Below are 115343 nucleotides of genomic sequence, written 5' to 3'. Positions count from 1 at the left end.
CGTAACTCAGCGAAACAGCTTTTAAAAAACCATGAAAGTATTCCTCCTCATCGGCAGCCTTCTGGCAACGATCCAGACCGTGGCGCAAACCCGGCTTTTTGATGCGGACTGGCGGTTTTTGAAAGACAGCACCATCCAGGCCGAAAGCCGGGATTTCAACGACGCCCACTGGCGGAAACTGGATTTGCCCCACGACTGGAGCATTGAGGACCTGCCTGGTCAAACACCGGATCAGGTCGTTGGGCCGTTCGCGCGGACGAGCGCCGGAGCGACCTCAACGGGCTACACGGTCGGCGGAACGGGCTGGTACCGCAAGACATTCCGACTCGCTCCGGCCGAAAAAGGCAAAACCGTGTCGGTGTATTTCGACGGGGTGTACATGGAGTCCGACGTCTGGATCAACGGGCATCATCTGGGCTATCATCCCTACGGCTATACGCCGTTTCAGTACGAGGTAACCAACCATTTGTTGCCGCCGGGGCAGGACAACGTGCTGGCGGTTCGGGTGAAAAATATCGGCAAAAATACGCGCTGGTACACCGGCTCGGGTATTTACCGGCACGTCTTTCTGACCGTCGCCGACCCGGTGCATATTGCGCCCCAGGGCGTGTACATTACCACGCCGACCGTTACCGGGCAATCGGCGCAGGTACAGCTGGAAACCACCATCAAGAACACCACCGAAAAACCGCTGCCGGTGGTCGTGCAAACCACCCTGATCGACCGGAAAGGGAAAGTCGTTGGCAAAAAACAACAGACGCTTACCGTGGCTGCGAATGCCAATGGTCTTGATAAACAGTTGCTTTTCGTGGTGTATCCGCAACGCTGGTCGCCCGAAACACCCCATTTGTACACGGCCCGCGTGACGGTTTTGGCGGGTAAAAAAATATTGGATCAGGTGACGACGCCCTTCGGGATTCGGTCGATTGCGTTCAATGCCCAGGACGGTTTTTTGCTGAACGGAAAACGGTATCTGATGAAGGGTGGCTGTGTCCACCACGACAACGGCCCGCTGGGCGCTGCGGCTATCGACCGGGCCGAGGAGCGGAAGGTGGAATTGCTGAAAGCCAACGGCTTCAATGCCGTCCGGTCGAGCCATAACCCGCCATCGGCCGCGTTTCTGAATGCCTGCGACCGACTCGGTTTGCTGGTGATCGACGAAGCCTTCGATATGTGGCAACGGCCCAAGAAACCGCAGGACTACCACCGGTTTTTCGACGAATGGTGGCAGCGCGATCTCGAAGCCATGATCCGGCGCGACCGCAACCATCCGTCGATCGTGATCTGGAGCATTGGCAACGAAATCAATGAGCGGGCCGAACCGTCGGGACTGGCGATCACTCAAAAACTGGTGGACGAAACCCACCGGCTCGACCCCACCCGCCCGGTCACGGCAGCCCTCTGCGTATTCTGGGAACATCCCGGCAAAGTCTGGACGGATTCGGACCCGGCTTTTGCCTTGCTGGCTGTGGGCGGTTACAATTACGAATGGAAACAGTACGAGTCGGATCACCAGCGCCATCCCAACCGCGTGATGATAGGCACGGAAACCTTCGCCAAAGAGGCTTTCCAGAACTGGAAGATGGTGGAAAAACACCCGTACGTCATCGGCGATTTTGTCTGGACGGCGATGGATTATATGGGTGAAACGGCCATCGGTCATTCATTGCTGCAACCCAAAGCCGACAGGGACAGTACCAGTGCGGTTTTGCCGTGGCCGTGGTTCAATGCCTACTGCGGGGATCTGGACCTGATTGGTTTCAAAAAACCGCAATCGTATTACCGCGATGTCGTCTGGCGAAATCGACCCATTGAAATGGCGGTTCACAGCCCGATGCCCGACGGGATGAAGGAGACGGTGACCAACTGGGGCTGGCCGGATGAGCAACCAAGCTGGACCTGGCCGGGTGCCGAAGGCAAACCGCTACAGGTGCGCGTTTTTTCGAGAAGCCGGACGGTGCGGCTGGAGTTGAACGGCAACCTGATTGGTGAGCAAACCATCCCCGATTCGAGCATTACGGCCATCTTCACGGTGCCGTACCAGACCGGTTTGCTGAAAGCGACCGCGCTGGAAGGCGGCAAACCGGTGGGGGTGGTAGAACTCAGGACGGTCGGAAAACCGCATCATCTGCAACTGACAGCCGACCGTCTGGCCATCCGGGCCGATCGCAACGATCTGTCCTACGTGGCGGTGGAAGTGGTCGACGAAAACGGGAAAATCATTCCTCAGGCTGCGGTTCCGGTTTCGTTTCAGATCAGCGGGATTGGGACGCTGGCGGGCGTGGGCAATGCAAATCCCACCGACCTGAGCAGTTTTCAGAAACCGCAGAAAAACACCTTCCGGGGGCGCTGTCTGGCTATTCTCCGACCTACTCCCCAAACCGGAACGATCACGTTAAAAGCCACGGCCCCCGGTCTGGAAGCGGGCGAAATCACGATCACGGTGCGCTGAGTTTCGGGGCGCTTGTAGACAAACGGGCCGGTTTTGGGTTTTCTATTCGGCGTTCCCCAAACCGGTTTGCCGGAGACTTATGAAGATAGCCAGGCTCGTTAAGTTGATTACTCCCATGACAATCATGGCCTGTCTGGGCGTGGTGACGGTTGGCTATGGCATTCTGCATCTGTCCGAAAAAAACAGCATCCTGAATTTCTTCTTTGGCATTCCCCTCACCATCGGGTCTTTACTGGCCCATTTTCTAATTCGACGGGTGCTTGACGCCCGTACGCTGCCGATCTGGCTGGTGGAGTTTTTGTTGGTAGCCACGTTCTGGCTGGCCTTCTATTTCGTCTGGTAAGGCTTCCTCTGAAGGCGGAGAATGGCCACGCGTTGGCCGGAACATGAACCTGCTTTGCGGGCCCAGGCACCGGCTGCGGGATGAATGGCCATTCCGTTGGTATCCGAACTTTTTCCGTTTGAAATGGTCCCCAAAATGCCTGAAAATCAATTTTCAGGGGTTAGACGTCGCCATCGACCAATTTATTGGACGAATGGTAGCAGGATATATCGCGCGATAGCTCAAGTTATTAAATAATTTTTAAATATTTGAAGATTCAATTAGAGTCTCCCTGATTCTAGGAATCTTTGCCACCTCTATTTCTTAAAACAATGATGCATTTCTACTCCTTTTCTCCTCCGCTTCGAAACACCTGGAGGAAAATCTGCTGTATGCTCCTCGCACTTAGCCTGCTGGCAAATGAGAGCAAGAGCCAGGCAACTGCTTCCATCAAGGCGATGCTGTCCCGCACTGATCAGGCCATTGCCGACATAACCGTTACCGGTCGGGTGACGGATGCCACCACGAATGAAGCCCTGGCCGGTTGCAGCGTTGTGCTGAAAGGCACCCAGCGCGGAACAACGACGGATGCCAACGGCGAGTACCGGATTGCCGTTCCGGATAGCAAGGCGGTTTTGGTCTTTGGTTTTATCGGTTTTGTCTCGCAGGAAATTCCGGTGAATAGCCAGAGTACCCTGAATGTCTCGCTCAGGGCCGCAGCCAATGAATTGTCGCAGGTCGTGGTGATCGGCTACGGGAGCGCGTCCAAAAAAGACATGACCGGGGCCGTGAAGTCGATCAAAAGCACCGAATTCAACCAGGGAATTATCAACTCGCCCGAACAACTTTTACAGGGCAAGGTGGCCGGGGTAAACGTTACGTCGGCCAGCGGTGAACCCGGTAGCAATCAGAATATTACGATCCGTGGCCCGGGCGGGGTCCGGACGGGGAGTACCCCACTTTTTGTGTTGGACGGGATTGCGCTGGACAACTCGAGTACGGGGGGCGCCACCAATCCGCTGAACTTTCTGAACCCGCAGGATATCGAGTCGATTGACGTGCTGAAAGATGCGTCGGCCACCGCCATCTACGGTTCGCGGGGGGCCAACGGGGTGGTGCTGATCACGACCAAGAAAGGGAAAGCCGGTTTTTCGACCTTCAACATCTCCTCCAGTGTAGGGATTTCGAAGATGGCCCGGCCATTGGAGCTGTTCTCGCCGGATGAGTTCCGGCGGCAGGTGGTCGCCGTGGGCGGAGTGCTGGAAGATTTCAAGGCCTCGACCGACTGGCAGAAGGAAGTGAGCCAAACCGCCCTGACCCAGAACCACAACCTGTCGTTCAGCGGGGGATCGGAAAAGTTGACGTACTACGGTTCCTTCGGCTTGCAGGATCAGGAAGGAATTCTGAAAAACAGTACGTTGAAGCGGTATACCGGCCGCATCAACGTGTCGCAGAAGTTGCTGGAGGACCGGTTGACGGTGGATGTCAACCTCAATGCGAGCAATACCAACAACCTGCGTCCGCCGACCGAAGGGTTGCTGGGGGCCGCGATTTCTACCAACCCGACGATTCCGGCCTACGATGACAAAGGACAGCCGTTTCAGTACCAGGCCGGAACCAATCCGATCATCACGCTGAATCTGGAAAAGGATGTTACCACGGTTAACCGCGTTATCGGTAACATTTCGCCGTCCCTAAAGCTCACGAAAGAGCTGGTGTATAAGCTGAACCTGGGGATTGACAACTCCAATTCCGTGCGGGACATTCAATCGTTGCCGAATGCGGTGCCACTGCGGGATGGCCGGCTGGATACCTATTACAAAACCAACCGGAACGTGTTGATTGAGAATTACTTCACGTATACTTATTCGACTACGAATCACAACCTGACCGCCTTGCTGGGGCATTCGTACCAGAAAATTTTTATTCAGGAACGGTGGTCAAGCATCAATAAATTCCCGATTTCACCCATCGAACCGATTTACAACCCCGGTTTAGGGCAGGACCTGACGCTGGCAAACAACCGGCCGGGTGGTTATGCAATCGAAAATGAGCTGCAATCGTTCTTCTCACGGGTCAATTACCAGTACAAGGACCGCTACCTGGCCACGGCCACGGTGCGGGCCGACGGTTCCTCCAAATTCGGCGCCAACAACAAATACGGTATTTTTCCGTCGGTTTCGGTGGGTTGGCGGTTGTCGGAAGAGGAGTTCCTGAAATCGGGGCCTTTTTCGGATCTGAAACTCAGGGCCGGCTGGGGACAAACCGGAAACCAGGAAATCCCGTCGAAAATTACGCAGGCGTTGTTCACCTCGCAGGTTTCGGGCACCACGAGTTACCCGCTGGATAATACGAATGTCTACCCGGCCGGAACGTCGTATACCCGGCTGGCGAACCCCAATATTCAGTGGGAGGTATCGACACAAACCGACATCGGGCTGGATTTTGCCCTGTTCAAAGGCGCGCTGGCGGGTTCGGTGGATTACTTCCGGAAAGTGTCCAACAATATTCTGCTGGAAGTCATCCCGGCGGATCCCGTTCAACCGGCGGGTACGTTCTGGACCAACGTACCGGATATGACCATTACGAATCAGGGCGTGGAGCTGGATCTGAATTACCGGTATGCGAGTCTGAACGGTTTCCGGTTCGATATAGGCGGTAACATCACGTTTATCCATAACCGGGTAAACAACTCCCCGTACACGGTTATTCCGTCGGGTTCGGCTTCGGGCTCCGGTCTGACGTCGGCGACCATCAACGGGTATATCAACGGCCAGCCCATCGGAACGTTTTTCCTGAAAGAGTTTACCGGATTCGATGACAAAGGAATCAGCACCTTCCGCGATGTGGACGGCGACGGTATTATCACGGACAAAGACCGGGTGGCCATCGGGAGCGCTCTGCCCACGAAGCAGTTCAACCTGAACGGAAATGCGGCTTACAAAGGCTTCGATCTGGCGGTCAATTTCAACGGGGTTTCCGGTAACAAAATCTACGACAACACGGCCAATGCCAATTTCTACAAACTGCGGTTGTCGAAAAGCCTGAATACCACGCCCGAAGCCATCCAGTATCCGAACGAGTCGATCAACAACTCGGCCCCGGTTTCGTCGCGCTACCTGAAGAATGGTTCTTTTTTCCGCCTGAACAACCTGGCGCTGGGATACAACCTCAGTCCTAAACTGATTGGGCTCAGCCGCTGGGTGTCGAATATCCGGCTGTCCGTCACGGGCCAGAACCTGTTCGTGATCACCAAGTACGACGGCTACGATCCGGAGGTCAACACCGACCGGACGATCAACGGCATTTCGTCGTATGGGATCGATTACCTGAGCTATCCGAAAGCCCGCACGTTTGTCTTCGGTCTGAACCTTTCTTTCTAATTCGCTGAAACCATGAAAAAAATACTGATAATTATTGGAATGCTGGTCAGCGTGTACGTCATGAACGGGTGTACGAACCTGACTGAAAATGTACTCGACGAAGCGTCGGCAACGGGCCTGTCCGACCGGCAGGCTGCCGACGGCATCATTGCGCCGGTTTACGCCCGTCTGCCGGATATTTTTACGCATACGAACTACTTCGCCTTACAGGAAATCTCCACCGACGAGGCTATTCTGCCGTACCGGGGCGGAACCGACTGGGGCGATAACGGGATTTACCTGGCGATGCACCAGCATACCTACGCCAGCACCGATCCGAACCTGCGGAACACCTGGAACCTGATTTTGCAGGGCGTTTCGAGGGCCATTACGGCCATCAATACCTTGCCGACGCTGAACGATCCGGTAACAAAAACCTACCTGGCCGAAGCGCGCGGCATGCGGGCCTACTACGGTTTGCTGACACTCGATCTGTTCGGGTTGGTGTTTGTGAAAGACGATCTGGGGGCTAATTCAACCATTTTGCGGGGCGATCAGGCGGTTGAATACCTGAAGAATGAACTCCTGGCCGTGGAGCCGAATCTGGAACCGAGCGTCGGGCCTGGCCGGCTGAGCAAGGGGGCAGCCTGGGGACTGCTGGCGCGGTTGCACCTGAATGCGGCCGTTTACCGCGATCCGTACGCGGCTCAGTTTACCTTCAAACCGGAGGACATGGATAAAGTGGTGGAATACTGCGACAAGATCATCAATTCCGGCCAATACCAGCTTTCGCGGGATTATTTCTCCATTTTCAATTCCGACAACCACACGAACAAGGAGTTGATTTTTGCGGTCGATCAGCGGGCCGAGCTGAACGGACATAACCGCATGGCCTATTTCTCGCTCTCGGGTGATCAGTTTCCGCTCCCGGCCTATCCCAACGCCAACGGCACCGACGGACCGGGCATTACGCCGGACTATTACCGCACCTGGGTCAACGCCTACGCGCCGAAAGATCCAGCTTCGGTCGACCCCCGGTTTTACAAGCAGAACCTGTCGATCTACTCCAACCCGGCGGATTCCTGCGTAGCGGAAGCTGATTTCAACGTGAACCGGGGCATTCTGCGCGGACAGCAGTACGGCCTGATTCGCCGGAACGGGGTGTTTTTGAAATGTCCGGATGGCAAATACAAAGTGGCGAAACTCTTTCACGACACCCGTAACCGTCCGACGCAACCCGTTGATTTCACCGAACAAATCGACTTCACCGTAGCGGGCAGTAATTACAATACCGGGTATCGGGTAGAAAAATACGAGTTCAGCAAGAAGTCGGTGAGCGGCCGGAATTTTGGCGAAGCGGACATCATCATCCTGCGTCTGGCCGAAGTTTACCACATGCGGGCGGAAGCTAGGTTGCGCAAAGGCAACGATGCTGCCAGTGCCCTGGCCGACATCAACCTCGTGCGGGCCTCCCGGACGGCGACCACTCCTCCGCCCGCGCTGACGTCCATGAACCTTGACCTGCTGTTCCGGGAACGCGGTTTTGAGTTTTACTGGGAAATGCTGCGCCGGACGGACATGATCCGGTTCGGAAAATACGAGGACAAATGGACGGAAAAAACCAATACCGATAAGCTGAAGCGCATCTTCCCGATTCCGCAGACCGCCATCGACGGGGCGTCCAACCTGCCCGGTTATCTGAAGCAGAACGACAGCTATTAAGGCGGTTTATAAACAAACAGGAAGCGCGGTTCGCCCACGGGTGAATCGCGCTTCCTGTTTTGGAGGAGAGGGATTATTCACGCTTAGCTACTAACCTGCGGAGCCCAGTAGGTGCAGTGTGCGCTGGCGTAAACCGGTCCTTTGAAGAGCATACAGCCTCCGCATTCCTTGCCCGGGGCCGGGGGAAGCCACAGGTTGCAACTGCTGCATAATTTATCCGGGATGGGCGATTGGGTTACGTAGCCCAACTCGGTTCGCTTCTTTATATCCTCGGCGCTGACGCCGGAATAGTCCTCACAGGGGTTGGCTGCCGGTTTTTCCGTCTGGTCGGTCCGGGTGGTTTTCGGGGAATCACAGTGGGTCAGCAGGAAGCCTCCGCTGATCAATAACAGGCTCGTCGAAGCACAATGTTGCAGGAAAAACCGGCGGGATTGGGTTTGTTTCATAACGGAATAGGTCAAATGGAAACCGGTTTTGCCAGGGCTTCCCGCAGGGCGGCAATGGCTTTTCTTACCTCCGCCGAGGAGGTGGACGCTTCCAGTTGCTGGAGCGCCTGCGGGAAGTGGGTGCCGGGATCGGTTTTTTCGTCGGATTTTTGAAGACCTTCGGCCAGCCCGGTTAAACCGGCCAGTTGCCAGCTTTCCTTTCGGGGATTCGGCTGGTTCAGGAAATCGACCAGCCAGGACAGTTCGTTCGGATTTTTTCGATGGCCGATCACCCGCGAAAAACCGGTGAGAAAGGCCTGTTTGCCGGCGGTGGTATCGCTGAAAAACGTTTTCTGGTTCGCCAGGGTGGTTAGCAGAGCCGGCGACGACCCGGCCAGTGAACTCAGCACGGCGGTTCGGAACCAGGCATCTTCGGGGTGTCTGGCGAGCGCCTTCGCCAGGGCCGAAACCACGGCGGGGCTGTTCACCTGACCCGCGCTCAGACACGCCTGAAGCGCAACCGGCAGCGATGCATCCCCGGTCAGGTTCAGGATCTGGGGGAACAATTCAGGGTAACGCTCGGCCAGTAATAAACCATGGTCACGGACACCGGGTTGCGGGTCCTGTAATGCTTTTTGAACCAGTTGTTTATCCAGCGCAACCAGGCCTTCCAGTGTATAAAGGGCGTGCAGCCGGGCGCGGGGGTCAGTGTGTTGGGCGACCATCGTTTTTAGGACTGGAACCACCGACCGGTCGTTACGTTCCAGCAGCAGGCGTTGGGCGTGTAGCCGAAACCAGCGGTTCGGGTGGGCCAGCAGCTTGACCCATTCCGCCGGCGATTGTTGCCGCAAGTTGGGCATGGTTGCGGGGCGTTTGGGAGCGTTTTTCGGGAAAATCCGGTAAATGCGGCCTTTGTCATTTCCGTTCAGAAAATCCATGTCCGCTTTCAGATCGTCCGGGATGGAGACCGGGGTTTCGATGTGCTGGCGGTACATATCGACCACGTACAGAAAACCGTCCGGCCCGGTTACCAGGTTGGCGGGCCGAAACCAGGGATCGGTCGAGGCCAGAAACTCCCGGTCGGTTTCGCCTTCGGCGCGTTTGGCCACCCAAACCGGGCTGTCGTTCGCGGGCGTAAGCACATCGCGGTGGACGAGGTTGCCGGCTACATCCCCCGTGAAAATCGATCCGTAAAAACCGGGTGGAAACGCATCGCCGTCGTAATACGTGCCACCCGACGCCCCCGTAAAATGATCTTCGGCGTATTCTTTCCGGCCGAGTCCGGCTTCGTCGTACTGCTTCTGCCGACGGTCGGTACGTTCCCGGCGCCAGTAGGGAGGGGGCGTTTGCTGGAACATTTCCAGGTCATGATCCGAGATATTGACAGACGCTTTTGGCGCAATCAGATCGGGGTTTCGGCGCAGATACCGCCCGGCAATGGGCGCCTGCTGAATGTGGATGGTGTTCTGGGTGAAAAACCGGTGGCCCCAGTCGTCGAGGGCCAGTCCAAACTGGCCGGTACCCGATTCCACTTCGAACAAACCGCGATCGAGCCGAAACCGGAAATCTCCGCCGTTGACGGTCAGCGCGGGTGCATCCGGTTTGCGTAAAAACCGGATCTGGCCCTCCTGGCCGTTGTTGTTGGCGTAAATCCAGTTGTCGATGCCGTAACGGAGGCAGGTAATCTGAGCTTCGGAATTGTTCGCAAAAAAACCGGTAAAGAGCACTTCCCGCATATCGGCCCGGAAGTCGCCGGTGGTGTCTTTCAGAAACAGAATATCGGGCGCTGCCGCCACGATCAAACCACCTTCCCAGGGCAGCAGACTGGTGGCATCGGGAATGGAGTCGGCAAAAACCACCGACCGGTCGATCCGGCCATCCTGGTTGGTGTCGGCCAGCATCCGAATTTTACCTTTCCCGTTTCCCGCTTCCGGTTTGCCCGGATAATCGCCCATTTCGATCACATAGGCGGTTCCCTGTTCATCAAAAACCAGGTCTACGGGATCGGCAATCAACGGTTCGGCGGCAAACGTTTCGATGCCAAAACCGTCACGAAGTTGAAAATGCTGGAGGGCTTCGTCCGGAGAAAGCGCATCGGCGTACCGCTTTTTCGTGCAGGAAAAACAGCAGAGGGCGGACAAAAAAACGATAATCACCCAGCGATTGGGAATGAGTTGAGTCATGGTTGGAAGGGAGTAGGGAAACGGCTCCGTCCGGTTTTCCGAAACGGATCAGGAAAGATGCTTATAAGCGGAATAAGGTTTTCGCGTTTTCGTAAAAAATCTTACGTTCGATGGTTTTGGAGGGCGCCAGTTTGCGAATAGCGGCTATCGTCTGCGAACCCTGGCATTGGGGCCCGTGGCCGAAGGCATCCAGGCAATCGCTGCCAAACAGGATTTTGTTCTGATGCCGTTCCAGAAAACCGCGGGCGTGCTCTTCATCACGTTGCAGCGCATTCAGCCCCGAACCCGCCGACATATCGGCGTACAGGTTGGGGTAATCGCTCAGCAGACGGTCGGTTAGTCCGCCGGGCGTCACCTTGGTTTTGGGGTACAAAACCGTCTGGTCGTGGTGATTTTTATCAATGTTGGCCCACCAGGTCTGGGCGTGTCCGATAAAATTGACTTTGGGATATTTTTCCAGCATGGTGTGAAACCGGGCGAAATCGTAGTTGTACATGCCATGCTGCCAGTGCATCAAGACCGGAACGTTGTAGCTCTGAGCCAGTTCGTAAATGCGCTGCATCTCCGGGGAATCGCACTGGACGCCGAATTTCGACTCGCCGATAACCAGCGCACCGAGCTTCAGGTATTTTTCAATTTCCTGCGTCGCGTCCGGCAAATCCGGCACTTCATTGGCCGCAAAAAGAAACTCTTTCGGGTATTGTTTCGCCAGGTTGTAGCACGTGTCGTTGCCGCTGCATTTTGCCTGGAGGCCGTTCGATTCGCCTTTGTGCGTGGAAAGACCGAACGCGGGTGTTCCGGCCGGGAGCAGCAGGGTGGTGGTTACGCCCATGGCCCGCTGGTGGGCGATGAGCTGATCGTGGGTGCGGCCCATGTAATCCGTATGCTGGTGGATGTCGATGATGGGTTCAGCCTGAGCGCCTGACACCGCGTTCAGGTTCAGGGTCAATCCCGTCAGCAGAACGCCGGAGCGGTTTAAAAATCCACGGCGGGAAAGCGAAGCGGTTTTCATGCAAGGGTTTCTTTTGAGGCCCTTAAATTACGCATTACTGCCCGTGGCGCAATGATTGACCGTTGAAATCGTACCGATGGAGACGGGAACTGCCAGGCATGAGCTATGACTGAAAACCGAGACAGGGAGCGGTTTTCGCGGCTTCCCGGCCCCGGTTCAAGAAGATCGGCGATTTTGGTTAATGACCTGCGGGCTGTGCTGATTGCAGCGCCTTCCGAACGGCCGGAGCCACCACGGTGCCGAACAACTCGATGGAATGCAGAATTTTAGGATGCGGCAGCTCGGCTCCTCCAATGACCTGGGCCAGGTAGCGGGTGTTTTTGAACAGTTCGTGGAATTTCAGAATCTTGTCGATAACCTGCTGCGGACTGCCCACCATCAGCGGACCGTACTGCCGCATGTATTCGAACTGCTCGCGCCCGAGTGGTGACCAGCCCCGCTCACGCCCGATTCGGTTCATCATCACCTCGTAGGGCGGAAATAGTTCATTGGCAGCCTGTTGCGAATCATCGGCCAGGTAAAAGTGCGAGTTGATCCCCAGCGGCAGTTGGGAAACGTCGTGTCCGGCTTTTTTGGCCGACTGCCGGAACAGATTGACAAACGGCACAAACCGGTCGGGTGTTCCGCCCAGAATCGCCAGGGTCATGGGCAGGTTCATCGTTCCGGCCCGAACTGCCGAAGCCGGTGTGCCGCCCACGGCCAGCCAGACGGGAATCGACTCTTGGTAGGGGCGGGGATAAACACCCAGATTCTGGATGGCCGGCCGGAAGTTGCCCTGCCAGTTGACAAGCTCGTTTTTATTGATGGCGAGCAGCAGGTCCAGCTTTTCGGTAAACAACTCGTCGTAATCTTTCAGGTCGTAGCCAAACAGCGGAAACGACTCGATAAACGACCCGCGTCCGGCCATAATCTCGGCCCGGCCGTTGGAAATCAGGTCCAGCGAGGCAAAGTTCTGGAACACCCGCACCGGATCGGCCGAACTCAAGACCGTGACCGAGCTCGATAACCGGATATTTTTGGTTTGCGTGGCGGCAGCCGCCAGAATCACCTCGGGGGCGGAAATCATAAAATCCGGCCGGTGGTGCTCGCCGAGCGCAAAGACATCCAGTCCGACGTCGTCGGCCAGTTTGATTTCGGCCAGCAATTGCTGCATCCGCTGGTGGGCGTTGACGGCTTTTCCCGGTAGATTGTCGGGTTGTACTTCTCCAAAACTACTGATTCCTAATTCCATGCTTATAGGGTTAATGAGGTGGTTTCTGGCGAATAAACTAATTAATGTATCGACAACAGAATTAATGACGGAAAAGTTGAGCACGGTCAGCCGGGAGGACAACGACTTCAGCAATCAATCAACGTCCGGTTTTTCTTAGCCTGGTTAAAAAATCGAGCCAACAACTTGCTTTTCTTTACCGTTATTCTACATTTGTAGAATTGATTCGACAACTATAGAAATATGAAGTTATCAAAAACCGAAGAACAACTGATGGAATACATCTGGCAGCAGGAAAAAATCTATTTTAAAGATCTGGTTGACTGTTTTCCAGACCCTAAACCGGCTTTAACGACCGTGGCGACGCTTCTAAAGCGTATGCAGGAAAAAGGCGTTGTTGGGTATGAGTTGCACGGCAACTCCCGCCAATACTACGCGCTTATCCGTAAGGCCGATTATTTTGCCAGCCACGTCAATGGAATGATTAAGAACTTCTTCAATAACTCCGCCATGCAATTTGCTTCCTTTTTCACGAGCAATACCAATTTAACCGCTGACGAACTGGAGGAACTGCGGAAAGTGATTGACCGGGAGATTAGTAAAAAGAAGAAAAAATGATGACGTATCTGCTGAAAACGGTTCTCTGCTCGGCCATACTCCTGCTGGTGTATCGGCTTTTTCTGGAGCGGGAAAAAATGCACCACTTCAACCGGTTTTACCTCCTATTCTGTGTGGTCTTTTCGGCAACGGTCCCCCTGGTGACGCTTGAAGTCAACGCCTTGATCAGTCCTCCGTTTTGGGCTTCTTCTGCCGTTTCATCACCTACTCAACCAGGTCCGGCGGCCCCGGTGCCACAAACCCAATGGCAAGCCTTCACGTCTCCGGGAGCGACACTGACAGCTAAACCGGTCTTTTTTCCAGCCCTCTTGTATGGGCTATATGCCTTGATCACGGCTGGATTGCTGATTCGTTTCGGAATAAACGTAGCCGTTCTGGTAAAAAAGGCTGTCCGGCATCCGGTGGTCCGGTGGAAAGGAACCCGGCTGGTTCTCATCCCGGATGATATACCGATCCATTCTTTTTTTAATACAATTTTTGTGAACGAAGATGAGTTCCGGAATCAACAGGTTGAAGCAGCGCTTTTAACGCATGAAACGGCGCACCTTCGTCAGAAACACTCGCTGGATATTCTGTTCATGGAGCTGATCCTGGCGATTGGCTGGGTGAATCCCATCCTGTTTCTGTACCGGATGGCCATCCGGTTAAACCATGAATTTCTGGCCGACGAGGCCGTGATCCGCCAAGACAGGAATGTCAAACAGTATCAATATCTCCTGTTGGAAAAGCTTTGCCAAAACCGCAAAAACACGCTGACCAGTCATTTCAGTTTTCGGAGCACCAAAAAAAGAATGATCATGATGACACAATCTGCCAACCCTGCTTTCATCCGGGTAAAGAAAATAGCCCTGGCACCGTTTCTAATCGCGGTCGGTTTTCTGTTTATGGAACAAACGCTGGCTCAGCAACCGGCCACACCCGCTCCGCATCAGCTGCCTGACGGGGCCAGAAAAGCGGCAGGGGGCCGGGGAGTTACCAAGGAAGAACTGGATGAATATGAGCGAATTGTAAAAGAAGCCGGCTTTCCTCGCCAGGCCGGAAAAGTCGCCCGAATTGCGCAATACGACTTGAACCATAAAGACCGGGAACTGGCCGATCAGCTATTCAGGAAGATGACGAAGTTGCAGCGGGAGAAAGCTACTCGCGCGTGGCCCTTTGTGCCCATGCCCACCCGTCCTCCCAGGAAATCCCCTTCGCCGGAATATTTTGAGTCCTTAAAAGATCCGCAGAAATTCGCAATCTGGATTCATGGCCGGCCCGCCCAAAATTCGGCCCTAAACCACTACAAGGCCTCAGACTTCGTCTACTATAGTGGCAGTTATGTTCACAAAAATGCCCGGAGCAAACGTTTTCCGCAGCCCTACCAGATGACCTTACTAACGGAAGCCGAGTATGAGAAGGAATTTAAAGACTGGAAAGCTCCGGCACTGGAAGTAGAGTAAGGGGGCCAAGCACAGCTAGTCAGGATTTGAAATCCTGATTCCGACTGCCACGGATTTACAATCCGCAACTGGCAGCCACGGAGTAGAATTGACACGCCCTCCAGAGCGAATTGCAAATTCGTGGCAGATTGGATCGGGATTGCAAATCCCGATCAGCATCAAGAGCGTCATTACTCGTGATCTGGTCAGTGTCTGAATGCTAATGGTTCCAAACACAGTTCGTTAGCCCGATAAAAATTTACCTGAAACGGCGAACAGCGGGTGTTACACCCTGACAACGACCTTCCCGGCGGTTTTGCCGGTTTCGAGCTGTAGATGGGCTTCGGCCATCTGATCGAACGAGTAGGTTTTGAACACGCGGGATTTCAGCATGCCTTTTTCCAGCAGAGCCGCGAGTGCTTTCATGTCTTCGCCGTCGGATTGTACCCGGTAGCGAATCCCGTTGACACCCCGGGCGGCTGCTTTTTCAGTGACCTGCTCGTTCAAACCGCTCGGAATACTCAGAATCGTTCCGCCTGGTTTGAGGACTTCCAGCGACCGATCGATCGTGTCGCCACCCAGTGTGTCGTAAACGACATCCACCGCCGAAACCGCTTCTTCGAACCGTTGGGCTTTGTAATCAATGTGTTCGTCTGCGCCCAGGCTCAGCACGAAATCCTTGTTGGCCGCCGATGCGGTGCCGATGACGTAAGCGCCCAGGTGTTTGGCAATCTGCACGACATAGTGCCCGACGCCCCCCGCGGCCGCGTGTACCAGCAGCCGTTGCCCGGGTTGCAACTTCGCGTGATCCACCAGACCCTGCCAGGCCGTCAGAGCCGCCAGCGTCGCGGCTGCGGCTTCTTCGTGCGACAGGTTAGCGGGTTTATGCGCGAGTTGCGACGCGGGAGCGGCCACGTATTCGGCGTAGGCCTGGCCGTGGCCGGGAAAATTAATCATCCCGAAAACCGCATCGCCGACCTGAAAACCGGTGACACCTAGTCCCACGTTGGTTACAATGCCGGACACATCCCAGCCCAGAATGAGCGGATTTTGTTCTTTTAACAGCCCTGATAGACCTTTGCCCGAGCGGGTTTTTACATCCACCGGGTTGATGCTGATCGCCTTAACCTGAATCAGGACTTCATCATCGTTGAGGATCGGGGTGGGAATTTCCTGCGGAACCAGGTGTTCGACCCCGCCAAAACCGCTTAGTATGATTGCTTTCATTTTCCTGAATATTGATTGATAACGCAAAATTGTAGCCTGGGTCGGGTTTATTGCTGGTGATATTTTCTCTTTTGGTGGAATTGTTTCATGAATCGGGAAAGTTACATGAACCGTTCGAAATCATCTCTAAAATAATTGATACCTGCCCAAAGCTGGAACACCAGCACTTATTTTTGAACGGTATATAGCCTTGCCGGTACGGCAAGGTATCAACGAAAACAAATTTTTGTACCATACTGACATCTGTTTCGAACACAAGAAGGCGGTTTTGGCTACCAAAACAAAAAACCGGCCACGAGGGACCGGGTTTTTGTTTCCTGGATGATGGTTACACCAGCACCGCTCCGCCATCGACTACCAGCACCTGACCCGTTCCGAACGACTGGCGCATCAGGTAGACATAGGTCTGGGCAAGGTCGTCGGCTTCGCCAACACGTTTGACCAGCAAATTATTTCCGACCTGCGCGTACAGAGCTTCCCGTTCCGTTTCGGCCAGGTTCGACCAGAGGTTGGTGCGGACGACACCGGGCGCTACCAGGTTGACGCGGATCGGGGCGAGTTCGACGGCCATCGCCCGCGTAAAGCCTTCCATGGCGGCACAGATGCTGGCCCCCAGCGACCAGCCCACACCCGGTCTGGGGCTGGCAATTCCGCCAGTCAGCACGATGGAGCCGCCGGGATTGAGGTGGGGAGCCGCGTATTTGACAGTGGTAAACGCCCCCCAGTAGCGCAGATTGAAAAAGGCGCGCGCGTCGTCAACCACCGTTTCGGCAATGCGATTCAGTTGAAGGCTTTCACCGGCGGTATACACCAGGTGATCGAATGACCCCAATTGCGAAAATAGCGCTCGGGTCGCGGCTTCGTCGGTCAGATCGACGGCCAAACCGGTGTTGCCTGCGGGCAATTCCCGCAAAGCCGCATCGATTCGGGCCGGATTTTTGGAAACCAGGATTACCTGGGCTCCTTCGGCAGCGGCTGCTTGGGCGGTTGCCAGTCCAATCCCGGAACTACCGCCCAGAATGACTACTTTTTTGTCCGTTAAAAAACCGGCTGTGCGCTTTTGTTCTGTTTGCTGTATCATATCCGTTGTGATTAGAGGCAGCAAAATTCAGCGTCAGCGGTCAGCCCGCACTTACCAAATGGTAAAAAGCGTGTCACCGCCTATTTTTTCGAATCCGGCTCAGGGACTGGGGCGTAATGCCGAGGTACGATGCTACATCACTCAGTGGAATACGCTGGGCAATCTCCGGTTGGTGCCTCAAAAACAGTCGATACCGCGTCGTGGAGTCCTGACCCAGGTAGGCATTCCGGAGGTTGATTTTGTCGATCAGCCCCTGCTGGATAATCTGATCGATCAACCCTTGCAGATACGGAATCTGGTCGTAGAGTTCCCCGAGTTTCATTCGACTGATCGCCAGCACCTCGGTATCACAGGCTGCCTGGATGCTTTCCTGGGCCACGATCCGGTTTTTAAAACTGTTCAGAATAGTGCAGAATTGCTGTTCCTTCAGAAAGTAATGGGTCTCTTCGTTGCCTTTTTCGTTCGTGACCACAATCCGCAGCACACCGTTGCAGATGAAGAAAATTTCCTGACAGATATGCCCCGTTCGGAACAGGTAATCACCTTCCTGATACGTCCGGTTTTCAAAAACCGTCTCGAGCAAAACCCGATCATCGGCTGGGATGGGGCGGAACTGACTCAGAAATGCCACCAACGAGTTCGACATGCCACCAACGGATTGCTACGGTTAAAGAAAAGAAACTTAAAATGGATTTACCTGATGGTCAGGATTTTAAATCCTGCCTTTCACTGTTGCGGAATTGAAATCCGTGGCAGTTGGGATCGGGATTTTAAATCCTGATCAGCAGAATCAGCAAACCCGAATCACGTCGATGTTCAGCAGGGCCCCCAGTTTCGCCAGTTTGGTAGCGATGTGGCCGACGCCGACGGCGCAATGGTGGGCCGGGCCGTGGCTGTTCCAGGTCTGGACAAACTGCCGGGCTCCCGGCGAAAACCGGTAACGGCTGTTGGTGTTGCCAATTTGCAGAATGGGGCCGGGGACGGACTCGCCCTCGGCCACCAGCAGACTGATTTTTCCGTTGCCGTTTTCGACCACCGACAGCAGCGTCACCGGACCGTTTTTGACCGACATTTCCACCGAAAGACCCCGGCCGACTTTACCGTGGTAGACATACAGCGGCCGTACTTTGGTTTTGCCTTCGGCAATGCGGATATGGCCCGGGCCGTCGTGGCCCATCAGCACCACATCGTCGGTAAAATCCATGGCGTAATATTCCGTGAACGAGCCGCCTACACCAAAGCTGTCCATGATTTTCATGGCCTGTGCGTTTTTGACTTCATACTCACCGGCCACCGGAATGCCGCGCGCCGTCAGCAGCGAGTTGCCCAGAATGACCGAACTCATCGTGTCTTCGTTGGCCGGGTTGCCGCTGCCTTTGTGGTAATACGCCAGCGAACCCAGACCGTGTAGGGCCACCAGTTGGTCCAGGGCCACGGAGGTGCGGGCGGCCCGGTCGAGTTCTTCCGGCAGACAATCATCCTGCACGTCGAAGGTTTCGCCAAAAAGCCGGGTGCGTTCCTGAATCTGTTCCGCCGTAACGGTTTCGCGCAGGGCCGAGAGTTCATCGACCTCCACGATTTTCATGTGCCCGCCAAACGTGGCAGTTTGCAGCGTCAGATCGGAGTAAATATCGAGCATCCCGCTGTAATAATTGCCCATCAACCCCAGGCAGTTGTGCGCCATGACCTGCGCCACCCGCCCCGCTTCGATCCAGTCGTCGATGTCCTGCCAGCCTTCGGGATCGTTTTCGAGCATACCGGTTACCTGCTGAAACGGGATGCTGGCCCGCCGGAACACGTTCGCAATTTCGGGAACGGGACAGGCCGAACAGTAGGCCAGCCATTCGCCGGTCATTTTTGTGCGATCATTCAACTGATTGAACCACGCGTAGTCGATGGCCGGTGCGGGCGACAGATTCAGAATGATGACCGGCACTTTCGCCCGTTGCACCACCGGCAAAACCGTCGCCGACAAGGCGTAAGTCGTCACGTAAATAAACAGCAGGTCGATGTCGGCCTGACGAAACTGGTGACCCGCCACCAGCGCTTTTTCCGGTGAATCGACCAGGCCAAGGTTGACGACCTCGACGCCCGGACGGCTAAACCGGTCTTCCACACGCTGTAGATAACCTTTCAGGCGGTTTTCCAGCCCGTCGAACTGCGCCCAGTACGTGTCCAGCCCGATCCCGAACAGACCGACTTTGAAGGGAAAGGACGATCGGTTCCGGGAGGACGAATCGAAATCAGCCGATTGAACGGGGACGCTGGAAGAGCCGGATTGCATAGGAATCAAAAATTAAGCGGTTAGGCGATAGCCTGAAAAATTATTGGCGTGTATTTTGAAAAATCAGGCGGTTTCTCCAAATTTTTTGCAAAACTGCCAAATAAATCGAAAAAGTCAGTAAGTGTTTTTTCTGCGCAAAACCGTCTCTCTGTAGTGACCAGTGATTTTGCCCTTCTAACCACATTTTCACGATTTAACCTAAATGGGAGAGGTAAGACGTTTAGTGCCCGAATCGAGTCATAACGAGGGAAATCCGTTTCCGTTTGGGGAACCTTTGCCGGGTCATTTACAACGACCAACGGCGGTGCTGGATGCCGAACGATTGATCCAAAAGGCGTTTGAGCAGGATTCGGACGCCGGTATCGCCCTCTTGTTTCAGCATTATTACCAGCCGCTCTGCAGCCACGTCGTCCGGTTTGTGTCGTCCAAAGAAATTGCGGAAGACATCGTTTCAGATATTTTCTACGAATTTCACGCCGGACAGATTTACCGCACCATCACAACCTCCTACCGGGCCTTTCTCTTTACCGCCGTCCGAAACCGGGCTTTCGATTACGTGCGGGCCGAAATGAAACGCAGCACCTCGCTGGAACAGGCCGAACGGGTTTCGTTTCCAACCGAGCAGCAACCCGACTCTGTGACCCAGTACGAAGAACTGTATCACGACGTGGAGAAGGCCATCGACGCGATGCCGGTGAAACAGCGGACCGTGTATGTCATGCACCGCTTTGAAGGCCGGAAGTACAACGAAATTGCGACCGAACTCAACCTGTCGCTGCGCACCGTTGAAGTTCATATGTACCGGGCCATTCACCACGTTCGACGCTTCCTGAAAGACAAATGGCTGATTCTGCTGATCAGCTTCTGCCAGTATACGCAATAAAATCACAACACTTCCTGAAAGGTGTTTTGGGTGGCAAAACCGGCCATTTTGAAACGCACCTGCAACATGAAAACACAAGTAACAAAAGAGTTGATTTTCAATTACTTCTCGGGTCGGACGACGGCTTTTCAGAAGCAATTGATTGACGAATGGGCGAGAGATGCGGCTAATCGGGAACAGTTTTTTGTCTGGCTGGAACTCTGGGAAAGCCAGAATCCGCAGTATGTTGCCGACATCCAAACGGCGATGAAACGGCACCAGCGCCGGATGCAGCAGGCCCCGGACGGCAACGCTCCGGTTGCTGAAAACGAGCCGGTTTTGCCGCGGTCGTTGTGGCCCCGCTGGATTGCGGCTGCTTCGGTGGCATTGGTGCTGGCGGGTGGCTGGTTGTTTCGGGATCCGCTCTTGAACGAAACCCATACCACGGCGTTCGGAGAAACCCGCCAGTTGACGCTGGCCGATGGGAGCGAAGTAGTCCTGAATGCGAACTCAACGCTCAAGGTGCCCCGGTTTGGCTTTGGCTGGCAAACCCGCGATGTTGAGCTGACGGGCGAGGCTACGTTTTCAGTCACCCATACCACCGACGATCAGCGGTTTGTGGTCAAAACCGCCCGGAATTTTGAGGTCGTCGTACTGGGTACCGAATTTACGGTGTATAACCGCGAACGGGGCGGCAAGGTGGTGCTGAACAAAGGGAAAGTCCGGCTCCGCTACCAGGACGGTGAAGCCCCCCGGGAGCTGATGATGAAACCGGGAGATCTGGTGACGCTCGACCGGCAGAATGGCCCGGTGCAACTCCGGAAAGTCAGCCAACCCGAAAATGCATCGGCCTGGCGCGAAAACCGCTTTGTATTTGAAGAAACAACACTCGGCGAAATCGTCCATTTATTCAAGGAAAATTACGGCCTTGAACTGGAAATAGCCGATCCCCAACTGGCGCAGTGGACGGTTTCGGGTTCTTATACGGCCCAAAATGCCGAAGAATTGCTGGAATCGCTCATGGAAGGGTCGGAACTGACCTATCAGCGAACCGGTGCTCACATTATTATTTCCAATCCTGCTAATTAACCCCTTTTTTCCTAAACCATGAAAAAACGAATACCCATGCTGCTGGTCCTGCTGGTAGGACTGATTCAGCCCGGTTGGGCCCAAATGCTCGCCAAAGCCCAAACCCTGGCCCGACAGCCGCACACCACCCGACCCGAAAACCGTCAGTTGAAAGAAACGCTGCGGGAACTGAAAAATCATTATAAAGTAGATATTCTGTTTTTTGACCGGATTGTGGAAGGCTACGCGGTTTCGCCGGATGCGGTTCGGTGGGAGGAGCGGCTGGAAACCAATCTGGAAGCGGTCCTGAAACCGTTTGGGTTGGGGTACAAGAAAAACCGGAATGGCGGGTACGTAATTACCGGAAAAGCAACGCAGCGGAGGGCGGAGAGCGGAGTTGACCGATTTCCGGAAACCGTTGTCGCCCGCCCGGCCGAAAACCGTTCCGCCGAAAATCTGACTTTGGCGGGAACGAACGCCGGTTTGGCGGAGAAGCTACCGGTCAATGAGGTGACGGTGCAGGGCCGGGTGACCGACGGCGACAAAAGCGACGGCCTGCCCGGTGTGAGTATTGTGGTGAAAGGTTCGCAGCGGGGCACGACGACCGATGCGGAAGGGAAGTACCGGCTGGTGATCCCCGGACCGGACGCAGTGCTGGTGTTCAGTTTCGTGGGCTACGAGCCGCAGGAAGTACTGGTCGGAGGACGAACGGAAGTCAATATAAAGCTGAAACCGGATGTGAAGGCGCTGAGCGAGGTGGTGGTAGTGGGCTACGGGGTGCAGAAGAAAACATCGGTTACGGCGGCCGTTTCGGCCATGAAAGGCGAGGAAGTGGCGTCGGTGCCGGTTACGAACCTGAGCAATAGCCTGGGTGGGCGGCTGCCGGGCGTCATCGTCAAACAAGGGTCGGGCGAACCGGGGCGCGATGGCTCGAATATTTTTATCCGGGGCGTTTCATCGACGGGCAATAACCAGCCACTGCTGATTGTCGACGGGATTCCGCGTAATTTTCAGCAGCTCGACCCCAACACCATCGACACCTTTACCATTCTGAAAGATGCGGCTGCGGTGGCACCATACGGAGTGGCCGGAGCCAATGGCGTCGTGCTGGTTACCACCAAACGCGGCAAAACCGGAATGCCTTCGCTGACCTATAACGGGTATGTCGGGTTTCAGAATCCGACCGCCATGCCCAAATACCTGCACGGGTACGATTTTGCGGTATTGAAAAACGCGGCTGCGCAGTATGCGGGTCTGCCGCTGCCGTATTCGGACGAGGCTCTCCAGAAATTCAAAGATGGCTCGGACAATGACGCGTATCCGACCGATAATTACACGGAAGCCCTGGTCAACCGGAATGCAGTGATTACCACCCACAACCTCGAACTGTCGGGCGGAGCGGAGCGCATCAAGTATTACGCCAGCCTGGGGTATCAGAATCAGGCGGGTATGTGGCCCTCAACCAAAAACCAACGGTATAACCTGGCCATGAACCTGGATGCGCAGGCAACCAAAACCACCAAGATTTCTTTTAACCTCAATGGGCGGCTTCAGCAGGCCCAGTATCCGTCGATCGGAACGTCGCGTATTTTCGAGCTGATTGGCTACGCCCACCCGCAAACCGGGCCGCTTTATTTCAGCAACGGGATGAACGGTACGTACGTTACCGGCAGTATTTACGACAGCGGTTATCAGAAAACCAACACCACGGCTTTGTATTCGCAACTGTCCATCGAACAGGAAATACCGTTCATTCCGGGCTTGATGGCGAAGGGAACCATTGCGTACGATCCGACCATGGTCATGGATAAAATCTGGACCACACCGGTTCGGATGGCAAGCGTCAACACGGCGCAAAAACCGTACGTGTTTACCAACGGTATTTTTGGGCAGGATAAATCGTCATTGAGTCAGAATTACAACCAGTCGCACCAGTTGACCTACCAGGCCAGCCTGAACTATACGCGTTCGTTTGGCAAGAGCACGGTGGGGGCGCTGGGCGTTTTTGAAGCCAAAGCCAACAACGCCCTCGTGCTGGGTGCTTCGCGCCGGAACTACAACCTGACCATCGACGAACTGGACATGGGCAGTTCGAGCAATGCGGACATGACCACCACCGGGACCTCAAGCTACGGCCGGCAGATGGGGCTCGTCTACCGCGTTACGTACGATTATGCCGATAAATACCTGATTGAAGCCAGTGGTCGCTACGACGGCAGCTACTACTTCGCCCCGGAAAACCGCTTTGGTTTTTTTCCGGCATTCTCGCTGGGCTGGCGGTTGTCGGAAGAAAGCTTTATCAAGAACAACGTTCGCTGGATCGACAACCTCAAACTCCGGGGGTCATACGGCGAAGTGGGTGCGCTGGCGGGCAGTGCTTTCCAGTACATGAGTACCTACAGCGTGGCCGGTCCGGCGTATGTCATCGGGGGCAGTGCGGTGCAGGCCATTCGGGAACGCAACCAGCCCAACCCGAACATTACGTGGGAGCGGGCCAAGAAAACCGACATCGGCCTCGAGGCTACCCTGTGGAAGGGCCTGATCAGTCTGGAAGCCGATTATTTTTACGAGAAACGGTCGAACATGCTGGTCAACCCGGATGTGATTGTGCCCGCCGAATACGGGATTGGCCTGAGTCAGGTGAATGCCGGAATCATGCAGAATCAGGGGGTAGACCTGTCGATCGGGTCGACGTATCGCTTCAGTAACGACCTGCGGGTGTCGCTCAATGGTAATTTTACGTACGCCAAAAACCAACTGTTGCAGGTGTTCGAAGCCGCGGCCACGTACAACAACCTCAACCGCCGGCTGACCGGCAAACCGCTCGGAACGCAGTTTGGCTTTCACTCGCTGGGCTTTTTTCAGGTGTCTGATTTTGACGAGGCCGGTAACCTGAAACCGGGCATTGCGGTGCAGCCGTGGGGCAAGGTGCAGCCGGGCGACATTCGCTACGAAGACATCAACAAAGATGGCCGGATCAACGACGATGATCTTACGCGGATCGGTGATCCGGTCGCGACCCCCCGCATTATCTACGGGATTGCGCCGAATGTGCAATACAAAGGATTTACGGTGGATCTGCTGTTTCAGGGCGCGGCCAAAACCAATTTTTACTACCAGAACGATGCGGCCTGGGCGTTTTTCAACGGCATGGGAGCCCTGGAAGATAACCTGGATTACTGGACCCCGGAAAATACCAATGCCCTCAACCCCCGGATTACGGCGGCTCCGACCACCAACAACACCCAGAAATCGTCGTTCTGGATGGGAAATGCCAGTTATTTGCGGTTGAAAAGTGCGACGCTGGCTTACTCGATTCCCCCGGCCATTACCCAGCGGATTAAACTACAAAATGCGCGGGTGTTTGTGTCCGGCCAGAATGTCCTGACCTGGACGAAAATGCGCAATTTCGACCCGGAAGTGAGTGAAGTAAACGGGCGCAATTATCCGCAGCAAAAAGTAATTTCCGTTGGCCTGAATCTTACGCTTTAATCCTAACCGACCTCCTCCTTATGAATCTGCATAAAATACGTATTTCCGGCAGCAAGGTCGTTTTGTTGCTGGCGACCCTGGGAGTCGTTTCCTGTAACAACTTTCTGGAAGTCATGCCCCGCGATCAGGTTGCCGATGGTATCGTCTGGACAGATCCGGGTACCGCCGATCTGTTTTTGAACAACGTTTACTCGGGTTTGCCCGGTCCTTTCAATAATTACGATCCGTGGGAAAACTATACGGACAACGCCATGAATGGGGTCAACGGCTCCACCAGCCGGACGTTGTACGCCAACTCGGTGTATACGCCCAGCAACGGACCCAGCTATTGGGGGCAGTACGCCAACATCCGCCGGGCCAATTTATTCATCGAGAAAGTAACGGAGTCGAGCCTGCCCGATACCTGGAAGAAAGGCAAGCTGGCCGAGGCCCGGTTTCTGCGGGCGTATTATTACCACTTGCTATGGACGGCCCACGGAGGGGTACCCATCATCACTAACACCCTGGACCAGAACAAGCAGGGGGATGAAATTTTCCGGGCGCGGAACACGGACGAGGAAACCTACAAGTTCATTGTGGATGAGTGTGCTGCTATTGTGGATGATCTGCCGCTGAAAGCCGAAGCGGGCCGGGCTTCCAAAGCCTCGGCTCTGACCTTGAAAGGCTGGTGTGAATTGTTCTGGGCGAGTCCGCTGAAAAATACGGCCAACGACAAAGCCCGCTGGGCGCTGGCGGCCGCTACCAATAAAAAAGTCATGGATCTGGGTTCGCACAGTTTATTCCCGGATTACGAAACGATGTTTTACGAGGGCAATAACAACAACGCGGAGGTGATCTTTGCCAAGCAGTACCTGGGCGGGACGGCCCTGGGGGGCGGCCGCGAAGGCTTGCAGGGCCCCTGGATCGTGGGCGGGGTGCAACGTGCCTGGGGGGGCGTTGACCCGACGCAGGAACTGGTGGACGAATACGCGATGGCGAACGGTTTGCCGATCTCCGACCCGGCTTCGGGCTATGATCCGCAGAAACCGTACGTGAACCGCGAAAAACGGTTTTACCAGTCGATTGTGTACGATGGATCGACCTGGGTAGGGGCCGAAATGATTATGAAACAGGGCGTCGGTAGTCGGAATGCAACGGATTTGAGTAATACCAACGAGGCAACGAATACGGGCTATTATTTGCGGAAAGGACTCGATCCGAAATACGCAATTAACGGTAATCATCAGTTAAGTAGCGCCAGTTTTATTATATTCCGGTTTGCGGAAGTATTGCTCAGTTATGCCGAAGCTCAGAACGAAGCCGTGGGGCCGGATGCATCGGTATACGAGGCTGTCAACAAGGTTCGGGCGCGCTCGGAACTGCCCGCGTTGAAAGCCGGATTGACGCAGACCGAAATGCGGGTGGCGATTCAGCGCGAACGCCGGGTTGAGCTGGCTTTTGAAGAGAAACGCTGGTACGACTTGATTCGCCTGAAACTGGCGGAAAAGAACCTGAACGGAACGCTCCACGCCATGAAAATTGAGCAGGTGGGTGGCAAGTGGACCTATACGGTTATTCCGGCACCAGACGGTTCACGGACGTTTTTTGCCAACAAAAATTACCTGCTGCCCATCCCGCAATCGGCGATGAACCAGAATACAAAACTGACCCAAAACCCGAATTATTGATGCGCGTGCGTGACCGAAGAAAAAAACAGTGGCGTTATTACGGTTTGATCACGGCCCTGGTGGTCGGGAGCCTGGCTTGTCAGAAGAAATCCGCCAGTTCGGGTATTTCACCGGAAGAAGCCCTGAAGACGTTCGAACTCGAACCCGGTTTTCAGATCGAACTGGTGGCCAGTGAACCGCTGGTGGCCGATCCGGTGGCGATGGAAATCGACGAAGATGGACGGTTTTACGTGGTGGAAATGCACGGCTACCCGCTCGATAAAAGCGGTTCCGGAAAAATAAAGCTGCTCACCGATACCGACGGCGACGGCCGGATGGACCAAAGTACGGTTTTTGCCGACAACCTGGTGTTGCCCACCGGCGTCATGCGCTGGAAAAAAGGGATTCTGGTGACCGACGCGCCGGATGTCCTGTACCTGGAAGACACCGATGGCGATGGCAAAGCCGATGTGCGCGAAAAAATCCTGACCGGTTTTGCGCTCTCGAATCCGCAGCATAACGTCAACAGTCCGCTACTGGGGCTGGATAACTGGATTTACCTGGCGCATGAATCGGCGGTGACGGCCCAGGTGTACAAGGACGAATTTGGCGACCGGGGCAGCGACATCCTGTACCCGAAAAAACCAGATGGGGTCCGGCTTCCCGACAATGCCAGTGGACGCAGCATCCGGTTCCGGCCCGATCGCTACGAACTGGAGCCGGTGGCCGGCAATACGCAGTTTGGTCATTCGTTCGATGCCTGGGGAAACCGGCTGCTGGTCAGCAACGCCAACCATGCCTACCACGAAGTGCTGACGACGCCCTACCTGCAACGAAACCCGAATTTGCTGGTGTCGAACGTAACCCAGTCGATTTCGGACCACGGCAATGCGGCTGAGGTATTTCCGATTACCAAAAATCCGGAACATCAGCTGCTCACCGATGTGGGCGTGATCACCTCGGCCTGCGGCCTTACCCACTATTTGGGTGGAGCCTTTCCGGCCAAATACGACAGTGTGACGTTTGTGGCCGAACCCGTCAGCAACCTGATTCATTTTGACAAGATTACCGACCAGGGTGCCAGTTTTAAGGCCAGCCGGGTACAGGCGCATAAGGAGTTCCTGGCGTCGACGGATGCGTGGTTTCGGCCGGTGAATATGTACATTGGGCCGGACGGGGCGCTGTATATCATTGATTATTACCGTCAGATTGTTGAACACCCCGAATGGATGGCCGACGATGTGGTGAAGTCCGGGGCCTTGTACAACGGTACGGAGCAGGGCCGGATTTACCGTATCACACCGAAAGGAACCCAACCCGCCAGCTGGAATAAAGACCTGCTGGGCAAAGCAACCAATGCCGACCTGATCGAGAAATTGGGAAATAAGAACATCTGGTGGCGTCGGCACGCCCAACGGCTTTTGCTCGACCGGGCGACTCCGCAGGACGTGGCCGCGCTGGAGAAAATGGCCCAGAACCCGGCTTTGCCGCTTGGGCGTCTCCATGCGCTCTGGACCCTCGAAGGGCTGGATAAACTGCGCCCCGAGCTGATTGCCGGGGCCCTGAAAGATCCGGTTCCGGGGGTGCGGACCAATGCCATCAAATTGGCCGAACTCCATTTGAAAACCGCCCCGGCACTGATTCCGACCCTGCTGGCCATGCAGTCCGACGGTGACCCGAAAGTACGGTTTCAACTGTTGTGTACCCTGGGCTTTGTCGAAACGCCCGCAGCGGCCGCGGTTCGGCAGCAGTTGCTGTTTGCCGATATCAACGATCAATGGGTACAGCTGGCGGCTTTGTCGGCCCCTTCGTCCCAGAATGGCGAATTGCTCAAGGCGGTTTTGGCCCGGTTTAAATCCGACGTACCGGCCTACGGTTCGCTGGTCGAACGACTCAGTGCGATGGCCGGAGCGAGCCAGCCTCCGACGACCATCCATACCTTATTGCAAAAAGCCGTGGCTCCGGTTCCGGCGGGTCGGGAGACCTGGCAAGCGTCCCTGATTAAAGGCATTGGGCAGGGTTTGAAACGACGGGACGAATCGCTGGCGTCGAATTTTCAGACGGAACAGGCGTTGCTGATGCAAACCTTTTTCGATCACCCGTCGGCTTCGGTTCGGACGGCCTGTCTGCACGTATTGCGGGTGATCGGCTTGCCCGAAACCGCCCCGGCAACGGCGGCTCTGCAACGGGCCGCGCAAACGGCGACCAATCCTGAAAAATCGGTGGAGCAACGGGCGGAAGCCATTAGCTTTCTGGCGCTTCGTGATCCGGCGTCCCAAAAACCGCTGCTAAAAAAGCTGGTGACGCCGAACGAACCGCTTTCGGTGCAGGTGGCGGCTTTACAGGCGATGAGTTCCATCGACGACGAAACCGTGAGCGAGTACGTCCTGCAACAGTGGCCGGTCATGACGCCGGATATCCGGGAGCCAGCCATCGCCACCTTCTTTGCCGGTTCGGAAAAGGTACGACCAACGCGTACCAGGCTGTTGCTGGATGCCGTTGAAAAAGGCATTATCGACCAGAGCAGCATCGGCTGGCCCCGAAGTGTGGGGTTAATGGCCAGTGGCGACAAAGCCCTGCGTGACCGGGCGCGGGTGCTGCTGACCAAAAAGGACCGGCAACGCGATGAGGTAATCAAACAGTACCAAGCCGCGCTGGAAATGAAGGCTGATGCGGAAAAGGGGATGTTGGTTTTTCAGCAGAATTGCGCCCTTTGTCACCAGATCGGCGGTTCCGGTGGCGTCTCGTTCGGGCCGGATCTGGCCACCATCCGAAACCGTCGGCCGGCGTCGATCCTGGGTGATATTCTGGACCCGAACCTGTCCATTGCCGACGGCTACGACCTCTGGACCATCACCCTGAAAAACGGCGAAACCGTACAGGGGCTCATTCCGACCGAAACCCCAACGGCGCTGACCGTACGCAACCAGGGCGGAATCGAAACCACCATTGCCCGGCAGGATATCGAATCGCTGAAAGCCATGAATATGTCGGCGATGACGGCCGGTCTGGAAAAACAGATCAATCCGCAGCAGATGGCCGATTTGCTGGCCTACATCCGGCAGGCGAAATAGGTTTACAGTTTATGGTATACGGTTTTTAGTTTACGGTTTTCAGTCGCTGACGCATTCTTATTCCTTCGTCAGCATGTCTGTACACGCAGTAGCTACTGTAAACCATAAACGGAAAAACCGTAAACTGTACACTGAGTACAAAAACAACCCTAAACCCATGCTCTTTTTTCAACCTCTACTCAACAGGGTTCCGATTCGGAAATTGTTTCTCCTGATCGCGGTTTCACTGCTACTGCCCACCATCAGTCCGGCTTTTGATACGAAAGCGGGCGGTTTTCGGGCGGCTGTCGTCAAAGTCGATATTACGCCGGAAGGACACCAGATGCTGCTCGGCTACGGAGCCCGCCGTTCTACGGGCGTTTACGACAAAATTTATCACCGCATTGTAGTGATGGACGACGGCAAAACGCAGTTTGTGATGGTTTCCTCCGATATCTGCGTGATGTCACCCACCGAATACGATAAAGTGGCGGCCCGGCTTTCGAAAGAACTGGGGATTGCTCCGGTCAATTTCTGGTGGACGCTGACCCATACGCATTCGGCGCCGGAAGTGGGCCCACCCGGTTTGCCCGAGCTGTTTATGGGCGAGCGGTACCGCCATAAATTCGACTCCGATTATACCGAAGTAGTGGAGCGAAAACTGATTGAGGCCGTCCGGGAAGCGCGGAATAAGCTGGCCCCGGCGCGGCTGGGCGTCGGCTGGGGATTATCCAATGCCAATATCAACCGCCGGGGTAAAGGCGTTGACGGCAAAGCCTTTTTAGGCATGGACCCCGACGGAGCCGTTGATCGCCGGATTGGGTTAATCCGGCTGGAAAAGGCTGATGGTAGCCCGTTGGCCCTGCTCGGAAACTACCCCATTCACGGCACCGTAATGGGGGGAGAAAATCTTCTGATCAGTGGCGATGCGCCCGGGGTGGTTGCCGAATACGTCGAACAACAGGTTGGGGCGCCGATGCTGTTCATCAACGGGGCCGCCGGAAATTTAGCGCCGATCTACAGCGTTTACCCCAGTCCGCAGGCCGGGAAGCTGCATCAGTTCAAGGTATTACTGGGCGATAAAGTCATTGCCGCTAACAAAAATCTGAAAGCGACCACCGATCAGGTGACCCTCAAATCGGGCGGGATTACCGTCGAAACACCCCGGAAAGAAGGACTGGGCTGGCTCCCGTATCTGAGCGACTATACGCGCACCACGAAAGCCGGGGTCAACCTGGTTCGGTTGCCGGTTCGGTTTCTGCACATCAATGATGACATTGCCATCTGGAGTGCTCCGCTGGAGTTATTCTGTGAAATCTCAAACGAGGTCAGAGATCGTTCGCCCTACCCGTATACTTTTTATTACGGGTACACGAACGGCTGGCTGGGGTACTTGTTGACGGAAGCCGAAATACCGCACGGTGGGTATGAAGTAACCGTTTCTCCGTTTTCGCCTTCGGCCGGGAAAGACCTGACCGATGCGGTTGTCAATCATTTACAAGGTAAAAAATAACGTTCTATGAAGCGAAATGGATTATTACGCGCTGCGGCCCTGTTGGGGGCGCTGATCAGCTTGTCGTTTTTGGGTGGAATCGAGCCGCCTTCCCAAACCGCGGCTCCCATTACCTGGCCCAACGGCAAGAAAGTGGCCGTCAGCCTGAGCTTCGACGATGCCCGGCTGAGCAACGTCGATAAGGGGACGGTTCTGCTCGACCAGTACGGCGTCAAAGCGACCTTCTTTGTGGTGCCATCGGCCGTCAAACAGCGGCTGGAGGGCTGGAAGAAAGCCGTTGCCAGCGGGCACGAAATGGGGAATCACTCCGTCAATCACCCGTGCAGCGGCAACTTCGTCTGGTCGCGGGGGAAGGCGCTGGAAGACTATACCCCCGAGAAAATGCGGGCTGAACTCATTGAAGCCAACAAGCAGGTGCAGGAGTTGCTGGGTGTGAAACCGGAGGTGTTTGCGTATCCGTGTGGACAGATGTTTATTAATCGTGGGAAAAATACGCAAAGCTATGTCCCCATTGTTGCCGATCTGTTTATCAGCGGACGAGGCTGGCGCAACGAGGCCCCGAACGACCCGTCGTATTGCGACATGGCGCAGATTTACGGCATGGAAATGGACGGCAAGGATTTTGGCGAGATCAAAGAACTGATTGAGGGTGCGCGTAAATCCGGCCAGTGGCTGGTGCTGGCCGGCCACGAAACCGCCGAATCCGGCAATCAGACCACGCGTCTGGCGATGCTGAAACAACTCTGCGAATACGCCAACGATCCGGCCAACGGCGTCTGGATCGCGCCCATTGGGGAAGTCGCCAAATACGTGCAGAAACAACGAAAATAAATAGAGATGGTAACTTGTCAGCCCCCGGTTACTAACCGGGAGGCTGATTGATGGTATATGGTTTACGGTTTTATAGTCTGATTATGCGGTTTTTGTTAATGCAATTCCCCCTTTCAGCTATAAGTCGTAAACCGATTAACTAGTTGAAAAACGGATGAAAAAACAAGCGGGTCGTTCGGTCTTTTTGGGGACTTTGGTGGGCTTTGCCAGTCTGGTGGGGTTATTGGGATTTGCCGGTAAAAACCGGGTTGAAAAAGACGGAGAAACCGCTCCGCAGCGGGCGGAGATTCGGAAAGAACGGTTTGGGCAGACGGCCGACGGGACACCCGTGGATCTCTTTACGCTCGACAACAAAAACGGGATGGTGGTGAAAATTACCAACTTTGGGGCCACCATCACCTCGATTGCGGTGCCGGATAAAAACCGTCAGCCGGGCGATGTGGTGCTGGGTTTCGACAACCTGACCAATTACCTGTCTGGTCAGCCTTATCTGGGCGCACTGCTGGGACGCTACGGTAGTTTCATCGGCCACGGACGGTTTTCCATCGATGGCAAGGCCTACCAACTGGCGACCAATGCCGGAACCAATCACCTGCACGGCGGGAAGGTCGGGTTTGATAAAAAAGTCTGGCAGGCGCAGGAAATCCGATCCGGGCAGCATATCGGTTTGCGAATGAGCTACCGGAGCCCGGATGGCGAGGAAGGGTTTCCCGGGCAACTGGACGCGAGCGTTACTTTTACCCTCAATGCACGCAATGAACTCCGCATCGACTACGGAGCCCGGACCGATCAGAAAACACACGTCAACCTGACGCACCACAACTACTTTGACCTGTCGGCGGGGCAAGCCAGCACGATTCGGCAGCACGAGGTCCGGATCGATGCCGATCGGTACGTGGTGATGGATTCGAAAATGGTGCCTACCGGCGAACTGCGGACGGTGAAAAATACCGCCCTGGATTTTACGAAACCCACGGCCATCGGCGCCCGACTGGACCAATTGCCCGGCGCGTATGACCATAATTTTGTGCTGAATCGCCCGGATGATGGCAAGCTGCGGCTGGCGGCCACGGTTTGGGAACCGGTCAGCGGCCGGTTACTGGAAGTCTCCACCACCGAACCGGGCCTGGAACTGGCCACGGCCAACTGGCTGAACGGGAAACTAAAAGGGAAAGAAAACCGGGCATACGCTAGCCAGGCCGGGTTTTTGCTGTATCCGCAACACCTGCCCGATTCGCCCAACCAACCCTCGTTTCCATCGACTTTGCTGGAACCCGGCAAGGTCTATCGCCAGACGACGGTGTACCGGTTTTCGGTAAAAAATGGCAAATAGCCTTTGCAAGGCCGCTTTTTTGAGTAGAAAACAAGGCAGAAAGGCTTCCGAAAGAAGTTGATATTATTTCCTATGCGCCTGTCCCTGCTTTTCGTTTGCCTGTTTGGGGTACTATCTATTACCGGTTTACAAGCACAATCCACCGAAACGGTTTCGCCCTGGCACAGCTTCGAAAAAGTAGAATTTAAGCTGAACGATATTCCCGCCCGGTACATCAAACCGCGCAAACCGCTGCCCGGTAATCCGTGGGTCTGGCGGGCACACTTCCCCGACTGGCACGTCGAGATGGACAGCATCCTGCTCGAACGCGGTTTTCACATTGCCTACATCAACACCAACGACCAGTACGGAGCACCGAAGGCCATGATGGCCTGGGACGATTTTTACGATTACCTGGTCACGAAAAAGGGCTTCGCGCCGAAAGTGGCGCTGGAGGGCGTCAGCCGGGGTGGTTTGTACGTCTACGCCTGGGCCAAACGGAATCCGGCGAAGGTCAGTTGCATCTACGCCGAAGCGCCGGTTTGTGATTTCAAAAGCTGGCCCGGTGGCAAGGGAAACGCCAAAGGTGACGCCAAATCGTGGCAGCAACTGCTGGCGGTTTACGGGTTGACGGAAGAACAGGCGCTGGCGTACGACGACCAGCCGTTCGATAATCTGGGCGGCCTGGCGGCTTACAAAGTACCCATCCTGCACGTGATCAGTCTGAACGACAAAGTCGTACCCAACGAGGAGAATACCTTCAAACTCGTGGAGCGCTACCAGCGACTTGGCGGGCCGACCACGGTTTACAGCATGTCGCGGGGGGAGCAGCGGCTCGACGGGCACCATTTCCCGATTGAGCACCTGAATTGGTGGGCCGATTTCATCCAGCAAAATTCGTATCCCGTTCAAAAACCGCTAGCGCACAAACCGTACGTACAGGTCCGGAACGGTTTACCGAATGCGTACCGGGCTATTACGGAACAGAAAAAGGCCACGGTGGCCTTTCTGGGAGGCTCCATTACCTACAATCCGGGCTGGCGTGACAAGGTGAGCCGGTATTTGCAGGAGACGTTTCCACAAACTGAATTTACGTTCATCAAGGCCGGAATTCCGTCGCTGGGTAGTTTGCCCCACGCATTCCGGGTGGAGCAGGACGTGCTGAGCAAGGGCAAAATTGACCTGCTGTTTCTGGAAGCTGCCGTCAACGACCGTGCCAACGGTACCGACAGCCTGACGCAGCTCCGGGCGCTGGAAGGCATTGTGCGTCACGCCCGCAAAAACAATCCGGCGGTGGATGTGGTGCTGATGGAATTTGCGGACCCCGACAAATCCGGTGATTTCCGGCAGGGGAAAAAACCGGCTGAACTGTTGAATCACGAGCGGGTGGCGGCCCATTACCAACTGCCCTCCATCGATCTGGCCCGCGAAGTTTACGACCGGATCCAGGCCCGTGAACTTTCGTGGGAATACGATTTCAAGGACCTGCATCCGTCGCCCTTTGGGCAGGAGGTTTACTTCCAGACCATCAAGTACCTGCTGAAGGCGAGTTTTCAGGCCGCGGCTTCGGTCAAACCGCTGGCGACCCCGGCCCCGCTGCACCGCAGCAATTTCGAGCGCGGGCGGTACGTGCCGATTCAGGAAGCAAAACTGGGTAGTGGGTGGAAGCTGGTCGACAACTGGAAGCCGGCGGATGGGGCGTCAACGCGTGCCGGTTTTGTGGATCGACCAATGCTGGAAGCCACCGGGCCGGGTGCTACGCTGACCCTGAATTTTGCGGGAACTGCCGTCGGCATAGCTCTTGTGTCGGGGCCGGATGCGGGTGAAATCGAATACCGCATCGATAACGGGCCGTACCGGAAAATGGACCTGTATACTCAGTGGAGCCATCAACTGCATTTGCCGTGGTACAAGCTGTTTGCCGGTGACCTGTCCGACCGGAAACACACCCTTCAGTTGCGAATCGCCCCCACGAAAAACCCGAAAAGCAAAGGGAACGCCTGCCGGATTGTGTATTTCCTGGCCAATTAACCGCCGGTTCTACCACGAAGTGGGCAGGAACGTGCTGACGTTGGTATCGCCAGCATTGAACCGCACCACCAGATTGGTCTTGCCGTTGCTGCCGGTTTTTACCGCGTAGTAGTAGGTTTGGGCCTTTAGTTCCGAGCGGTCCATTTTCCGGTTAACGTTTTTGTTCGGGAAGCACGAGTAAAATCCCCGATAGTGCCCTTCGGTTGGAGTGGTCGTAAAGGACCCCTCGGTTTCGTTGAAATCCACGCTGCCTTTTTCGAAGGTAAAGGCTTCGGTTTTACAGCCGGAATAATCGCGGGTGGTGGCGACAAAATACTTCTCGTACGTACCCTCTTTCTTGAAGTCGAACATGACGGCCAGCTCGAAGGGATTGCCCTGGTACTTGCCGTCGTACGACCAGAATTCACTCATGGCGAAGGAGCCATACATCCATTTTCCGGCGGTTTCCGTCGGCACGTGGCCACCCGGTATAACGGCATCGGTGTCTTTCTTACAACTGCCCAACAGCGCCACGGCCAGGAGCGTGATAACGAACGTTTTCATGTGTTTATCAATGTTTGGTGTTTACTGTTCTGGCCGCAAAGTTGGCGGGTCGTCTTTTTTTGCCCAGTGCCAAGCCGGTTGAAACGGAAAAAGCTTTCCCTGAAACGGCGGTGCGGGCGACCTTTTTGTACGCTATAGTAAATCCGGCGGTTTTTTCTCTTTTGGAGACAGAGCTAAATCAACTTCCAAACCCTCATGGAAAAAGAACCTTCTAGCGCCCTTTCCCGGCGGAAATTTATCGGACAGGCTTCGGCGGCCTTGTCAGCTTTTGTGATTGTTCCTCGCTATGTGCTGGGCGGAAAAGGGTATCTGGCCCCGAGCGACACGATTAACCTCGGCTTTATCGGCACCGGCAAACAAAGCCGGGGGCTGGCCCGGAATTTTCTGGCCACAGGTCAGACCCGGATTCTGGGGGCCAGTGAGGTCTATAAAGCCAAGCGCGACCTGTTCATTGACAACCTGAAAGCGTATTATCAGAGTGAGGAGGGGCAAAAAGCCAAAGGAACCATTACGGATATTCAGGCCTATTCGGATTTTCGGCAACTGCTGGGCCGCAAGGAGATCGACGCCGTGGTCATTGCCGCGCCCGACCACTGGCACGCGGTCATGGCCGTGAAAGCCGCCGAAGCCGGAAAAGACGTGTATTGTGAAAAACCGCTGGCGCTGACGATTAAAGAAGGCCGGGCGATGGTGAACGCGACCCGCAAAAATAACCGGGTGTTCCAGACCGGCAGCATGCAGCGTTCCTGGCCCGAATTCCGGCAAACCGCCGAACTGATCCGCAACGGCTACCTGGGCGAAATCAAACACATTAAAGTCAACGTCGGGCCTCCGCCGAAAAAATACGATCTGCCCGCCGAACCCATCCCGGAAGGTCTGGACTGGGCCATGTGGCTGGGACCCAACGAGCCGGTTCCGTTCAATTCCGAACTGGCTCCGCCGATTACGAAAGACGTGTTTCCGAACTGGCGGAATTACAAGGAGTTCGGGGGCGGGATGGTGACCGACTGGGGGGCGCACATGTTCGACATCGTGCAGTGGGCGCTCGACATGGACCATAGCGGTCCCGTGGAAGTGATTCCGCCGGACGGCAAAGACCATAAATTCCTGACGTATCGGTACGAAAACGGCATTACGATGACCCACGAACCCTGGGAGTGGAACAATGCCATTCAGTTTGTCGGCTCGGAAGCGACGCTGAATATTCAGCGGAAAAAGCTGGAAACCAATCCGGTGACGCTCGCGGCCAAGGTAATTGGCGCGGATGAGAAGCACGTTTACCACAGCGAAAACCACTACAGGGATTTTCTGGATGCGATGCGGAAACGCAGCAAACCCATCTGTGATGTCGAAATTGGTCACCGCACGGCCACGGTCTGCACCCTTGGTAACATCGCCTACGACCTGAAGCGCCCGCTGAGCTGGGATCCGAAAAAGGAGCAGTTTAAGAAAGACAAGGAAGCCAATGCCAGGCTGGAGCGTCCGCTGAAAACCGAATGGGCGATTAAGGTGTAGCCCGGTATAAAAACCGTTAAAACGGTTCCAACAAACGGGTACCGCGGGCTGTTAGCAGGCGGTACCCCTGGTCAACAAACGGTTAAAGCCGTTCTCTGAATTTTTCCCCAATCTCTATGCTAACCTCTATCAAAACCGGTTCGATTGTCACCGCCCTATGTGCCCTGGTGGCTACCGCCGGGAGCTTTTACGGCTGTCAATCACCGAAGGCGGCCATCGGCTCGTCGCAAACCACCGCACAGCCGACGGCAGCCGCGGCCCCGGCTACTCCGCCGAAACTACTGCGCATTCTGGTGTTTTCCCGCACCAGAGGGTTTTACCACGAATCCATTCCGACCGGTATTGCGGCCCTGCAAAAGCTCGGAAAGGAGAACGGTTTTCGGGTCGATACCACCAAAAACGGGGCGTATTTTGTCGAAGACAGCCTGAAGAACTACAGCGCCGTGGTGTTTCTGAGCACCACCGGCAACGTCCTGAATGCCGATCAGCAGGTGGCGTTTGAGCGCTACATTCAGGCCGGGGGCGGTTACATGGGTATTCACGCGGCCGCCGATACCGAGTACGACTGGCCGTGGTACAACAAACTCGCCGGGGCCTACTTTCTGCACCACCCCAAGCAGCAGAAAGCCGCCATCGATGTCATCGACAAAAACCACCCATCGACGAGTTTCCTGCCCGATCGCTGGGAGCGGTTTGACGAATTGTATAGCTACAAAAGCCTTAATCCCGACGTGAAAGTGCTGGCGAAACTGGACGAAAGCACGTACGAAGGGGGCCGCAACGGTGACAATCACCCCTTTGTCTGGTACCACGAGTTTGACGGTGGCCGCGCGTTTTACACCGGCGGGGGGCATACGCACGAGAGTTTCAGCGAACCGCTGTTTGTGCAGCATTTGATCGGCGGGTTGCAATACGTGATCGGCGAGAACAAACTGCTCGATTATTCGAAAGCGTACGCGGTGAAAACACCGGACGAAACCCGGTTTGTGAAAACCGTGCTGTCCAACGACCTCAACGAACCGATGGAACTGGCCGTGGCCCCCGATGGCCGGGTGTTTATGGTCGAGCGGGCGGGCAAGTTTTACATGTACGACCCGAAAACCAGAAGTACGAAACTGGTCTACGATTTTCCGGTGAAAGCCGTCGAGAAGTATTTGAACGGGTTGCTGGGGATGACGATCGATCCGAATTTCGCCCAAAATCATTTCCTGTATTTCTTCTACACGATTCAGGACGGTGAGCAGACGAAGCAGCGGATCGGGCGGTTTGTGATGAACGACGATGGCACACTGGACCTCAAATCCGAAAAAGCCATCATCGAGTTTCCGATCGACCTGGAAGTGAGCGCGCATACCGGCGGGTCAATGGCCTGGGACAAACACGGCAACCTGTTCATTTCGACGGGCGACAATACGGTGCCGTTTGAGTCAAGCGGTTTTTCGCCAACCGACTGGCAGGCCGGGCGGCTGACCTTCGATGCAGCCCGGTCGGCCGGTAACACGAACGATCTGCGCGGAAAAATTCTGCGGATTCATCCCGAACCCGACGGCTCCTACACCATTCCCGAAGGCAATTTATTTCCGAAAGGCATGGACAGAACCCGGCCCGAAATCTACGTGATGGGCTGTCGGAACCCGTACCGGATTTCGGTCGATCCCGAAACGTCGATTGTCTACTGGGGGGAAATCGGGCCGGATTCGGGCACCGATGGACCGCAGGGACCACGCGGGTACGACGAATTTAATCAGGCCAAAAAAGCCGGAAATTTCGGCTGGCCGTTTTTCGTCGGCAACAACAAACCGTATAAGGCCTACGATTTTGCGACCAAAACCGTGGGTGCGGAATTCGATCCGAACGCGCCGGTGAACAACTCGCCGAACAATACCGGTTTGAAAAATCTGCCGCCCGTGACGAAGGCGATGGTCTGGTACCCCTACAACAAATCCGACGAATTTCCCGAACTCGGAACGGGCGGACGCTGCGCGATGGGCGGGCCGGTGTATCATTTCGATGCGAACCTGAAATCGGACGTGAAGCTGCCGGATTACTACGACAAAGCGCTGTTTATGTACGACTGGATGCGAAATTGGGTATACGCCGTGCGACTGGACGAAAACCAGAATTACAAGCGCATGGAAGCGTTTATGCCGCAACGGGGTGATTTTCGGCGGCCGGTCGATATGGAAATCGGGCCCAAAGGTGAGATTTATATGCTGGAATACGGTTCGGTGTACGGGATCGATAACGAAGATGCGCGGCTGGTCAAGATTGAGTATAACCCCGGAAACCGGGCACCGGTGGCCCACGTTGCCGCCCGCGACACGATCGGTCTGGCTCCGCTGAAAGTGGCCTTCAGCAGTCGCCGGAGCTACGATTTCGACGAGGACGATCAACTCCGCTACGAGTGGCGGTTTGAGGGCAATCAGGTTGGTTCGACCGAACCGAATCCGACCTACACCTTCCAGAAAAACGGTATTTACAACGTAACCCTGAAAGTAACCGATCCGGCGGGGGCCAGTTCGGTGGATACGCTGGAAATCAAGGTGGGCAACACGCTGCCGCAGGTCGCCATTGCCACGACCGACAACAGCACGTTCTTTTTCGCCGATCAGACGCCGTTTAAGTACGCGGTTGATGTAAAGGATAATGAAGATAAAACGATTGATCCGAAAAAGGTGAAAGTGGCGCTGAACTACATCCCGAAAGTAGCGGGCAACGAACCGCTGGTCGGGCATCAGCAGATCACCAGTTCGTTTAACCTGGGCAAAAGTCTGATGCAGGGCAGCGATTGCAAAGCCTGCCACCAGATCAACGGCAAGTCGGTGGGGCCGTCGTTTATGGAGGTGTCCAAAAAATACCGGGGTGACAAAACCGCCCTGACGCGGCTTGCCAACAAGGTGATTACCGGCGGGGGCGGGGTGTGGGGCGACCACGCCATGAACGCCCACCCGCAGTTGTCGCGGGAAGACGCAACCGAAATCGTGAAATACGTACTGGCGGTGTCGAACGAGCAGCCGGATGTCACCTTGCCGCAGCAGGGCAGTACGGTTTTGAAGGAACACGTGGGCAAGGAGCAGACGGGGCGTTACATTCTGTCGGCTTCGTATACGGATAAGGGTGGGGCCATTACCCCCCTGACGAGCAGCCAGAGCTTGGTGCTGCGTCCGGCGAAAGTGATTGCCGGGGAAGCCGATGAGGTGTACAACATGAACCGCCAGCGCGGGCGACTGAGTGCCAGCCGCAGCAAAGCCTATTTTGTGCTGAAAGGCGTGGACCTGAAAGGCATCCGGAAGCTGACGTACCAGGTGGCGTCGAAAGACCATGACGGCACGATCGAGGTGCATACCGGATCGGCAAAAGGGCCGGTGATCAGCACGGTGAACTATACCGCCACGGGGGCCTGGAACAAAACCGCCGAGTTATCCGCCCCGATTCAGGATCCCGGCAGCAGGCAGGATTTGTACTTCGTTTTTGTGAACGGCGATCCGAAAGCCCAGAATATTGGCGGAGTGAGCTGGGTGGAGTTTGGGAAGTAAAATACAGTTTTTGGATGAGTAGGTAGACTCCGCAGTCTTTCAGGCTGCGGTTTTTTATTCACCAGAAACCAAATGTAAAATATTTAACAAAAAAGTTATCTTTACTAAAATGAAAAAATATATTAATGAGCACTGATTTACTACAACTTCCAACTCGGTATTTACTAAATAAAATAGGTGCAGGTAATCATAAACCCGGCTCTGGTAGTGCCGCTGCCCTTAATGGGATTTTAAGTTGTAAGCTTTTGAATACAGTTATTGAATTGACGCTTGATCCAAAAAGAGAAAAAAAATATTATCATTGTAAAAAGGAGTTTGAAGAGATAAGGGATAAAATTACTAAAGATATCGGGCCGCGTTTAGAAACTTTATTTCAAGAAGATTCAATACAATTTGATAAAGCAATTCAAAAAAGGAAGGAGCGAGATAATGAACAAAATCAAAAATTAAAGAACGCTCTTCAAGAAGAATCCCTCCGTGAATTAAGATTGTCAACTGAAATCCCCATAGAAATTGCTAACCTCTGTATTCAACTTGCAAAATATTCTGTTGTTGTATTTCATAAAGGCTTTAAATCCGCCAGGGGGGATTCAGGTGTGGCTTTAGGTAGTTCTCTTTCAGGCCTTACAGGTTGTATTTCTATTATAAGCCTAAATCTTCAATCGTTTCCTAAAAGTGTTTGGACTGATTCAATTCAAATTCAGAAAAAGAAATTAAAAGATGAATTTGATGCTCTTAACAAGGAAAATTTTACATTAATGAATGCTCTTGATGAAGAAGCAGATAAAAAAAGCCAATTTCTAGCAGAATTTATTGAAATTAGAAATTCATTGTACGGAAAATCTAATATATCCCATGCCGATATCGAAACTTTAGTAAGACGAATTCAAAACGCACTATGGAAGTATAAAGAATTGATATGGACTTCTAGCCCTCCTACAAATTTTCTTGGCGTACTGAGACCACAAAAAGTTATAGAACTTTTAAAGTATGCATTTCGTAAAGTACATACCTTAGGAGTTAATGAGCAGGGTGAAGAAATTGCTGGAATAATTAATAATGAAAATTATACTATTATAGTATCAGCTATGTATAAGCCGGAGGTTATTGGTTTTACTACTGCTCATGAACTTGGACATGCTCTATTGCACGATAAAATTGAACTTCATCGAGATTTACCGTTAGATGGTTCGGAAATAGGGTGGTATAGGCCTATTGAAGAAATACAAGCGGATAAATTTGCGGCTGTATTTTTGATGCCCAAAAAAATCGTAGTTCAATCTTTTTATGAACGATTTCAAATTAAGCGGTTTACGATTAACGAGAACACTGCACGTTTACTTAATAGTACGACTTATGAACTTCGCAAGAAGGTAAAAACTAAGCGTGACCTGTCTCGGATAGTTGCAAAATGTGAATATTACAATTCGACACCCTTTAGTTCATTATCAAAAATTTTTCAAGTTTCAATGGAAGCAATGGCTATTAGATTAGAAGAGCTAGATTTGGTAGCATTATAAAATTAAAACCAACAATACAGCGAATGTAGCACCCCAAAGCGCGAGAATCTGGAACCTGGATACAAGAACTTCAAAAGGAAGGAGCGTGAGCGCCAAACTTTTAAAAATTGAACACGGTTTAGGTGGAAATGTTTCTCACCGTTGCTTCGCCCCATGCTTCTCCAGCAACCGCAGGGTGTGGTCCAGCGCTCGGGTGTCGCTCCATTCCTCATGGCCGGGCACCACGATCTTCGCCGTGCCAAACTGGCTCTGAACCCGGCGGATGGAGTTTGCCCATTCCTTCAGGTTGGCGTCGGCGACGTTGCCCATCCCGAAAGCCGCCACACTCTTGACAAAACAGCCGCCGTGTAAAATCCGCTGATTCGGTAGCCAGACCACAATGTTGTCGCTCGTGTGCCCTTCGCCGGGAAAATAACACCGGATTGGTTCCTGTCCAATCGTAAAGGTCGTATCGTTCGGAAGGATGCCTTCGGGCGATTCGTACCCGAGTTTCACCGATTTCTGAGCCGTCAACGGGGTGCTGATCACGCGGACACCGGCTTTTAGGAGTGCGCTGATGCCACCCACGCGGTCTTCGTGGGCGTGCGTGACAATGCAAAGCCGGACGGGTTGACGCAGGTTGTCGGCCACCCACCGTAGCAGTTGCCGGGTATTGTCGGTATTGCCGTCGCTGTCCCAACCCGTGTCCACCAATACAATACCGTCCTTTGTTTTGATAATCAGTCCGTTGGAGGGGATGCTGTTGTTCTGGTACACCCCGTAGGTGCTATGGACAAGCACCTGATCAGTAAGGGGCGTCACCAACAGTTTCGGATTTTGGGTGGCTTGCGCGTGGGCAAAACCGTGAAAAAGGATGGCGAAAATGAATGCCGTCAGAAGGCGCATGGGATAAAAACCGGGTTGCTGAAAAGTGAGTTCACCAATTGAAACATCAGGCTACAGAATTGAACGTACAAAGTTGCGAAAATGATCTACTTTTGCGGGCATGATGAATCGTATTCTTGCCTTATTTCTTCTCACAACGGCCCCGCTCCTGGCGCAGGAGCCTTCCGCTGACCGCATTCAGAAACACATCGAAAAACTGGCGTCCGACCGCATGAAAGGGCGTGGCACCGGCAGCCGTGAAAACGCGAAAGCAGCCGCCTACATTGCCAAACACTTCCGAAAATATGGCCTGAAACCGCTGGGCGAAGACGGGTATTACCAGCCTTTTACGGCGAAAGTCCGGCGGGTGGTGGTGCCTGACAGCCTGCGCAAAGCCGCCAACGTGATCGGTTTTCTGGACAACGGGGCCGCCCACACGATCGTCATTGGCGCGCACTATGACCACCTCGGCCTGGGCAATCAGGGCAGTTCGCTGGACAAAAATCCGCAGGGTCAGATTCATAACGGGGCCGATGACAACGCATCCGGCGTGGCCGGTTTGCTCGAACTGGCGCAGTATTACGCCAAAAATGACGTCAAAGAACCGTATAACTTCCTGTTTATGGCCTTCGGGGCCGAGGAACTCGGGTTGCTGGGTTCCCGCCATTTCCTGAACCACCCGACCCTGCCGCTCGACCGGATGAATTTCATGATCTGCATGGACATGATTGGCCGGTATGATCCCAACCGGGGCGTGGGCATCGGGGGCTACGGAACCGCCGACGCCTGGCCGGCGGTTTTTCAGGACGTCACCGCCGGGGTGAAATTCTTCACCGACCGGGCGGGCAACGGCGGCTCCGACAACGCGGCTTTTTACGCGAAGCAGATTCCGGTGCTGTTTTTCCATACCGGCGGCCACCCCGACTACCACAAACCGACCGACGATCCCGGGAAAATCGACGCCAAAGCGGAGGAGGAAATCCTGAAGCTGGAAATCAAGCTGATCGATAAGGCCATGCGGTTGCCCAAAATGACCTTTACGCCGGTGCAGTAAAGAAGGGCCGTTTTATGCCGTAGAAAGTCAGGGAAGAGCGAAAGAATAGTGGATGGATTCGTACTAACGGGTTCTTTATCTATCCGCTCTCTTCTTTTGTCTCTTGTTTTGGAAAGCGGCTGGAAATGAACTGGAAACGTAGTATCTTGAGCGTTTTCAAAAGCAACCGGTTTTCGGATGACGCCCGCAAAGAAACTCCTTGGTACAGCCTTTTTCTTTTTCTTCAGCTTCTTTCCGGGGTTCCTTCAGGCGCAGGAAAAAACGAAGGCACCGCAAACGATACCGGAATTGCAACGGGCCATTAAAACCGTCCTGAACGAAACCGGAACCCCGGCGGTCGGGGTGGCGCTGGTGCAGGGTGATAGTGCCATCTGGGTCGCGGGGCTGGGGCTGGCCAATCGGGAAAAGAAAGTGAATGCTACCGCTAATACGCTGTTCCGAATCGGTTCCGTGTCGAAGATGTTCGTGTCGCTGGCCGTTTTGAAACTTCAGGAAGAAGGCCGGATCAGTCTGAAAGCCAAGGTTCGGGAGCTGGCTCCGGAAATCGCGTTTACGAATCCCTGGGAAGACACCGTCCCGATTCGGGTCGAGCATTTGCTGGAGCACACCACGGGCTGGGACGATATGCACCTGGCCGATTACGCCCTCAACGATCCGAACCTGACGCTGAAACAGGGGCTCGATTTTCTGCCGGACACGCGGACGTCCCGCTGGATGCCGGGTACGCGGATGGCCTACAGCAATTCGGGGCCGCCGGTAGCCGCCTACATCATCGAAAAACTAACCGGTCAGCGGTTTGAAGACTACATTCAGACCCATTTTTTTCAACCGCTGGGCATGACAACGGCCACGTATTTTGCGTCGGATCTTTACCGGCAACGGGGCGCAACCCTGTACATGAACAACGATCCCCAGCCCTACTGGAACATCAGCGTTCGTCCATCGGGAGCCATCAATGCGTCGCCGAACGACATGGCCCGGATGCTGCGGTTTTTTATCAATCGCGGCCAGGCTGGCGGTCGGCAAATCGTGGGTGAGGCCTCCCTGAAACGCATGGAAACACCGTCTACCACCACCGGTGCCCGGGCTGGGCTGGACTACGGATACGGTCTGGCTAACTATTCGACGCCGTTTAAGCAATTTGTGTACCGCTCCCACAGTGGCGGGGTAAACGGCGGAATGGCCGATTTTTCGTATCTGCCGGAACAGCGGGTGGGCTACGCCATCATGATCAATACCACGAATGGAAACGCCCTGAACCGGATTAGCGACCTGATCCGGAATTTTCAAACCGCCCCGTTTCGGACCGATTCGATCCGGAAAAAACCGGTCGCGCAGGCGTTTGACGATGCGATTACGGGCTACTACATTCCGATTAACCCACGGGTACAGCGAATGTATTTTCAGCAGCGGATAGCGGAGGGAAAACGCATCTGGCGGAACGGCAATTTCCTCTTTAGCCGCAACCTCTTCGGGGGCGGTTTAGAAACCCACGTTGCCGTTGCCAACGGGCGCTATGCTTCGGCTGAAACCGGTAAAATCAGTGTGGTGCAGGTAAATGATCCGCTGGCAGGGGAAGTCGTGCATATTGGCTCCCAGGTGCTGATGCCGGTTTCGCCGGTCTTGGCATTCGGTCCACCCATTCTCCGGTTCATCTGGATACTCTATCTGCTGGGGTCACTGGTTTTCGGCAGCATCTGGTTCATCCGGTACTGGCGGACCCGCCGGGGCTCCCGGGAGACGCGCAACGTGATTCTGTGGCCTTTTCTGACCAGCCTGCTCTTTCTGGCAACCACGATTCTGGGCATCATTGGCGGACTCGACCCGATGGAACGGCTGGGAAAAATAGGGTTTCTGTCGGTTTCCGCACTGGTCTTGTCCGTTCTTTTTGCGTTGGCGGCTGTCTGGTCCGTTGTCACGGTCGTTCGCGAACGGAAGGCACCGGTGAGCCGAACCATTTACTGGCATACCGTCGTGCTATCGGTTCTCCATTGCATCGCGACCGGTTATCTGACCTGGTTCGGGGCGATTGGCGTCCCCACCTGGCAGTAAAGAGAAACCGGCGAACGAAAAAAACGGACAGAAAAACCTTCCGCCCGTTTTCCGGTAGCCTCCTGCAAGGAGTTCACATCTACTTTTTAAACTTCAGTTTCTGACCAATGGTATTGGCAATGGTTTTGCCCTGCACCAGACTGACTTCGCAGGTTTTGCGGTAATGAATGCCCGCGTATAGCCGCGATTTACTGGCTTCACTGGCGGCTTCTTCGAAGGACTTGTACGAGCGGGGACTGACACCCGGCACGTTAAACGGTTTGTCCGTATACGGGTAATTGGCTCCGAAAATCAGCGTCAGGGTTTGGGCCGCAGCCGCCGACATCACCGAGTGGCCGGAGGGATATTCGGGGTGCGCCGGTGTCGGGATCACGGTATTCCAGGCAGGGTGATTCATGACCGTGCGGATATAAGTCACCGGTCGGACGCCTACATAGCGGTATTTCCCCTTGAAGAGGCTCACGGCCCCGTCTGACATCGCGATGCCGAGTTGCGCAAAAGCGACCGCTGCCACATCCAGTTTGGGTTTTTCAAGGGCCAGCACCTGGCTGAGTACGTTGTGCCAGAGGTTGTCGGGCCAGAAATTGGCCATCGCACGCTGGTCGTCGGTCAAGGTTTTCGAAATGTCATACAACTCCTTTACCTGGGCGTAATACGCGGAATTGATGTCTTCCGAATACGGAATCGGGTCGCCCTGCTCAGCCCCGGCATCGCTGTTAGCCACCAGGGTGCGGCATTTCCCGTAATGGGGCAAGGCGGGCGGACCAAAGGCGGGTGGGGTAGGGACCCAGTACTGCGCTCCAACGGGAAGCGAGTAGGGCGTTGGGTTGTCGAAACCGTCCGATTTTGACCATTCGAACACTGCTGCCGCGATTTTCTTGCCAAATTCCGCCGAACGATTGAGTTCTTCCCCGGAACTTTCTTTCCGATAGAGAACGGTATTGGCCGCTTCCAGCGAATCGATGGCGGTTTTGAGGGCTGCCGACGCATTGGGAAACTGGCTGCGGCTCATGGCCGCCATCGCAGCATTGGCACAGGCCGGCCAGTAATAACGGGCGTTGGGCGTGACGGTGGGCAACCCGGTCAGCCCGTTGAGTTGCGGAGCAATCGACTGGTACCCCGCCAGACCCGGTGCAATGGATTCGTACAGGGCGATACCCGAATAGGCAAACCGGCGGGCCACCAGCGGTTGCGAAACCGGGGCCGGTTGATTCAGTCGGAGTTGCAGCGTTAACCAGCTCGTCACCACATCGGCCGAAAAACCGGTCGCGTCGGAGGAAGTCGGGGGCTGGTGATCCAGGCAGGAGGTAACGAGGAAAGAACAGAGCAGGAGCCAGAGGGCCTGTCGCCGGGCGCTACGTGGAGAGATGAATGTGTTCATTGGAAATGGTGTGTGGATGTGTGTTGCATGTGGGCGGGAAGGTTTCCGAAACCGCTGCAAAGTTCTGAATGGATCGGGGACCGAAAATCACCGGATTCGGTGATTTTTATTCACGGAATTCCGTGATTTTGGGCCCGGATGGGCTGAAATGGGGAAGGAAAGGAGGGTGAAAATACCGGGTTGGCGAGCTGGGTGATGGTTAGAATGGGATCGTTCGTAGAAGAAGTGTAAAAATTTTCACAGATCGGCGAGGGTATTTCCGGTAAAAATGCTCTATATAAGAAAGCAGGTTACCCCCGTTGCACCTTATGAACCGTTTGACCAATTCAGGAACTCCATTCCAACCCGACAACCAGTATTCTTTGCCAACGGCGGCAGAAGGAGTCGGTTCGGAGAGTGGACAGACCAAGGTACTGGATTCTGAATTGTTTATTCGAAGGACCTTCGAAACCGACCCCGAAAAGGGGTATCAGCTTCTCTTTAAGCGGTATTACCATCCGTTGTGCAATCAAGCGGTTCGGTTCGTCTATGCGAAGGAGGTAGCCGAGGATCTGGTGGTCGATATTTTTGCCCAGATCTGGCACAAAAAGCTTTACCAATCCATTACGGTTTCCTATCGGGCCTATCTCTTTACCGCCGTGCGGCATGCCGCTTTTGCGCATTTACGCTCGGAATTTGGCCGGACCCTCCTTGGGGAAGAATGCATTGAAACCGAAAACGATCCCGAAATCAATACGGCACAGACCCCGCAGCAAATTCTGGTATACAATGAGTTGTATTTGAAGATCGAAGAAATTATCCGTTCCGTGCCCGCTCAAAGCCAGAAAGTGTTCATAATGAGCCGATTTGAAGGGAAGAAAAATGCACGGATTGCGGAGGAACTAAACCTGTCGGTCAAAACCGTTGAAGGCCATATTACCAAGGTCCTGACCATTTTGCGGCAGTCACTCCGGGCGCAGGGATTCTTTGTCCTGGCGTTTCTTTCATTTTTTTATGCCGCCCAGCAAGGGGTAAGACCATTCTTTTCACTCTTACGGATAGCGATCTCCACTCTACTATGAAACCGGTACTATCCAAACAGACGTTGCGGAATGTTTTTGAAGGGAAGGCTACGCCTTTGCAGAAAACACTCGTGGAACAGTGGCTGGAAGATCCCGAAAATCAGGAGCTTTATTTTCAGTGGCTGGAAGAATGGGAGTGCGACAATTTGCAGTTTATCCCCGATGCAGCGTCGGCCTACACCCGGTCGCTCCAGATCCAGCCATCGGCGGGGAACGCCCCGGACACGTACCCGCTGAATCGTCCAAAACGACTTTATCGCTGGGTAGCGGCTGCGGTTTTATTCCTGGCCATGATCGGTGTCTACTCCCTGCGTGACCGATTGTATTACGAACGGTATACGACGAAGTTTGGGGAAATCCGCACGGTAACCCTTCCCGACAGCAGCCGGGTGACGCTCAATGCCAACACCCTGCTGGAGGTACCCCGGTTTGATGTCAACCCTAAGGTTCGGGAAGTCCGGTTGACGGGCGAAGCGGAATTTTCGGTGAAGCATACGGCTGACCACCGCCGGTTTATCGTTCGTACCCCAGATCAACTGGAAGTTCAGGTATTAGGGACCGAGTTTACGGTGTACAGCCGGGCCAAGGGTAGCAAAGTCTTTCTCAATAAAGGGCGTGTTCAGGTGCGTTCCCTGGCGAATCAGGCATCCGCACCCCTGGTTATCGCGCCCGGTGATCTGGTCGAGGTTTCAAAGCAGGGGAATTTCCAGGTCCATCACCACCAGTCGGCTACCGTTCATACCGCCTGGAAAGAAAACCGGTTTGTCTTCGAAAATACGCCCCTGTCCGAAATTGCTTCCCAATTGAATGAACAGTTTGGCGTGCACATTATCGTGGCCGACAGTGCGCTGGCCCAACGAACCATCGGAGGGACATTTAAGGCTCAAAATGCCGATGAATTATTACCCATTCTGAGCGATATGCTAAACATGACTGTCAACCAGCGTGAAGGGCAGCCCAAAACATACCAATTAACATCCGCCCCCTAATCCAACCCTACCTCTAACTTTTACATGTATGATTCGACCGTTACAGTTCCCTGCCCGGTTGGCAGGAATCCTATGGGTTTTATTTTTACTCGTGACGCTGGCACCCGCAGCCAAAGCGCATGATTCGGTTTTACAACGAAACGGTAGCAAAACCGCATCCAGCAGCGTTACCTTGCGGGAAGCGTTGATGCAGCTCAAAAAACAGTACAATGTCGATATTCTGTTTGAAGAAAAGCTGCTGGAAGGGGTTACGGTTTCCCCGGACTATCTGAACGGGAAAAGATCGCTGGATCATAATCTCGCTAAAATCCTGCAACCCGCAGGCTTGCAGTTCCGGCAGGTTCGGAAGGGCACATATGTGATTTTTGCGCCCAAAACGGATGCCCGAACCAGCGCCCAGGACGCTCCGTCTACCCCGGTTTTCAACCCGGCAGACTTGCCGGAAGGCCCCAAGCCACTAGCTCACGCCAGCCAGTCGCCGGAGTCGTTGACAAAAGCCGGGCAGGACCGAACCCTGTCCGGACTGGTCAGGAGTGAAACCGGGGAAGGTTTGCCGGGCGTCAGTGTGGTGGTGAAAAATACCACCACCGGAACTTCTACGGATGCCGAGGGGAAATTCAAACTCCTCGTTCCGGACGGCGCGACTACGCTGGTTTTTTCGTTCGTGGGGTATGTTCCGCAGGAGGTGACAATCGATAGCCGGACTACCCTTGAAGTATCTTTAAAGGTAGATGACAGAGCTCTTCAGGAAGTGGTTGTGGTTGGCTATGGAACGCAGAAAAAAATAAACCTGACCGGTGCCGTTGCCACCGTCGATAGTAAAACGCTGCAAAACCGGGCCGTAGGAAACCTGTCGGAGGCCTTACAGGGCGAAGCTCCCGGCCTTCAGGTGGTTAAAACCGGCGGACAGCCGGGCAAGAACGCCATTAGCATGCAGATCAGGGGCAACAGCACCTTTACCAGCAACCCCGTGCTGACCATCATCGACGGGGTACCGTCCTCCATCGACCGCATCAATCCCAATGACATTGAAAGCATCAGTATCCTGAAAGACGCGGCTTCTACGGCTATTTATGGAGCCCGGGCTGCCGGTGGGGTCATTCTGATAACGACCAAAACCGGCAAGGACGGACGTATTCAGATCAACTATGACAGTTATGTGGGGTTTCAGCAGGCGACCCGACTTCCGAAGAAGGTGACGGCTTTGCAGCATGCCACCCTGTTTCGGGAAGCCCAAAAAAACGACAACCCCAATACGACGGTTTTTCAGTATTCGGAAGCCGATCTGGCCCGGTTTTCGTCTCCTGACTGGCGGGATCACGACCGCTATGATGCTATTTTACGCAACGCCCTCCAGACCCAGCACAGCATCGGCATCTCCGGCGGAACGGCCAAACAGAACTTCTTTCTTTCGGTCGGTTATCTGAAACAGGAAGGCATTGTGATCAATACCGACTACAGCCGGTTTACGACCCAGTACAACCAGAATATTCAGCTGAGTGATAAACTCAAACTGGGTTTCCGGGGCAGTTTCATTCCGTCGGTGACCATCGCCCCTTCCGAAGCCAATTACCCGAGTGGCCCGGCCAGAGGTCTTGGTAATTTACTTTCCTGGGGCTTATACCGCCGGGGAAACCAACTGCCCATCTGGACCTCCAAAGGCGATTGGGCAACGGTTGAAGGGGTGGCCAATGTAATTGGTCTGGCCTCGGAAGAGGGTGGCCAGCAGGAATTGAAAAGCAATCGGGCGTCCGGTAACTTCTCGCTGGATTATGACCTGACCAAGCACTTGAAAATCAGCGCGATGTACGGCATTAATTACACCCAGAGCCGGCAGCGCGATTACAGCACCCGGATGAAATTCTACAATCCGGATGCACCGGATGTGGTGGGCGTCGATGTGAATCAGAATTCCCTGCTGATTCAGAATTCCTCCGAAACGTTTCAGTCCGCCAAATTCCTCATTAATTACAACCGCACGATTGGCAGCCACCAGTTCTCGGTCTTGGGGGGCTACACCCGCGAAGAAAACGTGGCCGGAAACGAAAGCGTCGGGCGACGGAATTTTCTGACCGATAACATTTATACCATTGGCGCCGGCAGTACCGACCCAACTACCTGGACGACGGGCGGCACCATGTCAGACTGGGCCTTATCGTCGTTCATTGGCCGGGCAACGTACTCGTATCAGGATAAATACCTGGCTGAAGCCTCCATGCGGTACGACGGCTCGTCGCGGTTCGTTCGCAATGCACGCTGGGGTTTCTTCCCGTCCGTTTCGGCGGGCTGGCGGATCAGCGAAGAAAACTTTCTTAAAAATAACCGGGTGGTGACGGATCTGAAACTTCGGGCCTCCTGGGGGCAGGTGGGGAATCAGAATGTCGGGGCCTACCCGTTTGCGAGTACGTTAACCTCCACCAACTATTATTTTAACGGACTACCGCAGCGGGCCGTTTACATTAGCGGGGCGCCCAACCCCGAACTGTCCTGGGAGACCAAAACGGCGGTGAACGTCGGGCTCGACGGCGGTTTGTTCAACAACCTGATCAGCTTTACCCTGGATGTGTTCAAGGAGCGCACCCGCGATATTCTGCTGACGGTTCCGCTGCCCACAACCTTTGGCCAGACGGCACCCGTACAAAATGCCGGAATCGTGGCTAACCAGGGTTGGGAATTGCAGGTTTCTCACCGAAACACGATCCGGAACTTCAAATACAGTGTTTCGTTCCAGACCTCGAACGCTTCGGAGAAAGTCGTCAACATGGCCGGAACCGGCCCCTGGATCAACGGAAATACCATCACCGCAGAGGGCTACCGGATCAATGAATGGTATGGCTGGCGAGCGGAAGGCCTTTTCCAGACCGCCGAAGAAGTAAAAGCGCACTCGTTTCAAAACCCGCAAACCTCGCCGGGCGATATCCGGTATCAGGAAAACGGGGGCGACCCCAAAACCATTACGCCGGATGACCGCGTTCGGCTGGGCCGTTCAGACCCACGATTTCCGTACGGGATCCGGATCAATCTGAGCTACAAAAACGTTGACCTCCTTGCGTTTGGTCAGGGGGTGATGAGTCACCTGGTTTTCAACAATGGCTGGACGAGCTATAATTTTGACCGCGCGCAATCTACGATCTTTGACTACCACCTGGACCGGTGGACCCCGGAAACGCCCAATGGCCGTTACCCGAAAACCCGGATTGGGGGCGTCAATCGCCAGTTTTCCAGTTTCTGGCTTGAAAATGCGGCCTATTTCCGCCTGAAAAACATCCAATTGGGCTATAACCTGCCGGCTTCGGTTCTCCAGCGTTTGAAAATGACCCGCGCCCGGTTTTACGTCAGTGGCGAAAACCTGCTGACGATTACCAAACTGAAAGGATTCGATCCGGAAGTAACGACAGGAACGGCTGAACGGCTGGTGGAAACGCGCTACCCGCTGGCGAAAGTCTATAATGTTGGCCTAAACCTTTCCTTCTAATAATCAGGTATATGAAAAAGATAATAGTAAGTCTGAGTATCCTTTTCCTGCTGGGTTCCTGTAAGGAAGATTTTCTGGAACGGTATCCGCTCGACTCGCCCTCCGCCGAAACCTTCTGGACCTCCGCCGAAAACGCCGAAATGTGGGTCAATAATTTATACCGCAGTTTACCGGATGAATCGGATAGTAATATCGAAAACTGGAGCGACAACGCCTATTGCCGCACGGGTGAAAATGGCCGGGTCATTGCTAATGGCACGTTTCAAACCAACTCCGCGATTATTCAAAACCGTTGGGATTATACCTACATTCGACGCTGTCTGGAGTTTTTTACGAAGGTAGACGAAATTCCCAACGTCTCCGCCACCGTGAAAAACAACCTGGTGGGACAGGTCCGGTTTATCCTTGCTTTCGAATATTTTAAGCTGATCACCCTGTTCCGGGATGTACCGCTGGTGACCAAACCGCTCCTGATTTCGGAAAGCGATCTCCCCAAATCACCCAAGGCGGAAGTGTTGGCCTACCTGCTCGACCACCTGGACAAGGCCATTCAGGAACTGCCCGCTACCTGGCCCGCGAGTAGCAATGGACGCGTAACGAAAGGAGCGGCCCTGGCTTTGAAAGCCCGCGTGTTACTCTACAACGGCAAATGGAGCGAAGCCGCCGAAACCGCCAGGCAGGTCATGGATTCACAGGTGTATAGCCTGCATCCCAAGTTCGGCGAGTTGTTCCTTAAATCGTTCAATAACGCAACGAAGGAAGTGATCCTGGCACGCCAGTATGCCGCCGTCGTGAATCAGAATGAGCTTTACCGCCGGTACGGTTTTCTGGGCAATGGCGGGTATGCGTATGTGTTACCGTTGCCCGACCTGGCAAACGCCTTTGAGTGTACCGACGGCTTACCGATTCAGGAGTCGCCTTTGTATGATCCGGCCAACCCGATGGCCAACCGCGACCCGCGTTTTGCCGAAACGTTTGTTTATCCCAATCAAAACCTGAATGGTTATTTGTACGACCCCTTCGACAGAAGTAACCTCAGTGGCTCGCTGACCTACCTGCATTACCGGAAATACATCAATGATATGAAACCCATTGAAACGCACACGCACGTCAACTGGATCATCCTGCGGTATGCGGACGTCCTGCTGATGTATGCGGAAGCTAAAAATGAAGCCAGTGGCCCCGATGCGACAATTTACGATGCGCTGGATCAGGTCCGGAAACGGGCGGGAATGCCGGTCGTCAACCGGTCGAAGTACAACACTCAGGCGGCCTTACGCGCCCTGATCCGCAACGAGCGCCGGGTAGAACTGGCAGCTGAAGGACTTCGCTACTTCGATATTATCCGTTGGAAAACCGCCGAAGTGGTGCTGAATAAGGAGGTGTTTAGCCTGGAAGTAAAGGATAAACTACCCATCAGAACCCTGGAAAAACGGATCTTTGATCCCAAGAAACACTACGTATGGCCTATTCCGCAGCTGGCAATCGATCGGGCCAAAAAGCTCGAACAACATGCGGAGTGGAAATAAAAAGCACCTGCTATTTTTCGAATCATTTTTTTCCTAATACCCTTTCCCTCATGAAAAAAAGTTGCTTACATAAACCTTTGCTGACGCTCCTGGCGGGCTCCTTGCTTTCGGTTACGGTTTTGGCGCAGTCAAAACCGGGTGCTCCCTCGAAGCCCCATCCGGCCAACAACCCCCATTCGCCCATGATGCTGGCGGGTGACTGGATGCCCGACCATCCGCACCAGATTGATTTTAACAAACTGCCCAAAGTGCCCAGCCAGCACGTCATTGTCAACGATGTGCGTCTTGAAAAAGGCGTGAATCAGCACAATTACCTGGTGCATCACAACGGAAAATTCTGGATCATGTGGAGCGACGGGCCGGGCATTGAGGATCGGGTGGGCCAGCGGGTCAAATTTGCCACCAGCAAAGATGGCGTGTCGTGGACCAAACCGCAGTTCCTGACGCCCGTACCACCCAATTCCGGCAAAGATTCGGAACATTATGGCACCCGAACCGACAAAGGCTTCCGGCACATTGCCCGGGGGTTCTGGCAACGGAATGGTGAATTACTTGCGTTGTATACGGTGGATGAAGCCGCCGGTTTTTTTGGTCCCAGCCTCGAACTCCGGGCGTTTCGCCTGAATAAATCCAAAGAAACCTGGGAAGATGCGGGCGTTATTTACGATAACGCGATCAACAATTTTCCGCCGAAAAAACTGCCGACCGGCGAATGGATGATGACCCGGCGTACCCACGATTACGTCAAAACCGGGGTGCATTTTCTGATCGGTGGCGATAAGAAAATCAACGAATGGCGATCCGTTCCCGTCACCGGTTCCAATGCCGATCTGACCGCCGAAGAACCCAACTGGTGGGTACTGCCCGATAATAACCTGGTAGCCCTGTTCCGGGATAATCGCAAAAGTGGCTACCTGTTTCGGTCGTTTTCGGCCGATAATGGCCAGACCTGGAGTAAACCCGTGCAGACAGACTTTCCGGATGCCGCTTCCAAGTTTAGCGCCACGCGGCTGAAAGACGGCCGGTATGTGCTGGTGTCGAACCCTAACCCTAAAAAACGGGACCCATTGGCCATTTCGATCAGTGACGACGGGATCGTATTCACGAAAATGTTCTACCTGATTGGTGGCCGCCATGTTGACTACCCCCACGTGATCGAACACGATGGCAATCTGTTGATTGCCTTTGCGGGGCATAAGGAAACGGTCGAAATTCTGAAGGTACGCCTTTCCGATCTGAACAACATGAAGCCGGTTTCGCAACGTAATTGATTGACCCGTGGATAGACGACATTTTATTAAACTGGGCGCTTTCGGCAGCCTGATTTCGGGCAGTGCGCTACCTGCTTTATCGACCCCACAAGCCGCCCCCGACGCGTCCCAGACCGGCAACGCATTCGACATTGTGGTGGTGGGTGGAACACCCGCCGGGATCATGGCCGCCATTGCAGCCGCCCGACTGGGTTCCACCGTGGCCCTGACCGAATACCACGGCCACCTCGGGGGGATGTCGACCAGTGGCCTGGGCAAAAGCGATATTGAAAAGAAAGAAACGGTTTCGGCCCTGTTCCGGGAATTCACGGAGCGGGTTTATCGCTACTACGTGGACAAATACGGCAAGGATTCGCCCAATGTCACGCTCTGCCGCAAGGGGTATTACTACGAACCCTCGGTGGCCGAACGGGTGTTCAACCAGATGATCCAGGAAGCCAGAACCATTACGGTTTTGGTGGGGCATCAACTGGAAAAGGCGGTTTTGAAAGCCAATACCGTCACGGCCGCGGTTTTTACCAACCGGGCTACGGCGAAACCCGTTACCCTGCGGGCGCGGATGTTTGTTGACGCCACGTATGAAGGGGATCTATACGCCCGGGCCGGAGCGGCTTTTCGGATCGGTCGCGAGGCCAAAAGCGAATTTAACGAGGAACATGCCGGCGAGATTTTTTTCGACTACAACGAGAATACCTTTCTGGCGGGAAGTACGGGGAAAGGGGATAAAAAGCTCCCGGCTTATACCTACCGGCTCTGTCTGACGGATGATCCGGCGAATAGCTACGTCATGAAACAGCCCCCCGCCGGCTATAATCGCAACCATTATTTGAAATACTTTTCGGATCTGGCCGAAGGACGGTTGGCCGGGCCCAAGGTTTTTCGGGAAGGACATGGCTATTACAAAGCCCATTTTAATACCATGTTGCGGGTATTTTCCTTCGCCGAAATTCCCAACCGGAAATACGATGTCAACATCAATCCCCGGCCCCTCGGTTTTCCGTTTCCGGAAGAAAATGCCGGTTATGTCGAAGCCAGCTGGAAAGACCGTGAAAAGCTATTTCAACACCACCGGGCCCTGGCGATCGGGCTGCTGTATTTCATCCAGAATGATGAAGACGTTTCGGCGGAACACCGGGAAATGGCCCGAAAGTACCATCTTCCGCTGGATGAGTTTACGGATAATGAGCACTTTCCGTGGCAGCTGTATGTGCGGGAAGCCCGGCGACTGAAAGGGCTGTATACGCTGACGGAAAACGATTTGACTATTCAGAAAGGGACGCAGCGAACCCCCGTATTTACCGATAGTGTCATTACCGGCGAATACCCGGTCGATAGTTTTCCCACGTCTAAAACACCGTCGGCGGATAAAAAGGTACTTGAAGGTTACATCGGGATTTTGCCGATTCCTACGTACCAGATCCCCTTGCGCGTTTTAATTCCGGAGAAAATTCAGGGGCTTATCGTTCCGGTCGCGGCTTCCACCTCACACGTTGCTTATTCCACACTCCGCATGGAACCGCTGTGGATGGGAATTGGTCAAGCCGCCGGAACCGCGGCTCATCTGGCGATCAAACACCGGACGGAAGTGAGAAATATACCGGTTTCGATCCTGCAAAAAAATCTGATTCAGCAGAAGCAACTGATTACGTATTTCGATGATATCGATACGAATGATAAAGCGTTCGAAGCTGCCCAGTTTTGGGGAACCAAAGGATTCTTTACGTCGTACAAAGCCTGTTTGCACGAACCACTTTCTGCCGCCGATTTCAAGAACTGGCTGAACATCGTCGCGACATTGGTTAAAAACAAGTCAGTTGATACCAGTGCTGCGGGGCAGGAAACGGTCAGTCTGGCGGCCTTTCAGAAAATCATTGCGCCGTTAAAAACGGATAACAAGGCCGTGTCTATTCCAGCATGGATGTACCAGGATCGGGATTCCTCCCAACCGGTTCTGCGGGGAGAAGCCTGTCTGGCGCTCTATTTGTATACGCAGGATATGCTGATGAAGGTACGTTAAATTAAGACCCGGGGGCGTTGCCTGGGAGCAACCAGCGTGGTTTTCGTGTAAGCGAAGTCCGGAGAAACTACTGGTAACTGCCGGGACGGAAAGAAGCAACTCGCCAGTTCGAGAGAGCGTACTTATACCCGATTTCACCCAACCGGGCCGGAGACAAAAAACCGGCCCGATTGGTTTCTGCTTTAGTTCGGGGAAGAGGTAGGCAACGGATTGCGTTGGACAGGTCTTAAAATGCCGCTTAATGCGGAAGCTTTTCGCGGAAAAATCCATAAATCCACGTTCCTGCCACGGCACTCAGGAGAGGTACAAGCATAACGGTTGCACCGAAACCGATCTGGGCGAACAAGGGGCCGGGGCAGGCTCCGATCATTCCCCAGCCCAGGCCGAATAACAGCCCACCGTAGATCTGTCCCCGGTTGAATTTCTTTTTGTTGAATGTAATCGGCTCCCCGTAAATGGTTTTGATCCGGAACGTTTTGATCAGCAGGACGGATACCAGACCCGTTAGCACGGCGCTTCCAATGATTCCATACATATGAAAGGATTGGAAACGGAACATTTCCTGGATTCTGAACCAGCTGATCATTTCGGCTTTTATGATGATGATGCCGAACAGGGCGCCCGCGATCAGGTAGTTAAGATGATGAAACCACGTATGCCGGGTTTTACTTTCGTTGATACAAATAGTGTCCAGGGCGCGGAGTTCGTAATCTGTAGTTGGGGGCAGTGTTTCTTTGCTACTTGACATAATTAAAAAGGTAGTTGATAGAAATCAGGCAGAAAATCTGCCTACAGGGTGAGTATCAAGGGGAGGATCCAATTGGCCATAATGAACCCGCCGATCATGAAACATAGCGTTGCGATCAGTGATGGCCATTGCAGTGTCGAAAGCCCCATGATGGAATGGCCGCTGGTACAGCCCCCCGCATACCGGGAACCGAAACCGATGAGGAACCCACCGCCAACCAGCATGATCAGGCCGGGAAGGGTCATCAGGCTCTCCCAATTAACCAGTTCTGTGGGAACCATCGAGGAAAGGTTGGTTATACCATATCCGCTGAGTTCGGCCGCCAGGTCGGGGTGGATTGTGAGGGGGGAAGCCTCGTACAGATAATGAACGGCAAGTACACCGCCCAAAACTATGCCCGCGACAAAGAACAGGTTCCAGGCTTCCTTTCGCCAGTCATAGTGGAAGAAAGGGATTTTGGACGGCACGCAGACGGCGCACAGGTGACGCAGCGAGGAAGAAATCCCGAAGGATTTGTTACCCAGGATCAAAAGGGTTGGTACCATCAGGCCAATGAGCGGCCCGGCTACGTACCAGGGCCACGGCTGCTTGATCAATTCCAGCATATCTTTGTTTATTTTAGGTTTATATCGAGTGAATTCCAGGCTCCGCCGTTGTAGGCTTCGATTCCTTTGGATTTTAGGATGGACTGTGCCATTCCGCTTCTGGCCCCGCTCCGGCAGCAGGTAATGATCGTCCGGCCTTCTTTGAGGAGTCTATCGGCGTTGGATGCAATGGTGTCCAGCGGAATGTTTCTGCTCCCGGCAATGTGTCCGGATGCATATTCCTGTGGACTGCGGACATCGACAATAACCGCTCCCGCATCGACAAGGGCCTTGAAATTTGTGCTTTTACGGGTAAATAACGCTGAAATGATTCCCATGGATTTTGTTTTTATACGATTGTAGTTGGACATATATAGTGGCTGATTGGCAGGGCCGCCTTCTCTTTAATGGCTTTGAAACCGCCCTGCACATCAATCAGGTTGTCAAAACCCCTTGCTCGTAGCATGGAATTGAAGATCATCGAACGATACCCACCGGCACAATAAACCAGGTATTTTTTGTCGTGGTCAATTTCGGACAATCGGTTATTGATACCGTCAAGCGGTATATTTTCGGCACCGATTACGTGCTCTGAAAGAAACTCGGATTCTTTCCGGACATCCAGGATTTTAATCGATGGATCGTTTTGAAGGAGATCCGCGATTTCGTCGGTCCGGAGGGTGTCAATCTGGTCCGACTCTCTTCCTTCGTTAATCCACGATTCAAAGCCTCCCTGTAAATAGCCAATGCACTGGTCGTAGCCAACGCGGGCCAGACGCGTTACAACTTCCTCTTCCCGTCCGTTATCGGCGATTACCAGGATGGGCTGGTTGATATCGGGTATCATGGCGCCTACCCAAGGGGCAAAGCTTCCGTCGATTCCTATGTTGACCGAATTCGGAATAAAGCCTTTTGCAAAAACACTGGCCTGGCGGGTATCCAGCAGCAGGGCGCCGGTTTCGTTGGCCACTGCTTCAAAGGCAGCCGGGCTTAATGGCCGGTTACCGCGTTGCATGACCTTGTCGATACGCTCGTAACCGTGGATGTTCATCAGTACGTTTTCCGGAAAATACGCTGGCGGGGGCGTCAGGCCCGTGGTCACTTCCCTGATGAATTCCTCTTTTGTCATATCTGCCCGCAAGGCATAGTTAAATCGTTTTTGATTGCCGAGGCTGTCAGTCGTTTCCTTGCTCATATTCTTGCCGCAGGCGCTTCCCGAACCGTGGGCCGGATACACGATGATCGCGTCATCCAGTGGCATGATTTTCGTCCGTAACGAATCAAATAGGTGACCCGCCAGCTTTTCCTGGGTAAGGTCTGAGGAAATCTTCTGCGCCAGGTCGGGGCGGCCAACATCCCCGATAAAAAGCGTATCTCCAGTAAAAAGGCCGACCTTTTTCCCTTCTTCATCGCTGAGCAGATAGCAGGTGCTTTCCATCGTGTGGCCCGGGGTATGCAATACCGTAAAGGTAATGGCTCCAACGCGCAGTACTTCTCCATCGTTTGCGATGTGCGCTTTGAAATCCGGACTGGCCGTGGGGCCGTAAACAATGGTAGCGCCCGTCTTTTCGGCGAGATCAATGTGGCCCGAGACGAAATCAGCGTGAAAGTGGGTTTCGAGAACGTATTTGATTGTGGCCCCATTCTTTTCGGCGCGTTCGAGGTAAGGAGCTACCTCGCGAAGCGGGTCGATCACAACGGCCTCACCGTTACTTTCAATATAGTAGGCGCCTTGTGCAAGACAGCCGGTATAGATCTGTTCGAGTTTCATGGTATTCTTATTTTGTATTTTAATCAAATTTTGAATGGTCAATGCAAATTTCGGTGGATTTTTGCCCGTAGTCAGTGACATTTGTCACGCAGTGAAAAATAGTTAACCGGAAGCCTGCCCGGAAGGGGATCAATTCCCAAAGAATACCTCATGGGAAAAGATGAGAATACCCATCGCAAGAACAAACCAGCCAAAGCCTTTCTTTAAATGGGCCACTTTTACTCGTTTGCTAATCCAGTCGCCGATCAGGATTCCGCTCATTGCGATTAGGGTCACTTGCCACAGGAAAACCCAGTCAATTGAAAACCGCCCCAGATCACCAAGAAAACCGATCAGCGAATTGAGGGCGATAATGAGCAGGGATGTGCCTACGGCTTCCCGCATGGGCAGACCCAGTACCAAGACCAGCGTTGGGATAAGCAGAAAACCGCCCCCGGCTCCCAGCAGGCCCGTCGTGAAACCGATACCGATTCCACTCAGCAACAGCTTGATCACATTTCCCTTTAAATTACATTCCAGGCATCCGGGTTCCCTTTCCTTACTCCGGATCATGCCAACGGAGGCCGCGATCATCAGGATGGCAAAAAGGACCATAGTGAGCAGGGGCACCGTGACGCTAATCCCCCCGATCTGAAAGAGGTGTTCCGGAATGAGCGGGAGCAGAAACTTCCTGGTGAGGTATACCGTTGATATGGAACTGAGTCCGAACAGGATGGCGGTTCGGGTTCTGACCAGACCTTTCTGGAAATTGGCGTAGGCGCCAACCAGGCTTGTGGACCCAACAATAAAGAGTGAATAGGAGGTGGACATCAGCGGACTGATACCAAACAGGTAGACCAAGACCGGAACCGTCAGAATAGAGCCGCCACCGCCAATCAGGCCAAGTGAGATGCCGATCAGCATTGAAGCTATGTAAGCAAGTGTTTCCATTTTTTGTGTTTTATGGTACAAAGTTGGAAACCCTGGTCGTCGTAGTCAGTGACAAATGTCACATTCATGAACGGGTAGTTGACCTTACCTTTGAAAACAGCAAAATGAGCGACATGCAGCACGAAATCTCTTATTATCTTGATACGGTTTTTCCGTCGTTTGAGCCCGAATTGAAAGGAAAGCTAATCAGGGAGTCCACCCTGAAGTTTATCCCTGCCGGCGCGGTGATCATGCGCACGGGGCAATATTTCAAGTATACCCTGCTAATCGCGAGTGGGAAAGTGAAACTGTATCGGGAAGGCGATGATGGAGAAGAAGCGTATATCTATACCCTAGGCGCTGGAAATGCGTGCGCGCTCTCCATGATCTGCAATACCCGGCAACAGACCAGCGAGATCATGGCGAAGGCAATGGAGGATACGATCGCCATCCTGGTGCCTATCCAACTCATGGATAGTTTGATGCAGCAGCACAAAACCTGGTACTATTTTGTCATTGAAAACTACCGGTCGCGATTTGAAGAACTCCTGACGGTACTGGACAGTATTGTATTTAAATCCATGGACGAGCGGCTTGAATTCTACCTGAAAAATCAGGTCAGAGAAAGGGGGAGCCAAAAGCTGCCAATGACCCACATGGAGATCGCCAATGACCTCAATACCTCCAGGGAAGTAGTATCAAGGCTTTTGAAAAAAATGGAACAGAATAAAAAAATACAGCTTTTTCGGAGCCATATGGTCTGGCTTGAGGAGCTAAAGTAAAGGCGCAAACCGGGCAGACGGACTTTCCGGTTTTTACCCCGCAATCAACACCTTCACCCCGCGTTCTTCCAGTTGCCGCACGGTTTCGTCCGGTACGCCCGTATCCGTGATCAGGTAATGAATCTGGTAGAGCGAGCCGATCTTGCCAATGCCTCGTTTGCCAAATTTTGAACTGTCGGCCAGCACCACCACGGTCTGGGCGGTATCGATCATTTTCTGGTTCAGACTGGTTTCGGTCAGGTTGCTGATCGACAGGCCGAACTCAAAATCGACCCCATCGACGCCTACAAACAACAGCCCGCACGACAGGTTATCGAGCATCTGTTCGGCATACGCCCCCACCGCCGATGACGAGTTCGGGCGAATGAGTCCGCCGAGCTGCCAGACCTCCACGTTCGGCCGGTTGCTGAGTTCGGCGGCAACTTTCACCGCCGGGGTGATAACCGTCAGCCGCTGGGTGGGGTGGAGGATACGCGCCAGTTCAAAGACCGTGGTGCCCGAACTGATCAGAATGGAGTCGTTCTGGCCGATGAGCGTCAGGGCGGTTTTAGCAATCTTCTGTTTTTCGTCCGCCCGAATCAGGGCCTTTTCGTCGATCGGTTTTTCAAACGCGTACGGATTCGTGATGGAGCCACCCCCGCGCGTCCGGAACAGCAGGCTTTTATCTTCCAGCAGTTTCAAATCCTTCCGAATGGTTACGCCCGACACTTCCATCCGGTCGCTGAGCTCCTGAATGGAAACGGTGCCGCTTTCCTTGAGTTGCTGTAAAATAAACTGGTGCCTTTCGGTAATGGTCATCATGGCCTGAAACGTTCGGATCAAGGATAAGGAGAATTCGGCTGAACGCCAATGGGGGCCGGGCGCCCTGCGCTAAAAAAACCGGCTTTTGGGATTACATAATGTTACAATTTGGTTTCGTAAAGTTAAATTATATTTCATTTTGTTTAATTTAATTTTATTTGTTTGTTTGCATACAAGTTAATCTGATTTAAGTGCAAATCGGCTTGACCTATTCCTAAATCCTTACTGTCATCATGAGTTCTCCGTCACTTTTTGAAAAAGCCGGTTTACCCAAACCATTGGCCTGGGGCTACCTGGGCATCATTATCTTCATGATGGGCGATGGTGTTGAACAGGGCTGGCTGAGTCCGTACCTGCTCGAACACGGCATGAGCATTCAGCAATCGGCTTCGCTGTTTACGGTCTACGGCATCACCATCGCCATTTCATCCTGGTTTTCGGGCGTTCTGGCCGAAGGCTACGGTCCCCGGAAGGCCATGCTGGCCGGGCTGCTGCTGTACATCATCGGCACGGTCGGTTTTGTCGGTTTTGGCATGGCCCAACTGGATTTTCCGGTCATGCTGCTGACCTACGCCGTTCGCGGGTTTGGCTATCCGTTGTTTGCGTACTCGTTTCTGGTCTGGATCACCTACCGTACTCCCCAGGATAAACTGGGCCGGGCCGTGGGCTGGTTCTGGTTTGTGTTCACCGGTGGACTGAACGTCTTCGGGGCGTATTATTCGAGCTGGGCCATCGAGCGACTGGGTTACCAGAATACTCTCTGGTCGTCGATCTTCTGGGTGGCGCTGGGCGGTTTTTTCGCCCTCGTCCTGAACCGCGACAAATTTGTTCCGTCGGCAGCCCGGGCGGGTGACAAGACAAAAGAACTCCTCAACGGCTTGACCATCGTACAGAAAGAACCCAAGGTGCTCATCGGCGGTATTGTGCGGATCATCAACACGACGGCGCAGTTTGCCTTTCCGGTTTTCCTGCCGATTTATCTGGCCGATTTTGGTTTCAGCACGGTCGAATGGCTCCAGATCTGGGGGACGATTTTTACCAGTAACATCCTATTTAACCTACTGTTCGGCTTTATTGGCGACCGGCTGGGTTGGCAGAACACCATTATGTGGTTTGGGGGCGTGGGCTGCGGCATTACTACGCTGCTGTTCTATTATTCGCCCGTCTGGTTTGGCGGCAGTTACGCGCTGGTGCTGTTTTCGGGCGTTCTCTGGGGCGGTTTGCTGGCGGGCTATGTGCCGCTGTCGGCGCTGGTGCCTTCGCTGGTGAAAGAAGACAAAGGAGCGGCTATGGCCATTCTGAACCTGGGCGCCGGACTGCCGGTTTTTGTCGGTCCCGCCATTGTCGGTCTGACCATCGGCTCCATCGGCAGCGAGGGCGTGGTCTGGGTATTGGCCATCCTGTACTTCATCAGCGCCATCCTCACCCGGTTTATCACCCTACCCAAAGAAACGGCTTCAGAGCCGCAAACGGTCACCATTTAATCAATCAGTAAACCGTATACTGGCACCCTTTTTTACGCATGAGAATTTTAATCACCGCACCCTACCACCAGACGGCGCAGGACGAATTGACCAACTGGTTTGGTGAAATTATCTACCGTCCCTGGAAACTCCAGGAACGAGCCTACACCGAATTCGAACTGATCGAACTGCTTCAGGAAACCCGGCCTGACGCCCTCATTACCGAACACGATGAGGTCACGGCTGCCGTAATCGAAGCCTACCCGACTTTACGGTTTATCGGCGTGTGCCGGGGAACGCCCTCGAACGTGGCCGTTTCCACCGCGACCGAAAAAGGGATTCCGGTGTTTAACACCCCGGCCCGCAATGCCCAGGCCGTAGCCGAAATGTTTATCTCGAACCTCGTTACGCTGATGCGCAACACGCTGGCGGCCATTCGCTGGCTGGAGGGCGAAAACTGGGAAGAGGGCGCGCATACATCGTACCTCCAGTTCAAGGGCAACGAAATTGCGGGCAAGACCATCGGGATGGTGGGTTTTGGCGCGGTGGGGCAGACCATCGCGAACCTGCTCCGGCATTTTCCGGCCCGGATTCAGTACTACGACCCGTACTACACGTCCGACGATCCGGCGTACGTAAAAACCGATCTGGAAACCGTCTTTAAAACCAGCGACGTGGTGTCGATTCACCTGCCGGTGAACGACGAAACCAAAGGACTGATTGACCACCGGTTGTTGTCGTTGATGAAACCGGATGCGATTTTCGTAAACACCGCCCGGGCCGTGGTGGTGAACCGCGAAGCGTTGCTGGAGGTGCTGGAAAACGGCAAAATCCGGGGTGCCCTTCTGGATGTGTTCGACCACGAACCGCCGGATGCGCTGGATTACAAACTCATTCACCGGGATGATGTGCTGGCTACTCCGCACATTGCCGGGGCCACGTTCGAGGTGGAAGATCACCACGCCGACATCATGAACAAGGCCCTGCACCAGTTCTTCGTCGAAGACAACAAAGCCATCCGGCAACTGGTCAACCGGTCGGTGCTGACCGTCAAAAACGCGTAAGCCCATGGGTCAGGATGCCTATTTAATTATCGACGTGGGCACCGGTAACGTCCGGGTCGCCGTGGTCGAACCCAGCGGAACCGTGCTCGGCGTTGCGCGGGCGGATATGCCCTACGAACGGGATGAAGCCTATCCGGAATCCATTTATTTCGAACCCGATCACCTCTGGCAACTGATTGTCGGACTGGCTAAAACCGCTTTGGCCGATAGCGGAACGGTCCAGATTCGGGCTATTACCGCCACCAGCCAGCGGGAAGGTATTGTGGCCATCGGCAAGGCAGGTCAGTCAATGATCGGGATGCCGAACATCGACCACCGGGGCCGTGAGTGGGAAGATTCGATAGCCGATAAAAACCGGGTGTATCAGCTCGCCGGGCGGTATCCCACCTCCCTGTTTTCGGCCCTTAAACTGGTCGGACTGCGGGAGCGGAGGAAGGAGCTTTGGAGTGAAACGGCCACTTTCCTGAGCATCAGCGATTGGGTGCAGTACCAGCTCAGCGGCACGGCCCGGTACGAACATTCGCAGGCATCGGAAACGCTGCTGTATGACGTAGCCGCCAAGCAATGGTCGGCGGAATTGTGCGGTTTTTTCGATCTGGATACGGCCCTGTTGCCGCCTTTGCAATCGGCCGGAACCGTGCTGGGGCCGGTGTTGCCGGGCATGTCCGCCGAACTGGGAATCGGACTGGATGCGCAGGTGGTGGTGGGCGGGGCCGATACCCAACTGGCGGTTCGGAGCCTGCAACCGTCGGTCGATGATGTGGTCATTGTGTCGGGTACTACCACACCGATCATCAAGCTGGTCGATCAGTACCTGACCGATGAACAACAGCGGACCTGGACCAACCGGCACATTGACGAAACCGGCTTTATTCTGGAAACCAACGCGGGCGTTACCGGCCTGAACTACCAGCGGCTGAAAGCGATTTTTTACCCCAACGAAAGTTACGAAATCATTGAAACCGAGCTGGCCGGAACGGACCATTCCCATTGCGTAGCGGCTCTGGGCTCCTTGCTGGCCGACGAAAAAACTCCGCTCATCCGGGGCGGTTTTCTGTTCAATACGCCGGTTTCGCACCAGCTCACGCGGGCCGACTTTGTTCGGGCCACGCTCTGGGATATGGCGTGCAGCATCTACGAAAATTACCGGAGCCTCTGCGCCGTGACTCCGCATACCGAAAGCTACGTCTGGACCTGCGGGGGCGGTTTGCAAAGCCGGACCCTGCGCCAGTATCTCGCCAACCTGACCCAAAAAACCGTTCGCATCCGGAATACCTACCAACAGGCATCGGTGGTTGGCGGAGCCTTTTTGTGCAACGATGCGCTGGGCATTTTGGGGATGGCGCCGGTGACGGGAGATGAGGTTCGGCCGGAGGAGCCGGAACGGTTTCGGCCGTTATACGAAGCGTGGAAAAAGACGCGGAACGTTTTTAAAACCATGCAATAATGGCGGCTTATTTTATTGGAATTGATGTGGGAACGCAGGGCGTGCGGGTGGTGCTGACGGATGAAACCGGTCGGGTTTGGAGCTGTCAGGAAGCGGTTTTTCCGCTGACCGAACGGTCGCGCGAGGAACAGTCGCCCGCAGACTGGTGGGCGTCGGCGCTGGATGGTCTGAAAACCGTTCTGACCGCATTGCGGAACGAAATCGATCTGCAACAGGTCAAGGCGGTGGCGGTTACGTCAACCTCCGGTACGGTGATTCCGCTGGATGCGCAGAACGAGCCGCTGCACGATGCCCTGATGTACAGCGACAACCGGTCGGCCGCGGAAGGTAAACAGTGCAAAGCCGTGGCTGAGCGTTTTCAGCCGGAGGGCTATACGGGTTTCAATGCCTCCAGCGGCCTTTCCAAAATGGTCTGGTTTGCGCAGCATTTTCCGGAGAAAACCGCCCGGCTGCACACCTGGATTCATGCCGCCGATTACATCACGGGCCAGCTGTCCGGGAATTTTCGGGTGACGGATTTGACGAATGCGTTAAAATCGGGGTATGACGTAAAAAATGACGGTTGGCCCGCGTATCTTTTCGAGCAGTTGCCCCTGAAACGCGAATGGATGCAGGAGGTGGTACCGTCCGGAAAACCGATTGGAACACTCCGGCCCGAACTGGCGAACACGCTGGGTTTGCCTGAAATTACGGTTGTCGCGGGCATGACCGACGGTTGTGCCTCGCAGGTAGCGTCGGGGGCGGTGCGGCCAGGCGACTGGAATACAACCATCGGTACGACACTGGTAGTCAAGGGCGTGACGACCCAGGAAATTAAAGATCCGCAGGGACGCCTGTACAGCCACCGGCACCCCGAAGGCTACTGGATGCCGGGCGGAGCCAGCAACACGGGGGCCGATTGGGTAACCGCCGGATTTCGTGACCGGTTGGCGGAACTGACGGCGGAGGCTGCTCGACGGATTCCGACCCCTTATACGGCTTATCCGCTGCGACAGGCGGGCGAACGGTTTCCGTTTATTTCGGCCCAGGCCCGTGGTTTTGCACCGGAAGGGTTGTCGGACGTAGATTTGTTTACGGCTAATATGGAAGGCGTTGCCTACCTGGAGCGGTACGCCTATGAACTGATTGAGCAGTTGTCGGGTGAAACGGTGCGGGCGGTGTACACGGCGGGGGGAGCCAGCAACAGCGATGTCTGGCTGACAATTCGCGCCAATGTGCTGAACCGCCCGGTTTTTAAGTGCGCGGAGGTAACGGGCGCGGTGGGGGCGGCTATTCTGGCGGCTTCCCAGACGCATTTTTGTTCGTTGACGGAAGCGGCCCAGGCCATGACGCAGGTTGAAAAAGAAATAAAACCGTCCGACGATCTGGTGCGGGCCTACGAACTGGGTTATCAACGGTTTGTGGGTACCTTGCGGGAAAAAGGATTTATTGACTGAAAAACGAATGCTGACAGTGTATTTACTCCGACACGGAGAAACGTTCTGGAATGCGGACGGTAACCGCTATTGCGGGGCCACCGATATTGGATTGACCGACAAAGGAATTCAGCAGGCCCAGGGCGCGGCCCGGTTGCTGAACGGAATTTCGTTTGATGCCATTTATTCGTCACCGCTCCAGCGGGCGTTCCGGACGGCGCAGATTGCTTCCGGAAAACCGGAGGAGGTGGTGACCGATGCGCGGCTGACCGAAGCCAGTTTTGGTGATTGGGAAGGAAAAACGCGGGACGAATTTATTGCCGAAAAGCCGGAATTGTGGGACAACTGGTGTGCCTCGCCCGACGATACGCGGGCGGGTGGCTGCGGGGAGACGGCGATGGAGGTCGTCAACCGGGTCGATGATTTCTTTCGGGACATTCGGCAGAAGCACGACGGGCAGACGGTTCTGGTGGTCGCGCATAATGCCGTCAACCGGTTTTACATGGCCTGGAAACTGGGGATGCCCCTGAAAAATTACCGGCGGTTGATGCAGGACAATTCGACGATTACGGTTTTTACGCTGGACGAAGAAAATGAGTTTAGTTTGCTGAAATTGAATTGCCGTTAACTGGAGGATAAGCGTATGATACGATTCATCACAGCCCTGTTTTTGATTCTTTTGACGACGGGCGTCAAGGCCCAGCAGACGCTGAACGTGCTGGCGTTTAAATCACCCAAAGAGCTGCATCAGTTTTTTCGGTGGACGGGCAAAGACATTCCCATTGTCAGCGGTCACCGGGGCGGGATGATCAAAGGGTTCCCCGAAAATTCGCTGGCGACGTTTGAAAACACGCTGAAACACACCCCGGCTTTTTTCGAGATCGACCCGCGACTGACGAAAGACAGCGTGATTGTGCTGATGCACGATGCCACGCTCGACCGAACCACCAACGGCACCGGAAAAGTGGGGGATTATACCTGGGAGGAACTGAAAAAGCTGCGGCTGAAAGATCCCGAGGGCAACGTCACCGAACACCGCATTCCGACGCTGGCCGAAACCATCGAATGGGCGCGGGGCAAAACCGTGCTGAATCTGGATAAAAAAGACGTGCCGTTTCCGATGATTGCCGACATCATCCGGAAGCATAAAGCCGAAGCGTTTGTGATGCTGACGGTACACAGCCCGGCCGAAGCCGCGTATTACCTGAAAGGACACAAAAACCAGATGTTCTCGGCGCATATGCTGACGCCCCAGGTAGTTGCCGACTATGAAAAAGCCGGTATTCCGTTTTCGCAGCTCATTGCCTACATCGGGCCGCGCATCAAACCCGAAAACAAGGAGATGTACAAGCTTCTGAACGCCAAAGGCGTGATGTGCATGATTTCGTCCGCGCCGAGCTACGACAAGCTCAAAACCCCGGCGGAGCGGGCCGAAGCCTACCGCAACATCTTCGCCGACGGGGCCAGCATTCTGGAATCCGACCTGCCGATCGAAACCGCCGAAGCCATTCAGTCCATCCTGCCCGCTAAAAGCGCTAAAGCCGCTTATTTCAAAAAAGCAACCTTCAGCGACCGGTTTTGAGAATTGATAGGTTCAAAATAGGTCCAGGAGCGTATTGTGTCAATAAACTCCTGGACCATCCCCTTAATCCGGCAGATGATAAGTAGCCTTCACGGTTTCGTAGTTGCTGTAGTCGATTGCAGCCTGGCGTCCGGCCGGTATGCCTCCGGGAACCACCACGTAGCGGAGATGCGTATAGCCCCCCTGTACCGAGGTAGCGTCTGCAAAATTTGTAGGTATCGTTCCTGGCGTCATCCAATCCTGATTGAGTGAAATTCTTCCAACATGCGGGATGATGGTAGTCAGGTAAGACCCTGAAACTGTCCCGTCGCTAAATACATACCTATTCGCATAGGGCAACGGGGTGACGGTTCCAGCACTATGCTTTAGATAAGCATATACAAGCCCTTTATCCAGTATCTCCTGGGTAATTTTAGGTGCGGGAATATCGAAGTTTTTTCGATTTGGGTTACTAGCAACCGCCTTCTCGGGCAGTGGCAACCACTCACTGTAAATGACATTAGCTGTACCAGGTTCTCCTTTTGGCCCTGCTACCCCCTGTGCGCCGGTATCCCCTTTGGCGCCGGCAGGGCCGACCGGCCCTTCGTCTCCTTTACAACCCATGAACAGGATACCCATTGTCAGCAGTGAGAGGACAGAGGAAGATAATTTTATTTTCATTTATTCATTCATTTATTTATGCCTACTCTAGTTTGTATTTTCGGCGACCTACAAGTAAGATGATGCGTGATTGACGGACTGGCCAGACAGGGACATTGTTCCTATCCGGCATGGTTCCAAACGCTTCCGGTTCGGTTCGGAACGAGCTTGCAGATACGGCTTTCCTCGGCGGCAAAATATTGTCGTTGGACAGCGTGACTCTTTTCCGTCAAATTTAGCACCTTTTTCCATAAAAACGGGCATATTGGGCCAAAAATGGCGAAACCAGGGGACTCCGAATTATTCCGGTATCGTTCCCTGGCGATTTGCATGGCCGGAAACAATCGAATACAGGGGCCACACCAGGTCGCCCAAAAATCCAGTATGACGACTTTCCCTTTGAGTCGGCTTAGTGTTACCTTGTTTCCCTCCGTATTCATGAGGGTAAAGTCAGGGGCCGGTTTTAGCATGAGGGTTTGCTTGAGTGTTTCCCGTAAGGTGGAATGTCTGGCCTTTTCTAACGTCTTTAGATAGTCGTCAAAACCTTGCTCACTCGTAGTCGTAGTCGTTTACCCAGCGGATCTGTTTCGTTTCATTGGGGCGTATTTCCCGTTCAGCAGCTTTGGTAGTAGCCCCGTAGCAATAGCCCAACGGTTCTGGCGGTCTGTCAGAACCGTTGGGCTATTAGTGTTAGTCGTATAAGGAGTGATCTTACCGGCTCGCAATCTGCCAGCCGTCGCGGTAGATGCGACTGAGGTACTTTTCGGCTTCGGGCGCGTTCGGAATTTTCAGGTTGGCGGCATCCCATTCGAGCAATTTGCCCGGTACGCGGATGGCCACCGTTCCGAGAATAATGGCCTCGGTCATGGGACCCGACTGCGCGAAGTGCGACTCGGTTTTGGGGCCACCCAGACAGGCATCCACGAAATGGTGGTAATGATTCCGTTCTTCCAGTTCCGGCGCTTTCTGTTCCTGGAACTTGTCGCCCGGTAGTAACACCGGCATCCCGGTATGGGGAATTAATAGCGCTCCTTTGGTTCCGATTAGCATGGCCGATTCGGCGGGATAGTCTTTCACGGAATACAGGGCACGGATTTCTTCCGGCGGGTACATTTCTCCATCGAACCACTCCACCGTCAGGTTTCGGGAGGTGAGCCGGGTGCCCGGAAATGTCCAGGTGATGTGGTCGCCCTGGGGCCAGGTATCACCCCGTCGTTCCGGCGAGTCCTCCCAGGATTTCTGGACCTCGGCCATGACGGTTTTCGGCGCTTTCAGACCCAGCCCTTTCCAGACCGCATCGAAGATATGGCAGCCGATATCGCCCGACCAGCCGGTACCGAAATCCTGCCAGGCCCGCCATTTGGTGGGGTGGTAAATCTCCGAAACAAACGGGCGTTTGGGGGCGGTGCCGAGCCAGAGGTCCCAGTTTAGGGTGGAAGGGGGGGCCTGCCCTTCAGCGGGGCGTGGACCAACGAGCCGGTAATGAGCGATGGCCCCCGGTCGGTTGGAACAGAGATAGACATGTTTCACTTTACCAATGATACCGTCCTTAATCCATTGCACGGCCGTTCGGTCGCCTTTACCGGAGGCATGTTGGGTTCCCAGTTGGGAAACGATTCCGGCCTTCACGGCGGCTTCGGTCAGTAGCCGGACTTCCACCACATCGTGACACATGGGTTTCTGGCAATAGACGTGCTTGCCCGCCCGAATGGCCTGGATGGCGATGGCGAAGTGGTTATGATCGGGCACGGAGACGTTTACCGAGTCGATGTTGCTGTTTTCTTTCTCGAGCAATTCCCGCCAGTCGGTATACGTACGGGCCTTCGGGAAGGCTTCAGCGGCTTTTTTCAGGCGTATTTCATCCACGTCGCAGAGCGCCACGATGTTCACTTTCGGGTGCTTGGCGAAGTTTTGCAGGTCACCCCAGCCCATGCCACCGACACCGATGCAGGCATGGTTGAGCTTGTCGTTCGGGCCCAGTTTACGTTTGGATGCCTGGAGGGCCAGCGGGGGCGCCAGGGCGGTTGCCGCAGCCGCCAGCAGAAATTTCCGCCGGGATACGGTAAAAAGGTCTTCTTTCATGGTTCAGGAAACGGATATAGATTTAACGCAGGAAGCCGGATTGCGCCGGAAACTACTCTTGCCCCGTCCGCAGGGGCATGGTAAAGTACGACGTAGAATTGGAAAATTGCAATCGGTAATTCGTGAATCGCGCTTATCTTTAGCATCTCATTCAATCCTAAACCGCCTGTTTCATGAAACAATTCCTCCGAAAAAAACCGGTTTTCCGCTACGCCCTGTTGGGAATGGTCTGTCTGTCAGGCCTAAGTGCCTACGTAAAGGAGCCGGTTGGAGTCGGTACCAAACCGCCCAAAGGGGCCGAAGTTCTCTTCGACGGTTCGCGCGAAATGCTCGATGCGAAATGGACCTACTGGGAAGGCCCCCGGCTAGCGGCTAAACTTCCGATTAAATGGGCCATTGAAAAAGATCCGGCGGGCCGTGGTACAGTGATGAATACCAACGACCCGGCCGCTGCGGGCGGTAAATACGGCTCGGCCGATATCGTGACGAAAAAAGCGTTTCGGGATTTTCGGCTGCATATCGAATTTTTTATCACCAAACCGGGCGGCAACAGCGGGGTTTATCTGCAAAACCGCTACGAAATTCAGGTGCTCGACGGCGATACGACCTCGCACGGCATGGCGGCCGTCATCAACGAAACGCCCTCGCCGTACTTCGCCTACAACGGGGTCGGCAAATGGAATGCGTACGACATTACCTTCCGGGCAGCCCGTTTTAAAGATGGCAAGCGGGTCGAGAAAGCGATGCTGACGATGTACTTCAATGGCCAGAAAGTACACACCAATCAGGGGATCAATCAGGTGTGGGGCGGACCCAATTCGGGCATCGACGGCGGGAACGATGGAGGTAAGGGCATCACGGACACGCCGGGCGGGCTGAAATTACAGGCCGAAGGACACGATGTGTTGTACCGCAACATCTGGATTAAGGAACTGGATTTGAAAGAACCCAAGACGGACTTTTAAGAGCCATATCAAGATTGGCGTTGCCTGCAAAAGACCTCTGAACGTTCAGAGGCCATTTGCAGGCGGAGGAAACGGAAAACCGGCTGCTTAGGGAGCGACCAGCGAACGTTCCGTCAGGTATTGCATCAGTTCCGTGGCCGACTGCAGGGCCGGTTTTGCCACCGGATCGTTAAAAAGGACCGGAATTGGGCCTTCGCCGAAATACAAACCATCGGAGACCAGAAAACTGATCCGGACGGTACCTTCTGCCGGATGCGGACGCCGGGCGCCCTCCCAGGGACCAATTCTGGAAACAATGGCAATGCTGTCCGAAAACAGGTTATTCGTCAGTGCGTTCGAGTCGGGCGTGGCCGTTTCCCAGATCAGTACTTTCTCGCTCTGGTTGATGTACCGGGCCGTTCCGTCGTGGTACGAAGCCAGCACATCCAGACCATCCTCGAGTCCCACTTCAACAATGACGGCATGCAACGCCCGGCGGGCGGGGCGTTCTCCCCGTTCTTTCAGGCGGTGGCAGGCCAGGAGCTTTGCCCGGGTTTCGAGCGCATCATCGTCCGCAACCCCTTGCAGTTCGGTGGTGGTGGCCCGCTCCGAAAACAGGATATTCCACGGATAATCAGCTGGTTGTTCCATTTTGTTTTTGTACAGGCCGATTTGGTCACAAAACAGCAGTTCGTACAAGGTGTTGAGGGCGTCGTTGCGGTAAGGCCGGGATGAATTCAGGCGTGTATCTGCCATTAGTAGATGGGTTTGGTCGTTGTTGGTACCAAAGATCGACCGGCCGGGCCGATTCGACCAGGCCCAATTGGTAACGGGCTGATTTGGGGAAATAGGAGGGAGATTCACCCGGCAACTGGTTAAAACCGCCGGCCGTCGGATCGTGGGATGGAGCGGTTAAGGCAATCGAAACCCGGGATTCCAGCCGAGTACGGTTTTCGCTTTCTGGCTGGAAACGGTTCCGTCGTCCTCGGCAATGTTATAAAGGCCCGGTACGCCTTTCGTCACGGCCCGGCGGGCTGCGTCGGCGGCAGCATCGACATGCAGCGGGCCACCCGCAGGGGGCGAATCAACGCCTGTTCCGGGACCATAAAACCGGCCGTAACGTAAGACAATGCCTTCGAGCGGGGCGGCTAGCACCTGCGTTTCCAGGCTGATGACTCCGCGCGATGCCGGATTGAGCGGAGCTTCTTCGGAATAGGGCAGTGGTCCCGGCGCGTAGGCAAAGGCAATGCTCTGGGCGATCAGTCGCCGGGTACCGGCCCGCACGGCGGCCGCCACCAGATTGCGGGTGCCGATGTCCCGCAACCGGGCGTTCCGAACGAGGGCTTCGGGCAGTTGAGCCGGATCAAGGGCATAGGGCAAATCCGTAAGCTGGTGAATGACGATGGCGGGCTGCACTTCCCCGACGACCCGGTTGAGTGCGTCCGCGTCAAATACATCGACGATCACCGGCTGCACCCCCAGGTTGCGTAACTGGGCGGTTTTTGCGGCCGAACGCGTTGTGCCAACGACCTCCCAGCCATCCGCCACCAGCAATTTACTGAGCCGCTGCCCAACGGCGCCAGTGGCCCCTGCCAGCAAAATTCGGTCATTCCTCACCATGTCATTTAAAAGCCGGAACCTTACCCGAGTTCAAACGTCGTCACGCCAAAAATACCGGATACAGCAATGGCGGGAGCGTCCTGCGTATACATGCGGGCGGTTTCAAAAACCGGTTTCAGACCGTATCGTTCGGCGAGGGCCACGGCTTCGGGGTTTGCCGCCGGAACATCGAGGTAGAAGGGCGTTTCTGCCGGAAGTTCCTGAATGAGCGCCACAAAAAGCTGTTTGGCCAGGTCAGCCGTATCGGCAAATAGCGGGCCGATTTTGAAGCCCGACCGGCAGGGGCGGATCATGCCGAACCCGTTGATCTGTCCCTGATCGACCCACGCCAACGCCCGCGAATCGGGCTGACGAAGCCACGCGGCCAGAAAGGCCGGGCGGGCAGTCGGGAAAAACCGGCGGTCGTACGCAGCAATCGACTCAATGGGAAGTCGGTCGCAGGGAATCAGATGGTCAGACGGTTCCTGCAGGCGGTGGCCCGAGGCTTTGTCTTCGTACCGGATGTTGTTGTACGCCAGTTGAAAACCGGAGCGTCGGTAGTTGGCCTGTTGGGCCACCACGCCGTCCAGCCCGATGTTGCGGTTTTTCAACTGACGCATGGCGGCCTGCCAGATTTGGAAACCGTAGCCTTGCCCGCGGTATTCGGGTCGGACGATGTAAAAACCGATGAAGCCAAAATCCGGCGGATACCGAACGGCCGAAATGCAGGCAATGGGTTCTTCATCCAGCAGTCCGACCAGAAAGCCTTCCGGATCGGTTTCGTAAAAACCGGTGGCATCCTCCAAACCGGGATTCCAGCCTTCGGCGGCCGCCCATTCAACGGCAATGCGCTGAACCTCGGGCAATGTCATGCGACGAATGTGATACGTAGCCATACTAAACAGGAGTTTTAGAACTCACCTTCGCCCACGTCCTTGGTTTTTTTCTTGGCCTGCCGCAGGCGGTAATTGAACGTCAGGTTCACCTGCCGCAGGCGGCCCTGGGAGTTGTTTTCGGTGAAAAAATTGGGGCCTTCCGTGATGGAGCGGAACCGGCGCGAGTTGAACACGTCGATCACATTGAGCGTCAGCGTGGCTTTGTTTTTCATAATATCCTTGCTGACGGCAAAATCCAGCGTGGCAATCGACTTGCGCCGTCCCTGGGGCGTCTGCTGGGGGGCTTCGTAGTTGGCCCGAAGCTGCATATCCGTATTGGTCCAGAGGGTCAGGCGGTTATTGGCGCGAACGAACCAGCTGTAGGTATCGCTGTGGAAGTCGGTATCGAGGTTGGCCCCGTTGGTAACGGCCCGGAAAAAGTTGAAGCTGCCGTCCAGTTTCCACCATTTATAGAACGAATACGAAGTGGTGAATTCGGCGCCGTAAGAATCCTCGGTGGCCAGGTTTTCCGGGCGGGTGTTGGCAAAACCGTTTTCATCGACCCGCCGAATCCGGATGACTTTGCCGGTGGTATAGCGGTAATACAGCGATGATCCGATCGAGCCTTTGCCCAGATACTTGATGTGACCGACTTCGAAGGCATCCGTAAATTCCGGGTTCAGGTCGGGATTGCCGCTGAAAAAATTCCGGTTGTCGCTGAAGGTCATAAAGGGGCTCAGGTCGTTGTACGTCGGTCGGCGCACCCGGCGGCTGTAGCTCACCTGGAGGGCATTCTGATTCGGCAGATCGTAGGTGACGTGGACACTCGGAAACAGGTTGGCGTAGCTGCGCGGATTCACATCGTTGGTTTGCCTGAGGGTAGTCGTTACGTCGGTCCATTCCGCCCGCAACCCGGCCTGGTACGACAGTTTCCGGGTTTTGTTGCCAATAATACCGTACAGGGCATTGATGTTTTCTTCGTACAGAAAGTCGTTGGTCAGACCGGGCAGCGGCACCCATCCACCGTCGGCGGTTTGTTGCCGAACCCAGTAATCGTTGGTCATATCCCGCGAACTGCTTCGCAAACCCGCTTCAAACTTTCCGTCCTTGGCAAACGGCTGAACGTAATCGATCTGCACCAGAAACTGCTTCTCGGTTTCGTCGTTGATCGACCGTTGCAGGCTGTTGGGGATGGCAGACGGTTTGCCGTCGGGCAACACCGTCCGTTGACCAAAATACTGGTCGGATTTTTCCCAGTTGTCGAGATACCGAACGTCGGCGGTTAGCTCGTGGCCCTGGCGTTTGAACGATCGTTTGTAGGTGAGGGCGTATTCCGAGTTCGGCTCGGTTTCGGTTTCGTCCTGCGTGCGGTAGGTGATGCTCTGCGGGCTGCTCAGGCTACCGATGTAATCGCGGTACCGAATGTCGGTAAACCGCTTCCCCTTGCTGATCCGCCAGGTGTACGAGCCGGTCAGGACGTTTTTATCGTTGAAAAAATAATCGATCCCGGCGCGGGCGTTGTTGTTCTGCCCTTTCAGTTTGCTCGTCGAATTCTGCTGGGTCAGAAAGGTCGAATCGTTGCGGTAAACCTCTTGATACTGCTCACTGCGGCCCGGTGTGTTGCGGTACGAAGCCGTATAATTAACAAAGAAGTTCAGGTTTTTCCGCCGGTAATTGACGTTGGCCGCCAGACCGTAGTTGGCTGGCTGACCGAGAATCACGTCAAACGAGCCGTTGAAGCCTTCTTTTCGTTCTTTTTTCAGGACAATGTTGATGATCCCGCCCATGCCTTCCGCTTCGTAGCGGGCCGAGGGGTTGGTGATCACTTCGATGCGTTCGATGGCGCTGCCCTGCAACTGCTGCAAACCGCTGCCGCCCTTGATGCTCACCAGCCCCGACGGTTTTCCGTCGATCAGAATCCGGACGCTGCTGCTGCCACGCAGGCTGACATTCCCTTCCACATCCACGGCCACCGAGGGCACGTTGCTCAGAATATCGACGGCGGTGCCGCCCGCGTTGGCGAGGTCTTTGCCGACGTTGAAAATCCGTTTGTCGAGCGAAAATTCCATCGTGCTTTTTTCACCCTGCACCACCACCTCATCGAGCGTCCGTTCCGAAGCAGTGAGTTTGATGGTGCCGATGTCGAGCGGAGAGTTCTCTTTTATGAGTCGGATACCCGGTTTTTTCAGCGATTTGTAACCGATAAATTCCAGCAGAGCGTAATAATTCCCGGCTGCGGCATCGATCGAGAAATCACCGGTTTCGGTCGTGATCGCGCCCGCAACAAACGAGCTGTCGGCCTGTTTGAAGAGTCGGACACTGGCAAAAATCAACGGCGAATTGGTCTGGGCATCCAGTGCCTTGCCCTTCACATTCAGTTTGCCGTCCTGGGCGTGGGCGGAGGGTAGAAAAAACAGGCCGGCGATCAACAGGCCAAGCAGATACCGTTGGGCCGTTACGGAAAACCGGCCCGAAAAGATTGTAAAGGTTGGGTTCATTCGAAATCGTCTAATTAATACACGAAAGCCGGAAGGAAGTGTTTTTTACTACCGGATGGGCACCCGAAAGTACATTCGGGCTGTATGGCGTTGCAGAGATGGGTAGTACGGTTTGCAAAACCGTAACTACGGAGCAAAAATAGGTTTTTTGGGGAATTTATTGAAAATAAAAAGGCCGCTGCCGATTTCTAAAAACGGCGGCCCGCTGGACCCGGGTTTCGCCATTCATCAGAAGGTGGCGCGATACCGGATGTATTTCAAGCCATCAATCCAGAGGACGCCGACCAGTGAACTAAGGAGACAGGGAATCCATTCGGCGGGCGTTAGGATGACAAATTGGGCGAGGTGACGCAGGGGCGGGAACCCGTGGGCCAGGGCCAGCATCAGGACGGTTAGGCCCAGCATCAGCCAGAACAGCGAGTTGGGGCGCCCCAGGGTTTTTAGCGCCGGTTTTTGGCTGGACCGGCTGACCAGCGTTAACCAGATGTTGCTCAGAACCAGGGTGGTGAAAACCTGCGTTCGGACCACATTCATGGACGCTCCGGCCTGCATGGACCAGAAATACACGGCTAGCACCGCCAGCGCAATGACCAAGCCCTGAAGCACACTCAGCCCCAGTTCAGCCGCTGTAAAAAACGTGTCGGTTAACCGGCGGGGGCGCTGCTGCATCAGACCGGGCTCGGAGGGTTCGTTTTCGAAGGCAATGGAGCAGGTCGGGCCCATCACCAGTTCGAGAAAAATAACGTGTACGGGACTAAACAGGTTAATGTATTGCCAGCCCAGCAGCAGCGGCAACGTAACGGTTAAAATAATCGGAATATGGATCGAAACAATGTAGCCGACGGCCCGCTTCAGGTTCTGGTAAATGCGTCGGCCCTGGGCAATGGCTTCGACCATGCCGCCCAGGTCGTCGTTGACCAGCACGAGCGAAGCCGCCTGTTTGGCAACCTCCGTTCCGCGACGCCCCATGGCCACCCCGATATGGGCCGCTTTTAGGGCGGGGCCGTCGTTCACCCCGTCGCCGGTCATGGCCACCACTTCCCCATTGGCTTTCAAGGCCCGGATCACCCGCAGCTTGGCATCCGGAAACATCCGAGCAAACACATTGACCTGCCGGACAACGGTTTGCAGGTCGGTATCGGGCAGGGCCATAACCTCCTGACCCGTTAGCACCCGGTCGGTGGCCTGAATCGCAACCTGGTTGGCAATGGCCCGGGCGGTTTCCGCCGAATCACCCGTAATCATTTTGACCGAAATACCGGCCTGGTTGAATTGTTCGACCACGGTTTTGGCATTGGCTTTGGCCGGGTTCTCCAGCGCAATCAGTCCTTTGAACGACCAGGGAAAGTCATCCTGTCGGTCGGGATACGGGGCCGTTGACCACTCGCTTCCGGCAACGCCCAGAACCCGATACCCCTCTTTGGCCAGCTCGTTGGCCAGCCGGAGAATGTTGGCGGTCTGGTCTTCCGGCAGATGGCACACCCGCACAATGCGCTCCACGGCTCCTTTCCCGACCACCCGCACGAGTCCGGAACGGGCATCGTACACATGGGTCATCATGGGCGGATTGCCTTCCAGGGGATATTCATGTTCGATAACCGGCGTTTGGGACGAAACGGCTTCCTGATAGGCGCGTACAATGGCCTGTTCCATCGGGTCGAAGGGTTCGGGTTCGCTGGCCCAGCGGGCATAAGTCAAAACCGTTCGCGCCGACTCGGACAGCGGATGGGTGAGGGGGGTGATTTTTTGGCCATCAAACACATGACGCAGGGTCATGCCATCTTCGGTGAGCGTTCCGGTTTTGTCGGTGCAGATCACGGTAGCCGATCCCAGACTTTCGACGGTTTGGGGTTGCCGGGTCAAAACGCCCAGCTTGACCATTCGGGCGGCCCCGAGGGCCATGAAGCTGCTGAACGCGACGGGAATTTCTTCCGGTAAAACCGACATGGCAATGGTCAGCCCCAGCAGCAGCGAACTGACCCAGTCGTGGGATTGTCGGAAGTTGATTCCCCAGACGAGTAAAAAAGCCCCAAAACCGGCCAGCGCCATTCGCTGAACAAACCGTGAAATCTGTCGTTGTAAAGGCGTTTTTTCGGTTTCTATGCTCTGGAGCGAATAGCCAAGCTTACCCAGTTCGGTTTGCTTCCCAACGGCGGTGAGTTGTACGTAGGCGCTGCCGGAGGTCAGAAGTGTACCGGCCAGGAAACGGTCGGAGCCGGGTACGGTTTTCGGTACAGACACCGATTCGCCGGTCAAAACGGCTTCGTCGACGGAGCAATCATTGGCCTGTACCAGCAAGCCATCGGCCGGAACCGTCTGGCCTTCCGTCAGCCAGACCAGATCGCCCACCACCAGCTCGGCCACCGGAAGCGGCCCGGTTTGCCCGTCGCGGACCACCGAAACCGTGGGCTGCGACAACCGCCGGAGTGCCTGCAAAGCCTGATTGCTTCGCACGGTCTGGAAGACCGATATACCGGCTACCAGCCCCATCGCTACGCCCAGCACAACCCCCTCTTCCCACTGACCCAGCAGCACATACAGCAGGGCCGCACCGGCCAGCAGAATAAACATCGGTTCGGAAACCACTTCCAGCAGCAACCGCCAGCCGGTTTGCGATTCGGAGGATTCCCATTCGTTGGTGCCAAATTGCTGACGGGCCGGTTCGACCTCCTGGGAGCGTAAACCGGTTAGGGCGGGCGAAGGCGGTGGGACGTGAGTTTCGGGCATGGCGGTGAGCAACGTACGTTCGAAGCGCTAAACTTACAAATAAACTCGAATCCCGCCAGAAATTTCGGACCTGGTCAAACCCGCATGTGATCCGGAAACCAGTTGACAATCGATTTTTTGATCTCGTCCGGGCTGAGGTTTTCGGTGACGGCCCGCTGCGTCAGGGCCGGGAGTTCGTCGTCCGACGCAAACCGCAGGGCTAATAATTGCGGGCGGGAAAGCCGGTTTTCGAACGCTTCGAGCCGTTGATTGGTTAGGAGGTAATACCGGAACCGCAGTTCGAGCCGGGCGATGCGGTCCTGATTGGTGAGGGCGTAGTGCTGCCGAAGCATGAGCGCGAGCCAGGTGATGAGCACCAGCACCAGCGTGATGAACGTCCAGAGCAGGGCGTGCTCGTCGGACCGGATGGCAAAATAGGTACTGATTCCCAGTAAAATAAGGACGACTGGATAAAAGACAAAGTGATGGGGTGGGTAATAGCGAACGTGGTTTTCGTAATTTTGTGTTTTCATCAGGTTGTAAAATCTGGGATTGCGGTTGTTAACTAAAAGAGGAAAACCGGTCGGATTGTTCCGTTGACTGAATTAACTATGACTTTTGAGGATTTAAATCTAAATAAACCGTTACAGAATGCCTTAACGGACCTGGGCTTTAGCCGGCCGACCCCCATTCAGCAGAAAGTGTTTTCGGTGATGATGGCGGGCAAGGATGTGTGCGGTATTGCCCAAACCGGGACCGGCAAAACGCTGGCGTATCTGCTGCCCAGTCTCCGGCAATTTCAGTTTTCGAAAGACCGGGTTCCCCAACTGCTGATCATCGTGCCCACGCGCGAACTGGTGGTGCAGGTGGTGGAAGCGGTTCAGGAACTGAGTAAATACCTGACCCTGACGGTGGTGGGGCTGTACGGCGGGGTCAATATCAAACCGCAGCTTGCCGAAGTCGAGAAGGGAATGGACGTGCTGGTATCGACACCGGGCCGTCTGATTGATCTGTCGATCAAGGGTTTACTGAAAACCAAAAGCATCAAGCGACTGGTGATCGATGAAGTCGATGAAATGCTGAACCTCGGTTTTCGGACGCAGTTGGAAACGATTCTGGACCTGTTGCCCGCCCGGCGGCAGAACCTGCTGTTCTCGGCGACGCTGACCGACGAAGTGGAAGCGCTGATTGAAACGTATTTCAATAATCCGGTACGGATCGAAGCCGCGCCCGTAGGGACGCCCCTGGAAAATATCCGGCAGTCGGCCTATGAAGTGCCCAATTTTTACACCAAAGTCAATCTGCTGGAAGCCTTGCTTTTTCAGGATGCAGCCATGAGCCGGGTGCTGGTGTTTGTGGCGACGAAGGAACTGGCCAATGTGCTGTACGACCAACTGCTGAAAGAGTTTCCCGATCAGGTCGGTGTGATTCATTCCAACAAAGAGCAGAATTTCCGTTTCAATGCCGTTCGGCAGTTCCAGGACGGCACCTTCCGGATTCTGATTGCGACCGATATCATCGCCCGCGGGCTGGACATCGCCGAGGTGTCGCACGTCATCAATTTCGATCTGCCCGACGTGCCCGAAAATTACATCCACCGGATTGGCCGGACGGGACGGGCAGACAAAGACGGGATCGCCATCGCGTTTGTGACCGAAAAACAGCAGGAACAGAAAACCGCCATTGAAACCCTGATGAATTACCCGATTCCGGTGATGCCTTTGCCGAAGAGTCTGGAGATTTCGGATGAGCTGATTGAGGAGGAAAAACCAAAAATCCGGATGAAAAACGCCGTCGAGAAGATTCACCTGAGCGATACGTTCGGCGGGGCGTTTCACGAAAAAGCGGAGAAGAACAAGAAGGTGAATGTTCGGCGCGACCACGCGAAGGAAATGATGAAAAAGTACGGGAAACCGATCAAGAAAACCCGGAAGAATAACTAGCTGATTGTCTAATTCGGCGCGTTAACGGAGGGTTCGGTCCGGTTCGAAAAGAACCCGGTCTGTGGCCGGGGGGGGCGCAGAACCCGGAAAAACCCGGTATATTTGTCACGTTAAAACCCAACATTGATTCGTCATCACTTCATTAACGCATGTCTTTTTCTGCTTTAGGTTTATCCGAACCCCTTCTCAAAGCGATTGTTGCCCAGGAGTACACCAAACCGTATCCCATTCAGCAGGAAGTGATTCCGGCGATTCTGAAAGGGCACGACATTCTGGGAATTGCTAAAACCGGGTCGGGCAAAACCGCCGGTTTTGTGCTGCCAATTCTGGAACGGCTCAGTCGGCGGAAAACCACGATCAACCGGAGTGTCAAAGCCCTGGTGCTGGTACCGACGCGCGAACTCGCCGTTCAGGTGACCGAAGTTTTTCAGGCATTCGGCACGTACTTACCCCGGAAGATCAAAACGCTGGCGGTATACGGCGGGGTGTCGATCAATCCGCAAATGATTGCCGTGCGGGATGCCGAAGTGCTGGTGGCGACACCCGGCCGACTGCTCGATCTGGTGGCGTCCAATGCCCTGCATTTGTGGGATGTGGACACGCTCGTACTCGACGAAGCGGATAAAATGCTCGAACTTGGTTTTGCCGAAGAAATGAACCAGGTCTTCGAAATGCTGCCCAAAAAACGGCAGACGCTGCTTTTTTCGGCGACCCTGAAAGAAGCCATGCAGGAGATTCGGGATCAGTTGCTGCACAATCCGATCAAGATCGAAATTGCCGAAGAACCGCAGAATCTGGAACAGATCAAACAGGTGGCCTACCGCATCGATCCGGAGCGTAAAGGGCCGTTGTTGCGGTATTTGATCAAGGAAAAAGGTATGAAGCAGGTGCTGGTGTTTGTGTCGTCCACCCGCACGGCGGATAATCTGGTGGTGAAACTCCGGAAAAACGGGGTTCCGGCCGAAGCCATTCACGGCGACAAAAGCCAGGGCGCCCGCACCGAGACGCTGCGCAAGTTCAAAGCCGGGGCGCTGCCGGTGATGGTCGCCACCGACCTGATTTCGCGGGGAATCGACATTCAGTTACTACCCTATGTGGTAAATTACGAACTGCCGCGGTCGCCCAAAGATTACGTACACCGGATTGGCCGGACGGGCCGCGCCGAAGCCGAAGGGGAGGCCATTTCCCTGATTACGCCCGACGACGAACACCATTTCAAGATTATCCAGAAGAAAATGGGCAAGCGCGTCGAGATGATCGACACCGAAGACCTGAGCTTGAAAGGGTACTGAAGAGACAAGGGAGTAAAGACAAGAGAATAAAGAAATTTCATCGGCTTTCGGCAAATGGTTTGTCTTTACTCCCTCATCTTTCCTCTTTTGTCTCACCTCTTTTGTCTTTCCTCTCTTATCTTACACTTCTCTACTGCTCATCCGCGCTGGGCCCGTAACTGCCCGGAATGGGAATGTTCAGCAGACGGAGGTAAACACCAAGCTGGGCGCGGTGGTGAACAATCTGGCTGTAGGAGATGCGGATCATCTCGCCTTTGGTGCCGTCGCTGTAAATTTCCTCCCCATTGCGCAGTACCCACCGTTTCGGCAACTCTTCGTCACTGGCTTTGGCCAGTTCCTGCCGACCCGCGGCCAGCGATTGCTCGAAATAACGGAGCAGGTGATCCGTATCGTTAATTTCGACGGGCTGATAGGGAGTCGTGGCAAAATCCAGTCCGTCGGTGTTCAGAGTCATGGAAACCCACGTAGGCAATTCGGCAATGTGCGTCGCCAGCGAGCGAACAGTCATGCTTTTGGGATGCGGTTGCCAGTCGTATTGGTCGTCGGGGACACGGCTCAGCATTTTTCGGGTGGTGTTGGCTTCCTGGTCCATTTCCTTCAAAAGCATTTCGATCTGTGACATAGTTGTTGGGGTTTGTTTACGCTACAAAGTAAACGCGACCCGGTGACAGCCCTATGTCAGTAGCTTTTACCCGGTCGGAAATAAAGTGTACCGGACGGTTTTATCGCGCCAGCGGGCTGGCATCTCCGGCATAAAAGCGTTACTTTGAATGCATGAAACTGACGTGGACTTTTTACTCAAAAACGCACGAGCCGATCACGCTGACCGTCGTTTATGTGACGGAGCTGGATGCCCATCAGCTCGAATCCGGCGGTTTTCTCGATAGTGAAGCCAATCGCGCTTACGTGGATTGGCAGACGTTCAAGCGTTTCGACGATGCTTCGGTGAAGGTTCGAAAAGAGGCCTTTTCGCGACTGCTCCGGATTGCCCCGCAGGAAGAGGTGAACGTTGGCACGGCCCGGTTCCGGTTCGATTCGGAAGCGCCGGTTTCATGAGGCTACGATTGCTCCATTTGATTTGCGGGCGGTTTTCGATGCCGGGGCAAGACCGAAGGCCCGTCAACTGATGTAGATCAGGGGACAACCAAAGCATCGTCAGGGTTTAGGAACCGTAACCGGGGTAGTATTGCCAAATCATTTTAACGATCCACCAGTTTACCACACAAACGGACACTGCTTTATGGAAAAGGATTTTAATGGAAAAACCGCTCTGGTTACCGGCGCGGCATCGGGCATCGGGAAAGCCGTTGCGGAATTGTATAGCCAGCACGGAGCCAGCGTCATGCTTTCGGACGTGAACGAGACGCTGGGCTTGCAGGTGGTTGAACAGATCGTGGCTTCCGGTGGTAAGGCCCGGTTTTTCAAAGCCGACGTGGGAGACCCCGCCCAGTGTCAGCAACTGATTCAGGAAACCGTGTCGGCGTTTGGCGGGCTGGATATCGCCTGCAACAATGCGGGGATCGGCGGGGAGCTCAATGCGACGGCCGACTATTCGCTGGAAGGATGGCAGCGGATTATCAATATCAACCTGAATAGTGTTTTTTACTGCCTGAAGTATGAGCTGGAAGCAATGCTGAGCCAGAACCGTAGCGGCTCCATCATCAACATGGCCTCCATTCTGGGGCAGGTGGGAACCCCGCAGTCGCCGGGCTACGTCGCGGCTAAACACGGTGTGGTGGGCCTGACCAAAACCGCAGCCATGGAATACGCCACGCGGGGCATTCGGGTCAATTCCGTGGGACCAGCCTACATCGATACTCCGCTTCTGAGCGCCCTCCCGGAAGAAGGCCGGAAAATGCTCGTTGGCTTACACCCCATCGGGCGGCTGGGCACGGCGGAAGAAGTGGCCGAACTGGTCATCTGGCTCTCGTCCGATAAGGCATCGTTCGTAACCGGGGCTTATTATCCGGTGGATGGCGGGTATCTGGCACGCTGAAAATCGGGGCGGTTTCGTTCGGAACGAAACCGCCCCGGCCCAAGGGGTTTGTAAAAATTGACGGTTTTTAAGGTTGGATTAAACTTATCCGTGAATCATCGCGATTTCAGAGCCCAATCATTTTTTATTCAAAAAAAATAACGGACGTTTACACCACCAGCCAGCACGAAACCGCTGGCTCTGTTTTTTCAATAATTGTCTAGTAAGTATCTGGAATAAGTAGTTTAAAAATTTCGAAAACCGTATTTTGCATTGCGAAGACTATTTTGAATATTCATATTTATCTTTTCAATTGTATTAATAGAAGTCCATCGGGTGATGATGCATTTTTCCGATACCGAGCTCTGGGAGTCATTTCGCAAGGGGAGTCCGGAAGCCTTTGAACAATTGTATCGACGGTTCTATGCGGTATTGTTTCGGTATGGCCGAACGTTTACCCACGACGATGACCTGGTGGAAGACTGTATTCAGGATTTATTTCTGAACCTGCATCGGTACCGTCACAACCTGAAACCGGTTACCGAGGGCGTGGCTTTTTACCTGCTGGGCTCGCTCCGCAACACCCTGTTCCGGCAATTGAGTTTGCTGCAACGCATGCGGGAGAGCTACCCGGCCACGGAAGCGGAAGCATCGCTCGAATTATCGGTGGAAGAAGCCCTGATTACGCGGCAACTATCGGAGCAGCAGGTCCAGCAACTCGACCGCGCCCTGAAGCAATTACCGCAACGGCAGCGGGAAGCGATTACGCTTAAATTCTACTCTGGTCTTTCGTTCGAACAGATTGCCCAGATCATGGGCGTCAATCACCAGTCGGCCAAGAATTTCATTCAGAAAGGGTTACAGGCCTTGCGCCGGCAGATCGGCTCCCCGCTCCGCATCACAAAAATCCTCTACAGCTGTCTGATTCCGGTATTTCCGTATTTTTTCAAAAAAATAGTCAAATAAGAGGGTACTATTTCGAGCGCCCGGACTGTATTCCAAAAATGCGGTAAAAGCTGCTCATGGAATACGAATCGTTTACGCCGGATGACTGGGTTTTTGACGCCCGGTTTCGTAACTGGGTCCTGAATCCGTCGGAGCCGGAAGACCGGTTCTGGCAGCCGTACATCGAGGCCCATCCGGCGCAGCGGGAAGCCATTGCCCAGGCCCGGATTCTGATTCTGTACAGCCAGCACCCGCCCGCTGTTCCCGCCGAACAGCTCGATCGGTCGTGGCAAACCGTACGGAACCGGCTTCAAACCCCCACCGTTCGGCCGTTGCTGGTGAAGCGGTGGCTCGCAGTGGCGGCTTCGGTGACCGTGCTGCTGCTGGCCGGTGCCGGGTATTGGGCGTACCAAAACAGCCCGGAAACCTACGAAACCGCCTACGGTGAAACCCGAAAACTGACGCTCCACGACGGAAGTGCGGTAACCCTCAACGCCAACTCCCGGTTGCGGCTGGCGCGCCGGTGGAAACCGGGTGACGATCGGGAAGTCTGGCTGGAAGGGGAGGCCTTTTTCTCCGTCACACACCAGCAGAACCACCAGAAATTCATTGTCCACGCCCGTGAGCTCGATGTCCAGGTACTGGGAACGGCGTTTAATGTGTTCACCCGGCCCAAAGCGGTTAAAGTAATGCTGGAGTCGGGGCGGGTTCAGTTGAGCCCACCGGCCCGGTCGCAGCAGGCAAGTATTGTGATGAAACCCGGCCAGCTCTTTGAGGTAAGGGCGAACGGGACGTCCTCGCTGCGGTCCATCAAACCGGAGTTTTATTCCGCCTGGAAGGAAAACCGCCTGATCCTGAACCAGACGACGCTGGCGGATCTGGTCGAAATCTTACGGGATAATTACGGGCTAACCGTGGACGTGCAGCCCGAAGAACTTCTTCAGTTGCGAGCTTCCGGGTCGATGCCCCTCACCAATGCCGACGATCTACTGACGCAGATCGGCCGTCTTTTCGCGCTGGAGATCAGCCGGTCGGCTGACAGAATCCGCCTTACAAAACAATAATTCCTAACCCATACTGCATGAAAAAGCCCCTGATTAATCGTAAAATCTATTTTATGTATAGAACAACTCTAGTGGTGCTGTTTGCCTCTGGCGTGTTCTTTTGCCAGTCGGCCCGTGGGCAGGCGCTGGCGTGGAACTACACGCCGGACGTTACGACCCGGCCCTCCGGTCAGACGCAGCGACGGCCGTTGAGTACGGTTCTGAAAGAAATTGAAAACCGCTTTCGGATTTCAATCGCCTACCGCTCCGATTTGCTGGCGGATCGCACTACGGAGTTGAAACCCGCTACCTTTTCGAGTCCGGAAAAAGCCCTGAAAAAAGTACTGGAAGGCCAATCGCTGCGGTACGAGAAGGTGAACGAAAACTTTTACCTGATCGCGCCCCTGGCTGTCGAAAAAAAGGATAAACCCGCCCAGGTCGCGCCGTCCATTCTACCCCCATCCAGGGCGGGGCAGCCATCGGGTGATGTTTCCCGGTCGATTTCGATGGAAACCATTTCGTTGATCAGTCAGAAGACGGCGGTCGTCTATCTGCCGATAACGGGCCGGGTAGTGGATCAGAACAACGAAGCGGTTCCCGGGGCGACAGTCATTTACAAGGAAAATCCGAACCTCGGCACCTCGACCAACGCGGAAGGGCAATTCACGCTGAATGTACCGGAAGCCCGGGGGACGCTGGTTATTTCGTCCATCGGCTTTCTGAGTCAGGAAGTGACGCTCGGCCAGCAGACCCAGTTTGTCGTTACGCTCCAGCCGGATACGAAATCCCTGGACGAAGTGGTCGTGGTGGGATACGGCGCGAAGCGGTCGCAGGATCTGACCGGATCGGTCGCGGTGGTGGACCAGAAAGCCATCCGCAGCCTGCCGGTTTCGACCATCGACCAGAAGATGGTGGGGCAGGTGGCCGGGGTGCAGATTCAGCAACCGTCCGGCGCACCGGGTGGAGGAACGTCCATTAAAATTCGCGGCAGTGGCTCCCTGGGGGCCGGGAATGAGCCGTTGTATGTGGTGGACGGAATGCCGTATTCGGCGGGGATGAACCAGACCCTGAACCCGTTGCTGTTCATCAATCCGAACGATATCGAATCGGTCAGTATTCTGAAAGATGCCTCCTCCACCGCAATTTACGGTTCCCGCGGAGCCAATGGGGTGATTATGATTACCACCAAAAAAGGGAAATTCGACCGGACGGAAATCAGTGTTTCGTCGATGCGCGGGGTGCAGCGGGTACCGCAGAAAGGCCGCCCCGAAATGCTGAACGAGCGCGAATTTGCCGAGTTGCAGCGCGACAAAATCGGGATTGTGGTCCGCCAGCGCGAAAACCGGGCGGCTACGGTGGAAGATTACCCGGTAGAATACCGCGATCTGACTCAACTGACCGGTAAAGGCACCGACTGGTATGATCTGCTGCTGCGTCCGGCGGCCATTGAAGACCATACCATCAGTATTCAGAAAGGCAGCAAGGAAAGCCGGTTGAGCGCCAGCCTGGGGTATTTCCGCCAGGATGGCGTGCTGAAACACACGGGAGTGGAACGGTATAGCGCCAAATTGGGCATCGAGTCGAACCTGGGGAAACGGGTGAAAGTGAGTGCCATCCTGCAACCGACGTTTATCAACCAGCAACGAACCAATACCAATTCCAATCGGGAGGATATTCTGGGTGTCAGCCTGTGGGCCAATCCGTTACGATCGCCCTACGACGCGAACGGGAACCTGATTCCGTACGTCATTTCGCCCCAGAGCAAATACCATTCGGCCTGGAGCTTTGTCAATCCGCTGTTTAATTTACGCGAAACCGTTCAGAACGAACGGGATTTTCAGAACCTGGGATCGGCTTTTCTCGAGTGGGAAATCATTCCCGGTCTGAAGGCCAAAACCTCGCTGAGTACGATCTGGGCGACCGGCAAGTTTTCGCAGTACATTCCGGCCACGGTCGGTGCCTCGAACACGCCCCCCACGGCGGGAACCGGCCGGTCGATCAAGAACCGGAACGACCGGTTCGACTGGCTGATCGAGAACACGCTGACGTACGATAAAACGATGGGCGATCACCGGTTCGACGCCCTGCTGGGGTACACGGCGCAGAAAAGCCGGTCTACCGGAATCAACCTGACGGCTTCGCCCTACACCAACGACCTGATTCGGACCATCAATGCGGCCCAGACCATCAGCGCCTGGGGTGAAGCCGTGAACGAATGGGCCATGATTTCGTACCTCGGGCGGATCAACTACGCTTTCAAAGACCGGTATTTGCTCACGGGAACGTTCCGGTCCGACGGTTCTTCCCGATTTGGTCCCCGGAAACGCTACGCTTTATTTCCGTCGGTGGCGGCTGCCTGGCGGGTGTCGGAGGAGGATTTTCTGAAAGGAAACCGCTGGATCAACGACCTGAAACTGCGGGCGAGCTACGGGCGCAGCGGCAATAACAACATCGGGAATTATTCGCACCTGGCGTCGATCAACGCGGAGTCGTACGTATTTGGGACCACGCAGGTAACGGCGTCGAGCGTCGGACTTTCGAATTCGTACCTGGGCTGGGAGGTATCCAACCAGGCGGATGTCGGGGCGGATCTCGAATTGTTTCAACACCGCCTGTCACTGTCGCTGGATTACTACTACCGGAAAAGTACCAATATGTTGCTGAACGACATTATTCCGGCCATTACGGGTTTCAATTCGCAAACCGTCAACAAGGGCAATATCCGGAATTCCGGAATTGAAATTGCGCTGGGCGGGACCCCGGTTTCGACGGCCGCCTTCAACTGGGATGTGAACCTGAATGTCGCCTTTAACCGCAACAAGGTGCTGTCGCTGAACGATAACGGGGATCGGATTCTGGCCGGTAGCAATGACGGCAACCCGACGCACGTGTCGGTGGTGGGCAAACCGATCAGCCAGTTTTTCGGGTATATTTTCGATGGGTTGTATACCGCTGCCGATCTAGCCAACCCCAATATCGTCAAAACCGCCCAGGTCTACGAAGGAAACGTGAAGTACAAGGACGTGAACGGCGACGGTGTCATCACGGACTTGCTGGATTATACGATCATCGGGAGTCCCCACCCCAAATTCATTTACGGGTTAACGAACCGTTTCGCCTACAACCGCTTCGATCTGAACGTGATCGTGAACGGGCAGTACGGCGGGCAGGTCATGAACGGCTTACGGCAAACCGTCGATAACCTCCAGGGCTTTTTCAACGTGAGCAAGGAGTGGACCGCACGCTGGCGTAATGCCGATACGCCGGGCGACGGACGGCATTACGGCGTTCCGATCCTGACCCCGAGTCTGGGGCATAGGGTATCTAATCTGTGGGTCGAGGATGCCAGCTACCTCCGGATTTCGAACCTGACGCTGGGCTATTCGCTTCCCGACAGCTGGGTGAAGAAAACCGGCTTCGTCAACAACTGCCGGTTTTACCTGACGAGCCAGAACCTGGCCATTTTTACGAAATACAAGGGGGCAAACCCCGAAGCGCAGTCGGTGACGGTCAACAACACACTGGCACCCGGTTTTGATATGTCGTCGTACCCCCTGGCTCGGACCACTTCGCTGGGCGTTAATCTGACATTTTAAAGTTTATGATTTACGGTATATGGTTTACAGTTTTCGGTATACGGTTTTTGGTTTCCAGTGGGTGGACACACGCGTTGTTACCAGGTAAGTCGAAGGCGGCCACCCACGGAAAACCGTAACCTGAAAACCGTATACCGAAAACGCAATTCCCACTACTTACAAAAGAGCGCATGAAAAAAATACTGTACATACTGGGGCTGGTGCTGTTGTCGGGCTGCTCCCGGGATTTTCTGGAAATTTATCCCGAAACCTCCCTGAGTGAAGGGACGTTTTACAAGTCCGAAACCGAATACATTCTGCTGGCCAACGGGTGCTACGTGCCGATGCAGACCTACGAAAAAGTGGAGCACTGGGTGATGGCCGAACTCATTTCCGACAATGCCAGCTTTCAGTACAGCACCGTGACGGGCGAAGCGTCGAAGGGGATTATCGACCAGTTTATTCTGGCGTCTAACAACGTGGCCTACGCCAACTTCTGGAATTCTTCGTACAATGGCATCACCCGCTGTAACAAACTGCTGGCCGAGATCGACCGGGAAGGCGTTAGCTGGTCGAAGGAATCGTTTAAAAAACGGTGCGCGGGCGAAGCGCAGTTTCTGCGGGCCTTGTATTACTTCAACCTGGTGCGCCAATTCGGTGGGGTGCCGCTGGTGCTGAAGCCGATTGAATCGCGGGAAGCCGTGGGCATCAAACGCTCGACCGAAGAGCAGGTGTACGAAAGCATCATTACTGATCTGAAAGCCGCCGTTGAGAATTTCAATGGGGCCACCGACGTGAAGGAAAACGGCCGGGCCAACGAAGGGGCCGCGCTGGCCCTGTTGGGAAAAGTGTATCTGACGCAGAAGAAATACGCCGAAGCCGCAGCGTCCCTGAAAACCGTCATCGAGTCGGGCAAATATAGTTTGCTGCCGAATTATGCTGACCTGTTCAACCCGTCGAGCAAGGATTTCAAGGAGACGATTTTTGCCGTTCAGTATTCCGAAAACAGTGCCGCCTTATCGAACCGGTTTATCTTCTGGTTTGCACCCTGGACCTCCGCCGGGGCCATCACCGGGCGACCCAGCATCAGCCTGGTGGGGGGCGGCTGGAACCAGCCGACCGACGATTTGATCAATGCTTTCGAAACCGGGGACAAACGGAAAGATGTATCGATCAGGTTCTGGACCGGCGCCGACTGGGATGGTGTTGTCCGCCCCATTCCGTATTGCGCCAAGTACAAAGCACCGGTTTCGTCGCCGGTTGATCGCAGCGGGGACAACCTGCCGGTATTGCGGTACTCGGATGTGTTGCTGATGTACGCCGAGGCCCTGAACCAGCAGGGTAATACGGCCGAAGCGATTCCGTACGTACAGCAGGTTCGTAACCGGGCCGGACTGACGCAGTCGTTGGCCGGAACCAGCAAAACCGCCCTGGAAACCCTCATTGCCAAAGAACGCCAGGTCGAATTCTGCTTTGAAAATCAGCGGTGGTACGACCTGAAACGGACGGACAAAGCGGTGGAGGTGATGACGGCCCACGGCCAGCGTGAGAAAGCGAAAAAGTCATTCCTGTACAACACGGCTTACCAGGTAACGCCCGTCAAACTGCTCGCGCCTATTCCGGAGGAACAGGTCCTGGTGAATAAAATTGCCCAGAACCCGGGCTATTGAGAAGCGCTGGTCAGGATTTTTTAATCCTGACCAGCACGCTCGCGGACCTGCAATTTGCAGCGTCGAACCCCGTAAACGCATCCCAGCCTTTTAATTGATAAACTGTATGAACCGAGCCTTTCAACTTCTTGCCTTTCTTGCGGCTGCGGTCGGGTTACTTTACTGCACCACCCGCCCCACCACCACGGCTACCCAAAGCAAGAAGCCGAACGTAATTTTTATTTTTTCCGACCAATGGCGGGCCGATGCGGTGGGCTACGCCGGAAACACGGATGTAAAAACGCCCTTCGCCGACCAACTGGCGAAGGAAAGCGTCAACTTTAAAACCGCCGTGGCCACGATGCCCGTTTGTGCGCCGTACCGGGCAACGCTGTTGACAGGCCAGTATCCGCTCAGGCACGGTGTGTTTTACAACGACAAACCGCTGCCGAACGAAGCCCTGACGATGGGGGAGGTCTTCAAGGACAATGGGTACAAAACCGGGTACATCGGCAAATGGCACATCAATGGGCACAAAAACGGCGAACATCCGTTTAGCGCCCGCGACAAACCCATCCCCCGCGACCGGCGGCAGGGTTTCGATTACTGGAAAGTGAGGGAAGTCTCGCACGATTACAACGACTCGTTTTACTTCGACGAGAACGACCAGAAGCATACCTGGCCAGGCTACGACGCCTTTCCGCAGACGGACAGCGCCATCGGTTTTATCAAAAAATCGAAAGACAATCCATTTCTGCTGGTTTTGTCGTGGGGACCACCACACAACCCCTACCATACGGCACCGGAGAAATACCGCAAGATGTACGACCCGAAAACGCTGAAAATCCGTCCGAACGTGCCGAAGGCCATGGTGGACAGCGCCCGCCGGATTTACGCCGATTATTACGCCCACTGCACGGCGCTGGACGACGCCCTGGGGAAACTCCTCAAAACGCTGGACGAACAGGGGTTGGCCGACAATACGATTCTGGTTTGGACCTCCGACCACGGCGATATGTTGCTGACGCAGGGGGTGTTGCGGAAACAACGCCCCTGGGATGAATCGATCCGGGTGCCGATGTTACTGCGGTATCCGGCCAAATTCGGACGGAAAAGCATCGAGGTCAACAAACCGATCAACACGCCCGACATTCTGCCGACCTTGCTGGGGCTGTGCGGCCTGAAAATCCCGGATACCATCGACGGCAAGGATGTTTCGAAAGGCATTTTGAAACCGGCGGAGTATCCGATCGATGCTGCGCTGGTGGTGCTGCCGGTGCCGTTCCACGAGTACAATTTCCAGAATGGCGGGCGCGAATACCGGGCCGTCCGGACCGAGCGGTACACCTACGCCCGGCGGCTGTCGGGCCCCTGGCTGCTCTACGACAACCAGACGGATCCGTATCAGTTGAACAACCTGGTGAACAAACCGGAACATGCGGCCCTCCAGAAACAGCTGAATGACGTCCTGAACCAAAAGCTGAAAGAAACAAAGGATGAATTTTTGCCGGCAGACGAGTATATGAAGCGGTATAATTACACCTATGATAACAAGGACAGCCTGCGGCCGCCATCGTATTACGCGGAAATCCGGCCCAAATAGCTGTTCGTATTCTTGATTCGCTATGAAGTCGATGAACAAAACACTTTTCCTGCTGGCCGGGATGCTGGGCGTGGCTGCGCTGACGGTTTTCAGTATGGGGTTTGTCAACCTATCCGTTGAAAAACCGGCCGCCAACGCTGCGGAAAAACCGAATATTATTTTCCTGCTGACGGACGATCACCGCTGGGATGCGCTGGGGGCCATGGGCAACCCGATTATTCAAACTCCGCACCTGGACGCCCTGGCGAAAAAGGGTATTCTGTTTCCCAATATGTACGTGACCACATCGATTTGCTGTGTCAGTCGGGCCAGCATTCTGAGCGGGCAGTATGAATCGCGGCACAAAATCAACGATTTTTCGACGGATTTTTCGCCGGAGGCCCTCGCCAATACATATCCGTTGCTGCTCAAAAAAGCGGGGTATAAAATTGGATTCGTGGGCAAATACGGGGTGGGGGATAACCCGCCCGAAAACGAGTACGATTTCTGGGCCTGTAACCGCAAAGGCCAGCCGCCGTATGAATACACCAACGCCAGCGGGCAGAAAATTCACCATACCGACAGCGTGGCCCATTCGATGCAGATCTTTCTACAGCAGTTTGCCGGGAAAGGCCCGTTCTGCCTGTCGGTGAGCTTCAAGGCTCCGCACGAACTCGATGGCAACCCGCCGACCTATCCGGTACAGGAGCGGTTTGCGAATTTGTACCGGGATGTGACGGTTCCGACGCCGGAAACCGCCGATCCGAAATACTGGAACAGCTTTCCCGATTTCTTCCGAACCGACAAAAACATCGGCCGCGAGCGCTGGAAACCGCTGTTTTCAACGCCGGAACGGCATCAGCAAACCGTCAAGGATTACTACCGGCTGATCACGGGCGTCGATGAGGTGGTCGGGAAACTGGTCGATCAACTCCGGCAATTGAACCTGGATAAAAACACGATTATCGTCTTTACGGGCGATAACGGTTTTTACCTCGGCGAACACGGGATGGAAGGCAAGTGGTTCGGGCACGAAGAGTCGATTCGGGTGCCGCTCATCGTTTACAATCCGGCTTTTCCCGCCCGGGAGCGCGGGAAAAAGTCAACCCGAATGGCGTTGAACATCGATATCGCCCCCACGCTCTTAGCCTTTGCCGGAGTGGAAGCGCCGAAAACGATGCAGGGCGTGAACCTGATGAAGCATGGCGGTCCGGCGCGCACGGATTTCTTTTATGAACACACCTTTATGGGCAGCCCCCGATTGCCGAAAGTGGAAGGGGTGGTGACGGGCGATTTCAAATACATGAAATTCATTGAACACGGGTATGAGGAGTTGTACAGTGTGAAATCGGATCCGCACGAGACGAAAAATCTGGCCGGCGACCCGAAATTCGGGAAGGAACTTAATGCGTTGCGGAAGCGATACCAGGAGCTGAAAGTAACCGTCCAATAGTGCGTTTGGCTTTTAAACGCCCCACTACCCGCCCGGGTGGTGGGGCGTTTTTGTTCAGACTGCCGCCCGGTACGCAGGTGCAAATTCCTGTTCGGCAAACGTTTCCAGCGTGGTTGGCGTCGTATTTCCGGCATTCCGCACGAAACCCTCGGACAGACTGCCGTCGTTGGCGCGTTGGCTATATTCTATGTAATTCTCGACCAGGCTGGGTTGCAGACCCGCCTGAAGCAGGCCCTCGCGGGCCTCATCGTACGAAAACGTGGTCCAATTTAAGTCCGGTTTTCCGATGGACCGACCCAGGATGCGGGCGGCTTCATCAAGCGTTAGATCCCGGGGACCCGCTACGAATTGGACGGTTTTACCGGTAAAATCCAGGGCCAGCAGGTATCGGGCGGCTGCGTCCGCAATGTCGTTGGGGTGCACCATGGCCAGCGGTACGTTGCGGGAGATTGGAAAACCGCCCAGAAGGCCGGCCTGTTTCAGGAAACCGATGTTGTTGAAAAAGTTCGAAAAAAAGAATCCCGCGCGCAGGTGCAGCACGTTCAGCCAGTCGATGGCGTTGAGTTGATTCTCCAGGCGGGACATGCCCTGAATCATCCCGTTATGGTTCGCCAGGTGGGCGCCAAAACTGCTCAGGCTCACGGCATAGGGTACTCGATTGGCCCGGATGGCGCTGGTGAGGGCGTCGGCTATCCGGTTTTGGTAGCTCGGAAAATCGGTGGTCACAAAGCTGGGAGGGATCATGGCGTAAACCGCCCTGGCTCCCCGGAACGTTTCGGTCAGAAAATCGACGTCCTCCAGCTGGCCGATAGCAGCCCGAACTCCCTGATCGGTGAAGACTTTCAACGGGTCGGGCGTTCGACCGACAACCGTTACGGGTTTTCCCGCATTGATCAATTGCTGGGCGATGAGCTTGCCCGTATTCCCGCTGGCTCCTGTGATGATGTACATGGCATGAAGATTTTAGTGAAAATTCTTGCCAAAACTATGTCCAATGGTTTACTTTTGTCAAGTAATTACAAAAAAGTATCCTAGTCTCTATATGGAAACAAATGTTGATAATGAAGGGCTTATAAATAAAGATTTTTCGGAAGATTTAGCCCCCTTCATGCTGACGAAGTGCCCCGTCACGCTGACCAACCTGATTATTGGCGGAAAATGGAAACCGGTGATCATTCATAATGTGTCGCGGGGCATCAACCGGTTCGGCGAATTGCAGCGCGCCATGCCCGGGGTAAGCAAGAAAATGTTAACGCAGGAACTGCGCGATCTGGAACATAACGGCATCCTGAACCGAAAAATCTACGCCGAAATTCCGCCCCGGGTCGAATACAGCCTGACGGACTGGGGCCGGGCCACCCTGCCCATTTTGCAGTCGATGGCTCACTTCGGGTTTGCGTATGCCGATAAGCTCGGGCTGAAACCCGCCTAGTCGTAGCCCGTCAACGTGGTTTTGAACCTTCGACTGGGGAGGGCCGGAAAATTGCGTCGAGGCACGAGTTAGCGTTCGGGTCAGGTGCTTTAAAAAATCCGTTGGCTCGTATACCTGGCCCTTCGGCTCACGCAATTGAGGATGTAAACCGGCTTAGACAACTAGACGTGAGTAGCCACTAATGCAAAAAGGGACGCTGGCGTCCCTTTTTGCATTAGTGAAAGTCGTCTTCGCTTACACCCAATCCCAGTCGAACAGGGGTTGGATTTTGCGTTTGGCCGCCAGAAAGACCTGGTACAGCCGCGACCGCCGGAAGCGTAACACCTGCAAGCCCATCAGCCCGGCCATCGCCATTGGGGTTTGTGAAGGAGAGGCCGTCATGGACGTTGACGCGGCATCCGATGAAGGATTCCCGTCTTCCGACTCGCCCACAATCTGAGCCAGCGTTTCTTCCAGGAAGTTCCGGCTACGGGGGCCCCAGGTGGGTTCGGGTTCGAGACCCGGTTCAGAGGTGGTTCCAACAAACGGCATCACATCCGGCTGGAAACGCTCACCCGGCAACGGGCGGGTCAGGTCGGCCAGCACGGCGGGTTGCAGCATGTCGCTGTAAATCCGCGGGCGGGTCAGCAATTCCTTATACGCCAGCACGCGGTATAGGTATTTGCTGGTTTCCCGGTGCAGCCGCAGGTTATAATAGCTCCGAATGCCCTGCTGGTTGATCCGCTTCTGGACGTGGGTTGCTCCGCTATTGTAAGCAGCGGCAACCAGGGTCCAGGAGCCTAGCTCATCATACAGTTCGTTCAGGTAGCGGCAAGCGGCTACTGTCGATTTGTAGAGATCCCGCCGTTCGTCATTACCGGCGCTGACCGTCAGGCCGTAATCCCGGGCGGTTTGGGGCATCAGCTGCCAGTAGCCGCCGGCCCCTTTGGGGGAGGTACTGTTCCCCGATAGATCGCTTTCAACCAGCGGCAGGTACTTGAAGTCCCTGGGAATGTTATACTTCGCCAGAATCGGTTCAATAACCGGGAAAAATTTGACAGCCCGCTTCCGAAGCCGGAGCAGGTAATCCCGGTGTTTGGATTGTTGTAATAAAACCGTTACCCAGCGACGGGTAACCGTTGACTGTTTAAGGGGGACATACTCCCCGCAAAATTGAACCGGTTGTAGACTTTGGATGGTTGAGGTACCCGGCAGCCGGATGCTGACGGTACCGTTGGAATGAGAGGTAAACTCCCTTGAGTTTATCTCTTTTGGGGTCGCCAATGCGATCGTTTTGGCGGCCGATAGCAACAGAATAACGCTAGCTTCTTTTATCAAAACAGACTGATTTGTTGTTTACGTCAACACGACGGTCACGGTTTAATAAAAAGACATTTCTACGAAGCTACTTGATTTTCTGGACTTTACCAAATTGGGGTTCTACAAAAATTACTAAACGGCATCCCTACTAACGCCATAGGGCATTCAGAGAATGGCTCCCTGAAGGGCCGCAACGATCCGGATTTTGGTGTAGTCGTACCGGCCCTGAAGGGCTTCAAAAACCGGCTTCAGCGTGTTGTTTTCCAGGCCCACCCGGGCAATTGCGCGCTCAATATCAAGGCGTTCGGCCGTGTCGACCAGGGCGGCCAGGTCAACCTCGTAGCCGTTATTCGTGAGGTAAATCAAATGCATGGCAATCGTGGACGACGAGAGCTTGCGTTCGGCCGCCATTTCGTCAACGGTCAATCCCTGCTGGTAGAGTTCGTAGGTGAGCAAATGCGTCGCACCTTTCAGATTGGTGCCTTCGCGGGCCTGTCCGGTCAGAAAGGCCGCAATCTCTTCCATGAACCGTTTTCCGAACAGTTGCAGCTTCCGGTCGCCCACCCCACTGACGTTGCGGAAGGCTTCCGGCGTGGTCGGGCGCAGGCGGGTCATTTCTTCGAGCGTCGAGTCCGTAAAAACCACATACGGCGGCACATTCTGCTCGTCGGCCAGTTGTTTCCGCAGCACCCGCAGCCGCTCGAACAGATCGTCGCGCACGGTTTCGGTTTTGGTCTTTGGTTTCTGCTCGGCCTTGCGCTGGGCGGCCTCTTCCGGTTTGATCAGGTCTACTTTCCGGCCCTGGTACAAAACCGCATCCGCCAGAATTCCCCGGCGCAGGAAATAGTGGTCGTCATAGGCAATTTCGATCACGCCAATGTTGATGAGTTGCTGCAAATAACTCCGCCACTCGTCAAACTTCAGGTCGCTGCCCGCGCCGTAGGTTTTGATCAGGTGGTAATTATTCTGGAGAATGGTCTGGTTTCGCGAACCGCGCAGCACGTCGATGAGCAGATTCATCGGCACCTGCTCTTTCAGCCGGATCATCGCCGAAAGGGCTTTCTGGGCCAGAACCGTACCGTCGAACATCACCCGCGGATTCTGGCAAACGTCGCAGTTTCCACAACTTTCCGTCAGTTCTTCGGAAAAATAACTCAGCATAATCTGCCGCCGACACGAGTGTGCTTCGGCGTATTGCTGCATCCGTTCGAGTTTCGCCATTTGCAGCCCCAGATTGGCCGGCGCGTTCTCGGACAGCATTTCTTTCCAGTTGGCCACGTCGGCAAAACTGTAAAACAAAACCGTTTCGGCCGCCGAACCGTCGCGTCCGGCCCGGCCGATTTCCTGGTAAAAGCTCTCCAGATTCTTCGGCATGTTGTAGTGAATCACCCAGCGCACGTTCGACTTATCGATGCCCATACCGAAGGCAATCGTGGCGCAAATGATGCGGATGTCGTCACGAACGAACTCGTCCTGCGCCTGCGCCCGGTTTTCGGCGCTCATGCCCGCGTGGTAAAAACCGGCGCGGTAGCCTTTGTCCTGGAGCCTGGCCGCCAGCGATTCCGTCGATTTGCGGCTCTGGCAGTAGATAATGCCAGACTTGTCGGGATGCAAGGCCAGAAACCGCTCGATCTGCTGCATTCGCTTCAGACCCGGCAACACCTTCAGGCTCAGGTTCGGACGGTTGAAGGAGGCAGTGAAAACCGCCGGATTATCCAGATGAAGCTGGGAAACAATATCCTGCCGGGTCAGTTTGTCGGCCGTGGCCGTCAGTGCCACCACCGGCACGGTAGGGAAGTGGTTTTTCAGCAGGTTCAACTGCGTGTATTCCGGCCGGAAATCGTGCCCCCAGGACGAAATACAGTGGGCTTCGTCAATGGCGAAGAAGCTGATTTGCAATGAATTCAGAAACACGAAAAACGACTCCGACAGCATTTTCTCGGGCGAAACATACAGCAGTTTCAACCGACCCGCCAGACAGTTCTGCTCAATTTCGCGTTGCTCCCGACTCCCCTGCGTGCTGTTCAGGTAAGCCGCCGGGATTCCGTTTAATTGCAGCGCTTCTACCTGGTCCTTCATGAGCGCAATCAGGGGCGAAACCACCACGCACACCCCCGGTTTCATCAGCGCCGGAATCTGAAAACAAACCGATTTTCCGCCCCCGGTCGGCATCAAAACCAGTGAATCGCGGCCTTCCAGCAACGTCCGGATGATGTCTTCCTGCATGGGCCGGAACCGGTCGTAGCCGTAGTATTGTTTCAGAAAGTCAACCGGTTGCAAGGTCTGAATGTCGTTCATTGGTAGTTGTCCATTAAACCTGACCGGTTTCAGCCGTAACGGCAGATCGATCAGGGTTTTACTTATTCTTTTTCCGTCGGGACTACGGTATTCCAATGGCCCCAGAACCGCTCGTCCGGCTTTCCACCCTGCTTCGGCAGGTTCTCCGTAGTGGTCAGCAATTCGGTTTCCTTAATAGCCTGCCCATTGGACCGCCCGTATTCCTGGGTCGCAAAATGCAGACTGATTGAGGCAAGCATCGGGGCCTCCTGCGCCTGGGTAAACCGGGTTTCCAGCACCAGCCGGGCATCCTGCAAATACCATTTTCCGTTCAGTTGGCGGTACTGGCAATGGCTGGCAATCCGCCTGACTTCCTTCTTTGACCGTCCGGTCAGGTTGTCAAAAACCGATTTCAGGCTGGTTTTCAGGACTTCTCCGGCTGCTTCGGGCGTAAACTCGTACGCAATCCGGACAATCGCCCGGCTGGCGGTGTCGATCAGCAGTTCACCTTTCCGGGCGGCCCGCACCCGCCGGCCCGCTGCCGGCTCAAACGTCAGGCGGTAAGCCGGGCGGTTATCCCAACCGGTCAGCAGCGAATCCAGCCGGAACGCATAATCGTTCAGGTGGTCGCCATTCAGGTAATCCGGCGGCCCCAGCTCCATGCTCCGGGTGACGAGGGCCGCTCCGTTCGGAAAGGCATAACCCTCCAGGACCTTCGGAATCGGGTGTCGGACAAACTGCCGACCCTTCACCAGTTTGACTGTTTCGGGCAACCCGGTATTGGTCTGGGGGCGCTTTTCAGCTTTCAGAACCGCTTCCCGCACGTTCCAGCAGGCCGAATCGGTCGCCAGCGTTTCCCGGTAAAAACCGGTCAAAACCGTTGGCGTTGACTGGAAGTTCGCCGGGATCGACTTCAGCGCTGAAAAGACCAGCAGGCGGGCATCGGTCCGGTCCCGAAACGCATCCGGCAACCGGGAGCGTAGCACCGGTTGCAGCCGCACCGTTGCCGAATCGCCCGGCCTGAATGTCCGCAGCGGCAGAACCCCATTCTGGTAGCCGGCCACCGAAACGATCATCGCCTTCGACGAATCGATTTTCGGGTATTTCAGCAAAAACCGCCCTTCGGCATTGGCCAGCGTTCCCCAGGCTTTGCCCGAAATACTGACGTAGGCAAATTCAATCGGCTGGCCCGTTGACTGGTCCATAATCCGGCCCGTAACCTGTTGATAGCCTTGGGCTAATGATCCGCCTATTCCCGTTACCAGCAGGAGGGCGGCTACCATCCATTGTTTCATTCGGAAAATGGAAAAGCACGTAAAATCCCATTAGCGCGGTCGGAACAAGCCGAATTTCCTTGTCAAAAATACGCAATTCGGCCCGCTTATCCCACCCAATGACGAGCAAACATACCACTTGTTTTCTGTTTTGTATATACAAAAATTCTGCTATTTTGGGATTCTTCCGGTCTTGGGCCCGGAAGTACTAACGGGTTCCGATCCCCCGAAAACTGCCCGTGTTCTCCCTCCAAAAATCCCGGATTATCCGTATGTTTGACACCGGAACACCATTCATCCTATCCGATTCTCATGAAAAAAATAGCATTGGCTGGCGCCGTTTTGCTGGGGTCGCTGGCTGCGCAGGCACAAAAACCGCTCACGCCCGAGCAACTCTGGAAATGGGGTCGGGTGTCGGGACTGGGAATTACCCGGGACAACCGCTCGGTCGTCTACGCAGTGAGCACGCCCAACGCCGGGGAAAACAAGAACGTCCGGAAACTGTACCGGATTCCGCTGGCGGGCGGTCTGGCGGTGGAACTGCCTAATACGGACGGCTTGCTGGCCAATTCCCGAATTTCGCCAGATGGTAAACATATCCTTCGTAGTGAGGCCGTTCAGGTTGAAACTGTTACGAGCACGGACAAGTACCCGGATCTGAAAAAATCGAATGCCTACATTTATACCTCGCTGAATTATCGCCACTGGGATACCTGGCGGGACGGCAAGTATGATCACGTGTTTGTGGCCCCGCTCGTCAACGGAAAACCGGGAACTGCCAAAGACATCATGCCCGGCGAAAAATTTGATTGCCCCCAAAAACCGTTCGGCGGTGACGAGGATTTTATCTGGCATCCCGACGGCAAAAAGATCATTTATGTGACCAAGAAAAAGGCGGGAACCGAATACGCCCTGAGTACCAATACCGATTTGTACGAATACGAGCTGGCCACCGGAGTTACCCGAAATCTGACGGAAGAAAACCAGGGCTATGACGTCAATCCGGCGTTCAACACCAAAGGCCAACTGGCCTGGCTGCAAATGAAACGAGACGGGTATGAGTCTGATAAACAGGATATTGTTGTCTTGAATGGCGCGGCAAAACTCAACCTGACGCAGCACCGCGACGATATTCACGTCAACAGTTTTCAATGGAGCGAAGACGGTTCCTCGCTGTTCTTTACCGCGGCCACTGACGGCACGATCCAGTTGTTTAACGTGACCTATCCGGGCCTGACGAAAATGATGCCCGTGATCACGCAGGTTACCAAAGGCGATTTCGACATCACCGGCATCGTCGGGCAGGTGGGCAACACGCTGGTGGTGTCCCGGACGGACATGAACCACCCGGCGGAGCTTTTCACGGTCGATCTGACCAACGGTTCGCTGAAGCAGCTGACGCACGTCAATGATGCGGTTTTGAAAACGACCGGAATCTGCAAAACCGAGCGCCGGTTTGTGACCACGACCGACAAGAAAAAGATGCTGGTTTGGGTCATTTATCCCCCCGGTTTTGACGCTTCCAAAAAATACCCGACCCTGCTTTATTGCCAGGGTGGCCCACAGTCGGCGCTGACGCAGATGTATTCCTACCGCTGGAATTTTCAGCTGATGGCGTCGCAGGGGTACATTGTGGTCGCCCCCAACCGGCGCGGCATGCCCGGGCACGGCACCGAATGGAACGAGCAGGTCAGCAAGGATTGGGGCGGGCAGGTGTTGAAGGATTACCTGAGTGCCATCGACGACGTTGCCAACGAACCGTATGTCGATAAAAACCGGCTGGGTTGTGTAGGGCCGAGTTTCGGCGGTTATTCGGTGTATGCGCTTGCCGGTATTCACGAAAAACGCTTCAAATCCTTCATTTCACACGACGGTATTTTTGATTTCAGAAGCATGTACGGCACGACCGAAGAGCTGTTTTTTGTGAACTGGGATTTGGGCGGGCCGTATTGGGATTCGAAAAACAAAGCGGCCCAGCGCACCTACGAGCACTCCCCGAGCAACTTTGTGGACAAGTGGGATACGCCCATTTTGATCATTCAGGGCGGCAAAGACTACCGGGTACCCGTCGAACAGGGTTTGCAGGCGTTTCAGGCGGCTCAGTTGCGCGGCATCAAAAGCAAGTTGCTATATCTGCCGGAGGAAAACCACTGGGTGCTGACGGCGCAGAACGCCCTGGTCTGGCAACGCGAGTTTTTCAGCTGGCTGAAGGAAACGTTGAATTGATGAACAGGCAGGAGGGAGGTCGTCATTCGACATTCCCTTTGACTTTCAAACCGCTGGGAACGCGCGTCGGGACGGTTTTGTCGAACGTATCGTCGTTGAGGGTGTTCAGGAATTCCACGATGCCGGAAATGTCCTTGAATTTGAGGTCCAGTTCATACACCAGCGGGTCCATCTGCCCGGCGGTGACATGCGGATTTTCGATCTTTCCGCCCGCAATGTCTTCGTAAAACAGCAACACCTGGTCCAGCGTCTGGAACTTGCCGCTGTGCATATACGGCGCCGTGAACCGGAGGTTGCGTAGCGTAGGAGTGCGAAATGCGTAATCATTATTAATACCGGCATCCGATTCTTTCCGGTTTTCGGTATCGGGTACGCCGAGGGCGTGCAGTTTAAAATCGGAGAACATCGGCCCGTTATGGCATTTGGCACAACCGGCTTTCAGGAACAGATTCAAACCGTCTTTTTCGCTGATTGACAGCGCACTGCTGTCGCCCCGCATGTATTGATCGAACCGCGAATTGGTGGCTACCAGAGTGCGCTCAAAAGCGGCAATGGCCTTCGCGAGGTTCTGGATGCGAACGGGTTCGGTTTCGCCCGGAAAGGCGGCTGAAAACAGCGTCCGGTATTCGGAAATCCGGCGAAGGCGGGCGATGACTTCGTCGAGAACCGCTTCTTCCGTAAACGCGTGGCCGCGCATTTCTTCCAGGGTTTTGATGGGCAGCAGGGCCTGTTCTTCCAGGCCTTTCGCCCGCATATCCCAGAACATGGGCGCCTGGGCCGGGTCATAGGGCCGGTCGTTGGTCAGCCCGTTAAAGGCCGCGTTGAGGACCGACTGGGAGTTCCGTTTCGCGAACGGAATGGTGTTCGGAAGCCGGAACTGGCGTTTGCTTCCCGACCCGCTGCCGTTGACACCGATCGAGGTTTCCAGAAATTCCGCGTAGTTGAAATCCGGCTGGTGGCAGGTGGCGCAGGCGACGTCGCGGTTACCGGATAAGATTGGGTCATAAAACAAAAACCGGCCGAGTGCCACCTTTTCCGGGCTCGTCGGATTGTCAGCCGGATCAAGGACGGATTCGGGCAAAGCACCCAGGACATCAATGGATTCGGAGATTTTCCGGTCGCGGCTTTTGAGCGACTGATTCTCCGTACCGCAGGAAACGAATACTGCACAAACGACACTCAGAATGAGCCCGTAACTAGGACGACTCGCGAACAATTTCATTGTCTTCAAACACAATCCTCCCCGGGAAAAGCCGCTGGTTGATAAAATTTACTGTAGCAAACGGCAGAAGGGCGGAAAAGAAGAAGCGTTGCTGGTGACCGGCTGCCGTCTTCCTTTCGGCTCTTCCGCCGTTATTCTGGAGGCTAAAACTCCGCGCTTTTCGGGGTTCTCGGGAACGGAATTACGTCGCGGATATTCCCCATACCGGTCACGAACAACACCAGCCGTTCGAAGCCCAGACCAAAACCGGAGTGCGGAGCGGAGCCAAACTGGCGGGTTTCGAGGAACCACCAGATGTTGGCCGGATCGATGCCGACTTCCTGCACCCGCGCCAGGAGTTTCTCGTAGTTTTCTTCCCGCTGCGAGCCCCCGATGATTTCGCCAATCCCGGGAAACAGCACGTCCATGGCGCGCACGGTCGGGCCGGGAGCCGCGTCAGAAGGGTCGTCCTGCTTCATGTAGAATGATTTGATCTCACGCGGATAATTGGTCAGAATAACCGGTTTTTTGAAGTGCTTTTCGACCAGAAACCGCTCGTGTTCCGATTGCAGGTCGATGCCCCAGCCGACCGGATACTGAAACTTCTTCTCCTTATGCGGTTTTGATTGCAGCAGGATGTCGATTGCCTGGGTGTACGTAATCCGTTCGAAATCATTGTTGACGACGAAGCCGAGTTTTTCGAGCAGCGGCATCGGACTTCGTTCGGCCTGGGGTTTGTTTTTTTCTTCGTCAATCAGGCGGTTTTCCAGAAACTTCAGATCGTCGGCGCAGTGCTCGAGGGCATATCCGATGACGGATTTGACAAAATCCTCGGCCAGGTTCATGTTGTCCTCCAGTTCATAGAACGCCATTTCCGGTTCAATCATCCAGAACTCGGCGAGGTGGCGCGTGGTGTTGGAGTTTTCGGCCCGGAACGTTGGCCCGAAGGTGTAAATTTTCGACAGGGCCAGCGCACCCAGTTCGCCTTCGAGTTGTCCGGAAACCGTCAGGTTGGTTTCGCGGCCGAAAAAGTCCTGTTTGTAATCGATTGTGCCCTCTTCCGTCCGGGGCGGTTTGTCCAGATCCAGCGTCGTCACGCGAAACATTTCGCCCGCGCCCTCAGCATCGGAAGCCGTGATGATCGGCGTATGCAGGTAGAAAAAACCGTTGTCGTTAAAGTATTTATGCACCGCAAACGCCAGCGCGTGGCGGATGCGCAGGACCGCACTGAAGGTGTTGGTGCGCGGGCGCAGGTGGGCGATTTCCCGCAGAAACTCCATCGAGTGTTTTTTCGGCTGCAGCGGGTACTGATCCGGATCGGCAGGACCGTAAACGTGAATGTCAGTCGCTTTCACTTCGACCTTTTGCCCCGACCCCTGTGATTCAACCAGGGTTCCGCTGATGGCCACACAGGCCCCCGTTGTCACCAGCCGAAGCGTTTCCTCGCTGAACTGACCGGGTTCGGCAACGGCCTGCAGGTTGTGAATCGTGGAGCCATCGTTGATGGCAATAAAAATGGCGTTTTTACTTTCCCGCTTGGTCCGGACCCAGCCTTTGACCGTGATCGAATGACCCGTGGTTTCGGATGCGAGTATTGTTTTGACAGGTATAAGACTCATTCTGAAACGTACATAAGTGAAAGACGACTGTAAAGGTAAGTCATTCGGTGAAATTTGAAGCGATTTCTTCCGGATTGGGAAAGCCAGTTTCTAAAAATATTTCTTTTTAATATATTGATTTTCAGTATATATAGTCTAAATAAATAAAATTGAGTAGGACGTAAAACATTTTTTTTTAAAATTGGTCTGGAATTTGATAGGCGCCCACCAATGGCCCGAGTCAGGAATCGGTGGGGCGCGAATACAGTATTTTATCAGGTTATGCAAAGACTCAGCCTTACCCAATCCCTCCAGCAAAAGCTGTCTCCGCAACAGATACAGTTCATCAAACTGTTGCAAATTCCGACGGCCGAACTGGAAACCCGTATAGAAGAGGAACTTGAAATTAATCCGGCTCTGGAAGAAGGGCTCGATACCGATTTTGAGGAACCCAATGCCGACGATCCGTACACGGACGATTACGACGACCAGGATTATAAAGAGCGGAATGACGAAATGGACCTGGGGAGTTATCTGAACGAGGACGACTATAGCGGGTACAAAATGCAGGGTGATGGTAACTACGCCGAGGAAGACCGGGAGATGCCAGTGGCCAACCGGTCGACGCTCACCGATACCCTCTTACAGCAGTTTGGCTACCTGAACCTCGATGAGCGGCAGGAAGACATCGGGATGCAGCTGATCGGAAGCATCGAGAACGATGGCTATATCCGGCGGTCGATGCAGGCCATTGTGAATGATCTGGCGTTTTCACACGGTATTTTCACCGATACGGAAGAGCTGGAAATCGTGCTGAAGCGCATTCAGACCTTTGATCCGCCGGGCATTGCGGCCCGGTCTCTGCAGGAATGCCTGCTGCTGCAGTTGCAACGGAAAGATCCCAGCGATCCGGCGGTTCCACTGGCCATTCGCATCATTGAAGACCTGTTTGAAGAATTTTCGAAAAAACACTACGATAAGATTCAGAAGCGACTGAATATCAGTGAGGAGCAGCTCAAAAAGGTCATTTCAATTATTACCAAACTGAACCCCAAACCGGGTTCAGTGGAAGGGGAGGACAGTGCAGTTCAATACCTGATTCCTGATTTTATCCTGACGAACAACAACGGCAAAATCGAACTGACGCTCAATTCGCGCAACGCGCCGGAACTGCGCATCAGTCGGTCGTTTGCCGAAATGCTGGATACGTACGAGAAAAGCGACAAGAATAACCGCTCACTGAAAGAAACCGTCTCGTTTGTCAAGCAGAAACTCGACGCGGCCAAGTGGTTTATCGACGCCATCAAGCAGCGGCAGGCAACCCTCCTGAAAACGATGAATGCCATTGTGAAATTTCAGTACGACTTTTTTCTGGAAGGCGACGAAACCAAGTTGCGTCCGATGATTCTGAAAGACATTGCGAACCTGATCGACATGGATGTTTCGACGGTTTCGCGGGTGGCCAACAGCAAGTCCGTTCAGACCGAATTCGGCATTTATCCGCTGAAATATTTCTTTTCCGAAGGCATTGCCACCGATTCGGGCGAAGATGTCAGCAGCCGCGAGGTCAAGAACATTCTGAAGGAATTCATCGACCATGAGCCCAAAGGGAATCCCCTTTCGGACGACAAGCTCGAAAAAATGCTCAACGAGCGGGGGTACAACATTGCCCGCCGGACGGTGGCCAAATACCGCGAACAATTGAACATTCCGGTGGCCCGATTGCGGAAACAACTCTAACGGTTTTCCGTATTCAGGATACGGTTTTATGGTTTTCGTGCGTTCATATGGGTGCGCTTTGTTAATTTTGCTAAATGATTGAAGAGCAACGGTTGACCGAAAACCAACATCCGAAAACCGAAAACGTGAGCCTGAAGCTGGCTCGTGTGCTGTCGGCGGTTTTTCACCCGCTGTTGATGCCCACGATTTTATTCAGCCTTTTACTCTATAAGGCCCCGGGGGTGCTGGGTGTCGAGACCTATGGCCCCGGTTTTAAGTGGAGTTTACTGGTGCTAATTTGCGTTTGTACCTTTCTGGTGCCGGCCTTTCTGATTTACCTCCTGCACCGTACCGGTTTTGTCAGTAGCCTGAATATGAATGACTTACGGGACCGCCGGGTACCCTATTTCATGACCGCTCTGCTTTACACGACGACGACTCTTCTTTTTGGGTATCAATTCTCAAACGCGGTTCCCGAAATCGGCATCGTGATGGGGAGCATTACGGTCTCGGTCACGCTGGTCGGGCTGATCAGTTTATTCTGGAAAATCAGCGCCCACAGTGTGGGGGTCAGCGGGATGGTGGGTGCCCTGTTGGGGATTGCCATTAAAGCGAGCGAAATGAGTCTGCTGTATCCGCTGCTGGCGCTGATTGTGCTGGCGGGATTGCTGGCCAGTGCCCGGCTGTACCTGAACGCCCACACGCCTACCCAGATTGCCGCCGGCATGGGGCTCGGCCTGCTCGTCAGTCTGGCCACGGTACTGTTCCTGATTTAAACCTTTTTTGCCTGGGCCGTTTAGGCTTTTTGGTATGCAGCGGTATGGCGATAAGTGCCTGAAAACCGGCTACCGTAAACCCCATTCCTTGAAAACATGTACGAGCATCTTCTCTTTGCGGTTTCAGACGGAATCTGTCGCATCACGCTCAACCGGCCGCAGGTTCATAACGCCCTGAATCCGGCCCTGATTCAGGAAATCACGAGCGCAGTGGAGGCCGCCGGAGCCGATGATAGCGTTCGGGTGGTGGTGCTGACGGGCGCGGGAGACAAGGCTTTCTGCTCCGGTGCCGACCTGAAGGAAGCGGCTGGTCACTTGCAGGAAGACAGCGGTTTTTCGATGGGGGCTCTCCTGCGGAGTACGTATCATCCGATGGTTCGTGCCATCCGGAACCTGCCCAAACCGGTCATTTGTCGGTTGAATGGGGTGGCGGCCGGGGCCGGTTGTTCGCTGGCGCTGGCCTGTGATGTTGTCATTGCCACGGATGAATCCTACGTATCGTTCCTGTTTGTGGGAATTGGTCTGATGCCCGACGCCGGATCGACCTTCTTTCTACCCCGCCTAATCGGGGCGCAGAAGGCATTTGAATTGTGCAGTACCGGGCGAAAGGTATTTGGGGCCGAAGCAGCACAGTTGGGGCTGGTTTCTCGCTCGGTTCCGGCCGCTGATCTGGATAGGGCGGTGGCCGAAACCGCCGGTTTTTATGCATCGGCGCCAACCCAGGCGATTGGATTGATGAAATTGGCGATAAACCAGTCCATCCATACCGATCTGGAGACGCAGTTGGAGCAAGAAGCTCAGTATCAGGATTTGCTGGGGAAAACCGGGGATGCTGCCGAAGGCATTCTGGCGTTTCTGGCGAAACGAAAGCCGGTTTTTCGCGGGAAATAGGCAGAAAATTCCTTCCGGAGATTTGAAACTTATCTTTTTTGTCTTACTTTTGCAGTCCCAACACGGGAAATGCATTCGTAGCTCAATTGGATAGAGCACCTGACTACGGATCAGGAGGTTTGGGGTTCGAATCCCTACGAGTGCACATAAATTTGTTTAAATAGGCTTATAAATCATTGATTTGTAAGCCTATTTGGTTTTTAGGGAATCGTAACCTATTGAGATAGAATTACATTTCAATTCGTTTTAATTCGTTCTAGTTCGCATTGTTTGATACCATTTTGATACACATTGTAGAACGTAATTCAAAAGGTAGGTTTGGGCCGTACTTATAAATAACGGCCAATGATTATCAAGATAACCTATCGAATTATCTACAATCGAGCTAAAAGATTTGATCGGAATGGTAAAGCTTCCGTGGTAATTGAAGCGTATCAAAATCCAAATCGGCGCTATTTCTCTACTGGCCTTAAACTTACTCCCGGCGAATGGGATAAACGTAAAAATGAGGTGAAAGGACGTCCAGAGCTTAACCGTCTAATCCGCTCCCGGATTACTGAGTTGGAAACGTTTGAGACACGGTTTCCAACTTTGTATAACCGTCCGTTTGCCTTACAGGATTTTGATTTAATGAAGTTGAAGGATAAGGCTGAAAAAATACCCACCTTTTCCGGCTTTGCTAACGAGCAGATTGATAAGGATAGAATAGCTATCAATTATATCACCCACCAGCGTTATAAACGGACTATCAAGCTTTTAGTTGGTTTCGGTCAACAGCCTGCCATTGAGTTTTCAACTCTTACTTACAATTTTATTGAAGGCTTCGATTTCTATTTGCGCACTGTTGAAAAATTAGCTTCAAATACTATCTATAAGCATCATCAAGTCATTCAGAAGTATTTGGCAATTGCCACCAAAAAGGGCTATTTCAACATAAAAGATAACCCATACAACGATTTTCGGCCGAAGAAAGCAAAGGTTGAAAGTGCCGTATTGCTACCGGCTGAAATAGAGAAGATTGAGCAATTAAACTTCACAAAAGAAACGGAACATTTAGCGTTTTATCGTGATGCTTTTCTAATAGCGTATTATACACTTTTGCGGATTGGAGATGTCACCCGAATTAGACAATCGAACCTGATTGAGACAGATAAAGGGCTAGTGTTGGAAATGAAAGCCCAGAAGACCGGCAAGCTCAATCGTTTGCCCTTATTTGATCTACACTGTACTCCAAACAATTTAAGCAAGCCTGAACAAATTATAAAGCGTTATTGGCGCACTGATAATCAGCCCCTGTTTGCCCGCTCGCATCCCAAGTTGAATGAGTATGTGAAAGATGTCATCCGGTTAGCTGGAATCAGCAAGGACGTGACGTTTCATACAGCCCGTCATTCTGGCATCACCTATTTGTCAACCGTTCTGCCTACTCCTGTTGTACAGCAACTTGCCCAACATTCAAGCATTGCTACCACAATGGGTTATGTGCACATTTCTGGGCAGCAGGTTACTCAATCATTAAACCAAGTCAAATGGTTTTAATTAGTAATAGTTATGTATACTTCTAAAAAAAATAGTCAAAATCAAAAGATAGAGTATAAGGTTGGTATAAGACATTTCTTAAATAAGAAGATTAAGCCTGATACCACAAATACATCTTATGATGAAACTATATGTTATTGGGTTTATATTCAAATAACTGTAAAAAGACAGACCACAGTTATTAAGAGTATGATTGGTTCTTTACCAGAAAGCCTTTTTGATAAGATTCTGAGTTCAAATATTGAATTATTAGATTTTTATGAGTCACGGCTCAAAAGAGAGCTTGAGCGTGAAAAAGCTAATATAGAATATGTTATAAAAACCTTAGCTTCTGATAAAGATGATAATTTCAAGTTAAGCAACTTCATTCATGTTTATGAAAAGGCAACTTATAAGCTAAGTGATGCCCTTAATAAATTACTACTCAACGAAATACAGTTGTTTTGTGATAATTATTATAAAAGAAAAGAAAATATTGTTTTTAGAAATCCAAGTATATCATTTAAAAAAAATGATACAAAAACTTTATTTAACCCATTCAACGATTTAATTCCTTGGCACAATAAAGATTTATCTGCATATAAAGTTATTCAAGGTATTTGTGGGATTTTCCCCCCTGCCCTCCAATTAATAAAAGAATATCGCTCATATATATGGGACTTTCTAAGTTTATATGATAATGCTGTCTTTTCAGCAAGTGATTTGATATTGACTAATGCTTTACTTGATTGGGAGAAAGGCACTTTTCAGAAACAGATGCTCATCTCTCTTCCTATTCCTGAGGAAGACTTGCAATTGCTTTTCAATGATATTGAGAAATTACTCACCAAATACAGTTTCGACAAGGTTGAGAATTACAAGTCAGACGAGATTTACTTGTATGAAGAAGATATTTGGAAGTTATATAAGAAACATCCTAAAAGGCTTACTTCAACCCCTGAATATCAAGAGGTAATGCGCCTGTTCAATATTAGAAATTCAAAAAGCGATCAAGGTGAAGAAAAATAAATGTATAAATTATTTTTTTTATTTAGACATAATAATACTTTTACGGCCATGATACTCCATATCAATTCATTTCATCATGGCAACTGCTTCTACTCAGAGTGATTGGCTACGGCCAAAAGACGTTCAAACCCTAATGAAAATTGGGAGCACCCGTTTTTGGCAATTGGTCAGGGAGGGTGCTTTTCCTGTTTCGAGACCTTCCGGTAAATTGGTCTACATCCGACGCACGGATGTAGAGAACTTCTTTCAGAACGGCTACGCAAAAGCTGCTTAAGTGTTTGTAAACCTGGGTATTCATCCAGATATGTATCTCCTTTTTATTGGTTGCTCTTCTCTGACTTGTCGGTCGGCATGTAGCTTATTGCCTATTTTTTGAGCAAAGCCGCTCGAATGGCTAGGTGAAAGCATCCCGCAAAAAAGCCCCGAAGCTGCTCCTACAGCTTCGGGGCAAGTAGTTCTTCTAAGCTCCTTAAACCTAGTAAAACCATGTCAAATGTACACAAAAATCGGAAAAAGTCTTACTCCAAAGATCGTCAATGTAACCGTCTCTGTATTAAGGCTTTAAGACGAATCATTTTCAGTACGAATTATCAAGTGTTACTTAAAAATCTTGCACCAGAGCCAATTCGAACACCGTGCGTTATTTCAAAATCTATCCGCAAAGAACCTATGCTTTTATTGATCCGTGAATAAGCTTATAATAATCGTATCTTGTTGTCGGTATGGGAAAATACAAACAATCAGATTACGAACTACTCCGCAGACGCTGTGTTGAACTAGATCTGGCGGGTTGGAAGCAAGGA

The 115343-nt window shown here is 54.1% G+C and carries 85 protein-coding genes and 1 tRNA gene; 53 read left to right on the top strand and 33 right to left on the bottom strand.

Annotated elements, in window-relative coordinates:
- Positions 1-31: 31 nt before the first annotated feature.
- The 4 genes from ACFPMF_RS20970 to ACFPMF_RS20955 all read left to right on the top strand — a co-directional run bounded on the left by ACFPMF_RS20970 (position 32) and on the right by ACFPMF_RS20955 (position 7858).
- A complete protein-coding gene (locus ACFPMF_RS20970) occupies positions 32-2452 on the top strand; it encodes a glycoside hydrolase family 2 TIM barrel-domain containing protein (RefSeq protein ID WP_379848698.1) in 2421 nt (806 codons plus the stop codon).
- A gap of 79 nt (positions 2453-2531) precedes the next feature.
- Complete coding sequence (locus tag ACFPMF_RS20965; RefSeq protein ID WP_379848697.1) at positions 2532-2795, top strand: hypothetical protein; 264 nt, start codon at positions 2532-2534, stop codon at positions 2793-2795.
- Between the two features lie 437 nt (positions 2796-3232).
- A complete protein-coding gene (locus ACFPMF_RS20960) occupies positions 3233-6157 on the top strand; it encodes a SusC/RagA family TonB-linked outer membrane protein (RefSeq protein WP_379848880.1) in 2925 nt (974 codons plus the stop codon).
- Positions 6158-6169: 12 nt separating this feature from the next.
- Positions 6170-7858, top strand: a complete 1689-nt coding sequence (locus tag ACFPMF_RS20955; protein ID WP_379848696.1) for a RagB/SusD family nutrient uptake outer membrane protein — start codon at positions 6170-6172, stop codon at positions 7856-7858.
- Between the two features lie 83 nt (positions 7859-7941).
- Here ACFPMF_RS20955 and ACFPMF_RS20950 read toward each other — a convergent pair whose 3' ends face one another.
- The 4 genes from ACFPMF_RS20950 to ACFPMF_RS20935 all read right to left on the bottom strand — a co-directional run bounded on the left by ACFPMF_RS20950 (position 7942) and on the right by ACFPMF_RS20935 (position 12709).
- Positions 7942-8304, bottom strand: a complete 363-nt coding sequence (locus tag ACFPMF_RS20950; protein ID WP_379848695.1) for a high-potential iron-sulfur protein — start codon at positions 8302-8304, stop codon at positions 7942-7944.
- An 11-nt stretch (positions 8305-8315) separates the two neighbouring features.
- Positions 8316-10466 carry a PVC-type heme-binding CxxCH protein gene (locus ACFPMF_RS20945; protein ID WP_379848694.1) on the bottom strand — a complete coding sequence of 717 codons (2151 nt, stop codon included), beginning with the start codon at positions 10464-10466 and terminating at the stop codon, positions 8316-8318.
- Positions 10467-10527: 61 nt separating this feature from the next.
- The gene (locus ACFPMF_RS20940; protein WP_379848693.1) at positions 10528-11478 is read right to left on the bottom strand and encodes an amidohydrolase family protein; all 951 of its coding nucleotides are present in this window, start codon (positions 11476-11478) and stop codon (positions 10528-10530) included.
- Positions 11479-11656: 178 nt separating this feature from the next.
- Positions 11657-12709 (bottom strand): Atu2307/SP_0267 family LLM class monooxygenase, encoded by a 1053-nt coding sequence (locus tag ACFPMF_RS20935; RefSeq protein WP_379848692.1) that lies wholly within the window; start codon positions 12707-12709, stop codon positions 11657-11659.
- 222 nt (positions 12710-12931) lie between these two features.
- Between ACFPMF_RS20935 and ACFPMF_RS20930 the strand changes: the two genes are divergently transcribed.
- On the top strand, positions 12932-13306 hold the full coding sequence (locus ACFPMF_RS20930; RefSeq protein ID WP_379848691.1) for a BlaI/MecI/CopY family transcriptional regulator: 375 nt from the start codon (positions 12932-12934) through the stop codon (positions 13304-13306).
- Positions 13303-14748 (top strand): M56 family metallopeptidase, encoded by a 1446-nt coding sequence (locus ACFPMF_RS20925; RefSeq protein ID WP_379848690.1) that lies wholly within the window; start codon positions 13303-13305, stop codon positions 14746-14748. Before ACFPMF_RS20930 ends, ACFPMF_RS20925 begins: the two co-directional genes overlap by 4 nt.
- Positions 14749-15012: 264 nt before the next feature.
- On the opposite strand, the gene ACFPMF_RS20920 is transcribed toward ACFPMF_RS20925, so the two are convergent.
- The 4 genes from ACFPMF_RS20920 to ACFPMF_RS20905 all read right to left on the bottom strand — a co-directional run bounded on the left by ACFPMF_RS20920 (position 15013) and on the right by ACFPMF_RS20905 (position 19319).
- Positions 15013-15954 (bottom strand): NADP-dependent oxidoreductase, encoded by a 942-nt coding sequence (locus ACFPMF_RS20920; protein ID WP_379848689.1) that lies wholly within the window; start codon positions 15952-15954, stop codon positions 15013-15015.
- 328 nt (positions 15955-16282) lie between these two features.
- Complete coding sequence (locus ACFPMF_RS20915) at positions 16283-17035, bottom strand: SDR family oxidoreductase (RefSeq protein WP_379848688.1); 753 nt, start codon at positions 17033-17035, stop codon at positions 16283-16285.
- Between the two features lie 73 nt (positions 17036-17108).
- A complete protein-coding gene (locus ACFPMF_RS20910; protein ID WP_379848687.1) occupies positions 17109-17681 on the bottom strand; it encodes a Crp/Fnr family transcriptional regulator in 573 nt (190 codons plus the stop codon).
- A 144-nt stretch (positions 17682-17825) separates the two neighbouring features.
- Positions 17826-19319, bottom strand: a complete 1494-nt coding sequence (locus ACFPMF_RS20905) for an arabinose isomerase (RefSeq protein WP_379848686.1) — start codon at positions 19317-19319, stop codon at positions 17826-17828.
- A gap of 202 nt (positions 19320-19521) precedes the next feature.
- Here ACFPMF_RS20905 and ACFPMF_RS20900 point away from each other — a divergent pair, with 202 nt between their 5' ends.
- From ACFPMF_RS20900 to ACFPMF_RS20860, 9 genes are all read left to right on the top strand, one after another.
- Positions 19522-20202, top strand: a complete 681-nt coding sequence (locus ACFPMF_RS20900; RefSeq protein ID WP_379848685.1) for an RNA polymerase sigma-70 factor — start codon at positions 19522-19524, stop codon at positions 20200-20202.
- Positions 20203-20268: 66 nt separating this feature from the next.
- Positions 20269-21270: a FecR family protein gene (locus tag ACFPMF_RS20895; RefSeq protein WP_379848684.1), complete on the top strand. Its 1002-nt coding sequence runs from the start codon at positions 20269-20271 to the stop codon at positions 21268-21270.
- Between the two features lie 18 nt (positions 21271-21288).
- Positions 21289-24741: a SusC/RagA family TonB-linked outer membrane protein gene (locus ACFPMF_RS20890; protein ID WP_379848683.1), complete on the top strand. Its 3453-nt coding sequence runs from the start codon at positions 21289-21291 to the stop codon at positions 24739-24741.
- Positions 24742-24761: 20 nt separating this feature from the next.
- Positions 24762-26408 (top strand): RagB/SusD family nutrient uptake outer membrane protein, encoded by a 1647-nt coding sequence (locus ACFPMF_RS20885; protein ID WP_379848682.1) that lies wholly within the window; start codon positions 24762-24764, stop codon positions 26406-26408.
- A gap of 5 nt (positions 26409-26413) precedes the next feature.
- Positions 26414-29461: a PVC-type heme-binding CxxCH protein gene (locus tag ACFPMF_RS20880; RefSeq protein ID WP_379848681.1), complete on the top strand. Its 3048-nt coding sequence runs from the start codon at positions 26414-26416 to the stop codon at positions 29459-29461.
- 157 nt (positions 29462-29618) lie between these two features.
- Complete coding sequence (locus ACFPMF_RS20875; protein WP_379848680.1) at positions 29619-30953, top strand: neutral/alkaline non-lysosomal ceramidase N-terminal domain-containing protein; 1335 nt, start codon at positions 29619-29621, stop codon at positions 30951-30953.
- A gap of 6 nt (positions 30954-30959) precedes the next feature.
- Entirely contained in the window at positions 30960-31784 is an 825-nt protein-coding gene (locus tag ACFPMF_RS20870; protein WP_379848679.1) for a polysaccharide deacetylase family protein, read from the top strand.
- 154 nt (positions 31785-31938) lie between these two features.
- Positions 31939-33117, top strand: coding sequence for an aldose epimerase family protein (locus ACFPMF_RS20865; protein ID WP_379848678.1), 1179 nt, complete (start codon positions 31939-31941; stop codon positions 33115-33117).
- Between the two features lie 72 nt (positions 33118-33189).
- Positions 33190-35127: an SGNH/GDSL hydrolase family protein gene (locus ACFPMF_RS20860; protein WP_379848677.1), complete on the top strand. Its 1938-nt coding sequence runs from the start codon at positions 33190-33192 to the stop codon at positions 35125-35127.
- 9 nt (positions 35128-35136) lie between these two features.
- Here ACFPMF_RS20860 and ACFPMF_RS20855 read toward each other — a convergent pair whose 3' ends face one another.
- Positions 35137-35670, bottom strand: coding sequence for a hypothetical protein (locus tag ACFPMF_RS20855; protein WP_379848676.1), 534 nt, complete (start codon positions 35668-35670; stop codon positions 35137-35139).
- 195 nt (positions 35671-35865) lie between these two features.
- Here ACFPMF_RS20855 and ACFPMF_RS20850 point away from each other — a divergent pair, with 195 nt between their 5' ends.
- The 3 genes from ACFPMF_RS20850 to ACFPMF_RS20840 all read left to right on the top strand — a co-directional run bounded on the left by ACFPMF_RS20850 (position 35866) and on the right by ACFPMF_RS20840 (position 42241).
- Positions 35866-37185 (top strand): Gfo/Idh/MocA family protein, encoded by a 1320-nt coding sequence (locus ACFPMF_RS20850; protein ID WP_379848675.1) that lies wholly within the window; start codon positions 35866-35868, stop codon positions 37183-37185.
- A gap of 116 nt (positions 37186-37301) precedes the next feature.
- On the top strand, positions 37302-40721 hold the full coding sequence (locus ACFPMF_RS20845) for a ThuA domain-containing protein (protein WP_379848674.1): 3420 nt from the start codon (positions 37302-37304) through the stop codon (positions 40719-40721).
- Between the two features lie 125 nt (positions 40722-40846).
- A complete protein-coding gene (locus ACFPMF_RS20840) occupies positions 40847-42241 on the top strand; it encodes a cyclodeaminase/cyclohydrolase family protein (RefSeq protein WP_379848673.1) in 1395 nt (464 codons plus the stop codon).
- 135 nt (positions 42242-42376) lie between these two features.
- Here the strand turns inward: ACFPMF_RS20840 and bla are convergent, their stop codons facing one another.
- The gene (bla, locus tag ACFPMF_RS20835; RefSeq protein ID WP_379848672.1) at positions 42377-43126 is read right to left on the bottom strand and encodes a subclass B1 metallo-beta-lactamase; all 750 of its coding nucleotides are present in this window, start codon (positions 43124-43126) and stop codon (positions 42377-42379) included.
- A 100-nt stretch (positions 43127-43226) separates the two neighbouring features.
- On the opposite strand from bla, the gene ACFPMF_RS20830 reads away from it, so the two are divergent.
- Together ACFPMF_RS20830 and ACFPMF_RS20825 are read left to right on the top strand one after the other, a co-directional pair.
- Entirely contained in the window at positions 43227-44159 is a 933-nt protein-coding gene (locus tag ACFPMF_RS20830) for a M20/M25/M40 family metallo-hydrolase (RefSeq protein WP_379848671.1), read from the top strand.
- 177 nt (positions 44160-44336) lie between these two features.
- Positions 44337-46211 (top strand): serine hydrolase domain-containing protein, encoded by a 1875-nt coding sequence (locus ACFPMF_RS20825; RefSeq protein WP_379848670.1) that lies wholly within the window; start codon positions 44337-44339, stop codon positions 46209-46211.
- Positions 46212-46290: 79 nt separating this feature from the next.
- Here the strand turns inward: ACFPMF_RS20825 and ACFPMF_RS20820 are convergent, their stop codons facing one another.
- Complete coding sequence (locus ACFPMF_RS20820; RefSeq protein ID WP_379848669.1) at positions 46291-47592, bottom strand: vanadium-dependent haloperoxidase; 1302 nt, start codon at positions 47590-47592, stop codon at positions 46291-46293.
- 308 nt (positions 47593-47900) lie between these two features.
- On the opposite strand from ACFPMF_RS20820, the gene ACFPMF_RS20815 reads away from it, so the two are divergent.
- The 6 genes from ACFPMF_RS20815 to ACFPMF_RS20790 are packed head-to-tail and all read left to right on the top strand — an operon-like array spanning position 47901 to position 57934.
- Entirely contained in the window at positions 47901-48653 is a 753-nt protein-coding gene (locus ACFPMF_RS20815) for an RNA polymerase sigma-70 factor (RefSeq protein WP_379848668.1), read from the top strand.
- Entirely contained in the window at positions 48650-49642 is a 993-nt protein-coding gene (locus ACFPMF_RS20810; protein ID WP_379848667.1) for a FecR family protein, read from the top strand. The genes ACFPMF_RS20815 and ACFPMF_RS20810 overlap by 4 nt, the downstream gene beginning before the upstream one ends.
- A 28-nt stretch (positions 49643-49670) precedes the next feature.
- Positions 49671-53117, top strand: a complete 3447-nt coding sequence (locus ACFPMF_RS20805) for a SusC/RagA family TonB-linked outer membrane protein (protein WP_379848666.1) — start codon at positions 49671-49673, stop codon at positions 53115-53117.
- An 11-nt stretch (positions 53118-53128) separates the two neighbouring features.
- Positions 53129-54646 (top strand): RagB/SusD family nutrient uptake outer membrane protein, encoded by a 1518-nt coding sequence (locus ACFPMF_RS20800; protein ID WP_379848665.1) that lies wholly within the window; start codon positions 53129-53131, stop codon positions 54644-54646.
- A gap of 50 nt (positions 54647-54696) precedes the next feature.
- Positions 54697-55917 (top strand): exo-alpha-sialidase, encoded by a 1221-nt coding sequence (locus tag ACFPMF_RS20795; RefSeq protein ID WP_379848664.1) that lies wholly within the window; start codon positions 54697-54699, stop codon positions 55915-55917.
- Positions 55918-55924: 7 nt separating this feature from the next.
- A complete protein-coding gene (locus ACFPMF_RS20790) occupies positions 55925-57934 on the top strand; it encodes an FAD-dependent oxidoreductase (RefSeq protein WP_379848663.1) in 2010 nt (669 codons plus the stop codon).
- A gap of 238 nt (positions 57935-58172) precedes the next feature.
- Here ACFPMF_RS20790 and ACFPMF_RS20785 read toward each other — a convergent pair whose 3' ends face one another.
- The 5 genes from ACFPMF_RS20785 to ACFPMF_RS20765 all read right to left on the bottom strand — a co-directional run bounded on the left by ACFPMF_RS20785 (position 58173) and on the right by ACFPMF_RS20765 (position 61967).
- Positions 58173-58682, bottom strand: coding sequence for a DUF6691 family protein (locus ACFPMF_RS20785; protein WP_379848662.1), 510 nt, complete (start codon positions 58680-58682; stop codon positions 58173-58175).
- A gap of 41 nt (positions 58683-58723) precedes the next feature.
- Positions 58724-59287 (bottom strand): YeeE/YedE family protein, encoded by a 564-nt coding sequence (locus ACFPMF_RS20780; protein WP_379848661.1) that lies wholly within the window; start codon positions 59285-59287, stop codon positions 58724-58726.
- Between the two features lie 8 nt (positions 59288-59295).
- Positions 59296-59604, bottom strand: coding sequence for a rhodanese-like domain-containing protein (locus ACFPMF_RS20775; RefSeq protein ID WP_379848660.1), 309 nt, complete (start codon positions 59602-59604; stop codon positions 59296-59298).
- A gap of 11 nt (positions 59605-59615) precedes the next feature.
- Positions 59616-61037, bottom strand: a complete 1422-nt coding sequence (locus ACFPMF_RS20770; RefSeq protein WP_379848659.1) for an MBL fold metallo-hydrolase — start codon at positions 61035-61037, stop codon at positions 59616-59618.
- A 129-nt stretch (positions 61038-61166) separates the two neighbouring features.
- Positions 61167-61967, bottom strand: a complete 801-nt coding sequence (locus ACFPMF_RS20765) for a sulfite exporter TauE/SafE family protein (RefSeq protein WP_379848658.1) — start codon at positions 61965-61967, stop codon at positions 61167-61169.
- A gap of 104 nt (positions 61968-62071) precedes the next feature.
- On the opposite strand from ACFPMF_RS20765, the gene ACFPMF_RS20760 reads away from it, so the two are divergent.
- The gene (locus ACFPMF_RS20760; protein WP_379848657.1) at positions 62072-62728 is read left to right on the top strand and encodes a Crp/Fnr family transcriptional regulator; all 657 of its coding nucleotides are present in this window, start codon (positions 62072-62074) and stop codon (positions 62726-62728) included.
- A 33-nt stretch (positions 62729-62761) separates the two neighbouring features.
- Here ACFPMF_RS20760 and ACFPMF_RS20755 read toward each other — a convergent pair whose 3' ends face one another.
- Positions 62762-63529, bottom strand: a complete 768-nt coding sequence (locus ACFPMF_RS20755) for a DeoR/GlpR family DNA-binding transcription regulator (RefSeq protein WP_379848656.1) — start codon at positions 63527-63529, stop codon at positions 62762-62764.
- A gap of 233 nt (positions 63530-63762) precedes the next feature.
- Here ACFPMF_RS20755 and ACFPMF_RS20750 point away from each other — a divergent pair, with 233 nt between their 5' ends.
- From ACFPMF_RS20750 to ACFPMF_RS20725, 6 genes are read left to right on the top strand one after another with little or no spacing between them, the layout of a single operon-like run.
- Positions 63763-65013, top strand: a complete 1251-nt coding sequence (locus ACFPMF_RS20750) for an MFS transporter (RefSeq protein WP_379848655.1) — start codon at positions 63763-63765, stop codon at positions 65011-65013.
- A 38-nt stretch (positions 65014-65051) separates the two neighbouring features.
- Positions 65052-66056 (top strand): 2-hydroxyacid dehydrogenase, encoded by a 1005-nt coding sequence (locus tag ACFPMF_RS20745; protein WP_379848654.1) that lies wholly within the window; start codon positions 65052-65054, stop codon positions 66054-66056.
- A gap of 4 nt (positions 66057-66060) precedes the next feature.
- Entirely contained in the window at positions 66061-67503 is a 1443-nt protein-coding gene (locus ACFPMF_RS20740; protein WP_379848653.1) for an FGGY-family carbohydrate kinase, read from the top strand.
- Positions 67503-68939: an FGGY-family carbohydrate kinase gene (locus tag ACFPMF_RS20735; protein ID WP_379848652.1), complete on the top strand. Its 1437-nt coding sequence runs from the start codon at positions 67503-67505 to the stop codon at positions 68937-68939. The genes ACFPMF_RS20740 and ACFPMF_RS20735 overlap by 1 nt, the downstream gene beginning before the upstream one ends.
- A 7-nt stretch (positions 68940-68946) precedes the next feature.
- Complete coding sequence (locus ACFPMF_RS20730) at positions 68947-69546, top strand: histidine phosphatase family protein (RefSeq protein ID WP_379848651.1); 600 nt, start codon at positions 68947-68949, stop codon at positions 69544-69546.
- Between the two features lie 15 nt (positions 69547-69561).
- Positions 69562-70500: a glycerophosphodiester phosphodiesterase family protein gene (locus ACFPMF_RS20725; RefSeq protein WP_379848650.1), complete on the top strand. Its 939-nt coding sequence runs from the start codon at positions 69562-69564 to the stop codon at positions 70498-70500.
- A 63-nt stretch (positions 70501-70563) separates the two neighbouring features.
- Here ACFPMF_RS20725 and ACFPMF_RS20720 read toward each other — a convergent pair whose 3' ends face one another.
- The 3 genes from ACFPMF_RS20720 to ACFPMF_RS20710 form a co-directional block, all read right to left on the bottom strand.
- Positions 70564-71160, bottom strand: a complete 597-nt coding sequence (locus tag ACFPMF_RS20720; RefSeq protein WP_379848649.1) for a hypothetical protein — start codon at positions 71158-71160, stop codon at positions 70564-70566.
- Between the two features lie 101 nt (positions 71161-71261).
- Positions 71262-71609 carry a peroxiredoxin family protein gene (locus ACFPMF_RS20715; protein WP_379848648.1) on the bottom strand — a complete coding sequence of 116 codons (348 nt, stop codon included), beginning with the start codon at positions 71607-71609 and terminating at the stop codon, positions 71262-71264.
- Positions 71610-71850: 241 nt separating this feature from the next.
- Entirely contained in the window at positions 71851-73221 is a 1371-nt protein-coding gene (locus tag ACFPMF_RS20710; RefSeq protein ID WP_379848647.1) for a Gfo/Idh/MocA family protein, read from the bottom strand.
- A gap of 224 nt (positions 73222-73445) precedes the next feature.
- Here ACFPMF_RS20710 and ACFPMF_RS20705 point away from each other — a divergent pair, with 224 nt between their 5' ends.
- On the top strand, positions 73446-74186 hold the full coding sequence (locus tag ACFPMF_RS20705) for a 3-keto-disaccharide hydrolase (RefSeq protein WP_379848878.1): 741 nt from the start codon (positions 73446-73448) through the stop codon (positions 74184-74186).
- 87 nt (positions 74187-74273) lie between these two features.
- Here ACFPMF_RS20705 and ACFPMF_RS20700 read toward each other — a convergent pair whose 3' ends face one another.
- From ACFPMF_RS20700 to ACFPMF_RS20675, 6 genes are all read right to left on the bottom strand, one after another.
- The gene (locus tag ACFPMF_RS20700; RefSeq protein ID WP_379848646.1) at positions 74274-74921 is read right to left on the bottom strand and encodes a hypothetical protein; all 648 of its coding nucleotides are present in this window, start codon (positions 74919-74921) and stop codon (positions 74274-74276) included.
- A 156-nt stretch (positions 74922-75077) separates the two neighbouring features.
- Positions 75078-75785, bottom strand: coding sequence for an NAD-dependent epimerase/dehydratase family protein (locus ACFPMF_RS20695; RefSeq protein ID WP_379848645.1), 708 nt, complete (start codon positions 75783-75785; stop codon positions 75078-75080).
- A gap of 20 nt (positions 75786-75805) precedes the next feature.
- Positions 75806-76660 (bottom strand): GNAT family N-acetyltransferase, encoded by an 855-nt coding sequence (locus ACFPMF_RS20690; protein ID WP_379848644.1) that lies wholly within the window; start codon positions 76658-76660, stop codon positions 75806-75808.
- Between the two features lie 14 nt (positions 76661-76674).
- Complete coding sequence (locus ACFPMF_RS20685; RefSeq protein ID WP_379848643.1) at positions 76675-79137, bottom strand: TonB-dependent receptor; 2463 nt, start codon at positions 79135-79137, stop codon at positions 76675-76677.
- Positions 79138-79365: 228 nt separating this feature from the next.
- Positions 79366-81864 (bottom strand): cation-translocating P-type ATPase, encoded by a 2499-nt coding sequence (locus ACFPMF_RS20680; RefSeq protein ID WP_379848642.1) that lies wholly within the window; start codon positions 81862-81864, stop codon positions 79366-79368.
- Positions 81865-81938: 74 nt separating this feature from the next.
- The gene (locus ACFPMF_RS20675; RefSeq protein WP_379848641.1) at positions 81939-82376 is read right to left on the bottom strand and encodes a DUF6526 family protein; all 438 of its coding nucleotides are present in this window, start codon (positions 82374-82376) and stop codon (positions 81939-81941) included.
- Positions 82377-82454: 78 nt separating this feature from the next.
- Here ACFPMF_RS20675 and ACFPMF_RS20670 point away from each other — a divergent pair, with 78 nt between their 5' ends.
- Together ACFPMF_RS20670 and ACFPMF_RS20665 are read left to right on the top strand one after the other, a co-directional pair.
- Positions 82455-83786, top strand: a complete 1332-nt coding sequence (locus ACFPMF_RS20670) for a DEAD/DEAH box helicase (protein WP_379848640.1) — start codon at positions 82455-82457, stop codon at positions 83784-83786.
- Between the two features lie 149 nt (positions 83787-83935).
- Positions 83936-85078, top strand: a complete 1143-nt coding sequence (locus ACFPMF_RS20665) for a DEAD/DEAH box helicase (RefSeq protein ID WP_379848639.1) — start codon at positions 83936-83938, stop codon at positions 85076-85078.
- Between the two features lie 130 nt (positions 85079-85208).
- Here the strand turns inward: ACFPMF_RS20665 and ACFPMF_RS20660 are convergent, their stop codons facing one another.
- On the bottom strand, positions 85209-85700 hold the full coding sequence (locus ACFPMF_RS20660) for a DinB family protein (protein ID WP_379848638.1): 492 nt from the start codon (positions 85698-85700) through the stop codon (positions 85209-85211).
- Between the two features lie 152 nt (positions 85701-85852).
- On the opposite strand from ACFPMF_RS20660, the gene ACFPMF_RS20655 reads away from it, so the two are divergent.
- From ACFPMF_RS20655 to ACFPMF_RS20620, 8 genes are all read left to right on the top strand, one after another.
- The gene (locus ACFPMF_RS20655; protein ID WP_379848637.1) at positions 85853-86134 is read left to right on the top strand and encodes a hypothetical protein; all 282 of its coding nucleotides are present in this window, start codon (positions 85853-85855) and stop codon (positions 86132-86134) included.
- Between the two features lie 184 nt (positions 86135-86318).
- On the top strand, positions 86319-87074 hold the full coding sequence (locus tag ACFPMF_RS20650; protein ID WP_379848636.1) for an SDR family NAD(P)-dependent oxidoreductase: 756 nt from the start codon (positions 86319-86321) through the stop codon (positions 87072-87074).
- A 318-nt stretch (positions 87075-87392) separates the two neighbouring features.
- Positions 87393-88019, top strand: a complete 627-nt coding sequence (locus ACFPMF_RS20645; protein WP_379848635.1) for an RNA polymerase sigma factor — start codon at positions 87393-87395, stop codon at positions 88017-88019.
- A 56-nt stretch (positions 88020-88075) separates the two neighbouring features.
- On the top strand, positions 88076-89062 hold the full coding sequence (locus tag ACFPMF_RS20640) for a FecR domain-containing protein (protein ID WP_379848634.1): 987 nt from the start codon (positions 88076-88078) through the stop codon (positions 89060-89062).
- Between the two features lie 17 nt (positions 89063-89079).
- A complete protein-coding gene (locus ACFPMF_RS20635) occupies positions 89080-92637 on the top strand; it encodes a SusC/RagA family TonB-linked outer membrane protein (protein WP_379848633.1) in 3558 nt (1185 codons plus the stop codon).
- A 170-nt stretch (positions 92638-92807) separates the two neighbouring features.
- The gene (locus ACFPMF_RS20630; RefSeq protein ID WP_379848632.1) at positions 92808-94286 is read left to right on the top strand and encodes a RagB/SusD family nutrient uptake outer membrane protein; all 1479 of its coding nucleotides are present in this window, start codon (positions 92808-92810) and stop codon (positions 94284-94286) included.
- 106 nt (positions 94287-94392) lie between these two features.
- Positions 94393-95868, top strand: a complete 1476-nt coding sequence (locus ACFPMF_RS20625) for a sulfatase family protein (protein ID WP_379848631.1) — start codon at positions 94393-94395, stop codon at positions 95866-95868.
- 31 nt (positions 95869-95899) lie between these two features.
- Positions 95900-97300 (top strand): sulfatase family protein, encoded by a 1401-nt coding sequence (locus tag ACFPMF_RS20620; protein WP_379848630.1) that lies wholly within the window; start codon positions 95900-95902, stop codon positions 97298-97300.
- Positions 97301-97354: 54 nt separating this feature from the next.
- Here the strand turns inward: ACFPMF_RS20620 and ACFPMF_RS20615 are convergent, their stop codons facing one another.
- A complete protein-coding gene (locus ACFPMF_RS20615; RefSeq protein ID WP_379848629.1) occupies positions 97355-98251 on the bottom strand; it encodes an NAD(P)H-binding protein in 897 nt (298 codons plus the stop codon).
- A 91-nt stretch (positions 98252-98342) separates the two neighbouring features.
- Between ACFPMF_RS20615 and ACFPMF_RS20610 the strand changes: the two genes are divergently transcribed.
- The gene (locus ACFPMF_RS20610) at positions 98343-98732 is read left to right on the top strand and encodes a winged helix-turn-helix transcriptional regulator (RefSeq protein ID WP_379848628.1); all 390 of its coding nucleotides are present in this window, start codon (positions 98343-98345) and stop codon (positions 98730-98732) included.
- 234 nt (positions 98733-98966) lie between these two features.
- Here ACFPMF_RS20610 and ACFPMF_RS20605 read toward each other — a convergent pair whose 3' ends face one another.
- The 3 genes from ACFPMF_RS20605 to ACFPMF_RS20595 form a co-directional block, all read right to left on the bottom strand.
- Entirely contained in the window at positions 98967-100049 is a 1083-nt protein-coding gene (locus tag ACFPMF_RS20605) for a lytic transglycosylase domain-containing protein (RefSeq protein ID WP_379848627.1), read from the bottom strand.
- Positions 100050-100196: 147 nt separating this feature from the next.
- Positions 100197-102329: a DNA helicase RecQ gene (recQ, locus tag ACFPMF_RS20600; protein ID WP_379848626.1), complete on the bottom strand. Its 2133-nt coding sequence runs from the start codon at positions 102327-102329 to the stop codon at positions 100197-100199.
- 62 nt (positions 102330-102391) lie between these two features.
- The gene (locus ACFPMF_RS20595) at positions 102392-103603 is read right to left on the bottom strand and encodes a carboxypeptidase-like regulatory domain-containing protein (RefSeq protein WP_379848625.1); all 1212 of its coding nucleotides are present in this window, start codon (positions 103601-103603) and stop codon (positions 102392-102394) included.
- A gap of 291 nt (positions 103604-103894) precedes the next feature.
- Between ACFPMF_RS20595 and ACFPMF_RS20590 the strand changes: the two genes are divergently transcribed.
- Positions 103895-105808, top strand: a complete 1914-nt coding sequence (locus tag ACFPMF_RS20590; protein WP_379848624.1) for a S9 family peptidase — start codon at positions 103895-103897, stop codon at positions 105806-105808.
- 22 nt (positions 105809-105830) lie between these two features.
- Here the strand turns inward: ACFPMF_RS20590 and ACFPMF_RS20585 are convergent, their stop codons facing one another.
- Together ACFPMF_RS20585 and asnS are read right to left on the bottom strand one after the other, a co-directional pair.
- Positions 105831-107030 (bottom strand): cytochrome-c peroxidase, encoded by a 1200-nt coding sequence (locus ACFPMF_RS20585; RefSeq protein WP_379848623.1) that lies wholly within the window; start codon positions 107028-107030, stop codon positions 105831-105833.
- A gap of 143 nt (positions 107031-107173) precedes the next feature.
- On the bottom strand, positions 107174-108628 hold the full coding sequence (asnS, locus tag ACFPMF_RS20580; RefSeq protein ID WP_379848622.1) for an asparagine--tRNA ligase: 1455 nt from the start codon (positions 108626-108628) through the stop codon (positions 107174-107176).
- Positions 108629-108889: 261 nt separating this feature from the next.
- On the opposite strand from asnS, the gene rpoN reads away from it, so the two are divergent.
- The 7 genes from rpoN (at position 108890) to ACFPMF_RS20545 (ending at position 114814) form a co-directional block, all read left to right on the top strand.
- Complete coding sequence (rpoN, locus tag ACFPMF_RS20575) at positions 108890-110347, top strand: RNA polymerase factor sigma-54 (protein ID WP_379848621.1); 1458 nt, start codon at positions 108890-108892, stop codon at positions 110345-110347.
- Positions 110348-110421: 74 nt separating this feature from the next.
- Entirely contained in the window at positions 110422-111102 is a 681-nt protein-coding gene (locus tag ACFPMF_RS20570) for a phosphatase PAP2 family protein (RefSeq protein WP_379848620.1), read from the top strand.
- Between the two features lie 96 nt (positions 111103-111198).
- Complete coding sequence (locus ACFPMF_RS20565; protein ID WP_379848619.1) at positions 111199-111993, top strand: enoyl-CoA hydratase/isomerase family protein; 795 nt, start codon at positions 111199-111201, stop codon at positions 111991-111993.
- Positions 111994-112064: 71 nt separating this feature from the next.
- Positions 112065-112138, top strand: a tRNA-Arg gene (locus tag ACFPMF_RS20560).
- A 200-nt stretch (positions 112139-112338) separates the two neighbouring features.
- Positions 112339-113532: a tyrosine-type recombinase/integrase gene (locus ACFPMF_RS20555; RefSeq protein ID WP_379848618.1), complete on the top strand. Its 1194-nt coding sequence runs from the start codon at positions 112339-112341 to the stop codon at positions 113530-113532.
- Positions 113533-113544: 12 nt separating this feature from the next.
- Positions 113545-114540: a hypothetical protein gene (locus ACFPMF_RS20550; protein ID WP_379848617.1), complete on the top strand. Its 996-nt coding sequence runs from the start codon at positions 113545-113547 to the stop codon at positions 114538-114540.
- Positions 114541-114616: 76 nt separating this feature from the next.
- A complete protein-coding gene (locus ACFPMF_RS20545) occupies positions 114617-114814 on the top strand; it encodes a helix-turn-helix transcriptional regulator (protein WP_379848616.1) in 198 nt (65 codons plus the stop codon).
- Positions 114815-115343 lie beyond the last annotated feature (529 nt).

It is taken from the genome of Larkinella bovis (assembly GCF_042655385.1).
Lineage (GTDB): Bacteria > Bacteroidota > Bacteroidia > Cytophagales > Spirosomataceae > Larkinella > Larkinella bovis.
The sequence above is the reverse complement of the archived record's forward strand: the minus strand, read 5'-3'. Positions and strand labels throughout refer to the sequence as shown.

Coding starts and splice junctions, on each gene's coding strand:
- ACFPMF_RS20830 (WP_379848671.1), top strand. CDS start 43,227: ATGATGAATCGTATTCTTGCCTTATTTCTTCTCACAACGGCCCCGCTC.
- ACFPMF_RS20700 (WP_379848646.1), bottom strand. CDS start 74,921: ATGGCAGATACACGCCTGAATTCATCCCGGCCTTACCGCAACGACGCC.
- ACFPMF_RS20665 (WP_379848639.1), top strand. CDS start 83,936: ATGTCTTTTTCTGCTTTAGGTTTATCCGAACCCCTTCTCAAAGCGATT.
- ACFPMF_RS20840 (WP_379848673.1), top strand. CDS start 40,847: ATGAGCACTGATTTACTACAACTTCCAACTCGGTATTTACTAAATAAA.
- ACFPMF_RS20610 (WP_379848628.1), top strand. CDS start 98,343: ATGGAAACAAATGTTGATAATGAAGGGCTTATAAATAAAGATTTTTCG.
- ACFPMF_RS20820 (WP_379848669.1), bottom strand. CDS start 47,592: ATGAACACATTCATCTCTCCACGTAGCGCCCGGCGACAGGCCCTCTGG.
- asnS (WP_379848622.1), bottom strand. CDS start 108,628: ATGAGTCTTATACCTGTCAAAACAATACTCGCATCCGAAACCACGGGT.
- ACFPMF_RS20925 (WP_379848690.1), top strand. CDS start 13,303: ATGATGACGTATCTGCTGAAAACGGTTCTCTGCTCGGCCATACTCCTG.
- ACFPMF_RS20555 (WP_379848618.1), top strand. CDS start 112,339: ATGATTATCAAGATAACCTATCGAATTATCTACAATCGAGCTAAAAGA.
- ACFPMF_RS20590 (WP_379848624.1), top strand. CDS start 103,895: ATGAAAAAAATAGCATTGGCTGGCGCCGTTTTGCTGGGGTCGCTGGCT.
- ACFPMF_RS20920 (WP_379848689.1), bottom strand. CDS start 15,954: ATGAAAGCAATCATACTAAGCGGTTTTGGCGGGGTCGAACACCTGGTT.
- ACFPMF_RS20740 (WP_379848653.1), top strand. CDS start 66,061: ATGGGTCAGGATGCCTATTTAATTATCGACGTGGGCACCGGTAACGTC.
- ACFPMF_RS20770 (WP_379848659.1), bottom strand. CDS start 61,037: ATGAAACTCGAACAGATCTATACCGGCTGTCTTGCACAAGGCGCCTAC.
- ACFPMF_RS20940 (WP_379848693.1), bottom strand. CDS start 11,478: ATGAAAACCGCTTCGCTTTCCCGCCGTGGATTTTTAAACCGCTCCGGC.
- ACFPMF_RS20545 (WP_379848616.1), top strand. CDS start 114,617: ATGGCAACTGCTTCTACTCAGAGTGATTGGCTACGGCCAAAAGACGTT.
- ACFPMF_RS20565 (WP_379848619.1), top strand. CDS start 111,199: ATGTACGAGCATCTTCTCTTTGCGGTTTCAGACGGAATCTGTCGCATC.
- ACFPMF_RS20895 (WP_379848684.1), top strand. CDS start 20,269: ATGAAAACACAAGTAACAAAAGAGTTGATTTTCAATTACTTCTCGGGT.
- recQ (WP_379848626.1), bottom strand. CDS start 102,329: ATGAACGACATTCAGACCTTGCAACCGGTTGACTTTCTGAAACAATAC.
- ACFPMF_RS20705 (WP_379848878.1), top strand. CDS start 73,446: ATGGTCTGTCTGTCAGGCCTAAGTGCCTACGTAAAGGAGCCGGTTGGA.
- ACFPMF_RS20865 (WP_379848678.1), top strand. CDS start 31,939: ATGAAAAAACAAGCGGGTCGTTCGGTCTTTTTGGGGACTTTGGTGGGC.
- ACFPMF_RS20755 (WP_379848656.1), bottom strand. CDS start 63,529: ATGATGACCATTACCGAAAGGCACCAGTTTATTTTACAGCAACTCAAG.
- ACFPMF_RS20945 (WP_379848694.1), bottom strand. CDS start 10,466: ATGACTCAACTCATTCCCAATCGCTGGGTGATTATCGTTTTTTTGTCC.
- ACFPMF_RS20935 (WP_379848692.1), bottom strand. CDS start 12,709: ATGGAATTAGGAATCAGTAGTTTTGGAGAAGTACAACCCGACAATCTA.
- ACFPMF_RS20585 (WP_379848623.1), bottom strand. CDS start 107,030: ATGAAATTGTTCGCGAGTCGTCCTAGTTACGGGCTCATTCTGAGTGTC.
- ACFPMF_RS20710 (WP_379848647.1), bottom strand. CDS start 73,221: ATGAAAGAAGACCTTTTTACCGTATCCCGGCGGAAATTTCTGCTGGCG.
- ACFPMF_RS20620 (WP_379848630.1), top strand. CDS start 95,900: ATGAACAAAACACTTTTCCTGCTGGCCGGGATGCTGGGCGTGGCTGCG.
- ACFPMF_RS20595 (WP_379848625.1), bottom strand. CDS start 103,603: ATGAAACAATGGATGGTAGCCGCCCTCCTGCTGGTAACGGGAATAGGC.
- ACFPMF_RS20570 (WP_379848620.1), top strand. CDS start 110,422: ATGATTGAAGAGCAACGGTTGACCGAAAACCAACATCCGAAAACCGAA.
- ACFPMF_RS20635 (WP_379848633.1), top strand. CDS start 89,080: ATGAAAAAGCCCCTGATTAATCGTAAAATCTATTTTATGTATAGAACA.
- ACFPMF_RS20915 (WP_379848688.1), bottom strand. CDS start 17,035: ATGATACAGCAAACAGAACAAAAGCGCACAGCCGGTTTTTTAACGGAC.
- ACFPMF_RS20680 (WP_379848642.1), bottom strand. CDS start 81,864: ATGCCCGAAACTCACGTCCCACCGCCTTCGCCCGCCCTAACCGGTTTA.
- ACFPMF_RS20625 (WP_379848631.1), top strand. CDS start 94,393: ATGAACCGAGCCTTTCAACTTCTTGCCTTTCTTGCGGCTGCGGTCGGG.
- ACFPMF_RS20615 (WP_379848629.1), bottom strand. CDS start 98,251: ATGTACATCATCACAGGAGCCAGCGGGAATACGGGCAAGCTCATCGCC.
- ACFPMF_RS20640 (WP_379848634.1), top strand. CDS start 88,076: ATGGAATACGAATCGTTTACGCCGGATGACTGGGTTTTTGACGCCCGG.
- ACFPMF_RS20695 (WP_379848645.1), bottom strand. CDS start 75,785: ATGGTGAGGAATGACCGAATTTTGCTGGCAGGGGCCACTGGCGCCGTT.
- ACFPMF_RS20720 (WP_379848649.1), bottom strand. CDS start 71,160: ATGAAAATAAAATTATCTTCCTCTGTCCTCTCACTGCTGACAATGGGT.
- ACFPMF_RS20800 (WP_379848665.1), top strand. CDS start 53,129: ATGAAAAAGATAATAGTAAGTCTGAGTATCCTTTTCCTGCTGGGTTCC.
- ACFPMF_RS20850 (WP_379848675.1), top strand. CDS start 35,866: ATGGAAAAAGAACCTTCTAGCGCCCTTTCCCGGCGGAAATTTATCGGA.
- ACFPMF_RS20955 (WP_379848696.1), top strand. CDS start 6,170: ATGAAAAAAATACTGATAATTATTGGAATGCTGGTCAGCGTGTACGTC.
- ACFPMF_RS20650 (WP_379848636.1), top strand. CDS start 86,319: ATGGAAAAGGATTTTAATGGAAAAACCGCTCTGGTTACCGGCGCGGCA.
- ACFPMF_RS20890 (WP_379848683.1), top strand. CDS start 21,289: ATGAAAAAACGAATACCCATGCTGCTGGTCCTGCTGGTAGGACTGATT.
- ACFPMF_RS20765 (WP_379848658.1), bottom strand. CDS start 61,967: ATGGAAACACTTGCTTACATAGCTTCAATGCTGATCGGCATCTCACTT.
- ACFPMF_RS20655 (WP_379848637.1), top strand. CDS start 85,853: ATGAAACTGACGTGGACTTTTTACTCAAAAACGCACGAGCCGATCACG.
- ACFPMF_RS20760 (WP_379848657.1), top strand. CDS start 62,072: ATGAGCGACATGCAGCACGAAATCTCTTATTATCTTGATACGGTTTTT.
- ACFPMF_RS20725 (WP_379848650.1), top strand. CDS start 69,562: ATGATACGATTCATCACAGCCCTGTTTTTGATTCTTTTGACGACGGGC.
- ACFPMF_RS20855 (WP_379848676.1), bottom strand. CDS start 35,670: ATGAAAACGTTCGTTATCACGCTCCTGGCCGTGGCGCTGTTGGGCAGT.
- ACFPMF_RS20885 (WP_379848682.1), top strand. CDS start 24,762: ATGAATCTGCATAAAATACGTATTTCCGGCAGCAAGGTCGTTTTGTTG.
- ACFPMF_RS20930 (WP_379848691.1), top strand. CDS start 12,932: ATGAAGTTATCAAAAACCGAAGAACAACTGATGGAATACATCTGGCAG.
- ACFPMF_RS20715 (WP_379848648.1), bottom strand. CDS start 71,609: ATGCTAAAACCGGCCCCTGACTTTACCCTCATGAATACGGAGGGAAAC.
- ACFPMF_RS20645 (WP_379848635.1), top strand. CDS start 87,393: ATGATGCATTTTTCCGATACCGAGCTCTGGGAGTCATTTCGCAAGGGG.
- ACFPMF_RS20950 (WP_379848695.1), bottom strand. CDS start 8,304: ATGAAACAAACCCAATCCCGCCGGTTTTTCCTGCAACATTGTGCTTCG.
- ACFPMF_RS20745 (WP_379848654.1), top strand. CDS start 65,052: ATGAGAATTTTAATCACCGCACCCTACCACCAGACGGCGCAGGACGAA.
- ACFPMF_RS20900 (WP_379848685.1), top strand. CDS start 19,522: ATGGGAGAGGTAAGACGTTTAGTGCCCGAATCGAGTCATAACGAGGGA.
- ACFPMF_RS20815 (WP_379848668.1), top strand. CDS start 47,901: ATGAACCGTTTGACCAATTCAGGAACTCCATTCCAACCCGACAACCAG.
- ACFPMF_RS20660 (WP_379848638.1), bottom strand. CDS start 85,700: ATGTCACAGATCGAAATGCTTTTGAAGGAAATGGACCAGGAAGCCAAC.
- ACFPMF_RS20960 (WP_379848880.1), top strand. CDS start 3,233: ATGCTGTCCCGCACTGATCAGGCCATTGCCGACATAACCGTTACCGGT.
- ACFPMF_RS20870 (WP_379848679.1), top strand. CDS start 30,960: ATGAAGCGAAATGGATTATTACGCGCTGCGGCCCTGTTGGGGGCGCTG.
- ACFPMF_RS20805 (WP_379848666.1), top strand. CDS start 49,671: ATGATTCGACCGTTACAGTTCCCTGCCCGGTTGGCAGGAATCCTATGG.
- ACFPMF_RS20685 (WP_379848643.1), bottom strand. CDS start 79,137: ATGAACCCAACCTTTACAATCTTTTCGGGCCGGTTTTCCGTAACGGCC.
- ACFPMF_RS20750 (WP_379848655.1), top strand. CDS start 63,763: ATGAGTTCTCCGTCACTTTTTGAAAAAGCCGGTTTACCCAAACCATTG.
- rpoN (WP_379848621.1), top strand. CDS start 108,890: ATGCAAAGACTCAGCCTTACCCAATCCCTCCAGCAAAAGCTGTCTCCG.
- ACFPMF_RS20630 (WP_379848632.1), top strand. CDS start 92,808: ATGAAAAAAATACTGTACATACTGGGGCTGGTGCTGTTGTCGGGCTGC.
- ACFPMF_RS20845 (WP_379848674.1), top strand. CDS start 37,302: ATGCTAACCTCTATCAAAACCGGTTCGATTGTCACCGCCCTATGTGCC.
- ACFPMF_RS20690 (WP_379848644.1), bottom strand. CDS start 76,660: ATGGCTACGTATCACATTCGTCGCATGACATTGCCCGAGGTTCAGCGC.
- ACFPMF_RS20965 (WP_379848697.1), top strand. CDS start 2,532: ATGAAGATAGCCAGGCTCGTTAAGTTGATTACTCCCATGACAATCATG.
- ACFPMF_RS20905 (WP_379848686.1), bottom strand. CDS start 19,319: ATGCAATCCGGCTCTTCCAGCGTCCCCGTTCAATCGGCTGATTTCGAT.
- ACFPMF_RS20970 (WP_379848698.1), top strand. CDS start 32: ATGAAAGTATTCCTCCTCATCGGCAGCCTTCTGGCAACGATCCAGACC.
- ACFPMF_RS20910 (WP_379848687.1), bottom strand. CDS start 17,681: ATGTCGAACTCGTTGGTGGCATTTCTGAGTCAGTTCCGCCCCATCCCA.
- ACFPMF_RS20675 (WP_379848641.1), bottom strand. CDS start 82,376: ATGAAAACACAAAATTACGAAAACCACGTTCGCTATTACCCACCCCAT.
- ACFPMF_RS20775 (WP_379848660.1), bottom strand. CDS start 59,604: ATGGGAATCATTTCAGCGTTATTTACCCGTAAAAGCACAAATTTCAAG.
- bla (WP_379848672.1), bottom strand. CDS start 43,126: ATGCGCCTTCTGACGGCATTCATTTTCGCCATCCTTTTTCACGGTTTT.
- ACFPMF_RS20550 (WP_379848617.1), top strand. CDS start 113,545: ATGTATACTTCTAAAAAAAATAGTCAAAATCAAAAGATAGAGTATAAG.
- ACFPMF_RS20825 (WP_379848670.1), top strand. CDS start 44,337: ATGACGCCCGCAAAGAAACTCCTTGGTACAGCCTTTTTCTTTTTCTTC.
- ACFPMF_RS20780 (WP_379848661.1), bottom strand. CDS start 59,287: ATGCTGGAATTGATCAAGCAGCCGTGGCCCTGGTACGTAGCCGGGCCG.
- ACFPMF_RS20810 (WP_379848667.1), top strand. CDS start 48,650: ATGAAACCGGTACTATCCAAACAGACGTTGCGGAATGTTTTTGAAGGG.
- ACFPMF_RS20785 (WP_379848662.1), bottom strand. CDS start 58,682: ATGTCAAGTAGCAAAGAAACACTGCCCCCAACTACAGATTACGAACTC.
- ACFPMF_RS20730 (WP_379848651.1), top strand. CDS start 68,947: ATGCTGACAGTGTATTTACTCCGACACGGAGAAACGTTCTGGAATGCG.
- ACFPMF_RS20795 (WP_379848664.1), top strand. CDS start 54,697: ATGAAAAAAAGTTGCTTACATAAACCTTTGCTGACGCTCCTGGCGGGC.
- ACFPMF_RS20875 (WP_379848680.1), top strand. CDS start 29,619: ATGCTCTTTTTTCAACCTCTACTCAACAGGGTTCCGATTCGGAAATTG.
- ACFPMF_RS20735 (WP_379848652.1), top strand. CDS start 67,503: ATGGCGGCTTATTTTATTGGAATTGATGTGGGAACGCAGGGCGTGCGG.
- ACFPMF_RS20860 (WP_379848677.1), top strand. CDS start 33,190: ATGCGCCTGTCCCTGCTTTTCGTTTGCCTGTTTGGGGTACTATCTATT.
- ACFPMF_RS20670 (WP_379848640.1), top strand. CDS start 82,455: ATGACTTTTGAGGATTTAAATCTAAATAAACCGTTACAGAATGCCTTA.